Source organism: Mesorhizobium sp. M2E.F.Ca.ET.219.01.1.1 (assembly GCF_004016445.2).
Lineage (GTDB): Bacteria > Pseudomonadota > Alphaproteobacteria > Rhizobiales > Rhizobiaceae > Mesorhizobium.
Genome location: NZ_SADT02000004.1, coordinates 57,672 through 172,081 on the forward strand (window position 1 = coordinate 57,672; position 114,410 = coordinate 172,081).

Here is a 114,410-nt window from a genome sequence, read left to right on the forward strand (position 1 = left end):
CATATTGCTGCAGCGCGTTGGCGCGGGTGTAGGACGGGATCGAGACGTGGCCTGCCAGATGCACGCCGTCGCGCACAGCATCGATGGCAATGGCGTTGTCGGGGAAATCCTTGCCCATCACTTGCGCGACGCGGGCTAGCCGACCTTCCGGTGTGTCGTCCGTCGCCGGCAGTTCCAAGGTCGAGCGGTCGGCGCCGGCCAGCGTGAAGCGCACGGCCGGGAAGGCGATGGCGATGCGCTTGACCACGTCGCTGGTGGCCGAGCTCTCGGCGCGTTCGCCTTTCATGAATTTCAGCCTGGCCGGCGTGGCGAAGAAAAGGTCGCGCACCTCGACGGTGGTGCCGCGATTGGCTGCCGCCGGCTTCACCGGCGAGACGCGCCCGCCGTCGATGACAATCTCGGCCGCGCTGTCGCCGCTTGCCGTGCGCGAGCGGATCGACAGCCGCGCGACGGATCCGATCGAGGGCAGCGCCTCGCCGCGGAAGCCCAGCGAGCGGATGTCATGGATGTCGTCGGAAAGCTTCGAAGTGCAATGCCGTGCAACCGCCAGCGCCAGTTCCCGCTCGGGGATACCCGAGCCGTCATCGGTGACGCGGATGAGGTTCAGCCCGCCGCCGGCGGTGACGATTTCGACGCGTGACGCGCCGGCATCGAGCGCATTCTCGACCAGCTCCTTCACCACGCTCGCCGGACGCTCAATGACCTCGCCGGCGGCGATCTGGTTGATCATCGTTTCGGAAAGCTGGCGGATAGGCATCCGGCGATTATAGGCGGATTCGAACGGCGTGGGGGAGGGGCAAGTTCAAGCCTGCGCCACAAGCCAGTCCCTGACTTTGCGTGCGTTGTCGCTGAGATCGCGGTTCTTCGGCCAGATGACGTGGAAGCCGATGCCGGTCCGCATCACATGATCGGTCACCGGCACCAGAAGCCCTGACGCGACGAGACGCCCGACCAGATGCCGCCAGCCGAGCGAGATGCCTTGCCCCTCCATCACCGCCTGGATCACCAGCGCATAATCGTTGATGCGCAAGCCGCGTTCGGCATTGCGCAGGCTGGTTCCGGCGGACGCGAACCATTCGTCCCAGGTCGGGGCCTCGCGATAGGGTTCTTCCAGATGGATCAGCCGGTGCGTGGCCAGTTCCTCGACCGTCTTCGGCTTGCCGAATCTGGCGAGATAGCTGGGGCCGGCGACCGGAAAGATCTCTTCGTCGGACAGCGACAGCGAGTGATAGTCCGGCCAATCGCGCGGCACGCCGCCGCGCACGCCCAGCGGAATCCCCTCGGCGATGATGTCGAGGTCGCGGTCGGCGGTCTGGATGCGCAGATCGACGCCCGGCAGTTCGTCGCGGAACTGCTGCAGGCGTGGCATCATCCAGAACGAGCCGAAGGCGGTCGAGGCGGCCAAGGTCACATGCCCGCCGGTCGCCTGCAAGCGAAGGTCTTCCGCCGATTTGCGGATATGCGACAGGCCCAGCGACACGTCGGCATGGAAACGCTCGCCCGCCTCCGTCAAAACCACCTGGCGGTGGCGCCGCTGGAAGAGCTTGGCGCCGAGTTGTTCCTCCAGTCCGCGCACCGCATAGGAGACGGCCGCCTGCGTCATGCCGAGCTCCCGTCCGGCCGCGGTGAAGCTCGACAGCCGGCCCGCGGCTTCGAAGACGATCAGGCTGCCGGCCGAGGGCAGGAGGTGGCGCAGGCTTCGCATAAGGTGAGCTTATACAAGAGATCAGGATTTTCCAGCATCACATCCATATTTCGTCTCGCTAACTTGGTCGGGCGGGAAGAAGGAGATCCCATGAACGCACCGGCCGCTGAATTGACCGAACAGACCCACCGCCGCGGCGGCGGCCGCCTTGGCCGCAAGGCGCTCAGAAGCGCGCCGATAGCGTCCTTCCCGACCCTTGTGCGCAAGATCCCCGCCTACGAGATCGTGCCGGAAGAGGCGGTGGAATTGATCCATGAGGAATCGCTGAAGATCCTCGAGGAGGTGGGGTGCGAATTCCGCGACGACGGGGCGATCGAGCTCTGGAAGGCTGCCGGCGCCGATGTCAGGCAAACGCGCGTGCGCATCGACCGCGCGCTCTTGATGGAACTGGTCTCGAAGGTTCCGGCGGAGTTCACGCTGCATGCACGCAACCCAGAGCGCACCGTGCGCGTCGGCGGCAAGAACTCGATCTTCGTGCCGATGTATGGCGCGCCCTATGTCCGCGACCTCGACAACAAGCGCCGCTACGGCACGCTCGCCGACCTCAACAATTTCCACAAGATGGCCTATATGGCGCCGGCGCTGCATTCCTCGAGCTCGGTCATCTGCGAGCCGATGGAGATCCCGGTGCCGAAGCGGCATCTGCACATCATCCACTCGGCGCTGAAGCACTCCGACAAGCCGTTCATGGGCATCGTGACGTCCAAGGAGCGGGCCGAGGACACGATGGCGATGGCTGGCATCGTCTTCGGCGAGGAATTCGTGCGCGACAATCCTGTGCTGGTGGCGATCACCAACTGCAATTCGCCGCTGGTATGGGACACCACCATGATCGACGCCATGCGCGTCTATGCCAGCCACAACCAGCCGCTGATCCTTGCGCCTTTCGCGCTGTGCGGCGCCTCGACCTCGGCCTCGGCCGTCGGCGCGGTGGCGCAGGTCAACGCCGAGGCGCTTGCGGGCGTGGCTTTGACCCAGCTCATCCGGCCCGGCTCGCCGCAGCTCTACGGCCAGTTCATGGTGACCGTCGACATGAAGACCGGCGCGCCGATGGGCGGCACGCCGGAGGCAGCCCAGATGATGTATCTGATGGGCGCGCTGGCCAGGAAATACAAGCTGCCCTGGCGCACCTCCGGCTTCCATGTCGGCTCGAAGCTCAACGATGCCCAGGCCGGCTACGAGGCGAACATGCTGATGCATGCCGCGATCCTGTCCGGCGCCAACTACATCTGGCATTCGGCTGGCTGGCTGGAGGCGGGGCTGACCTGCGGCTACTCGAAATTCGCCACCGACTGCGAGCAGCTCATTGGCTGGTACAAATATGCCGGCGGCGTGTCCTTCGACGATTTCAAGGACGCGATGGCGGCGATCCGCGAGGTCGGCCCGCAAGGGCATTTCCTCGGCACGCAGCACACGCTCGAGCATTTCGAGAGCGCCTTCTTCATGCCCAACATCATGGACTTCAATTCCTTCGAGCAATGGAGCGCCGAAGGCGCGAAGGACCACGACACGCGCGGCCGCGAAAAGGCGCGCGCCATGCTGGCCGACTACCAGGAGCCGAGGCTCGACGAGGGCATTGCCGAGGGTCTCGCGGATTTGATCGCGCGGCGTGAGGAAAAGCTGCCCGACAGCGTTAGTTGATAGACACGGCGTTAGTTGAACCAAAAACGGGCGAAGACCCGATAAGAATGGGAGAACGACAATGACACTTTTCAGAAGCAATGGTGACCGGGTCCCGGCCGCGATCGAAGCGATGGCCGAAGAGGCGCGCGCGGGCCGTGTCGACCGGCGCGAATTCCTGGCGCTGGCAAGCGCCTTCGGCGCATCGACGGCTTTCGCCTATGGCATGCTTGGCCTGGCCGTGCCGACCAAGGCGCTGGCCGACGAGCCGAAGAAGGGCGGCACGCTGCATGTCGCCATGTCGGTCAAGGCGCAGAAGGATCCGCGCACTTATGACTGGACGGAGATGGCGAACGTCACCCGCTGCTGGCTGGAGCCCCTGGTGCGCTACACGCACCAGTTCACCTTCGAGCCGGTCCTGCTTGAAAGCTGGGACGTCAATGACGATGCCACCGAATACACGCTGCATCTGCGCAAGGGCGTGACCTGGAACAATGGCGATGCCTTCAACGCCGACGACGTGGTCGCCAATCTGAACCGCTGGTGCGAGAAGGGGGCTTCCGGCAACTCCATGGCCGCCCGCGTCGGCGCGCTGATCGACGCCAAGACCGGCAAGGCGAAGGATGGCGCGATCACCAAGGTCGACGATCACACGGTCAAGCTGAAGCTCAACGAAGCCGATATCGCCATCATACCGGGCCTCACCGACTATCCGGCGCTGGTCGTGCATCGCGACTTCGACAAGGACGGCGCCGATCCGATCAAGAAGCCGATCGGCACCGGAGCCTTCGAGCTGGTCTCCTACGATGTCGGCCAGAAAGCGGTCGTCAAGCGCCGCGAGAACGGCAAGTGGTGGGGCGGCGAGGCGCCGCTCGACGGCGTCGAGTTCATCGACTACGGCACCGACTTCAACGCCACGCTGAACGCCTTCGATTCCGGCGAGGTCGACCTCGATTTCGAAACGCCGGCCGACTACATCGACCCGCTGGACAAGATGGGCCTGGTTAAGTCGGAGGTCGCGACCGCGACCACGCTGGTTGCCCGCACCAACGTCACCCACAAGCCCTATGACGACAAGCGGGTGCGCAACGCGCTGCAGATGGCGGTCGACAACAACCAGGTCATGCAGCTCGGCTACAATGGGCGCGGCACGGTCGGTGAGAACCATCACGTCGCCCCGATCCATCCCGAATACTACCCGCTGCCGAAGAAGGAACGCGATGCCGCCGGCGCCAAGAAGCTGATGGCGGAAGCCGGCCAGGCCGACTTCGAGCACGAGCTGATCACGGTCGAGGACGAGTGGCAGAAGAACACCGGCGATGCCATCGCCGGACAGCTGCGCGATGCCGGCATCAAGGTGAAGCGCACCGTGCTGCCCGGCTCGACCTTCTGGAACGACTGGACGAAATATCCGTATTCGATGACCATCTGGTACATGCGCCCGCTGGGCGTCCAGGTGCTGGCGCTGGGCTACCGCTCGGGCGAAGCCTGGAACGAGACGGCCTTTTCCAACCCGGCCTTCGACGCCAAGCTCAAGGACGCGCTGTCGCAGATCGACGTCGCCAAGCGCAAGGAGGTGATGAAGGACGTCGAGCAAATCCTGCAGGACTCCGGCGTCATCATCCAGCCTTTCTGGCAGAAGCTCTACTGCCATATGAACAAGAAGGTGAAGAACTATTCGATGCACCAGACCTATGAAATGGACTTCCAGAACGTCTGGCTGGATGCCTGAGCGCGCCTGGCCTTCATGAGCCGCAAAAAAGGCGATATGCAGGATGCGTGGTGGCAAGCGTGCCGCCACGCACCGAACCCCGGAGATCCTGCATGAAGCCGATAGTGCTTGCCGCTGTCTTCTCGATTGCCTTGCCCGGCGCCGTGCTTGCCGGGCCGGCCTCCAACGCCGTGAAGTTCTTCTATGTGCCTTCGGTGAAGTTCGAGGGAGACGCCAAATACCGCGACCGTTTCACCGAGCCGGTCACCAAGCTGTTCGAAGCCAACGACAAGGCACAAAAGGAGAAGCCCGACGAGGTGTCCTGCCTCGACTTCGATCCCGGCCTCGACGCGCAGGATTTCGATCAGAAGACTCTGTCGAAGACGCTGAAGCTTACCGAGACCGTCAACGGCGATACCGCCGAGGTGACGGCAAACTTCAATCTTTTCCCGGAAGGCGATGACTCCAAACGCGAAATGGTGTGGTCGCTGAAGAAAATGGACGGCAAGTGGAAGATCGCCGACATCAGCTCCAAGACCAGCAACTGGACGCTCAGCGCGCTGGAATGCGGCGCCTCGACGGAGTGATGCCGTGCTTCGCCGTCTTGTCCTCGCGCTGTCGAGCTTGTCGATGCTGGCCGCGGAGCTGAACGGCGGCGCCTCTGCGCAGGGGCTCTTCGGCGCGCCGCCGCCGAAAGCATCATCGGGCGACAAGTCGCCGCCTGCGGTCGAAACCTCGCCGCCTGCGGCCACGGCCCCGGAAAGCAAGCCGGCCGAACCGGCACCTGCCGCGCCCGTCCTGCCCGGATCGCCGACCGCGGTGGTGAAGCCCTTCTACGAGCATCTCGGGCTGGAGCTCGATCCGTCCCAGCGCAAGAACTTCACCGATCCGGCGAAAACCGTGCTCGACAAGAGCGATGCGCTGCGCGCCTCAGGGCAGGGCGAGTGCTTGGATCCCAACATGGCGCTCGACAATGCCGACTACGACAAGCTGGCGATAGACCGGAGTCTGCGCACCATCGAGGCCGTCAATGGCGACGAGGCCAAGGTGGTCGTCGCTTTCGTCGTCGAAGGCCACCAGCACCGGCTGGAATGGAAGCTGAAGAAGGTCGGCGGCGCCTGGAAAGTGTCGGATCTCCTGTCGGTGACCGGCGAATGGGCGCTGAGCCAATATCAGTGCGAGTGATGTCGATCAGCTCAGCCGCGACCGCGATAGGGCGCAACGCCCGTGTCGGGCAGCCACACGTCCTTGGGTGGCGCGCCGGTCTGCCAGAAGACGTCGATCGGGATGCCGCCGCGCGGGAACCAGTAGCCGCCGACGCGCAGCCAGAGCGGCCTCGTGGCCTCGACGATGCGGCGGCCAATCATCACGGTGCATTCCTCATGGAAGGCGCCGTGGTTGCGGAACGAGGTCATGAACAGCTTCAGCGACTTCGATTCCACCAGCGTCTGGTCGGGCGCGTAGTCGATGACGATGTGGGCGAAGTCGGGCTGGCCGGTGACCGGGCAGAGCGAGGTGAATTCGGGGCAGGTGAAGCGCACGATCGCCGGCGGTCCGTCGCCGCGCTGGAACGGCACGGTCTCCAGGACCGCCTGTTCGGGGCTCTGTGGCGTCTCGACGTGCTTGCCGAGCTGGGTGAGGTTCTTGGCGTCGGTCATCAATGGCTCCTTACCGCCGGTCCGAACCACAGTTCGAAGGTAGCGGGCGTAAACGAAGAACGAAGAAGGCACCGCAATTCTTTCGAGCGCGGCACATTTGGCGCGCTCATTAGCACAATTTGAAACGGCAGGAAGACGATGACCAGTAGCGACCCGCTTCTCCAACCTTACCAGCTCAAGCACCTGACGCTGAAGAACCGGGTGATGTCGACTAGCCATGAGCCGGCCTATTCCGAGGACGGCATGCCGAAGGAACGCTACCGGCTCTACCATGCCGAGAAGGCCAAGGGCGGCATGGCGCTGACGATGACGGCGGGCTCGGCGATCGTCTCGCGCGACAGTCCGGCAGCCTTCGGCAACCTGCATGTCTATGACGACGGGATCGTGCCGTGGCTGGCCGAACTGGCGGATGCCTGCCACGAGCACGACTGCAAGGTGATGATCCAGATCACCCATCTCGGCCGCCGCACCGGCTGGAACAAGGCCGACTGGCTGCCGGTGCTGTCGGCCTCGCCGATGCGCGAGCCGGCGCACCGCGCTTTCCCCAAGACCATCGAGGAGTGGGATATCGAGCGCATCGTCGCCGACTACGCTTCGGCCGCGCAGCGCTGCCAGGCGGCCGGCCTCGACGGCATCGAGTTCGAATCCTACGGCCATCTGATGGACGGCTTCTGGTCGCCTTTGACCAATCATCGCGACGACGAGTTCGGTGGCTCGCTCGACAATCGCCTGCGTTTCACCGACATGGTGCTCGACGCGGTTCGCGCCGCCGTCGGCGAGAAATTCGTCGTCGGCATCCGCATGGTCGCTGACGAGGATTTCGAAAACGGCATCTCGAAGGAGGTCGGCATCGAGATCGCCAGGCGTTTGGCCAACTCCGGCAAGGTCGATTTTCTCAACATCATCCGCGGCACGATCGAAACCGATGCGTCGCTGACCAAGGTCATCCCGGTCACCGGCATGCGCTCATCCCCGCATCTCGAGTTCGCCGGCGAGGTGAGGGCGGCGACGAAGTTCCCGACCTTCCATGCCGCGCGCATCTCCGATGTCGCCACGGCGCGCCACGCCATCGCCACCGGGAAGCTCGACATGGTCGGCATGACGCGCGCCCACATCGCCGATCCGCACATCATTCGCAAGGTGATGGAAGGCCGCGAGCACGAGATCCGCCCATGCGTCGGCGCCACCTATTGCCTCGACCGCATCTATGAGGGCGGCGAGGCGCTTTGCGTCCACAACGCCGCGACCGGTCGCGAGGCGACCATTCCGCACATCATCGCCAAGAGCGAAGGACCGAAGAAGAAAGTCGTGGTGGTTGGGGCGGGCGCCGGTGGCCTGGAAGCCGCGCGCGTCGCGGCCGAACGCGGCCACCAGGTGACGGTGCTCGAAGCCGCCAGCCAGGCAGGCGGCCAGGTAAGGCTCGCCACCCAGAACCCGCGCCGCAAGGAGCTGATCGGCATCATCGACTGGCGGCTTGCCGAGCTCGATCGCCTCGGCGTCGAGATCCGCTACGACACCTGGGCCGAGAAGGACGATGTGCTGGCGCTGGCGCCGGACGTGGTGATCGTGGCGACGGGCGGCATGCCGCAGAACCCGCCGCTGACGGCCGGCGACAATCTTGTGACCTCGAGCTGGGACATCATGGCCGGCAGCGTCAAGCCGGCCGAGAACGTGCTGCTCTATGACGACAATGGCGGCCATCAGGGCATGGGCGCTGCCGAACTCATCGCCAACGGCGGCTCGAAGCTGGAACTGGTTTCGCCGGAGCGGTTCTTCGCGCCGGAAATGGGTGGCATGAACCACGTGCCCTATATGCGCGCCTTCCACGAAAAGGGCGTCACCGTGACCATCAACACGAGGCTGCGCTCGGTGCGGCGCGAGGGCAACCAGCTCGTCGCCGAGCTCGCTTCGGATTTTGCCGACGGCTGGCGCGGCGAAAGACGTGTCGACCAGGTGGTGGTCGAGCATGGCACGGCACCCCTCGACGACCTTTATCTGTCGCTGAAGCCTTTGTCGAAGAATGCCGGCGCGGTCGACTACGAGCGTCTGGTGAATGGCGGCGACATTTTCCCCGCGCGCAATGCCGAAGGCGGCTTCGTGCTGTTCCGCATCGGCGACGCGGTCGCTTCGCGCAACATCCACGCCGCCATTTATGACGGCATCCGGTTCGGCATCAGGATCTGACTGACAGGCCGCAACGCGAAATCGCGGCGGCAGGAAAAGCGCCGGACAGGGCCGCGGTATCGGTTGCGGGGCAGCGCGCTTCCCGCGGTCGGTTTCGCTACGGGCTCCCAAAATCATTTGTATATGCTTGTATGTATAACCAATGATCGGCTAGTCTCGCGAGCGAGGGCGGGCCGGCAGGCCAAGGAGGATCGACAATGCGCAATGCTTCCCTCTTCGACCTGTCGGGCAGGAAGGCGCTCGTCACCGGCGCCAGCCGCGGCATCGGGCGCGGCATCGCCGAGGCGCTGAGCGCGGCCGGCGCCGCTGTCGCCGTCACGGCGCGCAGCCTTGCTTCGCTGGAGGAGACGACGGCGGCGATCCGGGCCGCCGGCGGGCTTGCGCATGCCATTGCCCTGGACGTCACTGACGTCGCCCGCTGCCGCGCCGCGATCGACGAGGCCGCCAACCTGCTTGGCGGTCTCGATATCCTGGTCAACAATGCCGGCATGGAAGAGGTCAGGCCTTCGCTCGATGTCGATGAAGCGCTCTGGGACCGGATCGTCGACACCAATCTCAAGGGCGCCTTCTTCTGCGCCCAGGCCGCCGCCCGCCACATGCGCGATGCCGGGCGCCCCGGCGCCATCATCAATTTGTGCTCGCTGACCTCCGAGGTCGGCATTCCCACGGCCGTGCCCTACGGCTCGTCGAAGTCGGGCCTGCTCGGCATGACGCGGGCGCTGGCGGCGGAATGGGCGGGTCTCGGGATCAGGGTGAACGCCATTGCGCCCGGCTATTTCAGGACGGCGATGACGGAAGTGTTCTACGCCGACGAGGCGTGGCAGCAGTCGATGCTCGCCAAGATACCGCAGCATCGTTTCGGCGATCTTTCGGATCTGCACGGCATCGCGGTGTTCCTGGCCTCGGACGCCTCGGCCTACATCACCGGTCAGTCCTTTCCGGTGGATGGGGGCTTCCTTGCCTCGATCTGAGGCGCCGTGCGGTGGCCAGCCTGGCGGCGGAGCAAAGAAAAACGCTGGCGGGCATTATACATACATGTATATACTTTTCCCGCGTTTCTGAGGAGCAGCCATGTCCGACATCAGCTTCCACGACCTCTCATCCGCCAGCGCCGGACAGCGGGCGAGCCTGCTGAAGCGCGCCGAAGCCGACCTCTCGGTCTTCGTCGAGAAGGTCCGCCCGATCCTCGAGGCGGTCAGGACGGAAGGCGACGCGGCCCTGCTCCGCTTCGTCAGGGACCTGGACAAGGCCGATGTGGCCGCGGGCGATCTGAAGGTTTCGGAAGCGGAGTTCGACGCTGCCTTCGGCAAGGTCGACAAGGATGTCATCGACAGCATCCGCTTCGGCATCGCAAACATCAGGCATTTCCATGAGGAGCAGCGCCCGGAGACGATGTGGCTCAAGGAGGTCCGCCCGGGCGCCTATGCCGGCGACCGTTACACGCCGATCGCCTCCGTCGCGCTCTACGTTCCGCGCGGCAAGGGCGCCTTTCCGTCGGTCACCATGATGACCTCGGTTCCGGCCGTCATCGCCGGCGTGCCGCAGATCGCTATCGTGACGCCGCCGACCGCGGACGGCTCCGTCGATGCCGCGACCCTGGTCGCCGCCCGACTGGCCGGGGTCGAGACCGTTTACAAATGCGGCGGCGCGCATGCGGTTGCAGCCGTTGCCTACGGCACCGAGACGGTGAAGCCCGCGCTCAAGATCGTCGGCCCGGGCAGCCCCTGGGTGGTGGCGGCCAAGAGCCTGCTTTCCTCGATCATCGACACCGGCCTTCCGGCTGGTCCGTCGGAAGCGATCATCTTCGCCGACGACAGCGTCGACGGCGGCCTCGCCGCGCTCGACCTTCTGATCGAGGCGGAGCACGGACCGGATTCCTCCGCCTATCTCGTGACGCACAGCCGCAAGGTAGCCGACGCCGCCCTGGCAGCGCTGCCCGAGCACTGGTCCCGTATGAGCGAGCAGCGCGTCGAGTTTTCGCGCGCGGTGCTGACCGGCAAGCGCGGCGGCATCGTGCTGACCGCATCGCTGGAGGACAGCTATCGCTTCATCAACGACTATGCGCCCGAACACCTCGAGGTCCTGTCCAGGGAGCCGTTCGCGCATCTCGGCCACATCACCGAGGCGGCCGAGATCCTCATGGGTCCGCATACGCCGGTGACGCTCGCCAATTTCGTCCTCGGGCCCAACGCGGTGCTGCCGACCAGCCGCTGGGCACGCACTTACGGGCCGCTTTCGGTGACGGATTTCCTCAAGCGCTCGTCGGTCGGTTATGTGACCTCGGCTGCCTATCCCGAGCTTGCCGGCCATGCCCGCAGGCTCGCCCGCTATGAGGGCTTCAGCTCGCATGAGAACGCGGTCTCGGAAATCCGCGACCGCTATCTCGGCGCCTGACGGGCCGGCGCGATGAAGGCCGCCAAGCTCCATGGACCCGGCGACCTGCGCGTCGAGGATATCGCCGCGCCAGGTACTCCCGAGGCGGGCTGGGTGAAGCTCAATGTCGACGCCGCCGGCATCTGCGGTTCCGACCTCCACAATTTCCGCACTGGACAATGGATAAGCCGCGTGCCGTCGACAGCCGGCCACGAACTGACCGGCACGGTGGTGGCGGTCGGCGAGGGCGTCGACACCGTCGCCGTGGGCGACCGGGTGGTCGCCGATTCCCGTTTCTGGTGCGGAGAATGCGCGCAATGCCGCGCCGGCAGGCGGCATCTGTGCGCCTCGCTGGGCTTCGTCGGCGAAGTATGCGACGGCGGCTTTGCCGAGGAGACGGTGCTGCCGGCGCGCCTGCTGCATGTCATCGACGCCGCGCTCGACGACAGGGTGGCGGCGATGGCCGAGCCGCTCGCCGTCGCGCTGCATGCCGTGCGGCGCCTGCCGAAGACCGCGGGTTCGGTGCTTGTCGTCGGCTGCGGCACCATCGGCGGCCTGGCGGCGCTGCTCCTGTCGCGGACGTTCTCGGGCAGGGTGCTGATCGCCGACCGCAACAAGGCGCGCTGCGAGCGCGTCGCCCGGGTGACCGGCGCCACCATCGTCGACCTCGACCGCGACGCCATTGCCACGGCGACCGCCGATGCGCCTCTGCTTGCGGCCGTCGAGGCCACCGGCAGCATCGCCGCGCTCAACCAGTTGCTGGGTGTTCTGGGCTCCGGCGCCACCGTCGCGCTTGTCGGCATTTTCCACGGCCGCCTCGACATCGACCCCAACATGCTGGTCGAACGCGAGATCGCGTTGCTCGGATGCCACGCCTTTGCCGATGAGCTGCCCGACGCCATCGGGATGCTGGCGGAGCTGTCCGGACCGCTGATCAGTCTGCTCGATCGCGAGATCGGCCTGGACGATGTTCCCGCCGCCTATGAGCGTCTTTTGGCGGGGCAGGGCGACGGCTTGAAAACCATTATCCGGCTGCGGCAGCCTGCCGGCACCTGATTTCCGATGTTTGCCGGAAAGGACTTTTGAAAATGAGTGCTTTGCCCGATACGGCCAGCCCCCTCTACGAGAAGGTCAAGGACTATATCCTGACCAACATCGGAACCGGCAAATGGAGCAAGGACCGCAAGCTGCCGTCCGAGAATGAATTCGTGGCCGCGCTCGGCGTGTCGCGCATGACCGTCCACCGCGCCTTGCGGGAATTGACCTCGGCCGGCTTCCTGATCCGGCTGCAGGGCGTGGGGACATTCATCGCGCCGCCCAAGCCACAATCGACGCTGATCGAGATCAACAATATCGCGGCCGAGATCGTCGCGCGCGGCAACAGGCATCGCTCGGAGGTTCTCGTCCTCGAAAGGATCACGCCGACCAAGGAGCTCTCGCTGTCCTTCGAATTCGCCAGGCGCGCGGCGCTTTATCATTCGGTGGTCGTCAACTTCGAGAACGACCTGCCCGTGCAACTGGAAGAGCGCTTCGTCAATCCGAGCCTGATCCCGGACTATGACAAGCAGGATTTCTCGAAGACGGCGACTTACGACTACCTGATGCAGAAGACGCCGGTGACCGAGGTCGAACATATCATTTCCGCTGTCCCAGCCGATGCCGAGACGGCGCGGCACCTCGCCATCGACATCGGCAGTTGCTGCCTTCTGCTGCATCGCCGGACATGGACCGGCGCGGTCGTCGCCACCGTCAGCAGGCTGACCTATGTCGGCAGCCGCTACTCGCTCGGCAGCCGCTATTCTCCGTCGCGCAAGACCTGAGGCGGCCGGGACTATTCCCCTTGGCGCCAGTTAATGAGTGGAGCCCACCCAAATGCCGCCAAGAGCGCGGAAATCAGCCTCTCCAACTTGTATATGCATGTATGTATTTTAGCCTTGACATCCATCGCCGCGGACGTTGAATATCGTTTCACTTCCGTCGACGTGGCAGGTAAGACGCCGAGGCACAGTGCCGCAAGAAGCAGAAGCCGCATTCTCACCAGACAGGAAGTTTGGTTCAAAAAAGCGCTCTGAATCATCAAGGGGAACAAGGATGATGCGTAACCTCACAGCACAATTCCGTGCGCTCGTGGTGGCGGCCACCGTCGGCTTCGCCCCGCCGGCCCACGCCTCCGATACGGCCATTCCCGCGACGCCTGAAGCTGGATCGTTCAAGATCGGCATCGAGCCATGGCTGGGCTACGGCCAGTGGCATGTCGCCGAAGCCAAGGGCCTGTTCAAGGCGAGCGGTCTGTCGGACGTCCAGATCGTTAACTTCACCGAGGACAAGGACATCAACGCCGCCCTGGCGAGCGGCCAGCTCGACGCGGCGAACATCGCCACCCACACCGCCATGGGCATGGTTGCGGCCGGCCTGCCGGTCAAGATCGTGCTGCTGCTCGACGTCTCGATGACGGCCGACGCCATGATCGCCGGCAAGGATGTCAACTCCGTCGCCGATCTCAAGGGCAAGCAGGTCGCATTCGAGGAAGGCACGACCAGCGACATCCTGCTGAAATACGCGCTCGCCAAGAACGGCATGTCGATCGCCGACGTCCAGCCGGTGCCCATGCCGGCGGCGGATGCCGGCAGCGCGCTGATTGCCGGCCGCGTCCCGGTCGCGGTCACCTATGAGCCTTATCTCACCACGGCCAGGGCGCAGAACAAGGACGTCAAGCTTCTCTTCACCGCCGGCGAGGATCCCGGCCTGATCAGCGACGTGCTGGTGGTGCGCGACGAGGTCATCAAGTCGCGGCCCGGCCAGGTGCTTGCCATGATCAAGGCCTGGGATGCCGCGCTCGCGGACTACAAAGCCGACACGCCCGGCGGCCGCGCCATCATCTCCAAGGCGGTCGGTTCGAGCGTCGAGGACCTCAACACCGCCTTCGACGGCGTGCGTTACTATTCGCTGGCCGAGAACAAGGGCGCGCTGACGGGCGATTTTTCCACCAAGACATTCGCCGACGTCGAGGCCGCTGCCAAGAATGCCGGGCTGCTCCAGGCCGACGTGACGCCGGAGCAGATGATCGATCCAGCCTTCGTCAAGGCCGCGCAGTAGGCCGGGTCGTGGCGGCCGCCGAAATGTCCGACGAGCCTGCCGGCAAAGCGAACCCGCCTGGCCCGGCGACGGGACCCGCCGCCAGGCAGGCGATGCGCCGCCGCTCCTCCGGGATCGGCGCTCCCATCGCGCGCTCCCGTTTCCTGATCATCGCCGTGGCCGTCTTCGCCGGTCTCGGCCTCGCCTGGTGGGCGGCAACGGGGCTCGACCTGGTCAAGCCGATCTTCCTGCCGTCCCCCGCCAGCGTGGCGACGCAACTCGCCAAGCTCTGGGCCGACGGCACGCTGCTCACCGATCTCGAGGCCTCGATCTACCGTATTTCGGTCGGCTTTCTCATCGCCTCGGTGCTCGCCATTCCGATCGGCGTGCTGATCGGCAGCTTCCGGACCTGGGAAGCGGCCATCGAGCCGCTGGTCGATTTCATCCGCTACATGCCGGTGGTCGCCTTCGTGCCGCTCTCCATCCTTTGGGCGGGGACGAGCGATGTCCAGAAATTCCTGATCATCTTCATCGGCACCTTCTTCCAGCAGGTGCTGATGATCATGGACAACGTCAAACGCGTGCCGGCCGACTTCGTCGGTCTCGGCCGGACGCTCGGCCTTCCGGATCGCAAGATCCTGACACGCATCGTGGTGCCCAGCGCCTTGCCGGGCATCTGGGATACGCTGCGCATCAGCCTGGGCTGGGCCTGGACCTGGCTCGTGCTGGCCGAACTGGTCGCCGCGACGTCCGGCTTGGGCTATCGCATCACCGTCTCGCAGCGCTATTTCCAGACCAACACCATCATCGGCTACATCCTTCTGCTCGGCATTCTTGGCCTGATCACCGATCAGGTCATGAAGGCGCTGGGCAAGGTGCTGTTCCGCCAGGACAGCCGTTCATGACGAGGTCCGGCCGATGAATTCCCCAAAACTGCGGATCAAGAGCCTCCACAAGAGTTTCGGCGCCGGAGCGCGGCGCACCGAAGTGCTGCGCGACATCAACCTCGACCTCGCCGACAACGAATTCGTGTCGCTGGTCGGCACGTCGGGCTGCGGCAAGAGCACGCTGCTGTCGATCGTCGCCGGACTGCAGGATTTCGACTCGGGCGAACTCGACATCGACGGATCGCCGATCCTGAAGCCGGGTCTCGATCGCGGCGTCGTCTTCCAGTCCTATACGCTGCTGCCCTGGCTGACGGCGCAGCAGAACATCGAGTTCGCTCTCAAGGCCGCCGGCCACGACCGCGCCACCTGCCGCAGGATCGCGCTCGAGCATCTCGACCTGGTCAAGCTGCCGCACTCGGCCAATCTCTATCCATCCGAACTTTCGGGCGGCATGAAGCAGCGCGTCGCCATTGCGCGCGCGCTTTCCTACCGCCCCAAGATGCTCTTGATGGATGAGCCCTTCGGTGCGCTCGATGCTCTGACCAGGCATCAGATGCAGGAACTGCTCACCCAGATCTGGGAGGAGCACAGGCTCACCGTGCTCTTCGTCACCCACGACGTCGAAGAGGCTGTCTATCTGTCGGACCGCATTGTCGTGATGGGTATCGGCCCGGGGCGCATCATGCGGACTTTTGACGTCGACATCGAGCGCCCGCGCCGCGAGGAGGTCATGGAGAGCGCCGCTTTCATGGAGCTGCAGCGCAACGTCCACAAGGCCATTCGCGAGGCCTCCAAGCGCCCCGAAATGGCTTAAAGCGGTTTCAGCGTTCGATGGAACGTTGTGACGCGCAACGGGCCTTTGCAAGGAGAGCCACCTGCCGCTCTGGTCCGTTGCGCGCCGCGCCCGGTCGGGTTTCGCCGGCCGTGCGATTTCAAAAAAGCTTGGCGGTCGCCATGCAAAACACGGTGATGACCAGCAGCCCGCCGGCGATGCGTTCGCCTCTGGTCATTTTCGCCCGCAGTTGGGTCTGGGTCGCTTGATCGGCGCCAGCCAGTTGCCGGCTGGCGGAGGCGACAAGCGCGCCCTGCACGCCGGCGGCGATCAGCGCGGTCAAGATGCCGAGCGCCAGCGCCTTCTCCATTGGGCCGAACGCGCCCTCATGGAAGAAATACCAGAGCAGTATGCCGGTCAGGAAAACCAGACCGGAGGCGCCGAGCTGGGGCCGGATGAAGCGCTCCGCCTTGATCTCCGGATCGCGGGCGACCGCAATGGTCGTGCCGGCCCAGAACACGCCGGCCATGACGTGCAGGCCGATGACGACGATATAGACATATTGCATGACCGCATTCCTCTCTGCCGCCCGCCATGCGTCGCTGCCCTGTCACGACGCCATCAATAAGACAAAGTTAGATATCTAACGATTAGATGTCAACTCATGAAGCCGAGTTTCACGTTCCCATTGCTTGCTCTACTGTCACGTCATGACACCGTTTGACCGCCCGCCTGTCGGCATGAATCTCGCCCGCACCTCGAAAGTGGTGGCGCAGGCCTTCGATGCCGCGCTGGTCGAGGCCGGCGGCACGCTGCCCGTCTGGCTGACCTTGCTGTCGGTCAAGTCGAAGGAACTTGCCAACCAGCGCGAGCTTGCCGGCATGATCGGCATCCAGGGAGCGACGCTGACGCATCACCTCAATGCCATGGAGGTGCAAGGGTTGCTGACGCGCCGCCGCGATCCGGAAAACCGCAGGGTCCACCAGGTGGCGCTGACCGAAGCGGGCGAAGCGCTGTTCGAAAAGTTGCGCCTCGCGGCGGTCGCCTTCGACAGGCGGCTGCGGGCCGGTATTCCCGATGACAGGCTGGCCGAATTCGCCGAGGTGCTGGCGATGCTCAGGCGGAACGCCGAAGCGTCTCAGTCGTAACCCGCAATCGCGCCGAAGGCGTAATGGCGCAGCCTGAGCGCCGCGATCAAAGCGGTTAGATTCGCCTTGCCGTCGAAGACGTCCTGGAACATCTCGTCATGCATGAGCAGGATCAGCTTGTTCGGCCTGGCGAAATGGCCGTAGCCGAACAGATGGTCGATCTCGCTCACCAGATGGTCGACGCTCTGCACCGGCTTGCCGTTGTCCTCATGCACCCATTCGTGGTCCCAGCCAGCCAGAAGCCCGACGCCGCGACGAATTCGTAATCCGGATCCTCGCGTCCGGCCTCGGCCAGTCCGAGTGAATTGTCGTCTTTGGAGTAGTTTGGCAGCCGGAACACATCGCGTCCGGGCAGGCGTGCGTGCACGACCGGCGTCAGCCCGAGCACGACATTGGCCCGCAGCATGTCGGCGACCACGCCCTCCGTGTCGCCGTAGAAATGCCGGTAGTGACTATAGGCATGGCTGTAGCTGTGGTTGCCGATCGTCACCAGCGGCATCGATTTCGCCCGCTGCAGCTGCGCCCGGCTGGTGGCGTTGGCCTCGGCATGCATGCCGACCATGAACAAGTCGCCGGCACCTGCTGGGCCTGCAGCACGTCGAGGATGTTGCTGGTGCCGTTCAGCGGGCCGTCGTCGAACGTCAGATAAATGGTCCGATCGGCGGCCAAGGCGGGCGATGCGACAAGCAGCAGGAATGGCAGGATATAACGAAACGGCATTCGCAAAACCCATTTGCGATGCCGATAGGCCGCCATGACGCACGGTTCTGTCAAGCTTGTCGGCGAAAGCGTTAGCCCAAACTGCCCTGCAGCACCTTCAGCTTCGTCTTCTTCGGGCTGCGCGCCGCCAGCCATTCGCGCGCCTTGTCCTGCGGCATCGGGAACGCGATCGAATAGCCCTGCACCTGGTCGCAGCCGATCGCCATCAGCGAGTCGAGTTCGGCCTCGGTCTCGGCGCCCTCCGCGACGATCGAGATGCCCAGCCCCCTGGCAAGCTCGGTGATGGCGCGCACGATCTTGGTGTTGTCGCCGTTCTCGTTGATGTTCTGGACGAAGCGGCGGTCGATCTTCAGCCGGTCGATCTCGTTGGGGTTGACGTGGCTCAGTGAAGCGTAGCCGGTGCCGAAATCGTCCAACTCCAGATGCACGCCGGCAGCGCGGATGTGGCGGAGCTTCGAGGCGATCCCGGTCTTCTCGTCGTCGAGGATGACGGATTCGACGATCTCCAGCGAAAGCTTCTGCGGCGCCAGCCCGGCGCGCTCCAGCGTGCCGAACAGGAACGTGTCGAAATCGGGCTCGCGAAGCTCGGTGCCGGAGACATTGACGGCGATGCGCCCGAAATCAATCCCGGCGCGGTCCCATTCGGCGGCCTCGTTGATCGCCTTGCTGATGACTATCCGGCCGATATCCGGCATGAAGCCGCATTTCTCGGCGACGGGAATGAACTCGCCGGGCGAGATCATGCCGCGCGTGGCGTGCTTCCAGCGCACCAGCGCCTCGATGCCGCTGATCTTGCCGCTGGTCAGAGACACCTGCGGCTGGAAGTAGACCTCGAAGCTCTTGTCGGCGATCGCCGTGCGGATGTCCTGTTCGAGCTGCTTGCGGTAGTCGAGCTCGCGCCGCAGCTCCTCCGAGAAGAAGGAGAAATTGCCACCGCCGAGCTTCTTGGCGGAATAGAGAGCGAGGTCGGCATGGACGAGCAGGTCCTGCGCATTGTCGGCGTCGATTGGATAGACCGCGATGCCGGCGCTGGCGCCAGGCATGATGGTCGTGCCCTGGAACGTGATCGGCTCGTTGATTTCGCCAAGGATGCGCTTGGCCAGCGCATGGATGTCCTCGGTGGTGCCGGCCCCGTTGAGGATCATGACGAATTCGTCGCCGCCGAGCCGCGCGCAGAGGTCCGACGCGCGGCAGGAATCGCGCATGCGCTGCGCCGTCACCACCAGCACATAGTCGCCGGCGGCGTGTCCGAGCGTATCGTTGATCTGCTTGAAGCGGTCGAGATCGAACTGGACCACCGCCAGGCGCTCGCGGCGCCGGTGCGCCCCCTTGATCAGGGTGTCGAAATGGTCCGTCAGGAAGGTGCGGTTATGCAGGCCGGTCAAGCCGTCATGCACGGCGATAAAGGCCATGGAGTTGCGCGCATCGACCAGCTCGCGCGTCTTGCGCAGGATAGCGTTGGACATCGGCCGGAAGATGAACAGCGCCACCAGCACTATGACGCCGAGGGTAGCGAAGAACAGCGTGCGGTGCAGGTCGAGGATGCTGCTGGATTTTTCGTCGGCGAAGGCGCTGATGCGCTGGGCGAGCGCGGCATAGCCGGACATCGTCGCATTGGCGACGGAAGCGTCGAGCCCGGCGCGTTCACCGCCGGCCTTGTAGCCGTCGCTCTGCATGCCGAGCTGCGACGCGAGGGACGAGATAAGTCTGTCGCCATTGGCGACGAGGCCGACCGAGAAATAATCGAGGTGGAACGGCTTGTTGAACAGCACATACTCGATCGACTTCGGATCGTTGCGTGCCGGCGACAGCGGATCGGCGCCGGTCTCCTTGAGCAGCCGGTCGTAATTGGTCTCGAACTCGCCCGTCGCCTGCTTGAGCGCGGTGACCAGCGCCGGCTGCTTGTCGCGCGAGGCAGCACCCGTGGCGCTTGCCAGGAAGACGATGCGCTGCGACAGCGCCTTCTGCGTCGAGACGATATCGAGCAGCGCGTCATTATGCTGCTGCTGCGCCATCAGCTGCTGCAGAAGAATGAAGGAGGCCACCACCATGGCGGCAATGATCGTGAGCGCCAGCCAGTAGCCGGTCTTGATGAGCAGGATCAGCTTGCGTGAAACGCTATGCACTGGCTGCTGCGACATAACTTGAGTGACCCCTTCGGTCGACGGATTCCTGCCTTGGAACTCGTGGCGGGAAGACGTTTGCCTTGAAAGGGTTAACAGCTCGGCAAGTGTGGCCAGTCGCGATCGCGGCGGCGCGACAAAGCTCGCAAGATGGTTAGCACGTCCTTTCCTGCACACTCCATTTTTACATGCATCCTCGTACAGGATTGCGACCGGGCTTTCACGACGCCACCGAAGCGGTCGCTTTTGCGATGGATTTTTTGCAGCCGTGGCGCGACAGTCCGGCCTCGAACCGAACAGGGCCGGACCCATGAGCAAAGCATTCCTTTCCCATATCGACAGCGAGCTCCAGGGCCTGAAATCGGCCGGGCTCTACAAATCCGAACGGGTGATTTCCTCCATGCAGTCCGCCGAGATCGAGGTCGGCGGCGAAAAGGTGCTGAACTTCTGCGCCAACAACTATCTCGGCCTTGCCGACAGCCTGGACCTGCGCGCCGCGGCAAAGCATGCGCTGGATCGCTACGGCTACGGCATGGCTTCGGTGCGCTTCATCTGCGGCACGCAGGAAGAGCACAAGGATCTTGAGGCGACGATCTCCTCCTTCCTCGGCATGGAGGACACCATCCTCTATTCTTCCTGCTTCGACGCCAATGGCGGCCTGTTCGAGACGCTGCTCGGCGAGGAGGACGCCATCATCTCCGACGCCTTGAACCACGCCTCCATCATCGACGGTGTGCGGCTCTCCAAGGCCAAGCGCTTCCGCTACGCCAACAACGACATGGCCGATCTCGAAGCGCGGCTGAAAGAGGCGAAGGACTGCCGTTTCCGGCTAATCGCCACCGACGGCGTGTTTTCGATGGACGGCATCATCGCCAATCTGCGAGGCGTCTGCGATCTCGCCGAGAAGTACGACGCGATGGTGATGGTCGACGACAGCCATGCGGTCGGCTTCGTCGGCAAGAACGGTCGCGGCTCGGCCGAGTATTGCGGCGTCGAGGGCAGGGTAGACATCATCACCGGCACGCTCGGCAAGGCGCTGGGCGGCGCCTCGGGCGGCTACACCTCGGGCAAGAGAGAGGTCGTCGACTGGCTGCGCCAGCGCTCGCGGCCCTATCTCTTCTCCAACACGCTGATGCCGGCCATCGCCGGCGCCTCGATCAAGGTGTTCGAGCTGATCCGCCATGGCGACGCGCTGCGCGAGCGCCTATATGCCAATGCGGATCGCTTCCGCTCCAAGATGGGTAAGCTTGGCTTTACGCTTGCCGGAGCCGACCATCCGATTATCCCGGTGATGCTGGGCGATGCCGCACTGGCGCAGGAGATGGCGCAGCGCATGCTGAAGCGCGGCATCTACGTCATCGGCTTCTCCTTCCCGGTGGTGCCGAAGGGCCAGGCGCGCATCCGCACCCAGATGTCGGCCGCCCATTCCAGTGCCGATATCGATCGCGCGGTCGAGGCGTTCGGCGAGGTCGGCAAGGAACTGGGCGTGATTTCGTGAACGGCTGGCGCTGAAAAACGGTACCGGATCAAGCGATTCAAGGAACAAAAGAATGTCCAACATGATGAAGGCGCTGGTGAAGGCAAAGGCCGAGCCGGGCATCTGGATGGAAGAGGTGCCGGTGCCGGAGATCGGCCCCAACGACGTGCTGATCAAGGTCAAGAAGACCGCGATCTGCGGTACCGACGTCCACATCTACAATTGGGACCAGTGGGCGCAGAAGACTGTGCCGGTGCCGATGGTGACCGGCCATGAATTCGTTGGCACGGTCGCGGATTTCGGCGCGGCGGTCACCGAATACAAGGTCGGCCAGCGCGTCTCCGGCGAAGGCCACATCGTCTGCGGCCATTGCCGCAACTGCCGCGCGGGCAGGGGCCATCTATGCCGCAACACGCTGGGCGTCGGCGTCAACCGCCCCGGCGCTTTCGGTGAATATATGGCCATCCCGCAACACAATGTCGTGCCGATCCCGGACGACGTTCCGGACGAGATCGCCGCTATCTTCGATCCGCTGGGCAATGCCGTGCACACGGCATTGTCCTTCGACCTGGTCGGCGAGGACGTGCTGGTCACCGGCGCCGGCCCGATCGGCATCATGGGCGCGCTGGTCGCCCAATGCGTCGGCGCGCGAAAAGTCGTCATCACCGATATCAACCCTGTCCGGCTGGACCTGGCGCGCAAGCTCGGCGTCCAGCATGTCGTCGACGCCTCGAAGGAAAGGCTGCGTGACGTGATGCCCTCGATCGGCATGACCGAAGGGTTCGACGTCGGCCTGGAGATGTCGGGCGCCGCGCCCGCCTTCCGCGACATGATCGACACCATGAACAATGGCGGCAAGATCGCCATTTTGGGCATCGCGCCGACCGGCTTCGAGATCGACTGGAACAAGGTCATCTTCAAGATGCTGCATCTGAAAGGCATCTACGGCCGCGAGATGTTCGAGACCTGGTACAAGATGATCGCGCTCGTGCAGGGGCCGCTGGATGTGTCGGGGCTGATCACGCACCGCATCGGGATCGACGATTTTCAGGTAGGGTTCGACGCGATGCGGAGCGGGAGCTCGGGCAAGGTGGTGATGGATTGGTAGGGCTCTGAAGAGAGGTCGAGTTCCTTCGCCCCCCTATCAGCTCTTTTCTTCCAAAGCTTTTTCCAGCGCCGCGACCCCCGTGACGATCGCGGTACGCTTCTCAACACTCAACCTCCCCAGAAGCTCCCTCTCAAACGCCTTCGCCAGCGGCACCATCTCGCGATAGGCCGCAAGCCCCGCCTTGGTGAGTGCCAGATGCTCGACACGCCGATCTTTCTCGTCCGGCGCGCGCGTCAGCCAGCGCCGGCGCTCCAGTTCGGCCACGGCGCGCGACACCTTGGTCTTGTGCATGGCCGATTGCTCTCCGAGCGCTGTTGCCGTCATCGTGCCGCGCTGGCCGAGGCCCGACAGCGTGCGCCATTCCGGCCGCGTCAGGCCGTGGCGCTCCTTGTAGATACGGGAGAACTCGCGGCTGACGGTGTCAGCCAGCCGGTAGAGACGGTACGGGAGAAAGCTTTCCAGTTCGAGGATTTCAGGTTCCATGAAGCGCTCTCCGAATGCAGCGCGCCGTTGATAGTTACATTTTCGATGGTTACAAATGAAACCAGTTTGGTCAACATCGCCGACACGCCAGCGCTGTGAGGCTGGAGGTCGGGATCAGGGAGGATCGGATGGGCTTTTCCTACATGCCGGGCTTCGGCAATGATTTCGAGACCGAGACGCTGCCTGGCTCGCTGCCGCAGGGCCGCAATTCGCCGCAGAGGCCGGCCTACGGCCTCTATGCCGAGCAGCTGTCCGGCTCGCCCTTCACCGCGCCGCGCGGCACCAATGAGCGCTCCTGGCTCTACCGAATCCGTCCAAGCGTCAAGCACACCGGCCGCTTCAAGGGCGCGAGCTACCCTTTGTGGAAGACAGGCCCCAATATCGGCGATCATGAGCTGGCGCTCGGCCAATACCGCTGGAATCCGACGCCCATGCCCTCCGAGCCGACGGACTTCATCTCCGGCATGCGCAGCTTCACCACGGCCGGCGACGCGGTCGGCCAATCCGGCATGGCCGCGCATGTCTATGTCGCGAACCGCTCGATGGTGGATGACCATTTCTTCAACGCCGATGGCGAGTTGCTTGTCGTGCCGCAGGTCGGCGCGCTGCGCTTCGTCACCGAAATGGGCGTGATCGAGCTTCGGCCCGGCGAGATCGCCGTGCTGCCGCGCGGCCTGGTCTTCAAGGTCGAGCTCGCCGACAAGGAGGCGCGCGGCTATGTCTGCGAGAACTACGGCGCCAAGTTCACCATGCCCGACCGCGGCCCGATCGGCGCCAATTGCCTGGCCAACCCGCGCGACTTCAAGACGCCCTGCGCCTGGTTCGAGGAGAAGGAGACGCCGTGCCGGCTGATCGTCAAATGGTGCGGCTCTTTCCACGTCACCGAGCTTGGCCATTCGCCGCTCGACGTCGTCGCGTGGCACGGTAACTACGCGCCCTACAAATATGATCTGGCGACGTTTTCGCCGGTCGGCGCCATCCTGTTCGACCATCCCGACCCATCGATCTTCACCGTGCTGACGGCACCGAGCGGCGAGGAGGGCACGGCCAATGTCGACTTCGTCATCTTCCCGCCGCGCTGGCTGGTGGCGGAAAACACGTTTCGGCCGCCCTGGTACCACCGCAACATCATGAGCGAGTTCATGGGCCTGATCCACGGCCAGTACGACGCCAAGGAGGAAGGCTTTGTTCCCGGCGGCATCAGCCTGCACAACCAGATGCTGGCACACGGGCCCGACGCTTCCGGATTCGAGAAGGCGACACGCGCCGACTTGAAGCCGGTCAAGCTCGACAACACCATGGCCTTCATGTTCGAGACGCGCTTCCCGCAGATGCTGACGCGCTATGCCGCCGAGATCGGCACCTTGCAGGAGAACTATATCGACTGCTGGGCCGACCTGAAGAAGCGTTTCAACGGCACACCGGAGGGCGACTGGTCTTGAGCGCCGAAGCAGCGGACCGACTCGTCCTGCTCGGCTCCAAGGGCGGTCCGGCCTTGCGGCCGGGCGGGCCATGGCCGAGCTCTTCGCTGCTGGAACTCGGTGGGCGTAACATCGTCGTCGATTGCGGGCTGGGCGTCACGCGCGGCCTGGCCGATGCCGGCATCAGCCTCAAGGCGCTCGACCTGATCTTCATCACGCATCTCCACTCGGACCATGTTCTGGAACTCGGGCCGCTGATCCACACCGCCTGGACCGCGGGCCTGGCGACGCCGGTGACCGTTTTCGGGCCGCCCGGCACCGGCCGTTACTGGCAGCGGTTCTGCCAGGCGATGGAGTTCGACATCGAGATCCGCATCGTCGACGAGGGTCGTCCGGATATCCGCGAACTGGTTTCGGTCGAGGAGTTCGCCGAAGGATCAGTTCTGGACGAGCGAGGGCTGATGGTGTCGGCGCTGCGCGTCGACCATCCGCCAGTGACCGAATGCTTCGCGCTGCGTTTCGAACATGGCGGCAGGAGCGTGGTGTTCTCGGCCGATACGGCCTTCTTCCCGCCCTTGGCAGAATTTGCGCGCGGCGCCGACATTCTTGTTCACGAGGCTATGCTGAAAGCGGGCATCGAGAGGCTGGTCGCCAGGACCGGCAACGGTGCGCGGCTGCGCGAGCACCTCTTCGCCAGCCACAGCCTGGCCGAGCAAGCCGGCCGCATCGCCTGCAATGCCGGCGTGCGGCGGCTGGTGCTCAACCATCTCATTCCGGCCGACGATCCGGCCATCGGCGAAGCCGATTGGATCGCCGCTGTCAGGAAAACTTGGCCGGGTGACTTGACGATCGCCCGCGACAGCCTTGTTGTGGGATTAAGCAGCAAAAAGGCTGCTGAAGGAGAGGAAACCGCATGAAGCTTGCCACACTGAAGAACGGGACGCGCGACGGGAAGCTGGTCGTGGTCTCGCGAGACCTGACGCGGTTCACCGATGCTTCCTTCCTTGTGCCGACGCTGCAGGCCGCGCTCGACGACTGGCGCCGCATTGCCCCGCATCTCGCGACGTTGGCGGAATCGCTTGAGACCAACGCGGTCCCGTCGGAGCGTTTCCATGAACACAACGCCCATTCGCCGCTGCCGCGCGCCTATCAGTGGGCCGACGGCTCGGCCTATGTGAACCATGTCGAACTGGTGCGAAAGGCGCGCGGCGCCGAGATGCCGGCAAGCTTCTGGACCGATCCGCTGATCTACCAGGGCGGCTCGGATAGTTTTGTTCCTCCGCGCGATCCGATCCGCATGGCCGACGAAGCTTTCGGCATCGACATGGAGGCCGAGGTTGCGGTCATCGTCGACGACCTGCCGATGGGTGCGAGCCTGAAAGAGGCGAGGGAGGCGATCCGCCTCGTCATGCTGGTCAATGACGTGACGCTGCGCGCCATCACCGGGCCGGAGCTGGCCAAAGGCTTCGGCTTCTTCCAGTCGAAACCGTCTTCCGCATTCTCACCTGTCGCTGTCACGCCCGACGAGCTGGGCGATGCCTGGGATGGCGGCAAGGTCAGCCTGCCGCTGCTCGCCGATCTCAACGGCAAGCCCTTCGGCCGCGCCAATGCCGGCATCGACATGACCTTCGACTTTCCGGCATTGATCGCGCACGCTGCGAAAACCCGGCCGCTTGCCGCCGGAACCATCATCGGCTCCGGCACCGTCTCCAACAAGCTGGACGGCGGGCCGGGCAAACCCGTCTCGGCCGGCGGCGCCGGCTATTCCTGCATCGCCGAGCTGCGCATGATCGAGACCATCGAGAGTGGCGAGCCGAAGACGCCGTTCCTGCGTTTCGGCGACACGGTGCGCATCGAGATGAAGGACAAGGCCGGCCATTCGATCTTCGGCGCCATCGAGCAGAAGGTCGAGAAATACGTCAAATAGGCGCGGGCCGGGGGAGGAGGCCGAAACGGTGACTCTGCTCAAGCATCTGCGCCGCATGGCCCGCAACAATCTGTGGTCGAACGACCGGCTCTACCGCGCCGTGCTCGCGCTGAAGCCCGGCGAGTTCGAGGCCGGGCGCGTCAGCTTCTTTCCGTCGATCCGCGAGACGCTCAACCACATCCTCGCGGTCGACCTTCTTTATTTCGACTTCCTGACCGATGGCGGTCTCGGCGCCGCCGCCTATGACGACTTCGTACCGTTCGACGGCGCGGCAAGCCTTGCCGAGGCGCAGGCAGATTTCGACCGCAGGCTTGTCGCCTTCTGCGACGGCCTGTCGGAAGCCGATCTCGACCGGCGCGTCATCACCGACAGACGCGAGGACGGCAAGATCCCCGAACGCATCGGCGACATCCTCGCGCATGTCTTCCTGCACGACATCCATCATCGCGGCCAGGTGCATGCGATGCTCTCGGGCACTTCGGTAGCGCCGCCGCAATTGGATGAGTTTTTGCTCGATTACGACATTAAGCTCAGGAAGGACGAGGTCGAGCGGCTGGGGTTGTGAACGAGCGAAGCCATTTCGGGAATTATCGTAGTTACAAAAATTGTTGACTTAATTATTGTAGGTACATAAATTCAGATGAAGATCGTTTGGGATGAACCGAAACGGTTGGCCAACATCGACAAACACGGCTTGGATTTCGCTGCGTTGGACGACGAGTTTTTCCTTGCGTCGACGATCCGCGCAGCCAAAGCCGGTCGTTTCATGGCGATTGGCCGGATAGTTAGCGGCGTGGTTGCCGTGGTCTTTGCCCGGCTTGGCTCCGAAGGCATCTCGATTGTTTCGATGCGGCCGGCCAACCAGACGGAAAGGAGATTGTTCGATGGCGAAAACTAAGCTTCACATCACGAAGCCTGACAAGGAATTCAAGCCAGGCAAAGGCTTTACCCAGGAAGATTGGGACGCCGTTTCGGACAATCCCGAATGGACCGAGGAGGATTTTCGGAACGCTCGTCCCTTCACCGAGGTGTTTCCTGATCTTGCCGAAAGCATTCGCCGTTCGCGCGGCCGGCCGGCGCTCGACAATCCGAAGAAACAGGTGACGCTGCGCCTCGATAGCGATGTGGTTGCCCGCTTCCGTGCCGGCGGACCCGGCTGGCAGAGCCGCATCAACGATATCCTGCGCAAAGCCGCTGGCCTCCAAAAGTAGCTTCAAACACCACCGCATCGACGCCAATGGTTCGGCGCGCCACATTTAGTCGCGCCGCCGCAATTGGACGAATTTCTGCTCGACTACGACTATCAAGCTGAGAAAGGACGAGGTCGACCGGCTGAGGCTGGAATGATCAAGCCAGCGCGACATCATACGCTGAAAAATGCCGATCCGCGGTAACGAGAGTCAGGCCCTCAATTTGAGCCTGCGCGATGAGCAGGCGGTCAAAGGGATCGCGATGATGGAACGGCAAGTGTTCAAGCCTTGCCGCATGCAGTTCATTCACCCCGAGGATTGGAATTCCATTCGATTGCAGAATGTCGACGATGTTGCCGGTGAGTGTGATTTTGCCGAGCGACTTCTTGATGGCAATCTCGGCCACTGAGATGGCGCTGACGGTCACATCCTTGCCCGCCAGAAAAATGTCGCGATGGTGATCCGAAAGACGTGAGTCCGCGTTGAGCACCCAAAGCAGAATATGGGTATCAACCAGATATCTGGGGCTCATTTAGTATACTCGTCCCATTCGGGACCGAGTTCATCAAAATCGTCCGCTATCCAGATTTGGCCCTTCAGCGCTCCAAGCAGGCCTTTGCTTCCGCCAGGCCGAACGGGAGCGCTCAAGGTTGCGACAACCTCTCCATGCTTTGTCAGATGGATCTTTTCGCCAGCCTGGGCACGCTTCACCAACTCGGAAAGCTGCGCCTTGGCTTTTGCCATTGGAATGTTCATGGGCGGCCTCTTATGACCAGAATTTAGGTCATAAGAGGCCGAGCCGCAAGCAGGTCTACGCCGCCTTGTCACCCAGCTTGATAACGCCGCGCTTGATCTGGTCCTGCTCGATCGACTCGAACAGAGCGCGGAAATTGCCCTCGCCAAAACCTTCGTCGCCTTTCCGCTGGATGAACTCGAAGAAGATCGGTCCGATGACCGTCTTCGAAAAGATCTGCAGCAGGATCTTGGTCATGCCGCCGTCGACCACGCCTTCGCCGTCGATCAGGATGCCGTGCTTCTTCATGCGCTCGATCGGCTCGTCATGGCCGTGCACGCGTTCATGCGACATCTCGTAATAGGTGTCGGGCGGGCCGGGCATGAACTTCAGCCCGTTGGCGGCGAGCTTGTCGGTCGCCTCGTAGATGGCGTCGGTTCCGACCGCGATGTGCTGGATGCCCTCGCCATTGTACTTCTTCAGATACTCGGCGATCTGGCTGGTCTCGTCCTTGGACTCGTTCAGCGGAATGCGGATCTTGCCGCAGGGCGAGGTGATGGCGCGGCTGACAAGGCCGGTGATCTTGCCGTCGATGTCGAAGAAATGGATCTGCTTGAAGCCGAACAGGTCACGATAGAAATCCCACCATTTGTCCATGTTGCCGCGATAGACGTTGTGGGTGAGGTGGTCGAGGAAGTAGAAGCCGACGCCTTCGGGCTTCGGGTCGCGCGCGCCCAGCCACTCGAACTCGGCGTCATAGGCCGAACCCTTCTCGCCATAGGCCTCGATGAAATAGAGCAGCGAGCCGCCAATGCCGACGATGGCCGGCACGTCGAGCGCCTTGTCGGTGCCTTCATAGGGCGTGGCGCCCTTCGACACGGCATGGTTGAAAGCGTGCTTGGCATCGACCACGCGCCAGGCCATCGAGGCGGCGCAGGGGCCGTGCTTGTCGACGAACTTCATCGCATGCGAGCCGGGCTCGGCATTGACGACATAGTTGATGTCGCCCTGGCGCCAGACGGTGATGTCCTTGGTCCGGTGCTTGGCCACCGCAGTATAGCCCATGCGGGTGAACAACTCGGAAAGCTTGGCGGGCTCGGGATGCGCGAATTCAACGAATTCGAAACCGTCGGTGCCAGCGGGATTTTGCTTGCTGATTTTCGCGGGCGGTGCGTCGTGCGGGAAGGGGCCCATGGCAGTCCTCCGAAAGGTGTTTGGCCGGGCTTGGCCATCTTTCATCAGGATAGCGCGAAGCCGCCGCACGGTGCTTGCATTCAACCGCTTGAAATGCGCATCATGTGCGCAAATTGTGCATGATTGGAGGAATACGTATGGATGACGCGCGCCTGGATCAATTTGACCGCAAGATAATGGCGCTTCTGCAGGATGATGCGCGCTTCACCAACAACGATCTTTCGGAGTGCGTGAACCTGTCGCCTTCGCAATGCTCGCGCCGCCGCCAGCGACTTGAGGACGATGGCTACATCAAGGGCTATCGCGCCGTGCTCGATCGCGATCGCCTGGGCTTTTCGCTGGTCAACGTCATCTCGGTGACCCTGGCCACTCACAACCGCGACAATGCCCGCCGCTTCGGCGAGCTGGTGGCCCGCCTGCCCGAGGTGCAGGAGGCGCACGCGCTGACCGGCGAGATGGACTATATCCTGAAGGTAGTGACGCCCGACCTCAAATCACTGTCGGAGTTCGTCAACGGCGTGCTGCTGCCGCACGAATCCGTGCAGCATGTGAAGACCGCGATCGTGCTGGAGACGCTCAAGGAAACCGGCGCGCTGCCGATTTAACCCCGCTGCTGCTGGATCAGCCCGTAAAGGTTGGTGCAGCGCGCGCCTGAGCGACAATAGGCAAACACCGGGCCTTCGAGCTCGTCCAGCGCTGCGGCCTGGTCCTCGACATTGTCCATGGTGATCTGGCCGCTGATGACCGGGATATAGCGGAAGGCGAGCCCGGCCGCCTCGGCTGCCGCCTTGACGCTGTCGGCAGAGGGCTGGCCAGGCTGCTCGTCATCCGGCCTGTTGCAGATCACGCTCTTGAAGCCGGCGTCCTTGATGGCGGCGATATCCTGCGGCTGGATCTGGCCGGAGACCGAATAGTCGTCGCTGATCTGGCGGTATTCCATGGTGTCGTCCTCGCAAGCCTAGGCGCCTGTTGGCTTGGGCGCAGTTCTGCCACTCCGCGGACCGGGGGGCAACCACTGCCTTGGCGAAAAATCCTATGTGGTTGCCACGCGGGCAAGCCGGATCCTGGCCAAGCGCGCCACCGCGATGCCCGCCACCATCGCGACGACGAAGATCAGCGTCTCCGTGCGGCCAAGGCCGAGCGCCGGAATGGCGCCGCCTGGACAAAAGCCGGCGATGCCCCAGCCAATGCCGAACAGAGCGGCGCCGCCGACGAGCTGGCTGTCGATGTCCTTCCTGGCCGGCAAGGCGAAAGCCGTTTCGAACACCGGCCTCTTGCGTCGGGCGAATATGAGACGGTAACCGGCGAAGGCAACGGCAAGGCCGCCGCCCATCACGAATATCAGGCTGGGGTCCCAGCTTCCGGCGATGTCGAAGAAATTCAGCACCTTCGCCGGATTGATCATCCCGGACACAGCGATGCCCAAACCGAAAAGTCCGCCGATCAGGAAGGCCGAGGCGAGCTTGCTCATGGTTCAGCCTCCAATCACATGACGGGCGACAAAAACAGTGACGAAGGCTGTGGCCATGAAGGTCGCGACGGCGACGAACGAGCGCGGTGACAGTCGTGCGATGCCGCAAATGCCGTGGCCGCTCGGACAGCCACCGCCGAAATGCACGCCGACACCGACGAGAAAGCCGCCGACGACAAGGGCCAGGGTCGGCACCGGCACAGTGAATTCGATATCCTTGCCGGCGAGCCGGATCAGCAACGGCGCGCCGATCGCGCCGGCGAGAAAGGCAGCGCGCCACTTCCAGTCAGCGGACGCCGGTGGGATAACGCCGGTCAGTATCCCGGTCATTCCCGCAATGCGGCCATGCAATGTCATCAGCAGCACGGCCGACAGGCCGATAAGGGCTCCGCCAAGCAGAGACTGGAAAGGCGTGAAGTCGGTCATGGAAAGGCCAATCCGCGTCGATGAGGAGATGCTCTTTCAGCAGATAGGCATTTTCGCATGGGAATCCAGCCGGAAATGGTCCGGCTGGAAAGGCGGCGTTGGCCGTTTCGCTGCGCAGGCCGCAGCCCGGCTCAGCTGCCGAGGATCGCGCCTTTGATCTGCGTGATGTTGTTGTGCATCATGTCGATATAGGTCGAGGCCGGGCCGTCCGATCCCGACAGCGCGTCCGAATAGAGCGTGCCGCCGACCTTGATGCCCGTCTCGCCGGCAATCTGCTCGATCAGCCGCGGATTAGTGATGTTTTCGACGAAGATCGCCGCCGCCTTGTCCTGCTTCACCTGCTCGACCAGCTTGGCGACGTCGGCGGCCGACGGCTCGGAATCGGTCGAGATTCCCTGCGGCGCCAGGAAGGTCAGCCCGTATTCATGCTCGAAATAGCCGAAGGCGTCATGCGAGGTGATGACGACGCGCTTCGCCTCCGGGATCGACTGGATCGCGGCCTTCACTTGGCCTTCGAGCGCATCGAGCTTGGTGGTGTAGGCGCCGGCGTTGGCCTTGTAGCTGTCGCAACCCTCGCTGTCGGCCGCGCAGAAGGCATCGGCGATGTTCTTCACATAGATCTTGGCATTGGCGATTGATTGGAAGGCGTGCGGATCAGTGACCGTCTTGCCCCCGCCTGTGCCGACGCCTTCGGCAGCGTCCGCGTCGGCGAATTCCGGTTTGAAGTCGATCGGCGTGACACCCTTGGTCAGCGTTACGATCGCGGCCTTGGTGGCGCTGGCATCGACCAGGCGCTGGAGAAAGCCTTCGAAATGCAGCCCGTTGACCAGCACGACGTCGGCGCCTGCCATCGCCACCGCGTCGGCCGGGCTCGGCTCATAGACATGCGCGTCGCCATCCGGTCCGACGATGGTGGTGATGTTGACCCGGTCGCCGCCGACATTTTTCGCGAGGTCGGCAATCACCGTGAAGCTCGCCACGACCTTGAGCGGCGCGGCGAACGCCGATGACGTTGCGAAAGCGCTTAATGTTATAACGCTCAACGCCAGGGCGGCTCGGAAGGATTTCAGCATTGGGGGACAGTCTCCTTGCTTGGGGATTGGGGTCAGGCGGTGCGGTGGCGATGATGCACGATGCGGGCGCGCAGGACGCCGCGCGTGCCGAACAGGATCGAGCAGAAATAGACGACGCCGGCCGAAAGGATGATCGCCGGACCGGAGGGCAGCGACGCGTGGTAGGACAACAGCAGTCCGGCGATGCAGGAGGCAAAGCCGATCAGCACGGCCAGCGCGCACATCGGTTCCACGCGCACCGTCCAGAAGCGGGCGGCGGCGGCAGGCAGCATCATCAGCCCGACCGAGAGCAGCGTGCCAAGCGCCTGGAAGCCGCCGACGAGATTGAGCACGACAAGACCCAAGAAGATGAAATGCACCGGGCTACCCATGCGGCTCACCGAGCGCAGGAACAGCGGGTCGAGGCATTCGGCGACCAGCGCGCGCCAGAAAATAGCGAGGCAGGCGAGCGTCACCGCCACGATGCCGCCGATCAGGGTCAGCGCCTCATTGTTGAGCGCGAGCACCGTGCCGAACAGCACATGCATCAGGTCGACACTGGAGCCGCGGATCGACACCATCAGCACGCCGACAGCCAGCGAGATCAGATAGAAGGCCGCCATCGAGGCGTCCTCGCGCTGGATGGTGAAGCGCGAGACGGCGCCCGCGCCAAGCGCGACGATGATGCCGGCGATCAGCCCGCCGACCGTCATCGGCAGGATCTCGAGCCCATAGAGCAGGAAGCCGGCGGCAGCGCCCGGCAGGATGGCATGCGCCATGGCGTCGCCCGACAGGCTCATGCGCCGCAGCATCAGGAAGACGCCGACGGGGCAGGCGCCGAGCGACAGCATCAGCGAGCCGAACAGCGCCCGCTGCATGAAGGCGAAATCAGCGAAAGGTGCGATGAACAGGCCGTAGAGGAAATCCATCACGCCGCCCTCGGTCCGGAGCCGTGGTCGTGATGATGATCATGCGTATGACTATGATGGTCGTGCCCATGATCATGCTCGCTCGGCTCGCACCATGGCGCGTTTTCCTCCCACGCCTCATGGAAACGCCGTGCCTTGAGCAGGTTTTCCGGCCGCAGCGTCTCCTTTGTGTCGCCCCAGGCGACCGGCTGGCGGGCAAGCAGCAGCGTTTCCGGGAAATTCTGCCGCACCAGATCGAGGTCGTGCACGACCACCATGATCGTGCGTTCCTCGCCATGCCAGCGTTTGATGAGTTGGATCAGGTCGCCGACGGTCTTGGCGTCGACGGCGTTGAACGGCTCGTCGAGCAGGATCAGGTCGGCGTCCTGCAGCAGCACGCGCGCAAACAGCGTGCGCTGCAACTGGCCGCCGGACAGCGTATCGATCGGCCGCTTCTCGAAGCCGCCGAGCCCGACCGCCATCAATGCCTTGCTGACCGACTCGCGATCCTCTTTCGTATACCGGCCGAGCATGCCGCGCTTCGGCCACAGCCCGAGCGAGACCAGGTCGACGACCCTCGCCGGAAAGGAGCGGTCGAGCTCCGACTGCTGCGGCAGATAGGCTGTGCGCACGCCTTGCATGCGAAGCACCGCGCCTTCCATCGGCTTCAGCACGCCGACGATGCCCTTCATCAACGTCGACTTGCCCGAGCCATTGGCGCCAACCACCGCCGTCAGCGAGCCTTTGCGGACAATGCCGTTGAGATGATGGATCGCCGGATGGCTGCCATAGCCAAGCGTCAGGTCGCGGAAGGTCAGGCAGGCATTGGTCATCAGGCGTCGGTCCGCGAAATCGTGTGTGTCGTCGATATGTGATGTTATTACATTAGTCAACACACCGCCCGGGCGGAATTGTGTCGTAACCGGTCAACTCGCCGTGTAGGCGGAAGGGCAGGGACCGGATAATTGGCTCAATTGGTTTCGCCTCCGCCGGCCTTGCCCGAAGCCGGCATGGACTCTAAACAGGCGCGACTTCAAGAAACGAAGGAACCTCTCGAATGAGCATTCGTCGCATCGATGTCGGCCCGCGCATGAGCCAGATCGTCATTCACGGCAACACCGTCTATCTCGCCGGCCAGGTCGGCGAGCCCGGCGGCAACGTCGCTTCCCAAACGCGCGACATCCTGAACACCATCGACGAATTGCTGGCCAAAGCCGGCACCGACAAGACCAAGATCGTGCAGGCGATCATCTGGCTGGCCGACATGGGCACCTTCGCCGAGATGAACTCGGAGTGGGACAAGTGGGTGCCGCAGGGCCATACGCCCGCGCGCGCCACCGGCGAAGCCAAGTTGGCCGGCCCGGAATATCTGGTGGAGATCATCGTGACGGCGGGGATCTGAGGCGCGGCGCCGGAACTGCCAATCTCCCCCTTGTGGGGCTACGGCATGCACACATTTTCCGAGCAGCTGGTCTTTGGCGATAGCGTGCATGACAGCTTGGCGCATGCATCGTCTAATGCAGCGCTGGTCGACCCCCACTCCGTCTCGGCTTCGCCGAGCCACCTCTCCCCCGATCGACGGGGTAGAGGAAGGCGCCAAGCTTTTTGCCCTCAACGCTCGTCCAGCAAGGCTCCCTTCCTTTCCCTCCGGAGGGGGGAAAGGTGGCGCTGCGAAGCAGCGACGGATTGGGGGAACCACGTGGCAATCAAGCCTCCGCCCGATCAGTCACGCCAGTCACGCAAGATGTGTGCATAGCGTAGCCCCTTGGGGGGCCGCAGGCGTTACCCCTGCGACGGCGTAAACCTTGCCACAAGCGTATGGCTTTCCGCCGGATAGATGAACCGCACATGCGTCACCGGGTGCTCCGCGCTCCAGGTCCGGCGTTCGACCACCAGGCAGGGTGCGCCCGCGTCGATGTCGAGCGCGTCGGCAATCGTCTCGTCCGCTGCCATGGCGCGGATGCGGTGCTCGGCCTCGCTCCACGGCACGCGGCCGATCAGCCAGGGGCCCGGCGCGATGTCGAGAAAATCTTCGTCGGCTGCCTCCGACACCGCTGAAAGGTTGATCAGCCGCTGCTCGAGCGCGAACGGCCGTTCGCCGGCAAAATGCAGGCTTTCCAGCGCAAGCACCGGCCCCGATGCGGAAAGCCCGAGCAGCCCGCGGTCCTCGGCGCTGCTGCGCCGCTTCAGACGCTCCAGCCGCTCATAGCGATAGGGCAGGCCGAGCGCCTCGACTTCGATCCTAATGTCGTGCAGCTCCAGCACCGCCGCCTGCGACTGCGGCTGGCGCACGAAACTGCCGGAACGGCGGCGCCGTTCGATCAGCCCGGCCTTGGCAAGCTGCGACAGCGCCTTGTTCACCGTCATGCGCGAGCAATTATATCGAGCCGTCAGCTCGTGCTCGAAGGGAATGCGATGCCCGGGCGCCCAGGCGCCCGACAGGATCTTCTCGCGGATGTCGGACAGGATGCGCTGATGCAGCGAGAGGCTCTCGCCGCCATCGATATCATCCGGTTCGACAAGACTCATCGGATGTTCCAGTTCAGCTTTTCGACAGGGCGGTCATGACTTCGCGGAACCGCTTGGTGACCGCCTCGCGCTTCGCATGCCTGCCGCCGCTGACCTGCTTCTTGCCATGCACCCAGACGCAATCGACCTTGCTGCCATTGGCAAAGATCCAGGCGTCGAGGATCGCGTCGCCCGCCTTGCCGGCCAGCGATGGATGGTTTTGGTCGAGCGAGACGAGATCGGCCGGACCGCCGGCGGCAATCCGCGATGGGCCGGCACCGAGCGCCTGGCTGCCGCCGTCGAGCGAGGCATCGAACAGCGCGCGCCCCGTCGAGCCGCCGGCCCGCGCCATCACGTTGCGGGCGCGGTGGGCGAGGCGCTGCGAATATTCGAGCTGCCTCAGCTCATCCGGCAGGCCTATCAGCACGTTGGAATCGGAGCCGACGCCGAAACGACCGCCATGCTCGATGAACAGTGGCGCCGCGAAAGTGCCGTCGCCGAGATTGGCCTCGGTGATCGGGCAGAGTCCGGCGATCGCGCCGGCCTTGGCCATGGCAATTGTCTCGGCTTCGGTCATATGCGTGGCGTGGATCAGGCACCAGCGATCGTCCACCTTAGCGTTGGCGAGCAGGAACTCGACCGGACGCTTGCCCGACCAGGCGATGCAGTCCTCCACCTCCTTCACCTGTTCGGCGACATGGATATGGATCGGTCCGTTCGGTGACATGGCCGCGACTGAATTGAGCTCGTCCGGTGTTGCGGCGCGCAGACTGTGCGGCGCGACACCGACGACAGCCTGCTCCAAGGAGCGAACGCCCTCGCGGGCCTTCTCAAGCAGACGTCCGAAGCGTCCGATATCATTGATGAATCGCCGCTGGCCTTCGTTGGGAGCAGCGCCGCCGAAGGCCGAATGGGCATAAAAAACCGGCAGCAGCGTCAAGCCGATGCCGGTGTCGGCGGCGGCAGCCGCGATCCGCTCAGCCATCTCGGCGATGTTGGTATAAGGCTGTCCGTCGCGGTCGTGATGCAGATAGTGGAACTCGCCGACGCGAGAGAAACCGGCCTCCAGCATCTCTACATAAAGCTGCGCCGCCACCGCCTCGACCTGGTCCGGCGTCATCGACAAAGCGAAGCGGTACATCACCTCGCGCCAGCTCCAGAAACTGTCGGCCGAAGGGCCGCGCAGCTCTGCGAGGCCCGCCATGCCGCGCTGGAAGGCGTGACTGTGCAGATTGGGCATGCCGGGCATAACAATGGCATGGCGCTCGTCGCCCGCCTGCGCGACAGCGCCGGCCTCGACCTCGGAGATGCGGCCGCCATCGAAAGCGATCCTCACATTGCCTTGCCAACCGCCGGGCAGCAGCGCCTGTTCCGCAAAGATCGCCGTCACGTTCCTCTCCGAATCTGAATGTCCCAGCGACATTACCACTTGCGTCGCGTTTCAATATGTATATACATAATCGCTATCCAAGCAAACGGAAAAGATGATGGGTGGAGCAAACGGGAAGAGCGGCCATCGGGTCTGGCGCAATGCGCGCCTGGCGACCATGGCCGATGGCGCGGCCGGTCTCGGCATTGTCGAGAAAGGCGCGGTCATCGCGCGCGACGGGCTCATCATATATGCCGGGGCCGAGGCCGACATGCCGGCCGCTGCGGGGCAGGGCGCCGAGGTCGTCGATTGCCAGGGCCGCTGGATCACGCCCGGCCTGATCGATTGCCACACCCATCTCGTCTATGCGGGAAACCGCGCCAACGAGTTCGAGATGCGTCTGGCGGGCGCCACTTATGAAGAACTGGCGCGCGCTGGCGGCGGCATCGTCTCCTCGGTCAAGTCGTTGCGCGCCGCCAGCGAGGACGAGCTTGTCGCCGAGACGCTGCCGCGCCTCGACGCGCTGCTCGCCGAAGGCGTCACCACCGTCGAGGTCAAATCGGGCTATGGCCTTGATGCCGACAACGAGAAAAAATCGCTGCGCGCCGCCCGCCGCCTGGCCGACGAGCGCCCGGTCACGGTTCGCGCCACTTGCCTTGCAGCGCACGCGCTGCCGCCGGAAGCCAAGGGCGACAAGGACGCCTTCATCGATCTCGTCGCGGGCACCATCCTGCCGCAGGTCGCCGCCGAAAAGCTCGCCGACGCCGTCGACGGTTTTTGCGAGGGCATTGCCTTTTCGCCGGAGCAGATGGCGCGCGTCTTCGACAAGGCCAAGGCGCTCGGCCTGCCGGTGAAACTCCATGCCGACCAGCTTTCCAACCTGCATGGCGCGGCCCTTGCCGCCCGTTATGGCGCGCTGTCGGCCGACCATCTTGAATATACGGACGAGGAGGGCGCCGCCGCGATGGCCAAGGCTGGAACCGTGGCGACAATCCTGCCCGGCGCCTACTACTTTATCCGCGAGACGAAGAAGCCGCCGGTCGACCTGTTCCGTCGCCACGGCGTGAAAATGGCGGTCGCCACCGACAGCAATCCCGGCACCTCGCCGCTCACCTCGCTGCTGCTCACCATGAACATGGCCGCGACGCTGTTCGGCATGACGGTCGATGAATGCCTGGCTGGCGTCACCCGCGAGGCCGCGCGAGCGCTTGGCCTGCTCGGCCAGACCGGCACGCTGGAAGCCGGCAAGTCGGCCGACCTCGCCATCTGGGACATCGAGCGCCCGGCCGAACTCGTCTACCGCATGGGCTTCAACCCGCTCCATGCCCGCATCTGGAGAGGACAATGACGGAACTGACCCTGACGCCCGGCAACGCCACGCTCGCCGACTGGCGCGCCATCTATCGCGGCGCCGTGCCGAAGCTCGACGCCGCCTGCCGGCCGAAGATCAAAGCGAGCGCTGAGGCGGTTGCCCGCATCCTCGCCAAGGGCGAGCCGGTCTATGGCATCAACACCGGCTTCGGCAAGTTGGCCAGCGTCCGCATTCCAGAAAGCGATCTCGAAACGCTCCAGCGCAACATCGTGCTGTCGCATGCTGCCGGTGTCGGCGAGCCGATGCCCGTCGCCGTTGTTCGATTGATGATGGCGCTGAAGCTTGCCAGCCTCGCCCAGGGCGCATCCGGCGTGCGCGCCGAGACCATCGACCTGCTTCAAGGGATGCTCGCCAACGACGTCATTCCGGTCGTGCCGGCGCAAGGTTCCGTCGGCGCCTCCGGCGATCTCGCGCCGCTCTCGCACATGACGGCGGTGATGATCGGCGTCGGCGAATGTTTCACCCCGCATGGCCGCTTCCCGGCCAAGGTTGCCTTCGTTTCGCACGGGCTGGAGCCGGTGACGCTCGGCGCCAAGGAGGGGCTCGCGCTTCTCAACGGCACGCAGTTCTCGACGGCTTTCGCGCTGGCCGGCCTGTTCGAGGCCGAGACGCTCTACCAGTCGGCGCTGGTCGCTGGCGCGCTGTCGACCGATGCCGCCAAGGGCTCCGACGCCCCCTTCGATCCGCGCATCCATCTGTTGAGGAAGCATCGCGGCCAGATCGAAACGGCGGATGCGTTGCGCAACCTGATGGCCGGCAGCGCCATCCGTGAATCGCACCGCATCGGCGACGAGCGGGTGCAGGACCCGTACTGCCTGCGCTGCCAGCCGCAGGTGATGGGCGCCGCGCTCGACGTGCTGCGCAAGGCCGCCGACACGCTTCAGACCGAGGCCAATGGCGTCACCGACAATCCGCTGATCTTCGCCGAGGACGACACCGCGCTCTCCGGCGGCAATTTCCACGCCGAGCCGGTGGCCTTCGCCGCCGACATGATCGCGCTCGCCGTCTGCGAGATCGGCTCGCTGTCGGAGCGGCGCATCGCCATGCTGGTCGATCCGGCGCTCTCCGGCATGCCGGCCTTCCTGACGCCCAAGCCTGGCCTGAATTCCGGCTTCATGATCCCGCAGGTGACGGCGGCGGCGCTCGTTTCGGAAAACAAGCAGAAGGCCTATCCGGCAAGCGTCGATTCCATTCCGACCTCGGCCAACCAGGAAGATCATGTCTCCATGGCCGCGCACGGAGCGCGCCGGCTGCTCGGCATGATCGAGAACGCGACCGCCGTCATCGGGATCGAACTCCTGGCGGCCGCGCAAGGCTGCGATTTCCACGCGCCGCTGGCTTCGAGCGATGCGCTGGAAGCGGTGCGCAAGCTGGTCCGCGCCGAGGTGCCGCATCTCGACAATGACCGCCATTTCCATCCCGACATGGAAAAGGCGATCGCTCTGGTGCGCAGCGGCGCCGCGGTGAATGCCGCGAGCGCGGTGGCGCTGCCTTCAATCGCGGGAGCGGCGTGATGGCAACGCCCTCCTGGCTCACCGTCACCCAGGGCACCGCGCCGCTGATGGTCTCGATCCCGCACACCGGCATAGACCTTGCAGGCCTAGACTCCCGCCTGGTCTCGGCATGGCTTGGCCGCCGCGACTGTGACTGGTGGATCGACAAGCTCTATGACTTTGCCGCCGATCTCGGCGCGACCGTCGTGCACACCGCCATCTCGCGCACGGTCATCGACGTCAACCGTGACCCGTCCGGCGTTTCGCTCTATCCGGGCCAGGCGACGACGACGCTTTGCCCGACCGACACGTTCGACGGCGATCCGCTCTACAATATGGGCGACGAACCAACCCCGTCCGAGATCGACCAGCGCCGCGAGACCTATTTCGTGCCGTATCATGCCGCCCTGCAGGCCGAGATCGACCGGCTGCGCGGCATGCATGAGAACATCGTGCTCTATGACTGCCATTCGATCCGCTCGGTCCTGCCGCGCCTTTTTGAAGGCACGCTGCCGGTCTTCAACCTCGGCACCAATGACGGCAGGAGCACTGATCCGTCGCTGCAGCAAAAGGTCGCCGAGATCCTCGCCGCGACCGGCGAGAGCTGGGTGGTCAACGGCCGCTTCAAGGGTGGCTGGATTACCAGAAGCTTCGGCCAGCCGCAAAACGGTGTGCATGCGCTGCAGATGGAACTCTCCAACCGTGGCTACATGCGCGAGCCGGCCGCGAAGGGCTCGCCCGAGAACTGGCCGGTGCCTTACGACGCAACCTACGCCGCGCCGATCCGCGCCACGCTGAAAACCATCCTCGAAACCGCCATTGAATGGGCTGGGCGCTGACGCGCCGCCTTACTCGAAAGGGACAATGATGAACGATCCGCGCCACAACATCCGCGAAGTGCGTGCACCCCGCGGCGAAAAGCTCAACGCCCGCTATTGGACGACCGAGGCGCCTCTGCGCATGCTGATGAACAATCTCGACCCCGAGGTCGCCGAGAACCCCAACGAGTTGGTCGTCTATGGCGGCATCGGCAGGGCTGCGCGCACCTGGAACGACTTCGACCGCATCGTCGCGTCGCTGAAGACGCTGGGCGAGGACGAGACGCTGCTGGTGCAGTCGGGCAAGCCGGTCGGCGTTTTCAAGACCCATTCCAACGCGCCGCGCGTTCTGATCGCCAATTCCAACATCGTGCCGCATTGGGCAACCTGGGAGAAGTTCAACGAGCTCGATAGGAAGGGTCTCATGATGTACGGCCAGATGACGGCCGGCTCCTGGATCTATATCGGCACGCAGGGCATCGTTCAGGGCACTTATGAAACTTTTGTAGAAGCGGGCCGCCAGCACTACAACGGCGACCTCAAGGGCAAGTGGATCCTGACCGGCGGCCTCGGCGGCATGGGCGGCGCCCAGCCGCTAGCCGCGGTCATGGCCGGCGCTTCCTGCCTTGCCATCGAGTGTAACCCGGATTCGATCGATTTCCGCCTGCGCACCCGCTATCTCGACGAGAAGGCTGAGACGCTGGACGAGGCGATGGAAATGATCGACCGCTGGACCAAGGCCGGCGAGGCCAAATCGGTCGGCCTGCTCGGCAACGCGGCCGAGATCGTGCCGGAGATGTTCAGGCGCGGTATCCGTCCCGACATCCTTACCGACCAGACTTCGGCGCACGATCCGATCAACGGCTACCTGCCCAAGGGCTGGACGATGGCCGAGTGGCGCGAGAAGCGCGTCAGCGACCCGAAGGCCGTCGAAAAGGCCGCCCGCGCCTCGATGCGCGAGCATGTCGAGGCGATGGTGGCGTTCTGGAACGCCGGCGTGCCGACGCTCGACTACGGCAACAACATCCGCCAGGTCGCCAAGGACGAAGGTTTCGAGAACGCCTTCGCTTTCCCCGGCTTCGTGCCGGCCTATATCCGGCCGCTGTTCTGCCGCGGCATCGGTCCGTTCCGCTGGGCAGCACTCTCGGGCGATCCGGAAGACATCTACAAGACCGACGCCAAGGTGCGCGAGCTGACCCCCGGCAACACGCATCTGCACAATTGGCTCGACATGGCGCGCGAGCGCATCTCGTTCCAGGGCCTGCCGGCGCGCATCTGCTGGGTCGGCCTCGGCGATCGCCATCGCCTCGGCCTCGCCTTCAACGAGATGGTGGCCAAGGGCGAGCTGAAGGCGCCCGTCGTCATCGGCCGCGACCATCTCGATTCCGGCTCGGTCGCCTCGCCGAATCGCGAGACCGAAGCGATGAAGGACGGCTCCGACGCCGTCTCTGATTGGCCGCTGCTCAACGCGCTGCTCAACACCGCGTCCGGCGCCACCTGGGTGTCGCTGCACCATGGCGGCGGCGTCGGCATGGGTTTCTCGCAGCATTCGGGCATGGTGATCGTCGCCGACGGTACACCCGACGCCGCCAAGCGCTTGGAGCGTGTGCTGTGGAACGACCCGGCGACCGGCGTCATGCGTCATGCCGATGCCGGCTACGACATCGCCATCCAGTGCGCGAAAGAGCACCAGCTCAACCTGCCGGGCATCCTGGGCTAGGCAATGCGGATCCTTCGTGCCGCCGATTACCGCGTCATGCCGTGGAAGAATGGCGGCGGCACGACCACCGAGATCGCCGTCTCGCCGGACGGTGCCAGGCTCGACGATTTCGACTGGCGCATCTCCATGGCCAGGGTCGAAGCCAGCGGGCCGTTCTCCAGCTTCACCGGCATCGACCGCACGTTGTCGGTGCTGGAAGGCGAAGGGATTGTCCTCGACATCGCCGGCCAGCCGCCGGCGCGGTTGACCACGGCGTCAGTGCCGCTCTCCTTTGCGGGCGACGTGCCGACCAGCGCGGCGCTGATCGATGGTCCGATCACCGATCTCAACGTCATGACCCGGCGCGGCCGGATGACCCATGGCGTCGAGCGCTGGCCGCTCTCCGGCGAGATTCGCATTATGCCGCGCGCCGACACGACGCTGGTTCTGGCTGTCAATGCAGGCTTCAGGCTCCTCACGGACGATGCGCCGAGCCTCGGACCGCTCGATACGCTGATCCTCGATCGCCACAGCCCGGAATTGCGGCTCCAGCCTGAGGGGCAGGGACTGCTTTTCGTGATCGCGCTCGATCGCCTTTCCGCCAACCATTAACGGCTGTTGCCAAACATGATCGCGGCGCGGGCGAATTATCGCCCGGCCCCTTGCAAGTATCACGAAAAAGCCTGATTCCTTGCCCTGATCCAACCGGGGGCGAAGAGCGAGGGGCGTTCGCCCGCAAGCTGTCGAAAGGGCACGCCCCTGTTGTGGTGCGCAGAACAAACTTTCGGCCGATCAGTCATGCAACCGATTGCAATTGAACCGGTTTTAGGGCCATTGCCGTGGCGGTGACGCCGCATTGCGCCCCCGCTTACGGAATTTTCAATGAACATTCAGACCAATCCCAACAAGATCGAACAGACAAGCGCCGGCTTCCCGTCCGTGACGGAAGCGCCGATACGCTCCAATTTCCTGCCTGAGGACCGGCTGCGCGCCTTGGGCGTTGCTTTGGCCAAGGGCGAGGTCAAGGACCTGTTCGGCCTCGCCCCGTTCGAGTTCCAGGCCCGCATCCGCGACAGCGCCAAGAAGATTCTCGAGGTCTACCGTTCGACCAATGCCGCCCAGGCCAAGGGCGAGACCATCACGCCGGCCGCGCAATGGCTGCTCGACAACAATTATCTGGTCGAGGAGACCATTTTCCAGGTCAAGCGCGACCTGCCGCGCCGCTTCTATCGGCAACTACCGACGCTCACGCTCGGCGACGGCACTGTGCTGCCGCGCGCCTTCGTCGTTGCCTGGAGCTATGTCGAGCATTCCGACAGCTCCGTCTCGGCCACCATGTTCAAGGCCATAGTCGAGGGCTTCCAGTCGGTCGAGCCGATGAAGATCGGCGAGCTCTGGGCACTCCCCTCCCTGCTGCGCTTCGTGCTGATCGAGAACCTGCGCCGCATTGCCGTGCGCGTCGATCGCACCAGGCAGATGCGACACATCGCCAACGAGGTCGCCGACCGGGTTCTCGCGACCGACGACAATGCCGACCGCACCAGGATCCTGTCGCACTACAGCGCGCATGCGCAGGACACCACATTTGCCACCCAGTTGCTCTACCGCCTGCGCGACGGCTCGCAGAACGCCGGCCGGGCGCTGGAATGGCTAGAGGGAGAGCTGGAAAAGACCGGCTCCGACGCCGAGGAGATCATCATCTCCGAGCATCAGACGCTGTCCAGCGGCAACGTCACGACCGGCAACATCATCCGCGGCCTGCGCCTCATCAACGACGTCGACTGGACGGTCTGGTTCGAAGGCGTCAGCCGAATCGACACGCTGCTGCGTGAAAAGACCGATTTCGCCGACCTCGATTTCTTCTCGCGCGACCAGTACCGCACCGCGATCGAGCAGCTGGCGCGGCGCTCCGAGCTGTCCGAATATCGGGTGGCCGAAAAAGCGATCGAGCTTGCCGGCCACACGCCCGGCGTCACCGATGCGTCCGGCGTGCCGGAGACGGCGGACCCGGACGTGCACACCGATGTCGGCTTTTTCCTGGTCGGGCCGCGCCGGCAGGAGCTGGAAAGGGCGATCGGCTACCGGCCGCCCTTCTATGTGACATTCAAGCGCGCCTTTGCCAGCGCCGGCTGGCTGGGCATCGTCGTGCCGGTCTTCCTGCTGACGGCGCTGCTGCTGGTGCTGTCGGGCAGGGCGCTCGCCAATCTCGGCCTTTCGGTGGAATCGATCACGCTGATGCTGGCGCTGTTCGCGGTGCCGGCAAGCGAAGGCGCGCTCGCCTTCTTCAACACCGTCGTGGCGCTGTTCCTCAAACCCACCCGGCTCGTTGGTTACGATTACAATAAGCACGGCATCCCGGCCGAGGCGCGCACGCTGGTCGTGGTGCCCTCGCTGATCGGCTCGCGCGACGACGTTGAGGAAAACATCCGCAACATCGAGGTGCATCACCTCGCCAACACGGCCGAAGAGATCCATTTCGCGCTGTTGTCTGACTGGCCGGATTCCAAGACCGAGATCGACGCCGCCGACATCGAGATCCTACAATATGCCCGCGACGAGATCGCTAGGCTCAACGCCCGCTATCCGTCGGAAGGCTCGCCGCGCTTCTACCTCCTGCACCGGCGCCGGCTCTATAACCAGGCGCAGGGCTGCTGGATGGGCTGGGAGCGCAAGCGCGGCAAGCTGCACGAGCTGAACCTTCTCCTGCGCGGCGACAGCGACACCACCTTCCTGCCGCTCGACGTGCCGCTGCCGGAAAAGGTCGTCTATGTGATGACGCTCGACGCCGACACGCGCACGACGCGCGATGCGGTTTCGAGCTTGGTCGGCAAGCTCGCCCACCCGCTCAACCGCCCGCATTTCGATCCGGTCAAGCGCCTCGTCAGCGCCGGCTACACCATCCTGCAGCCGCGCATCACGGCGTCGCTGACCAGCGGCGACGATGCCTCCTTCTTCCAGCGCGTTTTCTCGGCCAATCGCGGCCTCGACCCCTATGTATTCGCCGTCTCCGACGTCTACCAGGACGTCTTCGGCGACGGTTCCTTCACCGGCAAGGGCCTCTACCATGTCGACGCCTTCGAGGCGGCGCTGAAGAACCGCATCGACGAGAACACCATCCTCAGCCATGACCTGCTCGAAGGCGCGCTCTCGCGCGCCGCGCTGGTCACGGACGTCGAGCTGGTCGAGGACTATCCGACCCGCTACTCTGTCGACGCCTCGCGCCATCACCGCTGGGCGCGCGGCGACTGGCAGCTGCTCGGCTACATCTTCGACCCGCGTTCCGGCGTGCCGGCACTGTCGCGCTGGAAGATGGTCGACAATCTGCGCCGCTCGCTGACCCCGATCTTCTGGGTCATGGCCTGCGTTGCCGGCTGGACGCTGCTGCCCTTCACCCAGGCCGCCCAATGGCAGGCGCTTCTGATCCTCAGCCTGTTCATGGCGCCGACCTTCGACATCGTGAACGGCATCCTGCCCAAGAGCGGTGACCAGACGCCGCGCGGCCACTTCTCGGCGCTTGCGCGCGACACCGTCTTCGGCACGGCGCTGGTGGCGCTGAAGGTGCTATTGATGGCGCATCTCGCATGGATGATGGGCGACGCCATCATCCGCACCATCTACCGGCTCTTCGTCAGCCGGCAGAACCTTCTGGAATGGCGTACCGCCTCGCAGGCGGCCAAGGGCGGCAACGATCTCGGCGCCTATTACGGCATGATGTATGGCGCGGTGATCATCGGCGTCGTCGGCCTGGCTATTCCGGTGCTGGCCGATTCCACAGGCGCCTTCGTCGCCTTCTTCTTCGCCATCTTCTGGATCGCTTCGCCCGCCGTCGCCTGCTGGATCAGCCGTTCGGCCGAGACCGAGGACAGGCTGCGCATCTCAAGCGCCGACATCCAGGTGCTGCGTACCTTCGCGCGCCGCACATGGCACTATTTCGAGACCTTCGTCACGCCCGAGCAGCATCATTTGCCGCCGGACAATTTCCAGGAAAGCCCGGCGCCGGTGGTGGCGCCGCGCACCTCGCCGACCAATATCGGCGTCTATCTGCTGTCGGTGGTTTCGGCGCGCGATTTCGGCTGGATCAGCCTGTCGGACGCCATTACCCGCATCGACGCCACGATGACGACGATCGAGAACATGCCGCGCGACCGCGGCCATCTCTACAACTGGTACGACACGACGACGCTGAAGCCGCTCTATCCGCTTTACATCTCCGCGGTCGACAGCGGCAATCTCGCTGGACATCTGGTCGCGGTTGCCGCCTCTTGCGCCGAATGGGCCGAGGCGCCGTCCGTGCACCTGCAGGGCGATTTCGAAGGCATTATCGACACCGTCACCATCCTCGACGAAAGCCTGGACGAGCTGCCGGACGACCGACGGCAGCTGCGGCCGCTGCGCCAGCGCCTGGCCGACCGTCTTGACGGCATGCGCCGCGCGGTTGCGACCATCAAGGCGCAGCCGGAGATGGCCTCGATCCGCACCATCAACCTTGCCGTGCTCGCCGGCGAGATCCGCAAGCTCGCCACCGCCATCCACACCGAGGCGGCTTCGCCCAAGAGCGACGTCATCGCCGACTGGGCGGAACGGCTGGAGGCGACCTGCGAGGCGCATGTGCACGATTCGCACAATGACGAAAGCGCCGTCGCCGCCCTGCGCGCCAAGCTGCTCGCTCTGCGCGAACGCTGCCGCCGCTATGCCTTTGAGATGGATTTCTCCTTCCTGATGCGTCAGGAGCGCAAGCTGCTCTCGATCGGCTACCGTGTCGAGGACCGCCAGCTCGACGAGAGCTGCTACGACCTTCTCGCTTCCGAGGCGCGGCTCACCAGCCTGTTCGCCATCGCCAAGGGCGACCTGCCGACCGAGCACTGGTTCCGTCTGGGGCGCCCGATCGTTGAGATCGGCTTCCAGGGCGCGCTGATGTCCTGGTCGGGCTCGATGTTCGAGTATCTGATGCCGCCGCTGGTGATGAAGGAGCCGCAGGGCTCGATCCTCAACCAGACCAGCAAGCTCATCATCAAGCGCCAGATCCAGTATGCGCGTTCCAAGAACGTGCCCTGGGGCATTTCGGAAGCGGCCTACAACGCCCGCGACCGCGAGCTCACCTACCAGTACACCAATTTCGGCGTGCCCGGCCTCGGCCTCAAGCGCGGCCTTGGCCAGAACACCGTGATCGCGCCCTATGCGACGATCCTGGCCGCGCAGTTCAGCCCGCGCGAGGCGGTGCAGAACCTGCGGCGGCTGCGCTCGATCGGCGCGCTCGGCCGCCACGGCTTCTACGACGCGGTCGATTTCACGCCGCAGCGCGTGCCCGAAGGCACCGACCATGCCGTGGTGCAGAACTACATGGCGCACCACTCCGGCATGTCGATCGCCGCCGTCGCCGACGCCATTTTCGAGGGCCGGTTGCGCGAGCGCTTCCACAGCGACCCGGTGATCGAGTCGGCCGAGCTTCTCCTGCAGGAGAAGGCGCCGCGCGACATCCCGACCGCGACCGTCAGGACGGAAGCCGACGAACGTTCCAAGGACGAGACCGAGACCGAGAGCCCGGACAGCCGCGTCGTCCTCGACCCGATCAAGGCGCTGCGGGCGACCAACGTCATGTCCAACGGCCGCTATTCGGTCATGGTCACCGCGACGGGCTCCGGCTACAGCCGCTTCGGCGAGCTTGCCGTCACCCGCTGGCAGCCGGATCCGAGCGAGGATCGCCTCGGGTCCTACATCTTCCTGCGCGACACTGCGACCGGCGACTGGTGGTCCGCCACCGCCGAGCCTAAGCGCGCCGAGGGCGAGCGCGTCCAGACGCTGTTTGCCGACGACAAGGCGAGCTTCACCAAATCGGTCGGCTCGCTGCGTTCCGAGGTCGAATGCATCGTCATTTCCGAAGGCAATGGCGAAGGCCGCCGCGTCACGCTCTACAATGACGGCGCCACCGACCGTCATATCGAGGTGACCTCCTTCGCCGAGTTGGTGCTCGGCAACGAGGCTTCCGACAACGCGCATCCGGCGTTCTCCAAGATGTTCGTCGAGACCGAGATCGCGGCGAACAACGGCGCGATCTTCGCCACGCGGCGCAAGCGCGACAAGAACGACCCCGACCTTACCATGGTGCATTTCGTCACCGACCCGTCGGGCCCGTCGCGCGATGCCGAGGCCGAGACCGACCGGCGAGCCTTCATCGGCCGCGGCCGCACCATCGCCGATGCCGTCGCCTTCGACCCCGGCGTCAGGCTTTCCGGCAGCCAGGGCTTCACGCTCGACCCCGTGGCGGCACTGCGCCGCCAGGTGCGCGTGCCGGCCAACAAGAAGATCTCGCTGACCTTCTGGACCGCCGTCGGTGCCAATCGCGGCGAGCTCGACGAGGCGATCGCCCGGCTCGACCACCAGGAGAGCTTCGCCCGCCAGGCCATGCTGGCCTGGACGCGCAGCCAGGTGCAGACGCGCCATCTGGGGCTCAGCCTCACCGACGCCGCCAATGTGCAGAAGCTGGCGCGTTACCTCATCTATCCCGATCCGTTCCTGCGCCTGCCGGCGGAATCCATCGCCTCGGGCCTCGGCCGCCAGTCGAGCCTGTGGCCGACCAGCATCTCCGGCGATTTCCCGATCTTCCTCGTGCGTATCGGCGACGTCGCCGATCTCGAGATTGTCGCCCAGGCGCTGCGCTTCCAGGAATATATGCGGGCGCGCGGCATGATGATCGACTTCGTCGTCGTCAACGAACAGGCCTCGTCCTACGTACAAGACCTGCAGCGGGCTGTAGAAACGCTGTGCGAGAACAGCCGCCTGCGCGGCCGCGAGCTCGGGCCGCGCCAGCACATCTTCGCGGTGCGCCGCGACCTGATGGACGAGCCGACCTACAAGACCTTGCTGTCGGTCGCGCGAGTGGTTCTTCACACCCGCAACGGCACGATCTTCGACCAGCTCGAACGCGCCGAGACGGCGGCGCTGCAGGCCCGCGATGCCTTGCTGCAGGCGGAGGGCGGCTCGCCGCGCGAACCCAGCCCGCCGCTGCCCCTGCCAGTGCCGGCAAGCCGGGCTGGAGCCGACATTGCAGCCGACGGCCGAGGCCTCAGCCTCTGGAACGGCTTTGGCGGCTTCGATGGCGATGGCCGCCACTATGTCACGCGGCTGACCGGACGGCGCTCGACGCCGCAGCCCTGGATCAACGTCATCTCCAACGCGTCCTTCGGCTTCCACGTCTCGGCCGAGGGCGCCGGCTTCACCTGGAGCCGCAACAGCCGCGACTACCAGCTGACGCCATGGTCTAACGACCCGGTGTCGAACCGGCCCGGCGAGGGCTTCTATGTCTTCGACCACGCCAGCGGCAAGGCGTTCTCGCCGATGGCGGCGACGGTACGCGATCCGTCGATGACCTATGAGACCTGGCACGGCCAGGGCTTCTCGACCTTCCGCTCCAAGCGCGGCCCATTGTCGATGGACCTGACCCAGGTGGTGGATCCCGTCGATCCGGTGAAGATCAGCCGGTTGCGCATCCAGAATTCCGGATCCGTGCCGGCGCGGCTGCGGGTCTATGCCTATGCCGAATGGGTGCTGGGCGGCCACCGCTCGCGCACGGCGGCGACCATCGTGCCTTCGCGCGATGCGGCGACGGGCGCGCTTCTGGCGCAGAACCCCTATGGCCTCGACTTCGGCGAGCGCGTCGCCTTCCTGGGCGCAAGCCACCCCATCCATTCGGTTACCGCCGACCGCTCCGAGTTCATCGGCAGGCACGGCACGACCGAATATCCGCAAGCCGTGCTCGGCGGTTTGGCGCTCTCAGGTCGCATCGAGGCAGGCGACGACCCTTGTGCGGTCGTCGCAAGCGACATCGACATTCCCGCCGGCGGCGACGTCACGCTGTCCTGGCTGCTTGGCGACGCGGCCACGCCCGCAGAGGCAAGCGCGCTGGTGCAGACCCATCGCGGCAAGGATTTCGACCAGCGCCTCGCCGACAATGAAAAGGCCTGGCGCGGCTTCCTCGACACCATCCAGGTCGAGACGCCGGACGAGGCGATGAACGCCATGGTCAACCACTGGCTCCCCTACCAGAGCCTGGCCTGCCGCATCCGCGCGCGCTCGGCCTTCTATCAGGCCAGCGGCGCCTTCGGCTTCCGCGACCAGTTGCAGGACACGTTGGCGCTTCTGGCGCACGATCCGAAGCTGGCACGCGACCAGATCCTCAATGCGGCGCGCCGGCAATTCCCGGAGGGCGACGTGCAGCACTGGTGGCTGCCGCGCACCGATGCCGGGGTGCGCACCATGATCTCGGACGACGTCGTCTGGCTGGCGCATGCGACGGCCCGCTACATCGAGGTGACCGGCGACGCCGCGATCCTCAAGGAGCAGTTGCCCTTCATCGACGGGCAGCAGCTCGGCGAAGGCGAGCATGACGCCTTCTTCACGCCCGAGATCACCAAGAACACAGCGTCGCTCTATGATCACTGCGCGCGGGCGCTGGATCTCGCGATCAGGCGCAGCAGCCCTGCCGGCCTGCCGCTCATCCTCGGCGGCGACTGGAACGACGGCATGAACCGTGTCGGCGAAGGCGGCAAGGGCGAGAGCGTGTGGCTGGGCTGGTTCCTCCTGAAGACGCTCACCGACTTCGCGCCCGTCGCCAAGGGGCAGGGCGACACCAAGCGGGCGCAGGCGTGGACAAAGCACGCGGACGCGCTGAAGCGGGCGCTGGAGAATACTGCCTGGGACGGCCAGTGGTACCGGCGCGGCAGTTTCGACGACGGCACGCCGCTCGGCTCGCACAATTCGGACGAGTGCAAGATCGACTCCATCGCCCAGTCCTGGAGCGTGCTGTCGGGCGAGGGCGATCCTGCCCGCTCGACGACGGCCATGGAGCAGGCGACCGAGTTGCTGGTCGATGACGACCTCAAGATCGTCAAGCTGTTCACGCCGCCCTTCTCGAAAAGCGAGAAGGACCCCGGCTATATCAGGAGCTACCCGCCGGGCGTGCGCGAGAATGGTGGCCAGTACACTCATGCCGCCACCTGGTTCGTGATCGCGCTCGCCGAAATGGGCCGCACCGACGAGGCCTATCGCTGTTTCTCGATGCTGAACCCGGTCAACCATGCCTCGGACGAGGCGGCTGCCGAACACTACCGTGTCGAGCCTTATGTCGTGGCAGCTGACATCTATGCCGGCGAAGGCAAGGGCGGCCGCGGCGGCTGGACCTGGTATACGGGCTCGGCCGGCTGGCTTTACCGCGCCGCGGTGGAAGGCATCCTCGGCATCGAGCGGCGCGGCAAGGAGATCACGTTTAGGCCGAAGCTGCCCGGGCACTGGGACGGCTACGCCGCGACGCTCAAGATGTTCGGCGGTGAAATCAAGCTTCGCGTCATCCGCGACAAAAAGACCAAGTCGATCTCGCTAGAAGTCGATGGTTCTAAGAAAAGATCGGCCTCTTTCGAGCCGAAAGCCGGCGGCAAGACCGAGGTCGTCGTCAGGATACCTGCGTAAAATCAAAGGCTTGGCTGATTGGCCGCGCGCTCTTCGGAGTGCGTGGCCATTTCGCTTTTTTACTTGGCGGTGATGCCGGACATCGCGGCGTGCGATCTTTTAGCGCATGCTAACCAAGCGGCGGGTGATTAAAAATGTGGCAGCGGAGAGCAAGTGCCACTATTTTGCCGCAAGGCTGACATTTCACCTTTTATCTCAAACCGTTAGGTGATCACGTCAGATTTCGTACCGTCGTCATCTTTTGTTCGCAAAATGGGAACGGAAGGGATAGACGACGCATTGTTTCGCGACACATTAACCTGTACGTGTCAAAAAATGGTGCGGTGCACAATACCGGCATTGAGCACGGACAAGAGTTTGGCGGAGTAGCTGAAGTGTCACTTCTGCAGATCTACTTTAGAGCGCTGGGTTATCTGGCGGCCGACAAGAAGCGCGTCGCGCTGATTTGCGGCGCCAACGTCGCGCTCGCGGCGATCGCGATCCTCGAGCCGATCCTCTTGGGTCGGGTCATCGGTGCCATTTCCGAAAAAGGCGCGGTGTTCTCGACGCTCGCCGTCTGGGCCGCTCTGGGCGCCTTCAACGTCGTCGCCTTCGTGCTGGTGGCGCGCGGTGCCGACCGCTTCGCCCATGCCCGCCGCTCCGAAGTGCTGTGCCAGTCCTTCGAACGCGTGATCACCATGCCGCTCGCCTGGCACCACCAGCGCGGCACGTCCAATTCGCTGCACACGCTGCTGCGTGCCGTCGAGACCCTGTTCAGCCTCTGGCTCGAATTCATGCGCGTGCATCTGTCGACCGCCATCGCGCTGGTGCTGCTGGTGCCGACCGCGCTCGCCATGGACATCCGCATGTCGGTCGTGCTGCTCGGCCTCGGGGTGCTTTACGTCGGCATCGGCCGTATCGTCATGCGCCACACCAAGTCGGGGCAGACCGCCGTCGAGCGCCATTACCACACCGTCTTTGCCCACGTGTCCGACAGCGTCAGCAATGTCGCCGTGCTGCAAAGCTACAACCGCATCGGCCATGAGACCGCGACGTTGAAGCGTTACGTCAAGGACCTGCTCGACGCGCAGAACCCTGTGCTCGACTGGTGGGCGATCGCCAATGCGCTGAACCGGCTGTCGTCGACCATCTCGATGATGATCGTGCTGTCGATCGGCGCCTATCTCGTCACCCGTGGCCAGCTCCGCGTCGGCGACGTCGTCGCCTTCACCGGTTTTGCCGGGATGCTGATCGCCCGTCTCGACCAGATGTCGGCCTTCACCACCCAGATTTCCGAGGCCCGCGCCAAGCTCGAGGATTTCTACCGCCTTGAGGACTCTGCCGCCGAAGCCATCGAGCCGGATGGCTTGCGCGAGCTCACCAACGTCACCGGCCATGTGCGCTTCGAGGACGTTAGCTTCGAGTTCGCCAATTCGGGCCACGGCATCGAGGACGTTTCGTTCGAGGTCCTGGCTGGCCAGACAGTCGCCATCGTCGGCCCGACCGGTGCCGGCAAGACGACGCTGATCAATCTCTTGCAGCGGGTCTTCACGCCGTCCAGCGGCCGTATCCTGATCGACGGCATCGACACCAAGACCGTGACCCGCAAGTCGCTGCGTCACTCGATCGCCACTGTCTTCCAGGACGCCGGCCTGCTCAACCGCTCGATCGAGGACAATATCCGCGTCGGCCGCGCCGATGCGAGCAATGATGAGGTGCACGCCGCCGCCAATGCCGCCGCCGCCCAGGACTTCATCCTGGCCAAGAGCAGCGGCTACGACACCGTCGTCGGCGAGCGCGGCGGCCAGCTCTCGGGCGGCGAGCGCCAGCGTATCGCCATCGCCCGCGCCGTGCTGAAGGATGCGCCGATCCTGGTGCTCGACGAGGCGACCAGCGCGCTCGACGTGGAGACCGAGGACCGCGTCAAGGAGGCGATTGACGAGCTGCGTCGCAACCGCACGACCTTCATCATCGCCCACCGCCTGACCACGGTCCGCGACGCCGACCTCGTCGTCTTCATGGACAAGGGCAGGGTGGTCGAGATGGGCGGCTTCACCGAGCTGTCGCTGCGCAACGGCCGCTTCGCCGCCCTGCTGCGCGCCGGCGGCCTGCTCAACGACGAAGAGGTCCGCCGCCTCAGCCGTCCGGTGACGGAAGCGGCGTAATCCTAGAATTCCCCCTTCCCCCCTTGTGGGGAAGGTGTCGCCGAAGGCGCGGGGTGCTCCAGGGAAAGCCAGCGTCTCACTCCGCTGGAACACCCCTCATACGTCTCGGCGCTACGCGCCGATCCACCTTCTCCCACAAGGGGAGAAGGAAAAGCCTGCGACATCCGTCCAATTGCCCCTGACCTCACGCCGGTCTATTTAGATCGCCATGAGCGACACGACCTCACGCTTTTCCGGCTGGATCGATCTCGCCAACCCGACGCGCTTCGTCGGGCTGGCCGACAAGGTCATTCCGTGGCTGGCGGCGGTCGCGGCGATTCTGCTTGGCGTGGGCCTCTATATGAGCTTCACCGCGCCGGAGGATTTCCAGCAGGGCATCACCGTGCGCATCATGTATATCCACGTTCCCTTCGCGTGGCTCGCCATGATGTGCTACACGATCATGGCGATCTCGGCATTGGGCACGCTGGTCTGGCGCCATCCGCTGGCCGATGTCGCGCTGAAATCGGCGGCCCCGATCGGCGCCACCTTCACCGCGCTCGCGCTGGTTACCGGCTCCATCTGGGGCAAGCCGATGTGGGGCACCTGGTGGGTGTGGGATGCGCGGCTGACCTCTGTCTTCGTGCTTTTCCTGATGTATCTCGGCATCATCGCGCTGACCCGCGCGCTGGATGACGCCGGCCGTGCCGCCTGGGCCGCCGCCATCATCACGCTGGTCGGCTTCATCAACATCCCGATCATCAAATTTTCGGTCGACTGGTGGAACACGCTGCACCAGCCAGCCTCCGTCTTCCGCCTCGGCGGCCCGACCATCGACCCCTCGATGCTGTGGCCGCTCGCCGTCATGGCGCTGGGTTTCACCGTGCTGTTTTTCGCCCTGCATCTGATGGCGATGCGCACCGAGATTTTCAGGCGGCGGGTGACCGCGATGCGGAGAGTGGCGGCAAGGCAGGCGGAGCGGCAGTAGGGCTCACCCCATCTTCCCGCGCGCCGCCACCGGCAGCGTCTCCAGCACCTTGTCGCCGTCGATCAGATGCACCTGATCGAACAAATTCGTCACCACGCAGCAATGGTCGGGAACGACGCGCACGCGTTCGCCGATGCGCAAGGCGGCGCCGTCTGACAGCGTGACCGTGCCATGCTCCTCGCTTAAGCCCGTGACTCGTGCGCCAGGCACGCCCAGCAACTCGCCGAATTCGGGGAGCCCGAGCGTGTCGGAGGACAGCGCCTTGCTGCCTGAGTCGAGGATGGCGCGGGTCGGCGTCGGGTGGCTGACCACGGTGGCAAGCACCGTCAGCGCGCAGTCGTCCAGCGTACCCACGCCTTTGGCGACCTGGTAGCGGTCGAGATAGATATACGTGCCGGGCCGGTATTCGGTGACGATGCTGTTCTCGCCGGAGCGCCACATATCCGGCGTGCCGCCGCTGGAGACGCGCGGGCATTCGAGGCCTGCCGCGGCAAGCGCGTCGTGCGCGCTTTTCAGCCAGGCCTCGGCCTCTGCCGCGCGGCCGGCCGCCGGATAGGTCATCAGCCCGCCGAAGGCGAGGCCCTTGGCCTGGTCGATCACCTTCGCCAGCGCCACCGCTTCGGCCGGGGTCTGCACGCCACAGCGGCCCATGCCGGTGTCGCACTCGACCAGCACCTGCAGCGGATGGCCGGCATCGGTAAAGGTGGCGGCAAGGCCTTCCAGCGTCTCATGGCTGTCCGCCGTCACCGACAGCGTGACGCGGCCATGCAGGGCCTTGAGCCGCTCCAGCTTGGCGCGGCCGAGTATGTTGTAGGGCAGAAAAATATCTTCAAGCCCGGCATCGGCCATCACTTCGGCCTCGCCAATCTTCTGGCAGGTGATGCCGACGGCGCCGGCCGCGACCTGCTTCTTCGCCCAATAGGGCAGCTTGTGCGTCTTGATGTGCGGCCGCAGCTTCAGCCCGTGGGCGTCCGCATGCGCCTGTGCCTTTTTGATGTTGGCTTCCGCGCGGGCCGCGTCGATCAGGATCGCCGGCGTGTCGAGGTCGTCAATGCTTGGCATGAAAGTCACCATTCAAGGCATGTCTCCCGAGATCCGGTTTCGGGAAAAAGACATGCGTAAAATCGGAAAGTCCGGTTGGGTTTATGGTCCCGATCCGGCCGGATGTCACGGGGCCAGAACAGCGGGTTTGCGTCGACAGCGGACCGGCATTGGGCTATTCGGAGGTCCGAATTTCAGCAAGGCATCGGCCGGAGGAGGTCCCCCATGAAGCGCTCCAGGATCAACGAGATCATCCGCGAGGCCGACGCGTTTATCCGCTCCTTCGGCTATATCATGCCGCCCTTCGCCTATTGGTCGCCGGACGAGATGAAGGCGCACAAGGCCGACTCCTCGGCGATCTTCACCTCGCGCCTCGGCTGGGACATCACCGACTACGGCCAGGAGAAGTTCGATGAGCTCGGCCTGTTCCTGTTCACCGTGCGCAATGGCCGCTACGAGGACATGAAGCTCGGCATGGGCATGCTCTATGCCGAGAAGATCATGATCTCGCGCAAGGACCAGCTCTCACCGATGCACCGCCACAACATCAAGGCCGAGGACATCATCAACCGCGGCGGCGGCAAGCTCGTGCTGGAGCTGTTCATGCATGACCGCGACGGCGGCATCGACCCGAAGGCCGAAGTTTCGGTACCGGTCGACGGCACTATCACCAGATTGCCGGCCGGCGGGCTGCTGAAGCTCGATCCCGGCCAGAGCGTGACGCTTCTGCCCGGCGTCTGGCACGCCTTCTGGGCCGAGGGCAAGGACGTGCTGATCGGCGAGGTTTCCACCGTCAATGACGACCTCACCGACAACGTCTTCCGCGATCCGATCGGCCGCTTCTCCAACATCGACGAGGACGTCGCGCCGCTGCACCTGCTGGTGTCGGACTACGAGAAGTGGGTGGGGTAGGCAGCAGAGATCTCTATTTGGTCTGAAGTGCGCGCAGGCGACGCACTTCCGCGATCAGGCGGGGGATGTCCTGGCGTGCGGCGGCGATAAAATCCTGGTCTGCGACGGTCGCCCCGGACATTTCGATGTCCTCGCCGCGCTCTGCGCCGCTGCCGGTCTGGATGAAGTTTGATCCTCCATCGAAATCCCGACCTTCGATCCAAGATTTCATGGGCCGGGCTGGGCCGCTGCCACTCGCGTTTCCATTTCCTGCAGTTCGAGTTCGGACAACGACGTTTTCATTCTCAGCCTCGCTTAGCCGCCCCGCTACCGCGCATACTTGTCCGCCTTGCGGTTCCCAAGCAGCAGTTTGCGTTCCAGATGCGCGCGGAGCTCGCCGTAATAGGCGGTGAGGAAAGCCTTTGAATCGACCGGCTCGACCCGGGCCCCGATCTTGCGGGCGATCGTCTCCGCCACCGCTTTAAGCGCCGAATAATCGTCGCGGCGCAGCACTTCCTCCAGCTTCTGCAGCTCGGCGATGCCATAGGCGTCGAGCTGCGCCGCGCTGAACTGGAAGCGGGCGGCGACCGGGTCCTTGCGCCGCGAAAGGTCCTCGAGCAGCGCCACTTTCGGAGCTTCGACCACCCAGGTGCCGGCGAGCAGGTCGCCGATCCTCAAGCGATCGCGGTTGAACAGCGGGAACAACGAGAACAGCAACGCCCACACCAGGCCGAAGATGGTCGACAGCGTGTCGGCGACGTCGGCGCTGGCGCGCGCGGCGAGGATCGACAGCGGCAGGAAAACCTCGATCTCGCGCATCAGGTTACGCGCGATGACCTGGTCCAGCGTGAGGCCGGCGCCGCTGCGTGAGGCGACCCTGACGCCGACCATGCGCTTGCCCGGGGTGGCTGCCCGCCGGCCTGCCTCGAAGGCGATGAAATAGACGTTGCGTAGGAAGAAGATGAAAATGATCCAGACGATGAACAGCGGCTGGGCATCCTCGAAGCCGAGGCCGGCGAGGCCGAAGATTGTCACCAGCGAGACGACCACGGCCGCGATGACGATGATCACCACGTCGAGCAGGAACCCTGAAGCCCGGGTGCCGGCATCCGCCAGTTTCACGCGCAGGTCGACGCCTTCTGGCGTGACCAGCGGGCGGATCAGCGCTGCCGGGTCCTTGACCTTCGCTGTCCTAGCGGTCGCCATGCCGCACCATCCGGAACAGGTAGAAATAACAGATCCATAAGGCCAGCATGCCGCCGCCGATCGAGTAGCGGGCGATGTCGCTGGTGATCGTCTGCCTTCCGATGCCCTCCAACAGTCCGGCGAAAAGCAGCATCACCGTGACGCCGACCATGGCGGTCGCCGCCACGCGCCCGGCTCGCGCCGCGGCGGCCATCCGGGTCAGTTCGCCGGGAAAGGCGATGCTGGTGCCGATGCGCATCCCGGCCGCACCCGCGATGGCGATGGCGAACAGCTCTGTCGTGCCATGGATCGAAAGCCAGCCTCCCAGCTCGAAGCCAAGGCCCTTGGCGGCATAGATCTGGAAGATCGCGCCGAGCATGCAGCCATTCATCAGGATGATCAGCACGCTCGGCACGGCAAAGGCAAAACCCAGCGCGAAGGCCAGGATCGAGACCTGCGTGTTGTGGGTGAAGAGATAGGCGGCAAAGCCTGAGAGAAAGTGATCGCCGCCGCCGTAAAGCACGCTGCGCAGCATCTCGGACGATGAGTCCGGGTTGCGCCCGCCGGCAAGGCTCGGCGCGATGATGGCGTCGTACCAGCGCTTGTCGGAGGCGACCAGCCAATAGCCGGCAATGGCGCCGATCACGGTGAGGGCGACCGACGTCCACACCTCGCGCCACAGATCGCGGATCGCGGCCGGCCAGTCGCGCAGGAAGAAGTCGCCGATGCGCGTCCTCAAGGATCGCCGCGCGCCGTAGAGATAGAAGTAGCCGCGCAGGCACAGCGCCTCGAGATAGGCGATCAGCGCGCTGTCGAGCGAGGTCGCGCGCGCCACCGAAAGCGATGACAGCGCCGAGCGATAGAGGAGCGGCAGCGACAGCAGCTCGTCTTCCGACAGCGCGCGCGGCGCGCGCTTCTCGACGCGTGCCAGCAGCGCCTCGAAGGCTTTCCAGTCGGCCTCCCGCTCCTGGCGGAAGCTGGCCAGCGACTGGCGAACCGCGTCGGTACCGGCGGACAGCGTCATAGAAGGTTCTCCTCCTTGAGCTGGATATAGCGCTCGACCAGCGCCGGCCCGAGCCGCTGATGGTCGGCCTCGATGACATGCGCGCCAAGCAGCCTGAGCCTGCCGATCACCACCTGCCGCTGTCGCAAAAGGTCGCCGGCGGTGACGGAGCGGGCGACATCCTCCGGCGCCGCCGGCGCCATGTCAGCCAGCGTCTCCAGCTCTACGTCCCGCATCAGCATGAACAGCACCAGATGCCGCTCGGTCAGCCGGCCGACGGTGCGCAGCATCAGTTCGGCGCTGATCGGATCGACGAAATCGGTGAAGACGATGACCAGCGAGCGCCGGTCGAGCTTCGCCGACAGCGTAGTTAGCGCCAGGGTGAAGTTGGTCTCCTCGGTCGAATAGTCGATCTCGGCGGCGCGCTTCTGGATCATGGTGAAGCTCGGCGAGCCGCGCACCGCGCCGCTCGAAACGCGCGGCCGGGCGTCGAAGGAGAACAGGCTGACGAGATCGCCGCCCTTGAGCGCGATGAAGGCCGACAGAAGCGCGGCCGTCACCGCCCGGTCGACTTTCGGCACGCCATCAACCGGCTCACACATCAGCCGGCCGCTATCGATCGCCAGAACGATGTTGTTGTTCTCCTCGATCCGGAATTCGCGCGCCAGAAGCTTGCCGTGGCGGGCGCTGCGCTTCCAGTCGATCATGCGCCGGCCCATGCCGGGCTGGTAATCCTTTAGCGCCTCGAACTCGCGGCCCTGGCCAGCGCGCTTCTGCGCATGGCCGTCGGCAAGGGCTGAGCGCTGCAAAAGCGTGATCGCCTCGTCGCGCGCGCTGTTGACGTTGGGCAGCACCGCGACCTTGCGGTCGACCGGCAATATGACCTGGTTCCACACCAGCCCGAACGGGCCCTGCCAGCGCAGCCAGAGCCGGTCGAAGCTGGCGATGCCACGGCGGATGGCCTCGAATTCGAGGTCGAGCGTGCCGCCATTGGCTGGCAGCGCGCCGCCGGTTGCCGCGATCGGCTGGACGCGCTGGTCATGCCCGACGCGCGCGTGCAGGCGCCGCAGCTTTGCCCCGACACCGGCCGCGATGTACAACGTGAAGCGCCCGCCGACACCGACCTGCGGCGGCGCGGTCAGCGTGGCATCGAGCGAGGCGCGGCCTCTACCCGCGGCCGCGTCCACCGCCAGGAAAGCAAGCAGAACGCAGATCCACAACAGGCCGAGATACCAGACAGAGGGCAAAGCGAGCGCGATCAGGAAGGCGGGGATCGCCCCCGCCGCCGCCGCCCAGACCGCTCGCCCGCTCGGATAGATCAACGCGGCGCTTCCGTACGGTCGACGAGGTCGGAGACGATCTGCTCGACCAGCCGCCCGTCGATCTGCGCGGCCGGCGAAAGCACGACGCGGTGGCGCAGCGCCGGCACGGCCAGAGCCTTGACGTCGTCGGGGATGACATAGTTGCGGCCGTCGAGTGCCGCCCTGGCGCGCGCGGCCCGGGCCAGCATGGCGCCCGCGCGAGGACTGGCGCCCACCTCCAGGTCGGGGCTTTCGCGCGTGCCGCGCACCAGCGCCGCGATATAGCCGACGACATCGCCAACCAGCGTGACGTCGCCCACCGTCGCGACGGCGGCTTCCAGCGCCTTGCGGTCGGTCTGCGCCTTGATGCCGTATTGCCCGATATCGTGCGAGGCCGAGCCGCCGCCGTGGTTGACGATGATGGCGCGCTCTTCCGCGAGATCCGGATAGCTCACCCGGTGCTTGAACAGGAAGCGGTCGAGCTGAGCCTCGGGCAGCGGATAGACGCCCTGGTGCTCGATCGGGTTCTGCGTCGCCACCACCATGAAATTCCTGCCGAGCGAATGCGTGGTGCCGTCGAAGGTGACGGCGTGTTCCTGCATGGCCTCGAGCAGGGCGGCCTGCGTCTTCGGCGGCGTGCGGTTGATTTCGTCGGCGAGCAAAAGGTCACAGAAGATCGGGCCGCGCGTCAGCGTGAACTGCCCGGTCTGGAAATTGTAGATGTTGGCGCCGACGATATCGCCGGGCATCAGGTCGGGCGTGAACTGGATGCGGCCATAGGCGACGCCGAGCGCTTGCGCGAAGCAGCGCGCCGTCATGGTCTTGGCGGTGCCTGGCGGACCCTCGAGCAGGATATGGCCGCCCGCAAACAAGGCCGTCAGCATCAGGTCGACCGTGTCGTGCTGACCGGTGATCGCTTTCGCCACTTCTTCCCTGATCGCGTTCGCCAGGGTCTTCACTTCATCGACGTTCACCGAGCCTCCTTGCCGTCCAGTCATGCAGCTGTTCGGCTGCTTCATGCATTGCTGCCAAATTGTTGGATTCGTTCGCAGCCTGGAAGCGCCGGGTGAAGCCGTGCGCCTCGCCTTTGTCGCGGGAATCGAGCCAGCGGTCGAGCGCCTCGCTCTGCAGTCCATGCGGCGCGCCGAGCAGGGCGGCAGCGCGCTGCCGCACCAGTGTTGCATAGCGGTCGCCAAGCTCCTGCAGGCGCCCGGCGCGTTTCAACAGCATCGCCGTTGTGTCGACCAGCGCGCGCTTGCCGAAGGCGATGGCGCGGCCTTCCGCACGCGGCGGCCCGAAGCGGCCGAGCCCATGCAGGAAGGCAAGCGCGGCCGCCACCAGCACCGACAGCGTCAACGCCAGGAAGGGTGGTTCGACCAGCAGCTTGGCGAGGTCGTATTTCTGGCCGATGCCGTGAAGCGTCAGGTCGAACATGACCGCGCCCTTGGCGGGCTCCAGCATGGCGATCATGTCGAGCGCGGCGGCCGCCTTCTGCTCGTCGCCCAACGCGGCATTGTTGATGAAATCGGGATCGGTGAGGATGTAGAAGGGTTCGTCGTCGAGCTCGGTGAGGACGGCTTTGCCGTTACCGGCCGCGATCAGCGGGTGATCATCCGCCACCCATTGCAGTTCGTCCGGCACGGCGATCCTGCGGCCCTGGACATCGATCATGTCGACCGTCGGCTTGCCTTCGCCGAGCTTCGCCTTGGCGATGCGGCCGAGCCAGTCGTTGACGACCGCATTGGGAAGTCGTTCGACCTTGGTCTCCCAGCCGTCACGGCCCAGCAGGGGAACGGTCTGCCATTTCGGCAGCACGAAAAGCGTGTCCTTGCCGGTGCGCAGCTTGATGAGGTGGTCGAGCGCGGCCGGGTCGCTGCCCGGCGCGATGGTGACGACGAGCAGGAAGGTCGAAGCCAGGGGGGACTCCAGGTCCTTCTCGCCGCGCTCCATCGGCGGCGCCTGTCCATTGGTGAGCTTCAGCCATTCGACAAGCCCGGCATATCCGGTACCGCCTTTCGAAAACGGCGTGGCGCCGCCTTCAGGCTGGCGGAAATCGGGCGCATAGGTGGACAGCAGGAAGAAGCCGGCCGCCGCCAAAAGGCTGGCGAAGATGCCCCAGAACAAGGTCTTGCGGCTGAACGGTTCCTGCGCTGCTTCCGTCGTTGCCGCGCTCATGCCCAGGCGTCCCGGAAGGCGAAACGCTCATAGGCGCCGCGCGCCTGTTGCCAGCCTTCGGCGCCGACGGGCCGCCGGGCAAACAACGCGGCTTCGACGATGCGGGCGATCTCGCTGAAGGCGGCGCGGGGCCGGGTGGGTATCGAGCCGGCAGCCGCGATGTCGCGCGCGGTGAGCGACGGCCGCAGGAAGTCCGGTATGCGGGTCGCAATATCGGCGACGCTGCGGCGCAACAGAAGGTGCACCGCCTCGTCAAACTCGCCGCGCGCGGCAAGCGCATCGGCCTCGGAGAGCAGGACCTGGGCGACGCCCGCGTCCGGGCGCCATTCCTCCTTCTCTTCGGTTTCCTGGCGCTTGCGCCGCCAGGGCAGGCGCCAGGCGACGCCTTTGGCTTCAAGAACGAGCAGAAAAGCGATGATCGCGACGCCGATGATCACCGCGCCCCAGAACAGATAGATCATGTAGGGGCCGAGCTTGGCCAGGCCATCCAGCAGCGGCTTCAGCCATTGCGGCGGCTCGGGCCGCACGAAGGCCGGCAGCCCGAACTGAATCGAATCGTCGGCCAGCAGCTGTTTGTGCAACTGTGCCAGCCGTCCGGCGTCTTCCGTCACTGCGGCCGTCACCCGCTCGTTCCCCCTGCAACCTGCGGTTCGGAGCTGACACTGGCAATACGCCATGACAATTGCAAGTGCACTGGACGTAGGCCTTCAATCTTGGCAAATTTACTTTGAAGTCGCCGATTGGACGCGGCGGTGACTCGGGGGAAATTACCATGACCACTGCAACATTGGGACGACCCGGCAGATTCGAGATCGGCAGGGTGTTCGGCAATACCTTCGGCGTGATCACGCGCAACATCGGACTTTGCGTGGGCTTGGCTCTGTTGTTTTCGGGACTGCCGGCATTCCTGATCAGGTTGTGGACGCAGCCGCAGTTGGAGGCGGTGCTGCACGGCGATCCAGCCACGATGGCCGATCCCAGCGCGATGTGGCGCAATTCATACGTCAGCATGATAGGCGGGCTGGTGGCTTTCGTCTGCTCGCTGCTGCTGCAATCGGCGCTGGTTCGGGCGACCATCGAAGACCTCAATGGCAAGCGGCCGACCTTTGGCGACTGCGTGCAGATTGCGGTCCGTTTCCTCCTGCCGACGTTAGCGATAGGTCTGCTCGTCTATTTTGGTTCCATCCTTGCGATGATCGCTCTTATCGTGCCCGGTGTCATCGTGTGGCTTGGCTGGTCGATGTCGGTTCCGGCCCTCATCCAGGAGCGGCGCGGCGTCTTCGGCTCGATGTCACGCAGCCGCGTGCTCACCAAAGGCAGCCGCTGGTCGCTGTTCGGCCTGTTCCTCATTCTCATCATCATCGCGATGATCATCCAATGGGGGATGTTGATGGTTCTCGTGCTGTTCGGCGGCATCATCGCCGAGATCGGAGCCGCGCTGGTGCAGACCGTGGTGTCGATGGTGCTGTCGATCGCAACGGCGGTGAGCTACATCGAACTGCGCCAGGCGAAGGAAGGTGCCAGCATCGACGAGCTGGCGGAGATATTCTCGTAAGCATTTGGGATCGACCCGATGGCTTTGGCAGGCCCAGGCCCAGCCGGTAAATTCCGGCTGGGCGGGGTAATTGGTGATACGCTCTCGTTCATCGGACGCAATCCGGTTCTCGCGCTGACGGTCGCCGTGTGCTTTTTTGCCCTGCCGTCACTCCTGAGTGGTCTGCTGACTTTTGCATACCGGGAGAGGGCAGCGTTCCTGGTTGGCGGCGGCGGGGTTGCACCTTTCTCGATTGCCGTCTATGTGGCCTTTTTGCTCTTTGCCGGGCTTTTGGCCGCACTGCCAGCTTTTCTCGGGCATGCGGTGCTGTCGAAGGCCGTCCTTGAAGACGCAAAAGGCCATCGTCCGTCGATCGCGAGTTGCGTTCAGTGAGCCTTGCACCGTCTCGTTCCCGTGCTCGGCATCGGCCTTACGATCTATCTGTCGTGGTTTTGCTCGCAGCAAACGGAGGTCGCTGCCCAATTGCTCTTCCCGACGTTCGGCGGCGGTATCGCCTTCCTGCTGGCGGTCGTGCCTTGCATCGTTTGGGTGCTGGGCAGCCTGGCGGCGGTTCCGGTCGCTACGCGCGAAGGACTTGGAGCTATGGCTTCGATAAGGCGCAGCCGCACCCTGACCAAGGGATATCGCTGGCCGATATCTGGCCTGTTCCTGGTTCTCTTTTTGCTCATCCTCGCCCTCAGGCTGGGACTCTTTCTTGGATTCGACCTCGCGGTTACGGCCGCCCCTGCTTTTGCGGTCATCGTCAACGCCACGGCAAATGGCGCCGTCACCGCGATCGCATGGCTGCTGGCATCTGTTATCGCGACGAACACATACCTCGCCTTGCGACGTGCAAAGGAAGGCGGAGGCGTCGACGAATTGGTGGAGGTTTTCTCCTAGCAATCGGGGCTCGGTCGCCGGCGGCGGCAATTGCCCTCAATGACAACAGCAACGTTCCGCCTTTAAGCTGGTCCGGCAAAGGCACGATGACGTGATCGCCACATCCGCCTTGACAAGCGCCGCCGCCAGCTTCGCCTGCAATCCCGGCAGCTCGTCTTTCTCGCCACGTCGCTCGAGGCATTCGACCAGCCCGTGCAGCGCCCAGACATTGTCCGGGTGCTGGGCGCAGCGCTGCACGGCGCCGCTCAAGCCCAGATCGTCGCGATAGACCTGCTCGGCCTCGGCCGCCTGGCCCTGGTCGAGCAAAAGCGCCGCCAGCGCGTGGCGCGGCGGATGCATCCAGGCCCACGGCTCGGTGTAGGAGAGATTGTCGTCGAGCTCGACTGCGTGGCGAAGGTGCTCGTAGGCCTCATCGTGCCGGCCCTGGTGGTAGGCGAGCTCGCCGTCGAGCAGCGCGGCGCCCACCGCGAGCGAGGCTTTCGTCGGGTTGCTGAGGAAGCGGCGTTCCGGCGAAATGCTGTCGATTTGCCGGCTGAATAGATCACGTTCGCGCTCGGCGGCAGCGAATTCGCGCAGCGTCGCATGCGCCACGCCCTTGGCGTAGTGCTGGAGCGCGGCGGTCACCACATAGAGATCCGGCTCGCTATTCATCGGCTCGTCGATGATCTCGCGCCAGCGCCCGAAGCGCACCTGCACATGCGATTTCATTGCGTGGTAGCCCTCGACCGTCTGCGTCAGCTTCGGCCGCTCGGGGATGCTGACGACGTCGCGCGTCACCAGGCTGCGCACCTTGTCGGCGGCCCACAGCGCCGGGCGGTACTGGCCAAGGAACATGCAGGTGAACATCATCAGATGCAGGTCGTGGCAGCAGCCGAGCAGGTAATAGGTCGGCTCGCCGGCATAGGCGAGGTAGAGGTCGTTGGCGCGCACCGCCTTCTCGCTGGCAATCTTGGCCTTCTCATATTCGCCGCACAGCACGTAAATGTGCGCAGGCATATGGTTCATATGGCCGGCATCCGGGCACATCGTGCCCAGCCGTTCCGCCGAGCGCATGCCGCGCTCGGGCTGTGTCGACATTTCAAGCAGATGGATGTGGAGATGAAGCGCCGCCGGGTGCGGCGCGGCCCCTGCCTCATCCGACATCCTGATCGAGCGTTCGCATATCTCCAGCGCCTCGATCACATCCGAATTCGGCGCAGGCTCGCCCGTCTTGAGATTCCACAGCCGCCGCACCGTACGCATCATCAGCGCTTCGATCGTGAGCGCCATCACATCATGGTCGTCGGGATGGTCGCGATGGACCTCGCGCATGGCGGCGGCATAGGCATCGTCCCATTTTTCGAACTCAGCGTCGCTCACGCCCTGCGGCTGCTGGAAGCGGGCGCTGAGCGCCTCGATCAGCCGCCGCTCGATAGGGCTCGCGCTCGCCGCATTGGCTTGCGCCAGCCGCACATGCTCGAAACAGCGCCTGGCGACACGGTCGGCTTCGGCCTTGCCATGCTCCTTCCAGGTCAGATTGTAGAAAGGCCCGGCGGCATAGGCGATGCCCCAATGGACGAAGGCGCAAGCTGGATCGGTCTCCAGCGCCTTCTCGAAGCACTTTATCCCTTCCTCATGGTTGAAGCCGTAGCACCAGTTCAACCCGATATCGAACCAGCGCTGCGTTTCGGGCGAGGAGGTGGAGATGGGACGGCGATAGGTGCCGAGGTCGAAGTGATCCATGCCCGATCGTTTCTCGCATTCGAGCCGGCGAAAACCGGCCACGCACAATCTGTGCCGAAAGACGCGGGCTTGGCAAACGGCTTCTCAACTGTCGAACCGCGCGGGACGAAACGGCTCAAGCAACGGACTGGGCTCGCCGCTGACGATCTCGTCCGCCAGCAATTCGCCCGCGATGAGACCGAGCGTGGCGCCGCTATGGCTGAAGACGACGTTGTAGCCGGGAATGCCGGCCAGCTGGCCGATCACCGGTTCGCCATCGGCCGGTATCGGCTTCGGTCCCATGTGATGGCTTTCCAGCGCCAGTTTCGGATTGCCTTCCAGCACCTTGGAGGCCTCTTCGAGCAGGCCCGCGATCGTCGATGGCTTGGCCTCGTAGCTGCCGTCGCCGCGCACAATGACTTCTTCCTCGGACCAGGCCGAGTCGAGCGCGAAACCGCCGTTGGGGGTCGGCCGGATGGCGACACGCGGCGTATTGAGCACGGCGCGCAGCGGATGGCGGACTGGCTTGCTGAAGAGGAGCAGCGCGCGCGTCGTGCCGTCGCCAATGCGCCGGCCTGCTTTTGCCGCCATTGCCGGCACCGCCGGGCCGGTCGCGACCACGACGGCGTCGGCATCGATAGCCAGGCCGGAGGAGGTCCTCACGCCGGTCGCCCGGCCATTGGCAAGAACAACATCGGCAGCGCCGGCATCGGTGACAATCCGCCCGCCGCGTTCGCCGAACTCCCGCAGCAGCAGGCCGATGAGCGATGGCAGATCGACCCAGCCTTCGCCGGCATTGAAGATGGCGCCTTGGCGAGAAACAGCCTTTGAGTCGATGCCTGGCGTGACGGCGGCGATCTCGGCGGGTGCGAGCAGCCGCGTCTCGTAACCGATCGCCTGTTCGTGGCGGAAGATTTCCTCGATCTGGTTGGCCGCATTGTCGGCGTCCCAGGTGAGCCCGCCGTCAAGCCGCAGCCAGGCGCGGCAATCCTGCCCGGCTGCGAACTTCCGGTAGCGGTCGAGGCCCGCGATGCGCAGCGCATGGTAGGCGGCCGAGCGTTTTCGCGCGGAGTTGAGCCAGGCGAGTGAGCGCGACGACGCGCCGTTGGCGACCGGCCCGTCGCTGACGATCGTCACTTGCGCGCCGAGCCGGGCGAGATGAACGGCGGTTGAGACGCCGAAGATGCCGGCGCCGATGACGGCGACCTTGAGGGCGGATTTTTCAGTCATGACTGCAGCTTTCGATGATCGGGCTTTGGCTTGGGAGAGGGCGAGGCGGGATCGCTCACAGCACCTCGGCGAGAAATTGCCGGAGTCTTGGGCTTTTCGGCCGGTCGAATATCTCCGCCGGCGGGCCGACCTCGACGATGCGGCCCTCGTCCATGAAGGCGACCTGGTCGGCCACCTTGCGCGCGAACCCCATCTCATGGGTGACGACGATCATCGTCATGCCGCGCCGGCCGAGGTCGGCCATAAGGTTGAGCACGCCTTTGACCAGTTCGGGGTCGAGCGCGCTGGTCACCTCGTCGAAGAGGATGACTTCGGGGTCCATGGCCAGCGCGCGGGCGATCGCCACGCGCTGCTGCTGGCCGCCGGAGAGGCGGCTCGGCCGGTAGTCCGCGCGGGCGGCAAGGCCCACTTCGGCAAGCTGCGCTTCGGCCAAACGCCGTGCCTGGCTTCCCGCCATGCCCTTGATCTTGGTCAGCGCAAGCATGACGTTCTCGATCGCCGTGTGGTTCGGGAACAGGTTGAAATGCTGGAACACCATGCCGACGCGGCGGCGAAGCTGCTCCGGTTGCATCGCCAGAATGCTTTCGCCGTCGAGCAGGACGTCACCGGCCTTGGGCTCGACCAGCCGGTTGAGGCAGCGCAGCAGTGTCGATTTCCCTGATCCCGATGGACCGATCACGCAGGTGACCGTCCCCGGCTCGACCTTGAGCCTTATCTCTTTCAGCACCTGCAGTTCGCCATAGGCCATGTCGAGGTCGCGCACCTCGAGGCTGCCGGCCTTGATGGCCGGCCGTGCCGTTGCGGGGGCCTTGCCCGACACGTCCCTCAACTCGCCGACCTCGACCAGGCCGCTGACGGCGGCGCCCGGTTTCTGCCTGCCTAGCCGCAGACGGTTGTCGATATGGTTGACCACGTGGGTCAGCGGCACCGTGATGATCAGATAGAACATGCCGGCCAGAAGCAGCGGCGACAGATTGCCGGTGACCACTGCCTGGTCCTGGCCGATGCGGAAAATCTCACGCTCGGAGGCAAGCAGGCCGAGGAAATAGACGAGGCTGGAATCCTTGACGTTGCCGATGAACTGATTGACCAAAGCGGGAAGCACGCGGCGTATGCCCTGCGGAATGACGATCAGCCGCATGCCCTGGCCATAGCTCATGGAGAGCGCGCGGCACGCTTCCATCTGACCGCTCTCGACGCTCTGGATCCCCGAGCGGAAAATCTCGCCGATATAGGCGCCGGCAATCAGGCTCAGCGCCACGATGCCGAGCGGGTAAGGCGAGGGGCCGAACAGCTCGCGGCCGATGCGGGCAAAACCCTGGCCGATCAAAAGGATGGTGAGGATCGCCGGCAGCCCGCGAAAGATGTCGGTATAGACGCGCGCCGGAATCCGCAGCCAGGCAGAGCGCGAGATGCCCATGACCGCAAGGATCATACCTATGACGATGCCGAGCACGGTCGAAGCCGCGGCCAAGATCAGCGTGTTCTTCAAGCCGACCATGAGCAACGACGGCAGCACCGATGCCATCGCGTCCCAATCGAAGAAGCTGCGCTGAAGGTTCTCTAACCAATTCATTCGCCAACCTGCCTTGCTCGGCGACGGAATCGCCCGTCGCGCGATCGCTCATGGCCCGCCTGGAAGGCCGCCGGCATTCGCGCCGGCGGCAGTTTGCAGGTCAGTTCTTCTTCGGGAGATATTGCTCCGGCATCGGCGATCCGGGGAACCATTTCTGGTAGAGCTCGCGCCAGGTGCCGTCCTGCATGGCTTCGTGGATGCCCTTGTTCAGCGCCTCGCGAAAAGCGTCGTTGCCCTTGCGGATAACGAAACCAGCCGGCGCGTCGAAAGACGGAATGTTGATGGCGATCTTAAGCGACGGATAGCGCTCGCCATATTGTTTGGCCGCCTCATAATCGAGGAAGTGTCCGTCGATCGTGCCGTTGTTGAGCGCGGCGATAGCCGAGTTGTTGTCGGGGAATTTCACCAGGTCGGTATGGGTAAAATTCTTGGTAGCGTAGATTTCCTGCAGCGTGCCCTGGACGACGCCGAGGCGCTTGCCGGCAAGGCCTTCGGCGCTGGTGATCTTGGGGTCGGACGTCAGCACGGACAGATACCCGGCAAGATAGCCGTCGGAAAAGTCGACCGTTTGCTTGCGCTTCTCGGTCGTTCCGATGGCCGCGACGGCCACATCGAAGCGTTGGTTGGCGACGGACGGCATCAGCGCCGAGAACTCCTGCCCAGTGAAGGTCACCTGGTCCGGCTTGAAACCCATCCGGCCCACCACGTTGAGGAAGAATTCGAGATCGAACCCGGTGAACTTGCCGTCGGCGGTGGTGAAGGCATAAGGCTTGGCGTCGCCCATCGTGCCGACGCTGATCGTCTTTGGGTCTATGAGATTGTAGGGATTGTCCGTCGCCCACGCCTTGGGCAGCGATAGGAGCGCAAGTGCGACTGCTAGGATCAAGGAGCCGACGCGCTGGCGGCGGCCTGAAATGAAAAGACCTCTGATGTGCATGGTTGTTCTCCACTCTGTAGATCGGTCCGTGCGGGGGCACAGCGAACAATTTCTGTACGGCCTACGATCGACGCCTGTGGCGTTCTTCTTGTGATGAGACCGGTCTCAAATCGATTTGAGACCGGTCTCTTGACATTTGTAGGCACGACGACGAGCATCCGTCAACGAATTTGAAGAGCGATTTTTCCACAATGAAGCGCCCGCCCAAGAATTCCTCGATCACCGTCAGCGACGTTGCCCGGGAAGCGAAGGTTTCCAAGGCGACCGCCGCGCGCGTTCTGGGCGGCTATGGCCGGGTCAGTCAGACAGTCCACGCGGCAGTGTCGGAAGCGGCTAAGGCACTGGGCTATCGCCCGAACGAGCTGGCGCGCAGCATGACGACCGGCCGTTCGGGCAGTATCGGTGTCGTCGTCGGCGATATCGAGAACCCTTTCTTCTCGCTTGCGGTGCGCGGCATAAGCGATGTCGCAAGGTTATCGGGCATCAACGTCATTCTGGCCAACTCGGGTGAGGAGGTCGAAGCGGAAAAGAGCGCCATACGCGTGCTCCTGGCAAAGCAGGTCGACGGGCTGATCATTACGCCCGCCCAAGCTGGAGACATCGCCCACCTCAGGGAGATTTCCTGCCCGCTCGCGCTGCTCGATCGGGCACTGCCGGAGCTGGATGTCGACACGGTAACGGTGGATGACCGCAACGCTGCACTACGCGCGACCCGCATGTTGACCCAAGCCGGGCACCGTAGGATCGCCTATGTCACCGCCGCGGTGTTGTCGGGGGATTTTCGCGGTGCTGCTTCAAGCATCAATACCTCCACGGTGCGGGAGCGCATCCTGGGTTTCTTGGAAGCCTGCCGCGCAGCCGGCATCGAGAATGCGGAGCGCAATATTCATTTCGGCAGCAGCCGATCGGAGAGGTCCCATGGCTTGCTGCTGCAGATGCTCCGGAGCGCCGACAGGCCGACTGCAATCCTGGCCTCCGACAGCGTCGTGGCGCTCGATCTTTTCAAGGCGATCCGGGAATGCGGCCTCGGCATTCCGCGGGACATATCGTTGGTCACCTTCCATGATGCGGACTGGACCAGCGTGACGACTCCCCCGATCACCGTGATCGATCAGCCGGTCTATGCACTCGGAAAATCGGCGGCGGAGCTTCTCATCCGCCGCCTGAAAGGCGATGATCGGTCCCCTGAAAGGATAGTCCTGCCGACGACCATCATTGAGCGGATGTCAGTAGGTGCTCCCCTGAACCTGCCGCACCATCAATCCTGACTGTGCAGGCCGCAACAAACCGGCCGACGCGACGGGAGGGGCGCGCCGGCCGCTCGGTCCTGGGAAGATCAGCTCTCCAGCCAGACCTTTTCGAAATGCTGCTCGAGCGCCTGGTGCTGTTCGCAGCCCTGCACGCCCTTGCGATAGGTGCGGTAGACCGAGCGCCAGTAGGGCTGGATGATGATGCCGCTATCGCGCAAATTGGTCTCGATCTTGGCCATGATCTCCTTGCGCTGCGCGGCGTCCGGCATTGCCAGCGCCTGGTCGAGAAGCTCGTCGAACTCCTTGTTCGCATAGGCGCTTTCGTTCCAGGCCGCGCCCGACTTATAGGCCAATGCCAGCACCTGGACGCCGAGGGGGCGGCCGAGCCATTCGGTGCAGGAATAGGGGAACTTGCTCCAGTCGTTCCAGAAGGTCGCGGCCGGCAGCACGGTGCGCTTGATCTTCAGGCCCGCCTCGCGGATTTGCGCCGCGATCGCGTCGGCGGTGCTCTTTTGCCATTCGATGTCGACCGAGATCAGCTCATATTCATGATCGGCCTTGCCGGCTTCCGCGATCAGCTTCTTGGCCTGTTCGACATCGCGCTTGGCCGGGCCGATATCGGCGAATTCCGGATGCATGGGGCCGACATGGTGGTTGTCCGCGGGCTTGCCGCGACCATCGAGACCGAGCTTCAGCACCGCCGCATTGTCGACGGCAAGTTGGGCCGCGCGACGCACCTTGACGTCGTCATAGGGCGCGTTGGAGACATTGAAGCGCGCCACGATGGTCGAGCCGGTGGCGATCTCGGAATTCTGCAGGCCCATCTTGTCGGTCTGCGAGACGGCGTCCGACGCGGTCTCATGGTCGGTGTCGATCTCGCCGGATTCGAAGGCCGACAGCATGGCGTTGGGATCGGAGCCGTAATCGACCCATTTGATGCCGTCGAGATGGAACTCGCCCTTCCACCAGGGCTTGTCCTTGCGCTTCACCTCCGCGCCCGTCTCGGCGTCCCAGCTCACCAACTCGCACGGGCCGGTGGTGATGGCCAAAGCCTTCTTCGGGTCGGCATCGCCCTCATAGGAGCGGTGCATGATCAGCGCCGGATAGTCCGCCATGCCGGCAATCAGCGAGATGTCTGGCTTGGGCAGGTTGAGCTTGACGGTGTAATCGTCGACCTTCTGGATGCCGCCATCGACCGGCTTCTTGGTGTCGGCATTGACCAGCGCGCCCATGCGCGCCGCGACCGAATTGCCGGCGACCGAGGCATCGCACCAGCGGTTGAGGTTGTGGATCACGTCGTCGGCGTTGAATGTGTCGCCGTTCGACCAGGTGATGCCCTTGCGCACATGCAGGGTGATCGTCTTGGCGTCGTCGCTGGTTTCCCAGCTTTCCAGCAGCCACGGCTCGAAGGAAAAGTCGGTGTTCCAGCGCACCAGATATTCGTTGCACTGGCGCGCGACATTCGACATCTCGACGCCGTCGAAGGTGCGCGGATCCTTGAAGCCTTTGACGTTCATGGCGACGCGCAGCACACCGCCCTTTTTCGGCTCGGCGGCCCGGGCGGGCGAGGGGGTAATCCCGCCCAGCGCCATCGCGCCGGCGGCGCTGACGCCGAAGCCGGCCATCAGCGCCAGATATTCGCGCCGGCTGATCGCGCCCTTCTTGAAGTCGTCGGCGATCGGCTTTGCACGCGGGTGCAGTTTCCTGTCGGTCAGCATGAATTTCATCGTCGTTCCCTCTGTTGTTGGGCGCCCCGGGATCGCCAGGCGCGGGGGCGGATGCGACCGCCGGGGCGCCATTGCCTGCTGAGGAATGATAGGTCCGCTTTCCGCAGCGAAATGTTTGGTTTTCCGCAGTTCTTGTGCGTTGTTCCGCAGAGGGAACTTGACTCAGACGGCCTCGCCCCCTCATCCGGCGCGCTTCGCGGCCACCTTCTCCCGAGGGGAGAAGAGGTTCGCGCCGGCGCTGACAGGCTCCTCTCCCCTTGGGAGAGGTTAGCCGAGCGAAGCGGAGGCTGGGTGAGGGGGAGCGCCGTTCAATACGGCCACTCGCCCCGCCCAAGCGCGCCGATATCCGCAACAATCCTCGCAAATGCCTCCGCCGCACGCAGCACGGTAGCGCGGGCCCGCAAAAAACTGTGTACCAGCCGCTTCTCCTCGCGCCACCACGCTTGTCCGCCAGCGGCAACAATCCGGTCGCGATAGGTCTCGCCGTCCGAGGACAGCGGGTCGCACTCGGCGGTGACGATCACTGTCGGCGGCAGTCTGGAAAAGCCACGATCCGCGAGCGGCGAGAACGTTGGGTCGTCCGCCGACTGCCCGGGCGCCGACCGAATGCGCTGATAGAACTCGATATCGGCAAGCGTAAGCAGCGGCGCCTCGGCATGCTCGACGTAGGAGCGCCCGGTCTCGCCGCCGCCTAGCCCCGGATAGATCAGCATCTGGCCAACGGCATACCGGGGATGCCGCCGTGTCGCCTGCGCCACCGCGGCGGCCAGATTGCCGCCGGCGCTTTCGCCGCAAAGCACGATCGGCAGCGCGCTGGTCGCGGAGACCCATTCGAACACGGCCAGCGCATCGTTGAAGGAGGCCGGATGCGGATGCTCCGGCGCCAACCGGTAATCGGCCGAGACCACTTCAAACCCTGTGCCGGCGCAGATCTCGGCGCAGATGTCGTCGTGACTGTCGAGATCGCCGAGCACGAACCCGCCGCCATGATAATAGACGACGATCGCCGCCGCCTTACCCGCCATCCGATAGCGGCGGACCGGGATCGCATGCGCCGCCGTGGCGACGACGCCATCGCTGGCGGTCACACCATCTGGGCGACCCCGATGGAAGGCCACGCACATCCGGTCATAGACCGCGCGCTGCTCCGCGATGGGCGCGGCAACGATCTCCGGCGGGTACCAGCTGTTGACCCGGTCGATATAGTCCCAGAGCTCCGCATCGAGCCGGTCGGCATATTTGCCGCGGCTCGCCGGATCGGTTGGTCCGCCGACCACTGCCGTCAGAGCTCCGCGTAGAGTTGCGCCGCATTCTCGAAGGTGAAGCGCAGCGGTACCGAACCCTCGACCTGCCAGACACTGACCGTGTCGCCGGCCATCAGCCGGCAGGCGTCGAGCGTGTTGGTGACGGCGCCGCCATAGAGCCGGTTGGCGAGGTTGAGGATGCCCGTCTGGTGCATGGCCGCACTGGCGCTGCCGCAGGCGTCCTTGACCAAAAGCACGCGAAACCCAAGCGCCACCGCGTCCTTCACCGTGGCGTCGATGCAGGCTTCGGTCCAGACGCCGGCAATCACCAGCCATTCGATGCCGGACGCCTTGAGTTTTTGGGCAAAATCGTTCTTGCCGAAGGCGCTAGCCTCCTGCTTGACCAGCATGGCTTCGCCGTTCTGCGGCGCCACTTCATGGCAGATCGCCGTCAGCGGATCGTCCTTGTCGGAGAAGGCCGACTTGCCGCTCTCGTCCACGGGGTGGAACGGCCGCGCCTTGGCGAGGTCGACGATATAGGCCCAGTGGTGGAGCGGCACGAAATTGCGCCGCGCCGCCTCCTGCAGGCGCTGGGTGTTGGCGAGGATGTCGGCAAAGCCCTCGACCAGATAGCGCTTGTCCCTGCGATGCTCCTCCTGGAGATCGATGAACACCGCGGCCACCGTGCCGCGCCGGATGGAAATGGGCGTTTTCATGCGGAATGTGCTGTCGGTACGTGGGCGCTACTTGTCAAGAAATTCGTCTTCATACGGAAACCGCGAGAGCAGCTCCGTACCGGTCTCGGTAATCAGAATCTCGTCCTCCAGCTTGACGCCCTCGCGGCCGCCCTTCTCGCCGATATAGCTTTCGACGCTCACCACCATGCCGGCTACGATGATGCCGTCGCGACCGTAGGTCTCGTAGTCCATCGCATGCGCGATGAAGGGCGTCTCGCCATGCATGCCGACGCCATGCATGACCGACGTATAGCGCTGGTCCACAAAACGGTCGGGAATCTTCCATGCCTTCTCGGCGATCTCGCGGAAGGCCATGCCGGGCTTCACGATTGAGATATTGTGCTGCACCTGGTCATGCGCCATGCGGTAGAGCGATTTCTGGTAAGGCGTCGGCTTGCCCGGCCCGCAGCGGAAGGTGCGCGAGAAGTCGGAATAATAGCCGTAGCAGCCGATCGTGTCGGTATCGAGCGCCAGCAACTCTCCCGGCCGGATCTTGCGGCCGCTCGCCTCATTGAACCACGGATTGGTGCGCTGTCCCGATGTCAGCAGGCGCGTCTCGATGAACTCGCCGCCCTGGCGGATGACCTCGCCATACATGATGGCGAAAAGCTCGTTTTCGGAAACGCCGGGTTTGATCGCCTCGCGCACCGCAGCCACCGCGGCCTCGGCGCCGGCCATCGAGGCCAGCAGGCATTTCACCTCCTCCGGCGTCTTCACCGCGCGCACGGCCAAAATCTCGCCCTGGCAATCCTTCACCTCGCAGCCGCGTTTTTCCAGGGCCAGCGCCTGCAGGTGGCTGCAGCGGTCGAGCCCAAGCTTCATCGAGCCGCCGCCATGCTTCTTGAGCAACTCGGTGATCTCATCGGCAAACGGCCCGGCGGTCTCGTCGTCACGGCCGGAGACGGATGACCAGACCAGCTTGGACGGCCGCGCCTCGTCGATCGTGTCGAGCACCATCGAGACATGGTAGCTCTGCGGGTATTCGAACAGCACGATCGGCCCTTCGGTCGGGATGAAGAAGTAGCGCGTCGAATTGCGCAGGAAATAGCCGAACATGTTGCGCGAGCCGGTGGCGTAGCGCTGGTTGTAGGGATCGAACAGCACGATGCCGCCGTAGCCCGCCTCGCGCATCCAGGCACGCAGCTTGGTAAGGCGTCCCTTACGAAGGGCATCCGCATCGATGAAGGACGGCTCGGTGTCGGACAACCACATGCCGCCGGCCGGATCGGCCGCCGCCGGGTGGCGCATGCGGTCCTTGAAATCCACATCCTCGGTGCTGTCGGGGTCGAATACGACGATGCTCATGGGGGGTCTCCTGATGGAGAGAACATAGCTGGGCAGGGTTTTGGGCTTATGCGGAATTCCGCGGTTGTTGTGCCGGATGCCGCACGACGAACGAGCAGCGCCGTGATCCTTCGCGCCCCCCTCTGTCCTGCCGGACATCTCCCCCACGAGGGGGGAGATTGCCAGCTTCGGCGCCCCGCTCGCTCCTGCGACGTCGATGATTGGCGAAAGCTGGTGTGATATCTGATCTCCCCCCAAGTGGGGGAGATGGCCGGCAGGCCAGAGGGGGCGCTGTCCCGCCAGCGTCCATCGCGCCAGCGCGCACTGCACCCTAATGCCGCCTCATCGCCTTCGGCGCGTGCCCGTGCTCCTCGCGAAAGGCTCTGGCAAAACTCGACATCGAGGCAAAGCCGCAGGCCAGCGCCACGTCGCGCACCATCAGCGTCGAATGCGCCAAGAGGTCGGCGGCCCGTTTAAGCCTGAGCCGCCGGTAATAGCCGTTGGGTGAGATATCGAGTTCCGCGCGGAAATTGCGCTCGAGCTTGTCGGGCGAGACGCCCAGCCGTTCCGCCAGATCGGCCATGCCAAGCCTTTCCTCCACCGCATCTTCCATGATGGCGATGGCCGAAAGCACCAGCTCGTTCTGCACCCCGGTGCGCAGCCTGAGCGGCATCAGCTTGCGGTCGACGCTCGACCGCAGCGGCGAGTGCACGAACCATTCCGCCACACCCGCCGCGAGTTCGGCGCCGTAGTCGCGCGTGATGATCTCCAGCATCATGTCGAGACTGCCAACGCCGCCCGCGGAGGTGAACCGCTTGCGGTCGATGACGAAGAGATCGCGCCGAAGCTCGATATCCGGAAAAGCCTCGGCGAAGGCTGCCTGGCTGGTCCAGTGCAAGGTGCAGGCGTGCCCGTCGAGTAAGCCCGCGCGGGCAAGGAAAAAGGCGGCGTCCGCGACAGCGCCGATATGCGCGCCGCCGCGCAGGCTTTTGCGGATCCAGCTCATTGCCTCGTCGGCCACGACATGGTCGGCGTCCCCGCCGGAGCACACCACGATGCGATCGACCTTCGGCGCGTCCGCCGCGGAAAAGCCGGGCTGGATGACGACGCCGTTCGAAGCCTCGACCGTGCCGGGATCGGCGCCGACGATCACCCAGCGGTAGCAATCATGCTTCGCAAGGATGTTGACGGCGCGCAGCGGCTCGATGACGGAGGAAAACGCCATCATCGGAAAGCCGGGAAAGACCAGCACCGCGAAGGTGAGGGGCGCTCCTCCGCCCGCCGCCTGTTTTTCCATGTTGCGTGAATTCATGGCCGGCGGCCGTAGCGCGGCAGCACAATATCGGCAGTCAGCGGCGCCAGTTCCATGCCGCTCGCCAGCGCCGGGTTAAGCCAGATCATCTCCTCGATCTCCGCCGCCGGGATCGGCTCGTCTGTGATGGAAAGCTCGAACAGCTCGGCCTCGACACGGGCGTCCGGCTCGTTGGCGGCGGGCGCCGAAAACGAACCGAGATGGAAGGCAGCGCCCGCGTCAACGACGATGCCCAACTCCTCGCGCAATTCGCGCGCAAGGGCCGCGGCGGGCAACTCACCCGGCTCGATCTTGCCGCCGGCCTGCATGAAGGCTTTTGTGCCGCGCTTGCGCACCAGCAGCAGCCTGCCGCCGTCGTCGCGGATGATGGCGGCGGCGATGCGGATCGTCCTGGCCGTCATTGCTCTGGAATGGCTGGAGGTCACGATAGGCTGTTTCCCGGCGGCGGTTTTGGTGGCAGAGAGAGGTGAACTGTAGCTGGCCGCGCGGCCGGCTTGCAACGGAGAGACGACACGAATGTTCGCGGCAACCGCCATCGACACCAAGGATAAGCCAGCCTTCTACAAGGAGTTGGCAACGCAACTGAAAGCGCTGCTGGAAGGCGAGGGCGATTCCGTCGCCAATGCCGCCAACACGGCGGCGCTGATCTACCAGATGGTGCCCGACCTCAATTGGGCGGGTTTCTATTTCCTCGCCTCCGAGGACGAGCTGGTGCTCGGCCCCTTCCAGGGCAAGCCGGCCTGCGTGCGTATCGCCGTCGGCAAGGGCGTCTGCGGCAAGGCCATCGAGCTCGACATGTCGATGCTGGTCAAGGACGTGCATGAATTTCCCGGCCACATCGCTTGCGATGCCGATTCGCGTTCTGAGCTGGTCGTGCTGTTGCGCGATGCAGAAGGCGCGTTCGGCGTGCTCGACCTCGACAGCCCGCTGCCGGGCCGCTTCGACAAGGAGGACCAGGCCGGCATCGAGAAGCTCGCCGCGATCTATGTCGCGGCGTGCGAGTTCGAGGATGATGACGAACACTGAGAGGTGGGCCGACCCGGCCTGGCTTATGCGAACTTCACCAGCATCAGGCTGAAGCTGCCGATGAAGATGAAGGCCGAGAAGGCCAGCAGCAGCGGCCGCAGGCCGCGCGAGCGAAGCTCCGAAATATCGGCCTGCAGGCCCATGGCGGCGAGGCCCATGGTCAACATGATCTGCGCGGCCAAAGCAATTGCCGAATGGATCTGCGCCGGGATCGCGACCAGGCTGTTCAGCGCCACGACGGCCACAAAGGCCGCGACGAACCAGGGCATCGGTGGCTTTGCGCCGGAAGCAACGGTGCTGCCGCGGCGCGCCATCAGGCCGAGCGCGATCACCATCGGCGCCAGCATGGCGACGCGGGTCAGCTTGGCGACGGTCGCGGTCTCGCCGGAGAGCGTGCCGTTCTGGAAGCCGGCGCCGATCACCTGCGCCACCTCGTGGATCGAGGCGCCGGCCCACAGGCCGAAAGCATGCTGGTCGAGCCCAAGCACGGGTGCCAGCAGCGGGAAGCCGAGCATGGCGATGGTGCCGAACAGCGTGATCGCCGCGACGGCATAGGTGACATCTTCATCCCGCGCGTCGGTGACGATGTTGGTGGCGACGATCGCCGAGGCGCCGCAGATCGAGGTGCCGGCGGCAATCAGCTGCGCCAGCTTGGCGTCGATGCCGATCAACCGGCCGAGCGTAACGGTGAACAGGAAGGTGGCGCCGAGCGCGGCCGCGACGATGCCGACCCCGCCCAGGCCGATGCCCGCCACCTGGCCGAGCGTGAGCTGGAAGCCGAGCAGCACGATGGCGAAGCGCAGCAGGCGCTTTTGCGAGAAGGCGACGCCGGCCCTGGCGTGGGCAGGCACGCCGAGCACGTTGGAATGGATCATGCCGGCGACGACGGCGAGGATCATCGGGCTGAATAGGGTGAGGCCGGAGAAGCCGCGCGCCGAGTAGGCGACGCTGGTGATCATCGCCACCAGCACCAATCCCGGCATAGTGCCGGCCGAGATCGCGGTCAGGGCAGGGCGCTTGCGCTCGGCAGTGGCCGGGTTCAGGTGATTTGGAAGATCGTTCGCGGTGACAGGCAGGAAAGACAATCGAATTCTCCAGGCGCGTTCGCCGTCGGAATGCCATTCCATAACTAATCTTTCCAACGAATTATTCGAGTTATAATGATCGATTTTTGCGAACGATTGGCGATGTGCCAACGGGTTGGCCTGCCAATGCATTGGCCCAATAACCGACACCGGACGAGCCTTGACGCTTGGCGGTTCCTCCTCCAGCTTGCCGCTATGCCTACCCTCGCGTCTGCCAATGCCAAGCGCCGCCGCCTTCGCCGAGTGCGGAGCGGCAGGCTGATTGCGCGACGATAAAACCCGATACGATAGATCCGGTTCGTTCGTTTCCTGCCCCGCCCGCGACTTCAGCCGGCGGGGTTTTTCATATCTGGAGCCTTGCAATGACCATCGATTCTTCCATCCGGTTTCGGGCGGCCGAGGCGGCGGATGCCGCCGCCATCCGCGACATCGTGCGCGCCGCCTATGCCAAATGGGTGCCGGTAATCGGCCGCGAGCCGCTGCCGATGCGCGCCGATTACGACAAGGCTGTCGCCGAGCATCCATTCGACCTCGCCATCACGCAGGATCGCATTGTCGGCATGCTCGAGACTATGCTCGCCGACGATCATCTCTGGATCGAGAATCTCTGTGTCGCGCCGGAGGCGCAAGGCAGAGGGATCGGCCGGCTGCTGCTGGAGCGGGCGGAGGGCAAGGCGCGCAAGGCCGGGCGCCATGAGCTTCGCCTGCTGACCAACGGCGCGTTCGAGGCGAATGTGTCGCTCTACAAGGGACAGGGCTACTCGATCGACCGGGAAGAACCGTTCATGAATGGCACGACCGTTTATATGAGCAAGAGGATCACGGGATGACCGGCAAATCGGAGCGGGCAATGGCGGCCAGGATCAGGCTGAAGCAACTGCACGCACTATACGCGATTTCGCGGCTGGAGGCCGGACATGGCATTCCCGACTGGGCGGACGGGCCGGGTTTCGTCAGCATCACCAGAACCGAGGACGAGCTTTCGATCGCCTGCCTGCAGGAGCGCGTTCCGGATCCCGTCAGGCAGGATCGCGACTGGGTGGTCTTCAAATTCGAAGGCCCCTTTGCCTTCGGCGAAACCGGCATCGTGTTGTCGGTCATTCGGCCGCTGTCGGAGAACGGCCTGGGCATTTTCGTGGTGTCCACCTTCGATGGCGACCACCTGCTGGTGAAGGCCGCGGATCGAGCTGCGGCGGTGCGGCTGCTGGGTCACGCTGGACATACGCTGCTTTAGCCCATTGCATCCGGATTGCTGCGGCGGCACCAGCTCTGGCGCAACGCCTGACGCGCTGGCTCAAGCACTTCAAGCTTGCGTTTGACAGGGCTAATGCCGCATCGTTATTTCTGACGATATACGACGACCATCTCACCGCAATCGAGCAAAGCGGCCCGCAGGGAGCGAAACCATGTCCCATAATCTGCAGTTCTATATCGACGGCGCCTAGGTCGATCCGGTCGTGCCGAACACGCTCGACGTCATCGACCCCTCGAACGAAGACGCCTTCGCGCAGATTTCGCTGGGCTCCAAGGCCGATGTCGACAAGGCGGTGGCCGCCGCCAAGCGCGCCTTCGCCATCTTCGGCTTCACCTCGGTCGAGGAGCGGCTCGATATCCTCAACCGCGTCATCGAGATCTACAAGAAGCGCAGCAAGGACCTGGCGCTCGCCGTCTCGCGCGAGATGGGCGCGCCGCGCCAAATGGCGCTGGACAGTCAGGTCGGGGTCGGCCAGGCGCATCTGGAGAAGATGGCGGAGGTGCTGAAGACCTTCCAGTTCCGCCACATCAAAGGCTCCTCGCTCATCGTTAAGGAGCCGATCGGCGTCGTCGGCCTGATCACGCCGTGGAACTGGCCGCTCAACCAGATCACCTGCAAGGTCGGACCAGCCCTTGCCGCCGGCTGCACTATGGTGCTGAAGCCGTCCGAGATCGCGCCGCTCGACGCCATCATCTTCGCCGAGATCATCGACGAGGCCGGCGTGCCGAAGGGCGTCTTCAACCTCGTCAACGGCGATGGCCCGACCGTCGGCCAGGCTTTGGCCAGCCATCCGGATGTCGACATGATGTCGTTTACGGGTTCGACACGCGCCGGCATCCTGGTCGCGAAGGCGGCAGCCGACACGGTCAAGCGCGTGCATCAGGAGCTCGGCGGCAAGTCGGCCAATATCCTGTTCCCCGATGTCGATCTGGAGCGGGCCGTCACCAAGGGCGTCGCCGGCTGCTTGTCCAACAGCGGCCAGTCCTGCAACGCGCCGACCCGCATGTTCGTGCCGCGTGACCGTCACGATGAGGCCGCCGGCTATGCGAAGAAGGCGGCGGAGAAATTCACCGTGGGCCCGGCCGACGCGCCCAATTCGAAGCTCGGCCCGGTGGTCAGCCAGATCCAGTTCGACAAAATTCAAGGATTGATCCAGAGCGGCATCGACGAAGGCGCCACGCTGGTCGTCGGCGGTCCCGGTCGCCCGGCCGAGCTCAACCGCGGCTACTATGTCCGCCCGACCGTCTTCGCCAATGTCACGCATGACATGCGCATCGCCAGGGAGGAGATCTTCGGCCCGGTGCTGTCGATCATGCCTTACGACACGGTCGAGCAGGCGGTCGAGCAGGCCAACGACACCGTCTACGGCCTTGCCTCCTACATCCAGGCCAAGGACATCGAGAAGGCGCGCCAGGTAGCTGCGCGCATGCGCTCCGGCAATGTCTACATCAACTACCCGACCTGGGACGCCGGCCTGCCCTTCGGCGGCTACAAGCAGTCCGGCAATGGCCGCGAATATGCCGAGTACGGTCTTGAGGATTTCCTCGAGATCAAGGGCATCGCGGGGTATGAGGCTGCGGAGTAGGACTCGATTGCTTTCAGCCGACAATCGCCGAAGGTGTGGTATTGAAGGCGCGGTTTCGGCCGCGCTTTTTGTAACCGGTCGATCGCAACTGCTCCCTATGTTCAACAAGCCTGTGCGAGTTGATACGCCGCTTGGCCTGAATGAGACGGCCATCGGGATGACTCGAAGAGCGAAGGAGCATTCCGTCCTGCTGCCGGGCTACAATCGACCGGCATATTAGAATGAACTATAGTTCCAGTTGCTACGCTAGCTGAATAACAATTGCAAACAACTCAGTAAAACTCGAACAATCGGTTTGCGCCGGCGTTAACGGGCACAGTGCATTCTTGCCGCGTTAAAACCGGTGGGAACGACATGCGTCTCCTGACAGTCAGAACCTGGGCTGCATCTTTCCTGGCGTCTGCTCTGATGTTGGGCGCCCAATTGGGCGCTGCCCGGGCAGCGCAGCCTTGGCTGGATAAGCTCGGCGAGCCGGACCGGGAAAAGTTCACGCAACTGGTCGGCACAGTCGATGGCTGGACAGCCGACAGGGCCGACAAGATCAAGGCCGATCTCAAAGCATTCGTGGATGCACACCCGGATTTCGTTCCCGCCCGCGTCGAGGCCACCCGGGCGGAGTGGATGAGGGTTGCCAGCGGCATGGGGATAGCCCTGTCGAGCAAATCCTTCTTCATCGTCTTCGAGGAACTGGAGCGTCTCGACCCTTCCTATCCGCCGGCCTATGTCTATGCGGCGCGGACCTATATCTATTCCGGCTATCCGGCCGGCGCGCGCAAGCAGCTCGACAAGGCGCTTGCCCTGGACGCCGCGAACCCCTGGGTCGACCTCACCTGGTCCCTGATGTTTGAACGGTTGGATCACCGACAGGACGCGCTGACTTGGGCGAAGACGGCGATGCCCAAGACGGCCGGAAACACCAAGGCGATGGTCGGCGCCATCCTCGCGATCACCAACCTGCAAGGCGTAACCAGCCACGACGCCGCGATTGCCTTGGCTGATCAGATACTGGCGCTCGAGCCGGACACGGATAAGCTCGCCGAGGTCATCGACGGATGCCTGTCTGGCTACAGCTACCAGCCGGGACTGCTGGATGCTCTGACGGACATCAAGCAAGCCTTGTCGAATGCTCTCTGGTACGAAATCGCGCGCCTCGATCTGACCATTGGCTATATGTACAACAACGGCGTCAGGCCTCAATACCGGCCGGACTACGCTGCATCCGCGATCGTGATCCTCGACAAGATCGGCAATGATCCGCAACTTGCGGAGAAAATATGGGGTACCCGATTTGATCTGGCCCTCAGTCTCGGCGACGTCGCGGCCATGACCAAACTTCTCGATGAAGCCGGCCTGAAAGGCTACGATGTGACGTCGATCGGCTATCACGAAGCGCAGCTGCTTTTTGCGCAGGGCCGATATGTCGACGTGATGAACCTCTACAGGAGGCGCAATCTTCCCGAGGACACCTTGCTGGCGCTCGCCTATGACTGGGGAGGCGACCGCAATGTCGCCGACAGGATCTACCTGCGCGACCTGGAAGTGAACGCGACCTCCGGCCCCGCCAATGCCACCTATGCCGGGTTGAGGCTGTTCCGCTTCCGTGACATCGACGGCGCCATCAAATACGGAGAAAAGGCGTATTCGCTTTTTCCATCCGGCTGGAGCCGTTCGCTGGTGACGACCGCTTGGCTGGTCAAATCGTCCGACTATCTAAAGGCCAACAAGACCAAAGAGGCCAAGGAAGCTTTCGCGCGTGCCCGCCAGATCGGGATAGACCGCAACTCCCTGCAAAGCTTCTGCAGCAATCTGTGCAATGACATCAGCTTGCCGCTGAGCGAGTTCCAATAACGGCCCGATGGCTTGGAGGTCCCCGAGCGGGGCGCCGATCCGTGTCCGGGTCGCCTCAGGAAGCCGTCCGCCGCACGAAGGGCAGGAAGCCCGCCATCTCTCGGCGGCGGGCCATCGGTTCGCGGCGGAAATGAAAAGCTCGGAGGCCGAAGCCGCCGTCAATAGCCACGTGGGGGGATCCACGGATCGGCGTACCCCAAGTGATGGTCCAAGAAATTTGCGGCCTGATTGGATGGGCGCGCAACCACGGTACCGGTCGATTTGCAATCCAGTTTCGGGGTTGGCTTGCTGCTGGCCTTCATATGCGTTGCGGAACACGAGGTTGCAGCTTGAGCCGTGGCCACCTTTTTCTTCTCTTTCGCAACAGCAGCTCCGGTGGCGGCCAATACCATTGCTACGCCAAAGACAACGAGTTTCATCGAAACGCCCTCAACCCTGCACAATCCCAAATGATTGCGCCTACATTAGCGTTACGTCAACTACATGTGGTCCGCAACGACGGCGGATATTGCCGGTAATAAAAGCCCGCCACCTTGAGGCGCCGGCCTGTCTGGACAATTTGTCCACTCGGTTCAGCGCGAGGTCACCACGGATGAAGGCAAGTTCTTGGTTCACCTGAACACCGACAGGGGGCGCTGAACGGGCTGCCGTCCGGCACGCGTATGGATGGTGGTTTCCGGTGATGCCGATAACCAGGCATCTGTCGTCGAATATGTGTGACGGTCCGAGATAACCATCGCAGGGAGCCTGATCGTCCAGGTGTCCGGTTGGCAATCACCTTGCGAGCTTCCTGCAATCCACGGTTACCGCGCTTCTCCGCGCCTTCCAAGCACGGCGCGAGCATATCCAGGTTGCGGCTTACCCGCGCCCCGCCTCGATGATACCGACCATCGCCCGGGTAAATTCCACCATGCTATTTGCGGTGATGGCGGCGTTATCGGGGGATTGACCGATGTGCTCGGCCGCTCCGCAGCAGGATCGGCGGATGCTGTCGTAGTATGGATCTCTCTCATCGTCCGGCAGTTCCGCCAAATTCAAGGCGCGACGGTGGATCATGCGCAATAGCTGCGCTAATGCTGTTTCGACACTCATGCGTTTGCTCCGCATCGGTCGAGCGTCTCGGCACACCGAGTGCTGGATCGCCGATCGGGAAATTCCCGATTCGAACAGGCTGCACGCCAGGTATTAATATATCGTTGAGTGCTAATATACATGGCCGGCGTATGGAGTTGGCCAGGCGGGAACGTTTGGTAATGGGTGCAACCTCTACATGTGACTTCCGTCACGGTTCTGTGATGCAGCGCTTGCTACAGGCTCGTGGGCGAAGGCGCGCCGGTATAGCCCGCCTAGCCGAGGGATGATGCCCCCTGTCAAATGGCCTGCATGACAAGAACTTGATGTTCCAATGTCAACGCTGCTCCAGGACGATCGTCCGGAAGGGCTCCTGGATAAAGTCAAGAGCTTCAGATGCGAAGGGTGCCGATCCGAGGTGCCGATGACATAAGGGCACAAACTGGCGATCTTCGAACGGCACCGGCACTTGGCCGTGAAGGGCTCAAAATGAGCGGCTGAAGGCCGCCTACGGTTGGGGCGCGTGCGGATAGGACGGCGTCGGCACGCACTTCTAATACTCCAGTGACGATGCGAAGGAACTGGCTGGGGTTCCTGGAAGCTTTTCGAACTTTCTGGATCGCGCCCCACCCCGATTTGCCTGTGGCCATGGGCAAGATGGGACACCAGATTCGGTTTTCGGATAATTTGGGAGGCACCGAGCCTTTTGCACGCGTGTCTTCCTGATGGTGCGTGTCAGCATGCTCCCAAATGTGCACAGCAGCTTTGCGCCTCATTCCGGCCCCTGCAGTAAACTCTGTCGTCTCCCGAAAGCAGCCATTGCCTCACGATCCGCAGCGCCAACCGGGAATCCGTCGTGTTGCGCGGCTGGGGCGACCCTTCGCGCCGTTCGCACTGCGCCAAAAGTGAGGCGAGTGGTGTCTGTGGCAGATAGCTCTCGCCCCGAACTTCGACGTGATCCAAGGCCTCGTCGATCTATCCCGGAGCTCAGCTCCGTAAGAGCCGCCGTGATATTCTACTGCAATCGCTCAGCCTTGGTGGTGCCCGGAATGGGGACGATCCTGCCTTCTGGGCCAGAAGCCAAGCAAGGACCGGCTTGGCGATTTTCTGAAGCGGACGTCACGACTTTCGATGCAGCATAATGCGCTGGAGGGTCATCGAGATATGCGCGCGTCTGATGTTATGATGTCCGCCTGTCTCCGAGGACTATATTCATGAGGGCCGGACGGGCCGGCCGCACACACTCGCGTATTCCTCTAACTGCGCAGCAGCGATGGGAAGCGCCATCAAGTGCAGCTCCCGAACTGTCAAACTCCTCAATGTACGTGCACAACCACGTACCGTCCGCCATAGGACTGATAATAGGTGCTGCCACAGTGCCACAGTACGGTCCCATTGATCGAAGTCTTCACACACGCCGTCGGAAGCCGGGTCACGTAGACGGTCGAACGGCGGATCGTTCGGCGCGTGGTGCGCCTCGCAACCCCCGCGACGCTCCCGGGCGTGAGCGGACGACCGACTCGCGCCTGCGCATCGCTGACCAAAGGAGCGAAGGGCGTGACGGTCTCGACGAGGCCTGCAAACATCAAGGCAACGGCAATCCCGGCAGCGCCGGTGAATCTCAAGCTAGGTCTTGGCATTTCGCATCCTCCGAAAAGCTCACCACTCCGTGCGTTCAGCACAAGACGCGAGCTACGGTCTTATCATCAAGAAATCGGTCCCACTACAGCAACAGTCCGACCAGTTGTTTGAGCAACTGGTCAAGAGGCATTATGGTCAGCGCTAAAGGCGTGAGGGGTAACAGAAATGCAACTCCCAACTGCAGAATTGCGTCTTTGGTGATTGGCACCGAACGCATACCCTTCACCACCTCGAAACTGTTCCCAAGATCTGCAAGTGACTGTATATCGGCGCTCCCCAACAAAGGCTCATCAGATCGCGCGCCGCCACGCAACCATTTTCTGTCGAATTCGCTTACATATAGCCGCGCGAGCGTTGCATATTCGCTGAGGCCAGTCCGTTTGGCAGCAGCCAACTGATTCATAAATGTGAGAAGCGGGCCAAAGATCACGCAGACAAGAAAGCCGCCGACTATAGCAATCTCCAGCTTGAAATCGAGCAGCGAATCTGCGGAGAAGAAGATGTAATCAGCTATTTGTCCCGACAGCAGTGCTCCATGCGCCACCACTAGTAAAGTGAACGCATAAACGGTATTCGACAAGAAGCCCAGGCCACCGACACGATCCGGGTGAGTCGGAATAAGGTCCAGATGGATATCGGAGACTTGCCAAAGAAATCGTCCCCAGATGAACAGGCGGAAGTACCACCGGATCAACAGGAATTGAAAGATCGGAAGACTAATATAGCGATACCAGTAGCCCGCTACGAATAGGCGAGAGCTCCCGTCTGTCGGAACCGCATACCAAGTCGGGGCATTGAGTGTCGTGTATCGGTGCCAAACAAAGAAGACTCCGAAGCCGTAAACCAGCACCAAAAGCAGACATTCTGCGAGAACCGAATTGCGCAGGCGAAATGCCGAAGAAATGGCACCGAAAAATCGCGGGAGGTCAGGTTCCTGAATCAGGTTGCGATCCACAAACGTCCGCCCAATGCCAACCAGCCGCTGATGGACGACAAGCTCCGCCAGGACGAGAAGGGGGATGGCGACGAGAAAACGTACGTGAACCGCAAGGTCTTTCCAGAACGGCACAGCAACAGCTGATCCGACTAGATTGCCCTCCAGCGCCGTCAGCAGCAGGAGTGGGAGCCACGATCCAAGCGACAGAAACAGGACGCGGCGGCGGAGGAGACCAAGGCCGCCGTCAGACAAGTGCGCGCGCCACAGAAGTTGGAAAAGCGGGCCGCCGAGAACCAGAGAGAAATCTTGTTTATCATGGATGATTGTGGCGCCACCGGCATACTGGTGCAACTTTGGCCGTTCATCGCTGTCGCTCATGCCTACCATTTGCCCTGTTGTACCGGCCCGAGCTTGAGGCATTGATCTAGTCCTTCCGTCGCTAGCTTACTCATATTCGACTAAATCAGAGTTAGGCTCTGGCCGGAGTTTCCCTTGCCAAACCGCCGTAACATTGGCAGTGCAGCTCTTGCTGATCCGCGCCCTCTGTCTGTCGCAGGTACCATTCAATCGCCAATGGCTCTCCACGGAGTCGGGCCGCGGAACTAACTGGGGGCCGTCAACGCGCCGGGTTTGACGTTAGCTCGCAACCTGCTTCATCTTGAGTAGTTGCTGCGCGGCGGCCGCGTTGTCGCCGCCACCTGCCACATGCACGGTGGGAACGGCGAGCTTAATGCCGTTCTCGTCGAATGCCTTCTTGATCATCATGAACGCTCGCCGCTTGATGCCGAACTGACCTCCCGGCTTGGTCATCAGCTTCATCCTGAGGTCGATCCCGGAGTCGCCAAAGCTGTCGACCCCTTGCATTTTGAGCGGCTCGATCGTATCGGCGGCGAACTCGGGATCCGCAGCCAGCTCCTGACCGATCTTCTTGATGAGCCTGCGGGCGAGGTCGACGTCAGAATCATAGGTGATGCTGAGAGCCATTTTGTCCATCACCCAGTCACGGCTCATGTTCTGGATGGCGCCGAGCTCTCCGAACGGCACGGTGTAAACTGGGCCGCGGTGATGCCTCAGCCTGACTGACCGCAGGCTGAACGATTCGACAGTGCCCTTGTAGCTGCCGCTCTGGATGTACTCGCCGACACGGAAGGCATCGTCCAGCATGTAAAAAACGCCGCTCAGCACGTCCTTGACAAGTGTCTGCGAACCAAAGCCGATGGCCACGCCAAAAATGCCCGCGCCGGCGATCAAAGGTGCGATCTGAACGCCGAGTCCGGAAAGGATTGTCAGCAAGACGACGGTCGCGATGAAGACGGCGAGCACGTTGCGGAATATCGGCAGCAGCGTACGCAGCCGGCCGCTGCGGGCAAGCTCGTCGGCAGAGGATCCTTCCTTTGGTGGGAGCTCCATCCGATAAGCGATCAACGCTTTCGCCAGCTGCCAAAGAAGATCCGCAACCAGGAGGACGATGATGCTGTTGAGCAGGCCCGAAATCACGAGCGCGCCGGCTTCACTGCCGGCAAGGGCTGCAGCCCTTATGCGCCAGATATAGGCGAGCCATGCGACCGCAGCGCCAATAACCGCTGCCCTGGCACCCCTGACGATCAGCACGTTCAGCATGATGCCGAGGGCGCCACTGCGCTGCGCTCTGCCGGCGAAGGCCTGTGCGACGTTGCCAACCCCTCGCACCGCCGCTGGCAATAGCAACGCATAGAGGCCGAGCCATAGCACGCCGAGCAGTCCTGCCACCCAGGCCAGCCAAAGCGCGATCAGATAGATCGTCAGCAGCGATTGCCTGACAGCGGAAGCTGTCCCGCCCGGCCGCCGCCAGACGATTCCGATGGCGACCGCCAGCATGCCCAGGCCGCAAGACAGGGCAACCACCCGCGCAACGTCGATTGAGAAACCGATGCTGGGCATGAGGCTGACCACGGCCCAGCCAAACAGCAGAAAGCCGGCGATGAGACTCACGCGCCGAAGCCAGAAACGCTGCGCAGTCCCGCTTGCGACAGGGATTGTCGTCTGCGTCTCATCCGACGTTCTGCTGTCCGCACCGGCAAGCCCAAACAGCAACCTGGCACTTGCGCGAACGACACGAACGGCGATGAAGGCGAGCAGCAAGGTCAGCACGACGCGGCGCAGCAAAGGCGGCCATTCGAACGCGAGGAAGGAGCCGATGCCGGCCATAGTAAATGTCAGCAAGGCAGCGACCTCGGAAAGGGCCGCTTGTCCTGGATCAACCTTTCGATCTGAACCGCCCAGCGCCAAAGCCCGGCGGACCAGCCACTCGGCGCCAAAGCCTACGGTAATCAGCACTGCCAGGATCAGGATCACCAGGCCGGGCCTGCCTGAGTTCACGTCGCGCGAGACCACGCCGGCGGCGTTAGCTAGCTCCTGCGGGATGCGAGGAATGGCGTCGGTGAGCGCGACGAGACGCGCGCGAACGGCTTCCTGCCAGCTCGATATCGCGTCGATCGGCGAAGAGGCAGGGGGGGCCTCGGCGGCTGGCGGTATCTTTCCTTCGAGCCATACCTTGACCTCCGGGTCGCCCAGCAGCTGAAGGAACTGCCTCGCCTTCTCGGGCGGCAGGTCGACCGCATGCTGCTGGGCCTGAGCCCAGGAAGTTCCAAGGAGCACCCAAAAGAAAATCGGAACGACGGCCGACAGCAAAACACCAATTCGAGTGTACAGCGCATTGCTCATCGGGCACTCCGGCAATTTTCGGTTGACAGGTGCAGTCCCCATTCCATTGCTTGTTTCAACAAATGACTGCTCCCCGGTTAGCCGCTAACGAGACCGGCACGTCGGCGGGCGAACCGCCTCACTCGGCAGGTAGGGCGCCCACGAGCAAACGGATCACTGGCGATAGACTGCAATCGTTCGCCGCATTCCCTCTCTGGATGAGCTAGCAGCAAATTACTGATCTGACTTGGAAATGGGATATTGTACGTAAGGACAATTGCGCAGGCGGGTGGCGAAGAGATTGCAATCGGCCTTATTGTGGCGGTTTCGACAATCGCCATTGCGGTCACGGCCCCACGGGCTTGACGGTACGGTTGGCAACCGACCTGATGGGACCAGTCCGAGGCGATGAGTAAAAGGAAATAAAGTGCGGTGTAAGTCGCTGCATCTTCAGGCTAATGGAGCCATATTGGCGCTGCTTCTGCTTGTGCAGGCTGGATGCGCAACAGGACCCGAAGGCGTTCTGGCGCCCATCCCCGCGAACCTTGTTTCGCCATCAGCGTCTGATGTGACCATGTTGGTGGCGACTAGCCGCAAGCCTTCCGGCGACCCGGCGACATTGTTCACTGGCGAGCGCAGCCCGGCACTGTCCTTGACCGACCTGACGATCTCAATCCCGCCGAACCGCAAACCCGGCACGGTTGAATGGCCGAAAAAGCTGCCGCCCGATCCCCGAAAGGACTTTGCAGTCCTTGCTGCAAAAAACCTGTCGATTCCCGAAGCTCACAAATGGCTGCATGCTCATAATTCGAATGGCCGTGTTCTGGTCTTCGTGCATGGCTTCAACAACCGGTATGAGGACTCGGTCTTTCGGTTCGCGCAGTTCATGCATGACTCGCGGGCGAAGGTCCTGCCGATCCTTTTCACATGGCCGTCGAGAGCCAGTGTGCTCGGTTACAACTACGACAAGGAGAGCACTAATTTCTCACGCACTGCATTCGAGCGGACGTTGAAGGCCTTGGCCGATGACCGCGACGTGACGGACGTCACCGTCATGGCGCACTCGATGGGCACCTGGCTCGCGATGGAATCGTTGAGGCAGATGGCGCTTGAGGATGGGCGCGTTTCGCCCAAGATCAGGAACGTCATCCTGGCATCTCCCGATCTCGATGTGGACGTCTTTGGTCGGCAGTGGACCGAGCTTGGCCCAAAGAAGCCAAAATTCACCATCACCGTCTCGCGGGACGATCGGGCACTTGCCGTTTCGCGTCTGGTTGCTGGCAATGTCGACAGAGTGGGGCAGGTCGATCCCTCAAAGGAGCCGTACAAATCGAAGCTGCAGGCAGCCGGTATAACGGTTCTCGACCTGACCGACGTGCAGACAGAAGATCGCTTGAACCACAGCAAGTTTGCCGAAAGTCCTGAAATCGTCCAACTGCTCGGGGCACAGCTGGCTTCCGGCCAAACCCTAACGGACTCGAGGGCAGGCCTTGCCGACGAACTGGGCTTGGTCGTTGCCGGCACGGTAGACACGATCGGCAACGCCGCGGCAACGACGGTCAGCGCGCCAATTGCGACTGTCGAGGGGAAAACGAGCAAACCGCCGCCTGACGACCTGGAGACGATACTGAAGGGTGATGCGACGACGAAGTGACCGTGCTGCAGCTGACGGGCAAAACTCTCGGAACCTGCTGGGACGGCTTGCTGTCCCGCCAGTGACCATCCGGAAACTGCAACAGGTCGAAAATCGGTGCTGCTCAAGGGGGCCTTGGGGCGACGCCCAGATGATGGCGGCGACTTCTTCCCAAGGCGCAGCCATCCTGGGCGCTTGATAGGCCAGCACGAAATCAGTGTGCGCCGCTCGCGGTGATGGTCCCGAGATTGACCAATCCGCTGACAACCAGTTGAACGGCAACCGCGGTCAGGAGAATGCCGAAGACGACCTCCGAGACGATCAGACTGGCGGGCTTCATTCGCTTCGCCAGCGCATCGGTATTGGTGAACACCAGATAGTCAAATGCGGCTACGAGCAGGATGAGCGCGGTAACGAGAGCTGCACTGGCAACCGAGACGACTTCGCCGGAGGCAACGATGATGACCGTGATGCCGACGGGGTTGAGCAAGTACGGAATAGCAAGGGGAAAAATCGCGATCTTTTCCGGGTCCTCCGTTAGGCCCAGATCCTCTCCGTGCTTTTCGGTCGGTCCAGACGCCATCTTGATCGCGAGGAGCGCCAGGATGATGCCACCAGCGACCGCAACCGCACCCCCCGTGATATGCAGCAGTCGCATCAGCAGAGCGCCAGTGGCAAATAGGATCAGAGCCGTGACGAGAGCCGCCAAAACCATCTGTCGGCCTATCTTGACCTTGGTTTCGGCGTCGAATTTCTTGGTCCTTTCCAGAAATGGCACCAGGGCGATCTTCGGTCCCATGCCAATCAGCAGGAGCAGGAGAAGTTTCGTCGCGAGAGCGGCATCAATAACTGCGAAATCCATTGGAAGGTCCCTCGATCTCGGAGGCATCTGCTGGGACGGCTTGCTGTCCCGCTAATAGCCATCCGGAAATTGCAACGGTCGAAAAGCCCCTCATGTGGGCCCTAGGTCTCGATCGCCAGACGCAATAAGCTCACGGGTTGTTTCGCAGGCGCAGTGTGCCGCGCAGTGACACCTGTCGCGGCCGATGAAACTTACGAATGAAAGCCAATCCCTCTCTGCATCAGCATCCTCGACCGCCGGATTGTGACGAGAGGCCGGTGCTCTTGCAATTGTCCTAGGGGGCAATAGAAAAGTAGCAGCGTATGGTTGAAAATTGCCCAAATGAGCTGGCGTTGCGAGACGACTAGCCCCCAAACATGCCATTCGATCGGGCCGAGATGGCGGAGCCTATCAAGCGTACGTGGGTGGAAGCGACGGACCCGCGCTCGGGATGGAGTTGTCCATGCAGGTAGGTACGAGTTCATGTATCGCAATCGCGATCCTCGTATCTTTGAGGCCCGCATATGCACAAGAGGGGACGCAGGATCTCGCCAAGAAGCTCTCGAACCCCATTGCGTCGCTGATCAGCGTGCCCTTCCAGTTCAACTATGACAGCGGCTACGGTCCGGACGATGGACAAAAGGCCTATGTCAATGTCCAGCCGGTCATCCCGTTTTCGCTGAATGACGACTGGAACCTGATATCGCGCACCATCCTGCCGATCGCATGGCAGAGCGACATAGCAGCTGATTCCGGCAACCAGTTCGGCCTAGGAGATATCACGCAAAGCCTGTTCTTTTCTCCCAAGCAGCCCACGGCTGGTGGTATTATATGGGGGGTGGGACCTGTCTTTCTGGTTCCGACGGCGACCGATTCAATGCTCGGCTCCGGAAAGTGGGGCGCGGGACCGACCGGCGTCGTGCTCAAGCAATCCAACGGGTGGACGGTCGGCATGCTGGCCAACCACATCTGGTCGTTCGCGGGCGACGGTGACCGGGCGAATATTAGCTCCACATTTTTGCAGCCTTTCGTCGCCTACACCACCGCCGATGCCTGGACGTTCACGCTGAACACCGAAAGCAGCTATAACTGGGAAGCCGGGGGGTGGTCGGTGCCGGTGAACTTCACGGTTTCGAAGATCGTCAAGCTCGACAAGCTTCCAGTCAGCCTCACCATTGGCGCCCGCTATTGGGCGGACAGCCCCAAAGGCGGACCTGAGGGCTGGGGATTCAGGACCGGGATCACATTCCTCTTTCCAAAATGACCGACTGTCGAAACAGCCACGATAAAGCCAATTGCAATCCCTTCGCCACGTTTTGAAGTCACCTGCGCAATTGTCCTTAAGGACAATATCCCATTTCTAGGTCAGATCACGTAATTTGCTGCTAACTCATCCAGAGGGGGATGCAGCGAACGATTGCCATTGATCGCCAGTGATCCGTTTGCTCCCACCGTGGCCGCGAGCAAAAGGTCCAGCCGGCCCGATACCTGAAGCGGCCTGCTGCGAGCCTGTTCTAAAACGTTGAATAACCACCACGTGGTGCAGATAATAGTCTGTTCAGGAGTATCGCTTGCCGACCCTGGTTTATGTCGTCGATGACGATCAGTCCTTCAGGACGGCTACCAGCCGCTTGCTACGGGCGACAGGTTACGAAGTGGTCGAGTACGCCTCAACTCAACAATTGCTGGAGCAACTACCGCAGGCGGCGGGGCCAACCTGCATCTTGCTCGACGTTCAATTTCCTGGACCAAGTGGTCCCGAGTTGCAGGACCGTCTGGCTGAGATCGGCTCCGTCGTGCCGATCGTCTTCCTCACCGGACACGGCGATATTCCGACAAGCGTCCGTGCGATAAAGGCCGGAGCGGATGATTTTTTGACGAAACCGGTGCCGAAAGAAACGCTGTTGGAGGTAATTGATCGTGCTGTCGCCCATCACATGACAAGGCGCGAGCAGCAGGACAGGCTCGACGATTTGCGTGCGCGGATCGCCCAATTGACCCCGCGCGAAAAAGAAGTGTTTGCGCTCGTTGTCCGAGGAAAGATGAACAAGCAAATCGCGTTCGAGTTGGGCGCGACAGAACGAACGATCAAGGCTCATCGCCACAAGGTCATGGAGAAAACACGCGTTCAAACGGTGGCTGAGCTCGTCTCAATCGCCGAACGTTTGGGCATGGTAGCAGCGCCGACCAGTGGCAAGAGGCGGGACTAGTACCCTTACGATCAGCAGGCAGTTTCCAAACGCGCTGGCTTGGACAAGGCATCGGTCTTGCCGCACATGTCCTCAGGAACAATTTCGGCATTTTATTGTTATCGATATGATCGCTCCTGCCAGTAGCGGCGATGTTGAGCTCGCGCCCTGACGTTGACCAAGGTTGTATGCAATCCCGAGTCGCTGCCGTCGTGACCCGCCAGACGGCTGATGGAATCACATTTCGCCATCAATTTTTCGCATGACAGTTGCAGACAGTTGCAGACAGTTGCAGATGAAGATGGAGTGGTTCCCGAACTCGAGGGGTTCTAAATCTTGCATACAAACAAGATCGTATTTGTCGTCGATGACGATCTAAACATGCTCAAAGGGCTCGAGCGCCTGTTGAGTGCCCATGGCTTCGACGTGCAAATGTTCCAATCGGCCGAGGATTTCCAGGCCCGGGCCAGGCCTGACGACGCTGTTGCCCTTGTGCTGGACGTCGGCTTGACTGGAAAGTCGGGAATCGACCTCGGTCGGGAGCTCGTCGCTTCCGAGATATTCCTGCCTGTCATTTTTATTACGGCAGACGACAGCGAAGCAACTCGTAAGGCAACAATGGAGCTCGGATGCATTGCGTCTCTAACAAAGCCTTTTTCTGCAAAGTCACTGATCGATGCAGTTGAACGGGCATCATCCTGGCGAAATCCGTTGAGCTGATCGGGTCCTTGCGACGGTCCACGACCTATCGAGATCCGCGGCGCACAGTTGGGCGCGCACGACCGGTGTGGCCCGCGCATGCGGCGCATTCGATACGTCAACTGGGTATCGCGCGGTTATCGTGCGTTGGCCATACAAGCGTTGCACTCGACGTTCGGCCGCATGACTATTCGCCTTTTCAGTGATATCATCAGTCCGCCTTCCGTGATGCACCGATCGGATAGCCATGGTCCTCTAGGAGAATGCCAGTCGCTCCGATCGACAGGTCGCGAACTGAAGCTGCAAGCGGTCAAGGAAGGCAGGCTAGCGCATGTCTTCAGGACGTTGTAACTTAATAACAAAATATAATAACCAAAGCAGGTTGCAGGGGCACCGGATGTCATCCGGCTGATGCAAAAAAGATAGTCGTGACAACATCAAGACTCCTATGATGCGTGGAGGGTCGTGTCATCGATGTCGAAGAGTGCTACCGGGCAATCAACCTCGGACCCACGCCAGGATTTTCCTGTCATAGTCGCGGCATTGCCGGCAACTGCTCGGCAGAACCGCATTGCGAAGGGCGTCCTCACTTTCATGGCGATCGTGATCCTGATTGTGCTGCCTTTCGCCCATTTGAAACTTTACGAAGTCTCCGCGTTCATTCCCGTTCTTCAAACGGTCATGTGTTTTGCGGATCTCATAACGGCCGGTTTGCTCTTTGCTCAATTCTCGATCCAACCGATGCGGGCCCTGCTTGCACTTGCGAGCGGCTATATATTCAGCGGGATGTTTGCCTTTCTGCAGACATTCGCGTTCCCAGGGGCTTACGCTCCGAATGGCCTTATCGGTGACGGATCAAACAGCGCAGCGTGGCTGTTCTTGTTTTGGCACAGCGGCTTTTCGACGGCAGTGGTGGCGTATGCCCTGACCAAGGACGCGGACGAATCCGCGACCCTGCCCGACAGGTCGGTCGGAATTGCCATAAGCACCACAATCGTTTGCGTGATGATGATTATCGTTGGGCTGACGTGGGTCGTGACCGCCAGGGTAAGTTATCTGCCGGATTTCTATGTGACGCCGACCCAACAAGCTCCACTTGCCAGAGCCGCAAATTTTTTATTGGGGATATTAAGCGTCGGAGCGGCATCGTTGCTGTTCGTTCGGCGGCGTACGGTGCTCGATGTTTGGCTGATAGTGACGGTTCTCGCGACCTTAGCAGACCATACAGTGGCAATTATTCTAGCTGCTCCAAGATTTACCGCTGGTTGGTACATGGCTCGTGGTTTTGCGCTTGTCGCCAGTTGCACAACACTGTTGCTGCTGCTCACTGAAACGACGTTTCTTTACGCTCGCCTTGCCAATGTTATTGTCTTGTTGCGGCGCGAGCGGGAAGGCAGGTTGATGCATACCGAAGCGGTGGTGGCTGCGATCGCTCATGAAGTCCGGCAGCCACTGGCAAGCATCACGAACAACAGTGCTGCTGCACAGACGCTTCTGATGCGCTTCCCATCCAACCCCGCAACCGACCAAATAAAGGAAATTCTTGTCGACGTGGAACGTGACGGCTTTCGTGCCAATGAAGTGTTCGCGAACCTCCGCGCTTTGTTCAGCGACAAGCAGCGCAAGCGGTATCCCATTGACGCCAACGAGCTTGCACGGGAAGCGCTCCACGTGCTGCGCAGAGAACTCAAGGACAATGCTATTTCGACAAACCTGCAACTGAGCCCGGATCTGCCGCTTGTCGCGGGCCATGGCGGTCAATTGCGCGAGGTAATCCTCAACATCATTCAAAATGCGATCGACGCAATGGCGACCGTTGCCGATGGAGAACGGTTCCTTCGGCTCGAAACGCATGCGCATGGCGCCGCGAAAGTGGCCATTTCCGTCGAAGATTCAGGACCAGGGATCGATCAGGAAGAAATCGCCAGGATCTTTGATCCCTTTGTTACTACAAAGGCAAGCGGGATCGGGCTTGGTCTCGCTGTTTGCAAAAAGATCGTCGAGCAACACGGCGGCCACCTCTTGGCCTCATCTGAACGGGGCCGTGGAGCGCGATTTGAAGTTGTTCTTCCGACTCTGCCAGCCTGAACATGCCCGGCGCTATTGTCCCCGGGGACAATGGCCCTAGGGACAATAGTCCCGCGCTTCGCGCCGTCGCATTTTCCTGTCATTCACCGGCGTGAGTGTGTTCAACAGGTAGAGAGGCGACATGAGCACAATCATCGACATGATCGCTCGCGGATGGGAGAACTTTCTTGCTCGTCCGACAGGAAGCATGAATTTCCGATTCATCATTCAGCCGACGATTGCGACGATTATTGCCGTGCGGGCCGGCATTAAAGACGCTCGTGAGGGTCGGCCAGCATACCTGTGGGCAGCACTTACCAACCCGGAGTATCGTCTGGAGATGCTGCACGGCGGATGGAAGGACATGCGTATGCCCTTCCTTGTCGCTGCCACGCTCGACGCGATCTATCAGATCATTACTCACCAATTCATCTATCCCCTCGAATTGCTTCTCACCGCAACTCTGCTGGCGCTCGTGCCCTATTTTGTCCTGCGTGGCCCGGTGAACCGGGTTGCACGACGATTTATCGGCCGCATCACCTTACCGGGGCAATAAAGCAAAGACAGTGCGGGCTAGATCAACAGGCCAAGTCCCACCCCACCACCGCAACCTAGGAGCATCCCTATGACAAGTAAGACAAGTGAAGTCGTATTAGAACAGTTGAAGAAGCAAGACTGGGCACAGCCAGTGTTCATGACGATCCCGAAGGGAGGAACGTTCCCGGAAATTGTGGAGGAGGGTCGTTATGGGCCGATTTTCCCCAAGACGGCCTGCTGCTATGGGTTTTCGATTTTTGCAAAGGTCAAGCCCGGAAAGGAGGAGGCCTTCTACGAGCACGCTCAAAACGTTCAAAAACAGTTTGACGAAAATCCCACGATGATCGAGGCCTTCGAGCCACTGAAGCTGCATTACCTGCGCTGGGTGCTCATCCCGTGGAAAAACGAGATGTTCTTCATGTACCAGGCCGTCTTCGATACCGATTTCGACAAATACATTGAAGACATCATGCCGGTCTTCGCGAGCGGTTTAGAAGTCAGTTTCGTCAATCTGGAAGGATGGCCGGAAGACTGGCGGACCAATATACCGGCCCAGAACAAATTCTTCCGCGAGCATCACTGCCCGGCCTTTATGGAATACGCTTCATATCCGTTTGTGTCTGCTGACGAGGTCAGGAAAGCCCTCAAGCTCAAGGCCGCATTCTCAACCGTGCTCGATCAGATGCAGTAAGCCACTCAAATGCAGTAAGCTACGGTGGCGCCATGCTTGAACTTGACGACATCCAACATATCGTGTTGACGCGGGTCCCCTCTCTCACCGGGCGATACGAATTTCTTTCGTTTCGCCATGCGGCAGCGGGACGCGAGTGGCTAAAGGCGCTCAGTGACACAGTTCGTTCGACGGCGGCCGTTCGGGCCTCGAACGATAAGGACAGACGGTGGGTGACGGTGGCCTTCACTTGTAACGGCCTCCGCACCTTGGGTGTGGACGAAGCTTCCCTCGGCACTTTTCCCGCCGAGTTTGTACAGGGCATGGCAGCACGCGCAGCAACGCTGGGGGACATGGGTGCAAACCACCCTGACAACTGGATCGACAAGACAAACAGTCCAGACCTTCACGCCATCGCCATCCTATTTGCGCGCGATGCCGCCGAGCGGCAGCGATGCCAGACGGAACATGAAAAACTGATCGCCCAAATCGAAGGCGCGGAGGTGCTTTCCGCGCTGGACGTGGAGGCGCTGCCATTTGACTATCCGCGCGATCACTTTGGCTATCGCGACCGCATCTCACAGCCCGTCATCGAGGGCAGTGACGAGGTCCCAACCCCGGGCTCTGGCGGGCCCTTTAAGCCGGGTGAATTCATCCTTGGATATCCGGACGATGACGGGGTTCAACATCCGCTGCCACAGCCAGAAATACTGTCGCGCCACGGCAGTTTCATCGCCTATCGTCGTCTTGAGGAGCACGTCGGAAGATTCCGCGATTTCCTGCGCGAACACGGCGAAACGCCCGAAGGGCAGGAGCTCGTTGCCGCCAAACTCATGGGGCGCTGGCGCAGTGGTGCGCCGCTCATACTTGCTCCCGAGAAAGACGATTCTGCTCTGGCAGCCGATCCGCAGCGGAACAATGATTTCAACTACAAGCGAGAGGACCCGCTCGGATACGCTATGCCGTTGGGTGCGCATATCCGCCGTATGAATCCTCGTGACACGGCGCCGGGCATGAACCACCGTCGCATGATTCGCAGAGGTTCCACATACGGTCCATTGCTGCCGGAAGGCGCACCGGACGATGGCATGGAGCGCGGCCTGGCAGCATTAGTCATTTGCGCAAGTCTCATTCGGCAGTTTGAATTTGCGCAGAACGTCTGGATAAACGACCGCAATTTCCACGAACTCGGTAACGAACGAGATCCGATCATCGGCAATCAGGATGGAACGCTCGAATTTAAGATCCCGAAACGTCCTATTCGAAAGAAAATCACGGGATTGCCTGCGTTTACCACCGTGCGCGGCGGAGCGTACTTCTTTCTTCCCGGGATCAGAGCGCTGAAGTGGTTGGCGACCAACGGAACACCACAAGTCGATGAGACGATCGGTTGAGGGAGTGCTGACATGTCAGATCATGGTTCTAGTCCGCGTGCCGTAGCTGATCCCGTAATTGATATCACCGACCTGTTTGCCTTCCCCAGCCCAGAACGCCCGAATCACCTTATTCTGGTCATGAACACGTTTCCATATTGCGGGCCCTCAGCGCTCTTTTCCGACGCAATCGACTACCGGATTCGCTTGCGCCCGCTCACCATCGCCTCAACTGGGGCAAAAGCAGCATTCGCGGTTGGTGAAGAGGAAACCTCATTCAGTTGCACGTTCTCGGCTGCGCAGAAAATTAAGGGAAGTCATCAGTTCGTACAGGAGGGCGTGTGCCGGACGGCGCATGGCGAGACTATTACGTTCCGAGTCAACGACGGGCATGGTTCCCAATCAGGAGGACTGCGCGTTTTTGCGGGTATGAGATTGGACCCGTTCTTCTTGAACGGCGAGGGGATCCTGGCGACGGTGCTGACCCAGAAGCTCGCGTTCCCCGGAAATGGTAACAACACGGCGCACGGATACAACGTTCTCAGTATTGTCATCGAAGTCAACGTCTCCGACCTCTTCAAGTCGGGCGATGGGTTGCTCTTTGCCGTTGCCGCTGAAACGATGACCATCGGCTCCGTTCGATCGCGTCTGGAAAGAGCCGGACGCTCCGAGATAAAGCCGCTGGTTCTGCTCTTGAAAAATCTTGATCCTGTTAATCGCGATCTCGAGCTTCGGGAATTGTACAACCTCGAAGACCCGTTCCAATTGGGGCCGCACTATGTGGGTGCGTATCGTGCTCGGATGAACGCTAATCTTCCGTTTTTTGATGGCCTTGATGGCAAGACCGACTGGCCTTTGGATCAAGGCGGGACTCATCCGCTGACCGAATTGTTGCTGGCCGATTTCCTCGTGGTCGATGTTTCGAAGCCGTTCACAGAGGATGGTTGGTTCGAGATTGAGCGCGCGATGTTGAAGGGGGAACCCCATCGGACCTGCGGCGGCAGGTGGCTCAACCATGATGTGATCGATTCCATTTTCAATCTTCTCGTCAATGCGGGTAACGGCCCCTTAATCAGCGATGGGGTTGATCAGGCGACCCAACCCTCCTCGCGGGCATTTCCATTTCTGTCCCCTCCGAACCCCAGCCCTCCGTCGACGCTTCCGAACCTTTCTGCGACGATTGCGGCTTCGGCCACGCGCGACTGACGCTCCAAAGAGGATGATGCCATGTTCGGATCGAGCGATGTATCTGCCGCCAGGGAGCCGCGAACCACGGATGGCACAATCGCATTACTGAACCTGCAGTCCCAGATCGATGTATACGAACGATCGGCAGTTCATGGGCAAGGAGCGTTTGTTGAGCTTCTTATGCTGCGGGCCCATCTGCTGGGACGCATCAAAGATGCAGAGTGGGCCAATGAATTAGCAGAAGCGGGCGTCCGCCAGGCTGATGCTGATGGTGCAGCGTTTGTCACCCGAGCCAGGGTGCGTGCCACCTTTCACCGATTCACAGAGGCGCTGCGCGACCTTGATGAAGCCGAACGCCTCGGAGTGCGCCACGACGTGGCAGACAACGAGCGCGCCACAATCTTCCAGGCGATCGGACGGTACGCGGATTCCTTCGTTATCCGCCGGACCGCAGCGGATCATTTGTCCAATTTCGAAACGCTTGGTGCACTGACTGTGCTCCACGCTGAATCCGGTGATACCGCCACGGCCGAGATCCTGTTTGACAAGACTCGTTCGTGTTATGGTGTCGTCTGTCCATTTCCAATTGCGATGCTGGATTTCCAACGAGGTCGGATGTGGATGACGGCAGGCGATCTAAAGCAAGCACGCATCTGGTTCGAAGCTGCATGCTTTCGGTTGCCCGACTATGCCCCAGCACAGGGGCACCTGGCCGAAGTCGATGCTGCGCTTGGGGAACGCAAAGCTGCGATCAATCGTCTGAGCGAGTACGCAGTTTCCTCCGACGATCCAGATTACGCAGCCCAATTGGCCCGAATCCTGGGAGAAAACGGGCAGCCGGAAGAAGCGATACGGTGGAGCACATTGGCGCTGGCTCGCTACAACGTTTTGTTGGGATCCCATCCTGCGGCTTTTGCTGATCATGCGGCAGAGTTCTTTCTGGAGTCTGGAAACGATCCAGAAAGGGCGCTTGAGTTGGCGAATATGAACCTGGAGCTTCGGAAAACTCCACGAGCTCGTGAGCTCGTCGCTCGTGCGGCAGAAGCTGTTCGCCTGCGATGTCATCTTATGACTCAGGAGTGAGGCCTCATGTTTGTTGCGGATGGAAGGCTCGCAACGCAATCTCCCGCCTCCGCGAAATCGTCGTTGAACTAAGCCGGCGCGGCGCGACTATCATATTAAACCAACTTAGAGCCGGTCGAACAACGCAAGGTAGAAACAATGAAAAGGCGCGAGTTTATTACTTTGCTCGGCGGCACGGCAGTTGCCTCTCCCTTCACCGCAGCGGCGCAGCAGTCGCGACCTCCAAGCCCTGTGCGCGAGGACTGGGTGGGTCGGCGCAACGAGCCTGCACTCGAACCTGAGCTACCTATTGTGGACCCTCATCATCACCTCTTTGTCCGACCGGGATGGCGCTACATGCTGGACGACTTTCTGGCTGATACCGGTACGGGCCACAACATTGTTGGAACGGTACTCGTGGAGGCCAACTCGATGTACCGTGACTCCGGCCCGGTCGAGATGCGCCCTGTCGGCGAAGTCGAATTCGCCAATGGCGTGGCCGCGACATGCGCCAGCGGATACTGCGGCAAGACTAGGGTCGCAGCGGGCATTGTTGGGAACGCCGACCTCAGGCTGGGCAGCCGCGTTGAGGCGGTGCTTGACGCGCTTTTGCGCGCCGGTGGCGACCGACTCCGCGGAATTCGTTATATCACGGCCTGGGACGCGGACACTTCACTCCTCAATCCGGCCTATCCGGTACCGCCCGGGCTGCTTGGCGACAACACATTTCGCGAGGGCTTCGCGTTACTCGGCCCTTTCGGACTCTCGTTCGATGCTTTGGTTCTTCACCCGCAACTTAATGATGTCGCGAACCTGGCCGGTGCATTCCCGGACACGAAAATTGCTCTCAACCACGTCGGCAGGCTGGTCGGAGTCGGCGCCTATGCCGGCAGGCTAAGCGAGCAATTTCCCCGCTGGGCCGCGTCGATTAAGGCGCTCGCTGCACACGAAAATGTCTATGTCAAAGTCGGCGGACTCGGCCAAGCCGTCAACGGTCTCGGATTTGAGGAGCTAGCCGAGCCGCCGTCGTCGGAGACGGTCGCAAATGCCATGCGCCCCTATGTCGAGACCTGCATCGAAGCCTTCGGGGCACAGCGTTGCATGTTTGAAAGCAACTTCCCTCCCGACAAAGAGGGCTTCAGCTATTCAGTGTACTGGAACGCCTGTAAGTTGCTCACAAGAGGGGCGGGCGGGACGGAAAAGACGGATCTTTTCGCCAGAACGGCCACACGCTTTTATCGGCTCAACGGGATCGGGAATGCCGGTTGAATGGGCTTGCGGGAAGCGGGGACCGCGCGCCTTGTTCCGATATACTGGAGAGACTGTCAGCCCATATCGGTGGAATCCCGCTGCCGGACAAAGGGCTGACCGCGAACTATCAAGGCGCCTGGCATTATAGAAAGCGTATCAAGAGCCGGCAGCGCTCCGTAGGTTTGTAGCCGCGCGATGATGCTGCGGCTGACGCCGGACGAGACTGCAATCTCATTGTCCGGCTCGCCTGCCGCCAAGCGGCCCAAGGCGCCGCGAAAGTGGCCATTTCCGTCGAGGATTCAGGACCAGGGGGCGATCAGGAAGAAATGCCAGGATCTTTGATCCCTTTGTTACTACAAAGGCAAGCGGGATCGGGCTTGGTCTCGCTATTTGCAGAATGATCGTTGAGCAACACGGCGGTCACCTCTTGGCTTCGTCTGAACGGGACCAAGGCGCACGATTTGAAGTTGTTCTTCCGACTCTGCCAGCCTGAACAAGGCCAGCTATATTGTCCCCGGGGACAATGGCCGCAGGGACAATAGTCCCGCGCTTCGCGCCGTCGCATTTTCCCGTCATTCACCGCGTAAAACGAGGGAATCCGATGTTCAAGCGCTTGCTCTGCCTATTGACCGCAACAATCGCTACGACCGTCCCGGCATTCGCACATGTCGGTGTCGGCAGCCGTGACTCGTTCATTACCGGCTTCATGCATCCGCTGTCCGGCCTCGACCACATCGTCGTGATGGTCGCGGTTGGGCTTTGGGCCGCCACATTGGGCGGGCGTGCCCTCTGGCTCGTTCCGACGGCGTTCATCGCAAGCATGACTCTGGGCTACGTGCTCTCTCTTGCCGGAACAGGGTTCCCTGTCGTTGAGCACATGGTCCTGGCTTCGGTTATCGCGGTTGGTATCCTCATCGCCGCATCGGTCCGGCTGCCGGCGACGGCCGGAGCAATGCTCGTCGGCGCCTTCGCCCTTTTCCACGGGGCGGCGCATGGCGGCGAACTCGGTGCCGCCAATTCATTGGGTTTCGGTGTCGGCTTTATTATCGCGACTGCTCTCCTCCACGCTGCCGGAATTGGAGTCCGCCCGCTCTTCGTTCGCGGCATCGGGCTGGAAAGGCAAGCGGCCGATTCCGTCACCCGATTGCTGGGCGCGGTCGCCGCGGCTCTCGGCGCGCTGGCCGCGTTCGGTGCCGTATAGACGACAAGCATGACTGGCCGACGCGCATGGTGGCGGCCAGTCACCCATGACCAGGACGCCACCGGCCTGTCGCCATGGTGCAGTAGCATTTGGAGCAGGGTGTCATGACGCTTGCCAATCTGATTTCGAGCATACTCAGTCTGAGCTTGTTGGTGCTCGTCTTCGTGCTCGGGCTCAGAGCCAAGTTCGACGAGGTCACCTACCTGTTTCGCAACCCGGGTCTCCTTTGTCGTTCCATCCTCGCCATGAACATCCTGTTGGTGTGTATCGTTGTCGCGGCGAGCGTGCTTCTCAATCTTGATCCGGCCATCAAGATAGCGCTTGTGACTCTGGCGGTTTCTCCCGTTCCGCCTCTCCTTCCCAACAAGCAGATGGGCGCTGGCGGGACCTCCCACTACGCTATCGGGCTGCTTGTTGCAGCATCAGTCGTTTCGGTCGTCCTTGTGCCGCTTAGCATCGAGGCAATCGAGCATTTCTTCCCATTCGACCTCTACATTGCGCCGGGCAAGGTGTTTTCCGTTGTGGCGATGTCGATCTTCGTACCGCTGATACTCGGCATGTTAGTGGGGCGATTGGCGCCCAGCGTCGCCTCGAGAATTGCCGGTCCTTTGTCGTCAATAGCTATGGCCCTGTTGATCGTCGCGATCATTCCGGTCCTGATCAAGGCATGGCCCGATCTTTCTCGCCTTTTCGGGGACGGCGTGGTGCTCAGCCTCGTTCTCTTTACGGTCGTGGGACTGGCGCTTGGCCATTTGTTGGGTGGTCCGGAGCCGGCCAATCGAACGGCCCTCGCTCTCGCTAGCAGCACTCGACACCCCGCCGTCGCCATAGCGATTGCGACTCTCAATTTTCCGGACGTTCCCGGCGTTCCCGCCTTGATTCTCTACCACCTCGTGATCGGCGGGATCGTCTCGACGCTATATCTGCGATGGAGGCGAGGTACGACGCAGCCACCAATTGCCAGCTCGCATGCTGGCGGAAAGGGTTGATAGCTATGAATGGATTGATGAACTGGAGAGTCATCGCTGCCCTCGTCTTGGTTTCCGCGGGGATAATGGTGGCGCCATCCGAAGGACGTGCGCAACAGCAGGCTGCCTCCACGACGACATCCGATCAGCAAGCCCCGCCGGGACGCAAGGCGCTGAGCGCGATGGAGATGGAAGTGCTTGTGGCTCGGATCGCTCTCTATCCCGATGAACTCGTCGCCCTGATTACGAGCGCCTCTATCCATCCGCTGCAGATCGTCGAGGCCGGGCGATATCTCGATGCCTATGCCAAGGACAAGAGCCTTAAGCCCAAGGATAGCTGGGATGGCTCAGTGATCTCCCTGCTTAACTATCCGGAGATCGTGACGATGATGAGCCACGACCTGGCGTGGACCCAGCAGCTCGGAGACGCCATCGCCTGGCAACAGAAGGACGTATTGGCCGCCATTCAGAAATTGCGCAGTGACGCTGTGGCCAAGGGCGTGATCAAGAGCGGCGACCAGATCAAGGTGGTCAAGGAGAACAACAACATCGTGATCCAGTCGTCGAATCCTGAAGTCGTCTACGTGCCGCGCTACGATCCGAGGATTCTCTATGCGTCTGGCTATCCGCCGGCGCCGGTTGCCTACTACCCCAATCCCTATCCAAATTACTGGTATCCCACGGCAACCTTCTTCGCGGGTGCCGTCACCGGCGCGATATGGGCTGCGGCCGTTGACTGGAACAATGGCGGCGTATGGGGCGGTGGCTGGAACGGCAACGATATCAACATCGACTGCAACAACTGCTTCAACAACCGCAACTTCAACGGCAAGGTGAACCTCAACGACGTCGATTGGAGGAACGTCGACCGCTCCAAGATCAAGATAGACAACGACCAACTCGCCAAGTTCGATAGCACCAACATCCGCAACAGGGTCGAGGCGAACGATAACAATTCGCTCCGCAACCGCACGGCCGACATCAGGAACCGTGACATCGCGGCAAGCCGTCCGAACGCGGCGGGCAAGGCGAAAAACATTCACAAAAGAACGCTGGAAGGCCTTCGGCCGGCCGCACATCGGCCGAGTGCGGGCCAGCGTGACGCGGCAAGGGCGGCAGCGCGTAGTTCCCACAAGGTCGACCGATCGGTAGGCAGGCCTCACCGACCCGCTGCCAAGGCGGAGAGGCGGCCGAGCAGGCCTTCGGCACACGCAAACAGGGGGCATCGCAGCCAGGTTTCCAAGGTCAATTCGCACCGAGGAACGCACGCCAGGCACGGCGGAAGGGGCCACAGGCCCGTCAAACACCACCGGCGCCGGCGTTGAGAGGAGCAGGCACGATCTGGCGGGATGATTTCATCCCGCCATGGTCAACTGCTACGGATGAATGAATACCGAGACGCGCGTGGGCAACGACGGGAACACATCCATGTCAAACGATCACATCGGAAGTACGACTCGACGGACTATGCTCGCGGCTGCCGCGCTCGCAGTGACGGCCCCGGCGTCTTTCGCAAAAGCGAAGCCAAAGCCGAACGTCCGGCAGCTGAAATCCGAGCCCTGATCGAGACACATATCAAAGCCTTCAACGCACAAGACAACAAGCTCTTGTTCAGCGTGTTCAGTGACACCGCGATCATCATTGACGGCATTGCACCTTTTTGCTGGTTGAACCCTGATGCTCCTGCCAAATGGATGGCTGACGCTGAGAAATGACGTAAGAAACTTGGCGTAACCAAAGAGGAATTCGTCTACGAGTGGGGCTTTTCGAACGTCGAGGACTCCTATGCATACGCTGCTATCTCAGGGACCCTCACCGTAACGACGAAGGGGCCAACTTTTCAGACTACCGGGCTGCTGGCGTATACGTTTGCCAAGCGCGATGGTGTCTGGAAGATACAGGCGCAGACTTGGGCGCGAACGTCGTAACTTGCCCTTGGTCCTCATTGGCGCGTTTAAGTTCCTCAAGGGCGAGTAGAAGCTGCGCCATGCGTCGCTGAGAGACATTTTGGGACGCAGATTTAGAACGCAATCCCAGACCTATGCGGTGGTCACGCGACCTCAAGTCTGACGATTCACGATGGCAGCGCAGAGCCCTCACTACGGGCTCCAGAGCGTCACCTAGCATCGCGCGAGCCGATGCCCTGTCGGGACTAGAGCTGCCTCGCAGCGGCTTTCTGTATCACCTACCTGAAAACTCTCAGGGACGGCGGGCGACCGGCTGTTGCAGCGCTGGCGATATGGCCGAGGTGCCAGCAGAAGCGGAAAAGACCATGCTGGAGGTGGAGGTGTTGGCCCGCATCATCGCCGACAAGATGCAGTATCCTCACGGCGTCGGCTGTCGGATCGATCTCACCCATAAACTTGATTTTGTCCTGGTGGCGAGGCGGCGCGACTGAGCATTCGGCAAATTTGCCAACGCGGCCCGGCTGCTCAGGTGGCCGGGCCTTTTGATTTCTGTCACCCCGGGAGGCCGCCAGCCCGTTCGTCGCACTTGTAGATCGGGCAGCGGCCGTCACGGGTCGGGACATAGGCCGACATCGGCACCTGAGGCCAGTCGCACTCGTTGCCGAATTGCCTGACATAGCGTTCATAGGTGTTGGGGCCGGTGGTCAGTACCACGGAACGCTTGCTCTGGACCAGTTGCTGGAGTTGCTGGCAGCTCATCGTGCGGGTGTCGGGCCGGGCCTCACTGAGGCCGGTCGCGGCAAGCAGGATCGCTGCTGTCGTCAATGCAGTTAATAAGGTGGACATGGGCGGTATCCTCGATCGGGCAGGGCATGCCACACTCGCATCTGGGCCAGCGGTTCCGCAACAGCCAGTTGGCCGGGCTTCGATCGTCCCAGGAAGGACGTGACCGTAATTGGTCCGGCGACTTGGCCTACTGGGCCGTTTTTTAGCGATTGTGAGACTGCTGGAAGCCGGCCACGTCGTACTGTGACACGCTCTTCGGATTGTGAGTTCAGCAGAGGACTCAAGGTCTGCTTCCCGAAATCCTGCTTTCGAAACCGGAAGTTCCGCTTGCGGCCCCAACTAAGACATTTGACACCTTATACCGCAGCGTAGGCCCTCAGTGCGGCGCGGGCGGGGCTATGCTGTTTTGGGGCTTCGCGCCGCCCGCCATTGGCCAACCAGCGCTGTGTTCACTGGCTGTTTTGCTCTTCATGCCGTTCCGCATCGAATGCCTCCTTTCCCTTCGCCGCCCACTGGTCCCGCGCACGCTCGCCTTCATGGCTGCGTAGCTTGGCGGCGATCCAGAGCATAGTTCCATAGATGATGGCGCGATCGTCATTGGTCAGCTCGACGATGCCGGCCTTGACCACGAGGCCGCCGAGTTCGATCAGATGCCGGGTGCGCTTGCGGCGCTCGACCTGCCACGTGCGCATGTCATTGCGAGCCAGAGCCGCTTGCCGGCGATTGTGCGCTGCCCTGTTGTGCTGGAGCGCTACGAGGGTTGCGCTGAGATGCCGGAGCAGTTCGCCGGGAGCTGCCCTCGAAAAACATCACCCCACGCTTGGCCCATGCCTCACGCTTTGCGGCATCCTTCGTTTCGGCGATTGCGACCAACGCCCGGCCAGCTCGTCGGTGCTGAGTTGATCAGCGCCGGTGGCAATCACCAGCTCGCCAAGCTGCTGCACTTTTCGGGTTTTTAGCTCTTTGGCTTTGTCTTCCAGCGCCTTGAGTTCCGTGTCGAAGTCTCGCGGTTTGCGCATAGCTGTCTCCACCGGTTGTCGATGCGGCTATGATACGGGAGCGTCTGCTGAAAGGCTTCAGGCTTGCCGAGACAGCCCGGGACGGGCTGGTCCATCCCGAGATTTTTTCGAGGGAGGGCGCGCTTATACGTCGTGCCGACGTGCGCTTTGACGTGCAAATGATCTGGTCGCGATGGCGATCTATCATCTTCATGTCAAAGTCATTGGCCGCAAGGCAGGATCAAGTGCTGTGGCGTCTGCCGCCTATCGCTCGGCTTCCCGGCTGCGCGATGAGAGGATCGAACGCACTCACGACTTCTCGGCCAAGCGCGGCGTTGTCCATTCCGAGGTCTTGCTGCCGGAGAATGCGCCAGAAGCCTGGAGCGACCGCGAGCGGCTTTGGAACGACGTGGAGGCACTTGAGGTCAGGAAGGATGCGCAGTTGGCCCGCGAGGTGGAGTTTGCCCTGCCGCGCGATCTGAGCCAGGCGCAAGGCATCGAATTGGCGCGCGACTTCGTAAAGGCCGAGTTCGTCAGCCGAGGCATGGTGGCCGATCTCAACGTCCATTGGGACAGGGCAGAGGATGGCAGTCCAAAACCGCACGCCCATGTCATGCTCACCATGCGGTCGGTCGATGACAACGGTTTTGGTCCAAAGGTGCGCGACTGGAACGCTACCGAGATGGTGGAACGCTGGCGCGAGCGGTGGGCCGAGCTTGCCAATGAGCGCCTTGCCGAACTCGACATCGACGCCCGCATCGATCATCGCAGTCTGGAGGCGCAGGGCATTGCCTTGGAGCCGCAGACCCAGATTGGTGCTCCAGCGCAACGCATTGAGGGAAGCGGCCTTAACGTTGGCGAAACCGAAGCCGATCGCGCCGAACTGCACCGCGAGATCGCACGCAACAACGGCGCGCGCATCATTGCCGATCCATCCGTGGCGCTTGATGCGATCACGCATCAGCAATCGACCTTCACGCAACGGGACATTGCGAAGTTTGCGCATCGCCACAGCGATGGAGTGGAGCAGTTCGACGCGGTCATGGAAGCCGTCAGCAGAGCGCCCGATCTGGTTGAACTCGGCAAGGATGGACGCGGTGAAGATCGCTTCACGACCCGGCAAATGATCGAGACGGAACAGCGCCTGCATGGTGTGGCAGAACGCATGGCCGGAGAGGGATACCATGCGGTTAGTAACCGCAATCGTGCAACCGCTTTGGCGATGGCCAAGCAGCGCGGCCTTGTTCTGACGGGCGAGCAGACCGATGCACTGGATCACATCACGGACGGCCGCGATCTTGGCGTCGTTGTCGGTTTTGCCGGAACTGGCAAGAGCGCCATGCTGGGTGTCGCGCGCCAGGCTTGGGCGGCAGCAGGCTATGAGGTTCGAGGCGCGGCGCTCTCCGGTATCGCGGCCGAGAATCTCGAAAGCGGTTCCGGCATCTCGTCTCGAACCATCGCCAGCATGGAACACAACTGGGCACAGGGCCGCGATCTGCTCACCGCCCGCGATGTCCTGGTGATCGACGAGGCCGGTATGGTCGGCACGCGCCAGTTGGAGCGCGTGCTCTCCCATGCCGCAGACGTTGGCGCGAAGGTCGTGCTGGTAGGCGATCCGCAGCAGTTGCAGGCGATCGAGGCGGGCGCAGCGTTCCGCTCCATCCACGAACGCCACGGTGGCGTCGAGATCGGTCAGGTGCGTCGGCAGCGCAAGGACTGGCAGCGTGACGCAACGCGAGATCTTGCAACCGGCAAGATCGGTGCTGCGATTGGCGCCTATGACGCACAAGGCATGGTGCACCAGGCTGCGACGCGCGTCGAAGCGCGCAGCGATCTTGTCGAGCGCTGGGATCGCGACAGGCAGGCAGAGCCTGAAGCAAGCCGGATCATTCTCACCCACACAAACGACGAAGTGCGCGCGCTCAACAATGCGGCGCGCGAGCGTATGCACGCCGCTGGGGATCTCGGCGACGAGGTTCAGGTGGATGTCGAGCGCGGTGCAAGAAGCTTCGCACGCGGCGACCGGGTCATGTTCCTGCGCAACGAGCGGTCACTTGGCGTCAAGAACGGCACGCTCGGTGTGATCGATGAGGTCAGCACACAAAGCATGGCCGTACGCACCGACGACGGCAGGTCTGTGCGCTTTGACCTGAAGGACTATGCCCACATCGACCACGGCTATGCCGCGACCATCCACAAGGCGCAGGGCATGACGGTCGACCGCACTCATGTGCTGGCGACGCCAGGCATGGATGTGCACAGCAGCTACGTGTCCCTGTCGCGACATCGCGACAGGATGGACCTGCATTACGGTCGTGATGACTTCGCGACGAGCGAACGGCTCGTCCGGACGCTGTCACGCGACCGCGCCAAGGACATGGCGTCGGATTACGATCAGATCGACCCGGTGCAACACTATGCCGAGAGACGGGGGATCACCTTCCGTGAGCGCGTGGTCGAGATCGTGCGCCGGGTCGTTCCGGAGAAGTTGCGCGACAGGATCGGCGGGTTGCTCGACGGGTTGCGCTCGCCCGCAGACGCCGAGCCCGGAAAAGACCGTGGTCATCAGCCGGGAAGGGAAGACGGTCGATCGCAAAACGGCGATGCCGCGCCTGGAAGAGAAGCTTACGCCAGGGGAGCGCAGCGGGAGGCGGATGCGCGGGTGGACCCGGAAGCGGCGTTGCGTAGAGATCGCACGAAGGCGCTTGTGCGCCACGCGCGTGCTCTCGACGCTGTTGCGCGTAGCGGAAATGCGGACGGGCAGGGGACTCCTGAGCAGATGCGCGAATTGAGGGATGCCCGCGACGGTTTCGAGCAGGTTCGGCCGCATGGCTGGCGCGATGCCGAAGCGGCCTATGTCAAGAATCCCGAGTTGGTTCGTGAAGCGGGCGCCGGTCGGGTCAACCGCATCGTGCTCGCTCTTCAGCTTGAAACTGAAATCCGCTCCGGGATGGACATCGATCCGGTCCGCCGCGCCGACCGTTTCGTGGAAAGCTGGCAGAAACTCCATCGGACAAGCCAGGAGCAATACCAGGCAGGCGACATGTCCGGCTACAAGTCAACGCGCTCGGCTATGTCTGACATGGCCAAGAGCCTCGAACGCGATCCGCAACTGGAATCGCTACTCGCCAATCATAAGAAAGCGCTTGGCATCCAGGTCGAATCCGGCCGGCGCCTGGGTGTAGAACTCGCGTTCAACCACGGCATTGGCAGCGGGCGCGGCATAGGAATCTAACCTCCGATTTGCCGCCGTTCCCACGCCCTAGATCGAGGAGACGACAAATAGGATTGCGCCCGAACTTTGGATGGTCGCGTCTGGTTCCAGAAGGTGCCAAATGCTCTCAGCGAAAGGCATGGCGTTATGCCTGAACCGGATCGTATCATTCGCCTCAACACCGTGCTTGCACGGACCGGCCTGTCCCGCTCAACAATGTACCGCAAGATCGCCGATGGCACGTTCCCGGCTCAGATCAAGATCAGCGTCAACGGTGCGGGATGGCGGGAATCCGATATCAATCGGTGGATCGCTGATCCCGTCTCCTGGCATACAAGAGCGTGGCGAAATAACCGCGAGTGATGTCGATTTGCATGTTGCTGCCCCGATGAGCACTCCGCTCTTCGCAAGTTCTATGATGTGGAAAGGGGCATCGCCGAAAGTCACTTACTGGTTTCGCTTCAGCGCAG

106 protein-coding genes and 1 pseudogene (1 of these 107 only partly in view) are annotated in these 114,410 nt (G+C 62.9%); 59 read left to right on the forward strand and 48 right to left on the reverse strand.

The window, feature by feature from the left end:
* Both mutL and EN862_RS20295 read right to left on the reverse strand, forming a co-directional pair.
* A protein-coding gene (mutL, locus tag EN862_RS20290) for a DNA mismatch repair endonuclease MutL (protein WP_127867688.1) crosses the window boundary here: on the reverse strand, positions 1-757 show its start. 1,118 nt of this gene lie to the left of the window's left edge; the window shows 757 of its 1,875 coding nt (coding positions 1-757); the start codon lies at positions 755-757; its stop codon lies off the left edge, out of view.
* A gap of 45 nt (positions 758-802) precedes the next feature.
* Positions 803-1,705: a LysR substrate-binding domain-containing protein gene (locus EN862_RS20295; protein WP_127867689.1), complete on the reverse strand. Its 903-nt coding sequence runs from the start codon at positions 1,703-1,705 to the stop codon at positions 803-805.
* A 90-nt stretch (positions 1,706-1,795) separates the two neighbouring features.
* On the opposite strand from EN862_RS20295, the gene EN862_RS20300 reads away from it, so the two are divergent.
* The 4 genes from EN862_RS20300 to EN862_RS20315 all read left to right on the forward strand — a co-directional run bounded on the left by EN862_RS20300 (position 1,796) and on the right by EN862_RS20315 (position 6,221).
* Positions 1,796-3,346 carry a trimethylamine methyltransferase family protein gene (locus EN862_RS20300; RefSeq protein ID WP_127867690.1) on the forward strand — a complete coding sequence of 517 codons (1,551 nt, stop codon included), beginning with the start codon at positions 1,796-1,798 and terminating at the stop codon, positions 3,344-3,346.
* A gap of 61 nt (positions 3,347-3,407) precedes the next feature.
* A complete protein-coding gene (locus tag EN862_RS20305) occupies positions 3,408-5,057 on the forward strand; it encodes an ABC transporter substrate-binding protein (protein ID WP_127867691.1) in 1,650 nt (549 codons plus the stop codon).
* Between the two features lie 92 nt (positions 5,058-5,149).
* The gene (locus tag EN862_RS20310; RefSeq protein WP_127867692.1) at positions 5,150-5,623 is read left to right on the forward strand and encodes a DUF3828 domain-containing protein; all 474 of its coding nucleotides are present in this window, start codon (positions 5,150-5,152) and stop codon (positions 5,621-5,623) included.
* A gap of 4 nt (positions 5,624-5,627) precedes the next feature.
* A complete protein-coding gene (locus tag EN862_RS20315) occupies positions 5,628-6,221 on the forward strand; it encodes a hypothetical protein (protein ID WP_127867693.1) in 594 nt (197 codons plus the stop codon).
* A gap of 11 nt (positions 6,222-6,232) precedes the next feature.
* On the opposite strand, the gene queF is transcribed toward EN862_RS20315, so the two are convergent.
* A complete protein-coding gene (queF, locus tag EN862_RS20320; RefSeq protein ID WP_127867694.1) occupies positions 6,233-6,694 on the reverse strand; it encodes a preQ(1) synthase in 462 nt (153 codons plus the stop codon).
* 138 nt (positions 6,695-6,832) lie between these two features.
* Here queF and EN862_RS20325 point away from each other — a divergent pair, with 138 nt between their 5' ends.
* The 8 genes from EN862_RS20325 to EN862_RS20360 all read left to right on the forward strand — a co-directional run bounded on the left by EN862_RS20325 (position 6,833) and on the right by EN862_RS20360 (position 16,027).
* On the forward strand, positions 6,833-8,878 hold the full coding sequence (locus EN862_RS20325) for an NADH:flavin oxidoreductase (protein ID WP_127867695.1): 2,046 nt from the start codon (positions 6,833-6,835) through the stop codon (positions 8,876-8,878).
* Positions 8,879-9,075: 197 nt separating this feature from the next.
* Positions 9,076-9,849 carry a glucose 1-dehydrogenase gene (locus tag EN862_RS20330; RefSeq protein WP_127867696.1) on the forward strand — a complete coding sequence of 258 codons (774 nt, stop codon included), beginning with the start codon at positions 9,076-9,078 and terminating at the stop codon, positions 9,847-9,849.
* Between the two features lie 100 nt (positions 9,850-9,949).
* Positions 9,950-11,272, forward strand: coding sequence for a histidinol dehydrogenase (gene hisD, locus EN862_RS20335; protein WP_127867697.1), 1,323 nt, complete (start codon positions 9,950-9,952; stop codon positions 11,270-11,272).
* Between the two features lie 12 nt (positions 11,273-11,284).
* On the forward strand, positions 11,285-12,307 hold the full coding sequence (locus EN862_RS20340) for an alcohol dehydrogenase catalytic domain-containing protein (protein ID WP_127867698.1): 1,023 nt from the start codon (positions 11,285-11,287) through the stop codon (positions 12,305-12,307).
* A 32-nt stretch (positions 12,308-12,339) separates the two neighbouring features.
* Positions 12,340-13,071 (forward strand): histidine utilization repressor, encoded by a 732-nt coding sequence (gene hutC, locus EN862_RS20345; protein WP_127867699.1) that lies wholly within the window; start codon positions 12,340-12,342, stop codon positions 13,069-13,071.
* A 271-nt stretch (positions 13,072-13,342) separates the two neighbouring features.
* On the forward strand, positions 13,343-14,347 hold the full coding sequence (locus EN862_RS20350) for an ABC transporter substrate-binding protein (RefSeq protein ID WP_189401248.1): 1,005 nt from the start codon (positions 13,343-13,345) through the stop codon (positions 14,345-14,347).
* Positions 14,348-14,439: 92 nt separating this feature from the next.
* Positions 14,440-15,231 carry an ABC transporter permease gene (locus EN862_RS20355; protein WP_189401365.1) on the forward strand — a complete coding sequence of 264 codons (792 nt, stop codon included), beginning with the start codon at positions 14,440-14,442 and terminating at the stop codon, positions 15,229-15,231.
* A 13-nt stretch (positions 15,232-15,244) separates the two neighbouring features.
* Positions 15,245-16,027 carry an ABC transporter ATP-binding protein gene (locus tag EN862_RS20360; protein WP_127867701.1) on the forward strand — a complete coding sequence of 261 codons (783 nt, stop codon included), beginning with the start codon at positions 15,245-15,247 and terminating at the stop codon, positions 16,025-16,027.
* A gap of 118 nt (positions 16,028-16,145) precedes the next feature.
* Here EN862_RS20360 and EN862_RS20365 read toward each other — a convergent pair whose 3' ends face one another.
* Positions 16,146-16,553 (reverse strand): hypothetical protein, encoded by a 408-nt coding sequence (locus EN862_RS20365; RefSeq protein WP_127867702.1) that lies wholly within the window; start codon positions 16,551-16,553, stop codon positions 16,146-16,148.
* A 142-nt stretch (positions 16,554-16,695) separates the two neighbouring features.
* Between EN862_RS20365 and EN862_RS20370 the strand changes: the two genes are divergently transcribed.
* Positions 16,696-17,133 (forward strand): MarR family winged helix-turn-helix transcriptional regulator, encoded by a 438-nt coding sequence (locus tag EN862_RS20370; RefSeq protein ID WP_127867703.1) that lies wholly within the window; start codon positions 16,696-16,698, stop codon positions 17,131-17,133.
* Here EN862_RS20370 and EN862_RS36915 read toward each other — a convergent pair.
* Genes EN862_RS36915 through EN862_RS20380 form a run of 4 tightly spaced genes read right to left on the reverse strand, consistent with a single transcriptional unit; the run spans position 17,124 to position 19,994 of the window.
* Positions 17,124-17,348, reverse strand: coding sequence for a hypothetical protein (locus EN862_RS36915; protein WP_245519653.1), 225 nt, complete (start codon positions 17,346-17,348; stop codon positions 17,124-17,126). The two genes, EN862_RS20370 and EN862_RS36915, sit on opposite strands and share 10 nt — an antisense overlap.
* Positions 17,300-17,695 (reverse strand): hypothetical protein, encoded by a 396-nt coding sequence (locus tag EN862_RS36920; RefSeq protein WP_245519654.1) that lies wholly within the window; start codon positions 17,693-17,695, stop codon positions 17,300-17,302. The genes EN862_RS36915 and EN862_RS36920 overlap by 49 nt, the downstream gene beginning before the upstream one ends.
* A complete protein-coding gene (locus EN862_RS37545; RefSeq protein ID WP_348632080.1) occupies positions 17,620-17,988 on the reverse strand; it encodes a polysaccharide deacetylase family protein in 369 nt (122 codons plus the stop codon). The genes EN862_RS36920 and EN862_RS37545 overlap by 76 nt, the downstream gene beginning before the upstream one ends.
* Complete coding sequence (locus tag EN862_RS20380) at positions 17,925-19,994, reverse strand: EAL domain-containing protein (RefSeq protein ID WP_127867704.1); 2,070 nt, start codon at positions 19,992-19,994, stop codon at positions 17,925-17,927. Before EN862_RS20380 ends, EN862_RS37545 begins: the two co-directional genes overlap by 64 nt.
* A gap of 292 nt (positions 19,995-20,286) precedes the next feature.
* On the opposite strand from EN862_RS20380, the gene EN862_RS20385 reads away from it, so the two are divergent.
* Both EN862_RS20385 and tdh read left to right on the forward strand, forming a co-directional pair.
* Positions 20,287-21,474, forward strand: a complete 1,188-nt coding sequence (locus EN862_RS20385; protein ID WP_127867705.1) for a glycine C-acetyltransferase — start codon at positions 20,287-20,289, stop codon at positions 21,472-21,474.
* Between the two features lie 52 nt (positions 21,475-21,526).
* Positions 21,527-22,561, forward strand: coding sequence for an L-threonine 3-dehydrogenase (gene tdh, locus EN862_RS20390; protein ID WP_127867706.1), 1,035 nt, complete (start codon positions 21,527-21,529; stop codon positions 22,559-22,561).
* A 36-nt stretch (positions 22,562-22,597) separates the two neighbouring features.
* On the opposite strand, the gene EN862_RS20395 is transcribed toward tdh, so the two are convergent.
* Entirely contained in the window at positions 22,598-23,044 is a 447-nt protein-coding gene (locus EN862_RS20395) for a MarR family transcriptional regulator (RefSeq protein ID WP_127867707.1), read from the reverse strand.
* 128 nt (positions 23,045-23,172) lie between these two features.
* Here EN862_RS20395 and hmgA point away from each other — a divergent pair, with 128 nt between their 5' ends.
* The 6 genes from hmgA to EN862_RS20425 all read left to right on the forward strand — a co-directional run bounded on the left by hmgA (position 23,173) and on the right by EN862_RS20425 (position 27,603).
* Entirely contained in the window at positions 23,173-24,486 is a 1,314-nt protein-coding gene (hmgA, locus tag EN862_RS20400) for a homogentisate 1,2-dioxygenase (RefSeq protein ID WP_127867708.1), read from the forward strand.
* Positions 24,483-25,382, forward strand: coding sequence for an MBL fold metallo-hydrolase (locus EN862_RS20405; RefSeq protein WP_127867709.1), 900 nt, complete (start codon positions 24,483-24,485; stop codon positions 25,380-25,382). The genes hmgA and EN862_RS20405 overlap by 4 nt, the downstream gene beginning before the upstream one ends.
* Positions 25,379-26,392 (forward strand): fumarylacetoacetate hydrolase family protein, encoded by a 1,014-nt coding sequence (locus EN862_RS20410; RefSeq protein ID WP_127867710.1) that lies wholly within the window; start codon positions 25,379-25,381, stop codon positions 26,390-26,392. The genes EN862_RS20405 and EN862_RS20410 overlap by 4 nt, the downstream gene beginning before the upstream one ends.
* A 28-nt stretch (positions 26,393-26,420) precedes the next feature.
* Entirely contained in the window at positions 26,421-26,957 is a 537-nt protein-coding gene (locus EN862_RS20415; protein ID WP_127867711.1) for a DinB family protein, read from the forward strand.
* Positions 26,958-27,032: 75 nt separating this feature from the next.
* The gene (locus EN862_RS20420; protein ID WP_127867712.1) at positions 27,033-27,290 is read left to right on the forward strand and encodes a BrnT family toxin; all 258 of its coding nucleotides are present in this window, start codon (positions 27,033-27,035) and stop codon (positions 27,288-27,290) included.
* The gene (locus tag EN862_RS20425; RefSeq protein WP_127867713.1) at positions 27,277-27,603 is read left to right on the forward strand and encodes a BrnA antitoxin family protein; all 327 of its coding nucleotides are present in this window, start codon (positions 27,277-27,279) and stop codon (positions 27,601-27,603) included. Before EN862_RS20420 ends, EN862_RS20425 begins: the two co-directional genes overlap by 14 nt.
* A 136-nt stretch (positions 27,604-27,739) precedes the next feature.
* Here the strand turns inward: EN862_RS20425 and EN862_RS20430 are convergent, their stop codons facing one another.
* From EN862_RS20430 to hppD, 3 genes are read right to left on the reverse strand one after another with little or no spacing between them, the layout of a single operon-like run.
* The gene (locus tag EN862_RS20430; protein WP_127867714.1) at positions 27,740-28,114 is read right to left on the reverse strand and encodes a type II toxin-antitoxin system VapC family toxin; all 375 of its coding nucleotides are present in this window, start codon (positions 28,112-28,114) and stop codon (positions 27,740-27,742) included.
* Entirely contained in the window at positions 28,111-28,338 is a 228-nt protein-coding gene (locus tag EN862_RS20435) for a type II toxin-antitoxin system prevent-host-death family antitoxin (RefSeq protein ID WP_127867715.1), read from the reverse strand. Before EN862_RS20435 ends, EN862_RS20430 begins: the two co-directional genes overlap by 4 nt.
* Before the next feature lie 55 nt (positions 28,339-28,393).
* Positions 28,394-29,509 (reverse strand): 4-hydroxyphenylpyruvate dioxygenase, encoded by a 1,116-nt coding sequence (gene hppD, locus EN862_RS20440; RefSeq protein ID WP_127867716.1) that lies wholly within the window; start codon positions 29,507-29,509, stop codon positions 28,394-28,396.
* Positions 29,510-29,646: 137 nt separating this feature from the next.
* Between hppD and EN862_RS20445 the strand changes: the two genes are divergently transcribed.
* Positions 29,647-30,114, forward strand: coding sequence for an Lrp/AsnC family transcriptional regulator (locus EN862_RS20445; RefSeq protein ID WP_127867717.1), 468 nt, complete (start codon positions 29,647-29,649; stop codon positions 30,112-30,114).
* On the opposite strand, the gene EN862_RS20450 is transcribed toward EN862_RS20445, so the two are convergent.
* From EN862_RS20450 to aztA, 6 genes are all read right to left on the reverse strand, one after another.
* Positions 30,111-30,449, reverse strand: coding sequence for a TIGR01244 family sulfur transferase (locus tag EN862_RS20450; protein ID WP_042646282.1), 339 nt, complete (start codon positions 30,447-30,449; stop codon positions 30,111-30,113). The two genes, EN862_RS20445 and EN862_RS20450, sit on opposite strands and share 4 nt — an antisense overlap.
* Before the next feature lie 93 nt (positions 30,450-30,542).
* Positions 30,543-30,980, reverse strand: a complete 438-nt coding sequence (locus EN862_RS20455) for a DUF6691 family protein (RefSeq protein WP_127867718.1) — start codon at positions 30,978-30,980, stop codon at positions 30,543-30,545.
* Between the two features lie 3 nt (positions 30,981-30,983).
* Positions 30,984-31,406, reverse strand: coding sequence for a YeeE/YedE thiosulfate transporter family protein (locus EN862_RS20460; RefSeq protein ID WP_127867719.1), 423 nt, complete (start codon positions 31,404-31,406; stop codon positions 30,984-30,986).
* Positions 31,407-31,537: 131 nt separating this feature from the next.
* Entirely contained in the window at positions 31,538-32,479 is a 942-nt protein-coding gene (gene aztC, locus EN862_RS20465) for a zinc ABC transporter substrate-binding protein AztC (RefSeq protein ID WP_127867720.1), read from the reverse strand.
* A 32-nt stretch (positions 32,480-32,511) separates the two neighbouring features.
* Positions 32,512-33,387, reverse strand: coding sequence for a zinc ABC transporter permease AztB (gene aztB / locus EN862_RS20470; protein ID WP_127867721.1), 876 nt, complete (start codon positions 33,385-33,387; stop codon positions 32,512-32,514).
* Positions 33,387-34,199 (reverse strand): zinc ABC transporter ATP-binding protein AztA, encoded by an 813-nt coding sequence (gene aztA, locus EN862_RS20475; RefSeq protein ID WP_127867722.1) that lies wholly within the window; start codon positions 34,197-34,199, stop codon positions 33,387-33,389. The genes aztB and aztA overlap by 1 nt, the downstream gene beginning before the upstream one ends.
* A gap of 224 nt (positions 34,200-34,423) precedes the next feature.
* Between aztA and EN862_RS20480 the strand changes: the two genes are divergently transcribed.
* Positions 34,424-34,768 (forward strand): RidA family protein, encoded by a 345-nt coding sequence (locus tag EN862_RS20480; protein ID WP_127867723.1) that lies wholly within the window; start codon positions 34,424-34,426, stop codon positions 34,766-34,768.
* A 380-nt stretch (positions 34,769-35,148) separates the two neighbouring features.
* Here the strand turns inward: EN862_RS20480 and hutC (EN862_RS20485) are convergent, their stop codons facing one another.
* Entirely contained in the window at positions 35,149-35,895 is a 747-nt protein-coding gene (gene hutC, locus EN862_RS20485) for a histidine utilization repressor (protein ID WP_127867724.1), read from the reverse strand.
* 13 nt (positions 35,896-35,908) lie between these two features.
* The gene (locus EN862_RS20490; RefSeq protein ID WP_127867725.1) at positions 35,909-37,264 is read right to left on the reverse strand and encodes a formimidoylglutamate deiminase; all 1,356 of its coding nucleotides are present in this window, start codon (positions 37,262-37,264) and stop codon (positions 35,909-35,911) included.
* A gap of 97 nt (positions 37,265-37,361) precedes the next feature.
* Here EN862_RS20490 and hutI point away from each other — a divergent pair, with 97 nt between their 5' ends.
* The 8 genes from hutI to EN862_RS20530 all read left to right on the forward strand — a co-directional run bounded on the left by hutI (position 37,362) and on the right by EN862_RS20530 (position 55,198).
* Positions 37,362-38,591: an imidazolonepropionase gene (hutI, locus tag EN862_RS20495; RefSeq protein ID WP_189401251.1), complete on the forward strand. Its 1,230-nt coding sequence runs from the start codon at positions 37,362-37,364 to the stop codon at positions 38,589-38,591.
* Positions 38,588-40,129: a histidine ammonia-lyase gene (hutH, locus tag EN862_RS20500; RefSeq protein WP_127867727.1), complete on the forward strand. Its 1,542-nt coding sequence runs from the start codon at positions 38,588-38,590 to the stop codon at positions 40,127-40,129. The genes hutI and hutH overlap by 4 nt, the downstream gene beginning before the upstream one ends.
* The gene (gene hutG / locus EN862_RS20505) at positions 40,129-40,947 is read left to right on the forward strand and encodes an N-formylglutamate deformylase (RefSeq protein ID WP_127867728.1); all 819 of its coding nucleotides are present in this window, start codon (positions 40,129-40,131) and stop codon (positions 40,945-40,947) included. Before hutH ends, hutG begins: the two co-directional genes overlap by 1 nt.
* A 25-nt stretch (positions 40,948-40,972) precedes the next feature.
* Entirely contained in the window at positions 40,973-42,646 is a 1,674-nt protein-coding gene (hutU, locus tag EN862_RS20510) for a urocanate hydratase (protein WP_189401255.1), read from the forward strand.
* Positions 42,647-42,649: 3 nt separating this feature from the next.
* Positions 42,650-43,237 (forward strand): HutD family protein, encoded by a 588-nt coding sequence (locus EN862_RS20515; protein WP_127867729.1) that lies wholly within the window; start codon positions 42,650-42,652, stop codon positions 43,235-43,237.
* Positions 43,238-43,507: 270 nt separating this feature from the next.
* Positions 43,508-52,087 carry a glucoamylase family protein gene (locus tag EN862_RS20520; RefSeq protein WP_127867730.1) on the forward strand — a complete coding sequence of 2,860 codons (8,580 nt, stop codon included), beginning with the start codon at positions 43,508-43,510 and terminating at the stop codon, positions 52,085-52,087.
* Positions 52,088-52,461: 374 nt separating this feature from the next.
* Complete coding sequence (locus EN862_RS20525) at positions 52,462-54,231, forward strand: glucan ABC transporter ATP-binding protein/ permease (protein ID WP_127867731.1); 1,770 nt, start codon at positions 52,462-52,464, stop codon at positions 54,229-54,231.
* Between the two features lie 208 nt (positions 54,232-54,439).
* On the forward strand, positions 54,440-55,198 hold the full coding sequence (locus EN862_RS20530) for a heme ABC transporter permease (RefSeq protein WP_127867732.1): 759 nt from the start codon (positions 54,440-54,442) through the stop codon (positions 55,196-55,198).
* 3 nt (positions 55,199-55,201) lie between these two features.
* On the opposite strand, the gene EN862_RS20535 is transcribed toward EN862_RS20530, so the two are convergent.
* A complete protein-coding gene (locus EN862_RS20535; RefSeq protein ID WP_127867733.1) occupies positions 55,202-56,260 on the reverse strand; it encodes a D-TA family PLP-dependent enzyme in 1,059 nt (352 codons plus the stop codon).
* A 204-nt stretch (positions 56,261-56,464) separates the two neighbouring features.
* Here EN862_RS20535 and EN862_RS20540 point away from each other — a divergent pair, with 204 nt between their 5' ends.
* On the forward strand, positions 56,465-57,151 hold the full coding sequence (locus EN862_RS20540) for a D-lyxose/D-mannose family sugar isomerase (RefSeq protein ID WP_127867734.1): 687 nt from the start codon (positions 56,465-56,467) through the stop codon (positions 57,149-57,151).
* 13 nt (positions 57,152-57,164) lie between these two features.
* On the opposite strand, the gene EN862_RS20545 is transcribed toward EN862_RS20540, so the two are convergent.
* The 7 genes from EN862_RS20545 to EN862_RS20575 form a co-directional block, all read right to left on the reverse strand.
* On the reverse strand, positions 57,165-57,362 hold the full coding sequence (locus EN862_RS20545; RefSeq protein WP_210235674.1) for a hypothetical protein: 198 nt from the start codon (positions 57,360-57,362) through the stop codon (positions 57,165-57,167).
* Between the two features lie 95 nt (positions 57,363-57,457).
* Positions 57,458-58,336 (reverse strand): RDD family protein, encoded by an 879-nt coding sequence (locus EN862_RS20550; RefSeq protein WP_127867735.1) that lies wholly within the window; start codon positions 58,334-58,336, stop codon positions 57,458-57,460.
* Positions 58,323-59,339 carry a stage II sporulation protein M gene (locus EN862_RS20555; protein WP_127867736.1) on the reverse strand — a complete coding sequence of 339 codons (1,017 nt, stop codon included), beginning with the start codon at positions 59,337-59,339 and terminating at the stop codon, positions 58,323-58,325. The genes EN862_RS20550 and EN862_RS20555 overlap by 14 nt, the downstream gene beginning before the upstream one ends.
* Positions 59,336-60,640: a DUF58 domain-containing protein gene (locus tag EN862_RS20560; RefSeq protein WP_127867737.1), complete on the reverse strand. Its 1,305-nt coding sequence runs from the start codon at positions 60,638-60,640 to the stop codon at positions 59,336-59,338. The genes EN862_RS20555 and EN862_RS20560 overlap by 4 nt, the downstream gene beginning before the upstream one ends.
* A complete protein-coding gene (locus EN862_RS20565) occupies positions 60,637-61,593 on the reverse strand; it encodes a MoxR family ATPase (RefSeq protein WP_127867738.1) in 957 nt (318 codons plus the stop codon). The genes EN862_RS20560 and EN862_RS20565 overlap by 4 nt, the downstream gene beginning before the upstream one ends.
* Positions 61,580-62,794 carry a DUF4350 domain-containing protein gene (locus tag EN862_RS20570; protein ID WP_127867739.1) on the reverse strand — a complete coding sequence of 405 codons (1,215 nt, stop codon included), beginning with the start codon at positions 62,792-62,794 and terminating at the stop codon, positions 61,580-61,582. Before EN862_RS20570 ends, EN862_RS20565 begins: the two co-directional genes overlap by 14 nt.
* A complete protein-coding gene (locus tag EN862_RS20575; RefSeq protein WP_127867740.1) occupies positions 62,791-63,417 on the reverse strand; it encodes a DUF4129 domain-containing protein in 627 nt (208 codons plus the stop codon). The genes EN862_RS20570 and EN862_RS20575 overlap by 4 nt, the downstream gene beginning before the upstream one ends.
* 149 nt (positions 63,418-63,566) lie before the next feature.
* Between EN862_RS20575 and EN862_RS20580 the strand changes: the two genes are divergently transcribed.
* From EN862_RS20580 to EN862_RS20590, 3 genes are read left to right on the forward strand one after another with little or no spacing between them, the layout of a single operon-like run.
* A complete protein-coding gene (locus tag EN862_RS20580; protein ID WP_127867741.1) occupies positions 63,567-64,349 on the forward strand; it encodes a hypothetical protein in 783 nt (260 codons plus the stop codon).
* Between the two features lie 18 nt (positions 64,350-64,367).
* Positions 64,368-64,721: a hypothetical protein gene (locus tag EN862_RS20585; RefSeq protein WP_127867742.1), complete on the forward strand. Its 354-nt coding sequence runs from the start codon at positions 64,368-64,370 to the stop codon at positions 64,719-64,721.
* A 3-nt stretch (positions 64,722-64,724) separates the two neighbouring features.
* The gene (locus EN862_RS20590) at positions 64,725-65,228 is read left to right on the forward strand and encodes a hypothetical protein (RefSeq protein ID WP_127867743.1); all 504 of its coding nucleotides are present in this window, start codon (positions 64,725-64,727) and stop codon (positions 65,226-65,228) included.
* Between the two features lie 36 nt (positions 65,229-65,264).
* Here EN862_RS20590 and EN862_RS20595 read toward each other — a convergent pair whose 3' ends face one another.
* The 4 genes from EN862_RS20595 to EN862_RS20610 all read right to left on the reverse strand — a co-directional run bounded on the left by EN862_RS20595 (position 65,265) and on the right by EN862_RS20610 (position 70,672).
* On the reverse strand, positions 65,265-66,950 hold the full coding sequence (locus tag EN862_RS20595) for a tetratricopeptide repeat protein (RefSeq protein ID WP_127867744.1): 1,686 nt from the start codon (positions 66,948-66,950) through the stop codon (positions 65,265-65,267).
* 84 nt (positions 66,951-67,034) lie between these two features.
* Positions 67,035-68,159, reverse strand: a complete 1,125-nt coding sequence (locus EN862_RS20600; RefSeq protein WP_127867745.1) for an FAD-binding oxidoreductase — start codon at positions 68,157-68,159, stop codon at positions 67,035-67,037.
* Positions 68,160-68,214: 55 nt separating this feature from the next.
* Entirely contained in the window at positions 68,215-69,735 is a 1,521-nt protein-coding gene (locus EN862_RS37415) for an amino acid ABC transporter permease/ATP-binding protein (RefSeq protein WP_127867746.1), read from the reverse strand.
* Between the two features lie 100 nt (positions 69,736-69,835).
* Complete coding sequence (locus EN862_RS20610) at positions 69,836-70,672, reverse strand: ABC transporter substrate-binding protein (RefSeq protein ID WP_127867747.1); 837 nt, start codon at positions 70,670-70,672, stop codon at positions 69,836-69,838.
* A gap of 191 nt (positions 70,673-70,863) precedes the next feature.
* Here EN862_RS20610 and EN862_RS20615 point away from each other — a divergent pair, with 191 nt between their 5' ends.
* The gene (locus EN862_RS20615) at positions 70,864-71,940 is read left to right on the forward strand and encodes a LacI family DNA-binding transcriptional regulator (protein ID WP_127867748.1); all 1,077 of its coding nucleotides are present in this window, start codon (positions 70,864-70,866) and stop codon (positions 71,938-71,940) included.
* A 68-nt stretch (positions 71,941-72,008) separates the two neighbouring features.
* Here the strand turns inward: EN862_RS20615 and EN862_RS20620 are convergent, their stop codons facing one another.
* From EN862_RS20620 to EN862_RS20650, 6 genes are all read right to left on the reverse strand, one after another.
* Positions 72,009-73,649 carry an ABC transporter substrate-binding protein gene (locus EN862_RS20620; RefSeq protein ID WP_127867749.1) on the reverse strand — a complete coding sequence of 547 codons (1,641 nt, stop codon included), beginning with the start codon at positions 73,647-73,649 and terminating at the stop codon, positions 72,009-72,011.
* A 308-nt stretch (positions 73,650-73,957) separates the two neighbouring features.
* Entirely contained in the window at positions 73,958-74,926 is a 969-nt protein-coding gene (locus EN862_RS20625; RefSeq protein ID WP_127867750.1) for an alpha/beta hydrolase, read from the reverse strand.
* Positions 74,927-74,931: 5 nt separating this feature from the next.
* A complete protein-coding gene (locus EN862_RS20630) occupies positions 74,932-75,609 on the reverse strand; it encodes an isochorismatase family protein (protein ID WP_127867751.1) in 678 nt (225 codons plus the stop codon).
* A 27-nt stretch (positions 75,610-75,636) separates the two neighbouring features.
* The gene (locus EN862_RS20635; protein WP_127867948.1) at positions 75,637-76,935 is read right to left on the reverse strand and encodes a Xaa-Pro peptidase family protein; all 1,299 of its coding nucleotides are present in this window, start codon (positions 76,933-76,935) and stop codon (positions 75,637-75,639) included.
* 310 nt (positions 76,936-77,245) lie between these two features.
* A complete protein-coding gene (locus EN862_RS20645; protein WP_245519655.1) occupies positions 77,246-78,226 on the reverse strand; it encodes a GlxA family transcriptional regulator in 981 nt (326 codons plus the stop codon).
* On the reverse strand, positions 78,223-78,651 hold the full coding sequence (locus EN862_RS20650) for an NUDIX domain-containing protein (RefSeq protein ID WP_348632081.1): 429 nt from the start codon (positions 78,649-78,651) through the stop codon (positions 78,223-78,225). The genes EN862_RS20645 and EN862_RS20650 overlap by 4 nt, the downstream gene beginning before the upstream one ends.
* A 91-nt stretch (positions 78,652-78,742) precedes the next feature.
* On the opposite strand from EN862_RS20650, the gene EN862_RS20655 reads away from it, so the two are divergent.
* Complete coding sequence (locus EN862_RS20655) at positions 78,743-79,252, forward strand: GAF domain-containing protein (protein ID WP_127867752.1); 510 nt, start codon at positions 78,743-78,745, stop codon at positions 79,250-79,252.
* A gap of 23 nt (positions 79,253-79,275) precedes the next feature.
* Here EN862_RS20655 and EN862_RS20660 read toward each other — a convergent pair whose 3' ends face one another.
* Positions 79,276-80,337, reverse strand: coding sequence for a YeiH family protein (locus EN862_RS20660; protein WP_245519656.1), 1,062 nt, complete (start codon positions 80,335-80,337; stop codon positions 79,276-79,278).
* A gap of 362 nt (positions 80,338-80,699) precedes the next feature.
* Here EN862_RS20660 and EN862_RS20665 point away from each other — a divergent pair, with 362 nt between their 5' ends.
* The 4 genes from EN862_RS20665 (at position 80,700) to EN862_RS20680 (ending at position 85,025) form a co-directional block, all read left to right on the forward strand.
* Positions 80,700-81,167: a GNAT family N-acetyltransferase gene (locus EN862_RS20665; RefSeq protein ID WP_127867754.1), complete on the forward strand. Its 468-nt coding sequence runs from the start codon at positions 80,700-80,702 to the stop codon at positions 81,165-81,167.
* A gap of 20 nt (positions 81,168-81,187) precedes the next feature.
* Complete coding sequence (locus EN862_RS20670; protein WP_127867951.1) at positions 81,188-81,571, forward strand: ACT domain-containing protein; 384 nt, start codon at positions 81,188-81,190, stop codon at positions 81,569-81,571.
* Between the two features lie 223 nt (positions 81,572-81,794).
* Positions 81,795-83,177: an aldehyde dehydrogenase family protein gene (locus tag EN862_RS20675; RefSeq protein ID WP_245519657.1), complete on the forward strand. Its 1,383-nt coding sequence runs from the start codon at positions 81,795-81,797 to the stop codon at positions 83,175-83,177.
* Positions 83,178-83,585: 408 nt separating this feature from the next.
* Complete coding sequence (locus tag EN862_RS20680) at positions 83,586-85,025, forward strand: hypothetical protein (RefSeq protein WP_127867755.1); 1,440 nt, start codon at positions 83,586-83,588, stop codon at positions 85,023-85,025.
* A 158-nt stretch (positions 85,026-85,183) separates the two neighbouring features.
* Here the strand turns inward: EN862_RS20680 and EN862_RS20685 are convergent, their stop codons facing one another.
* The 5 genes from EN862_RS20685 to EN862_RS20705 all read right to left on the reverse strand — a co-directional run bounded on the left by EN862_RS20685 (position 85,184) and on the right by EN862_RS20705 (position 91,377).
* On the reverse strand, positions 85,184-85,444 hold the full coding sequence (locus EN862_RS20685) for a hypothetical protein (RefSeq protein ID WP_127867756.1): 261 nt from the start codon (positions 85,442-85,444) through the stop codon (positions 85,184-85,186).
* Between the two features lie 439 nt (positions 85,445-85,883).
* Entirely contained in the window at positions 85,884-86,117 is a 234-nt protein-coding gene (locus tag EN862_RS20690; protein WP_127227474.1) for a hypothetical protein, read from the reverse strand.
* Positions 86,118-87,412: 1,295 nt separating this feature from the next.
* The gene (locus EN862_RS36940) at positions 87,413-87,682 is read right to left on the reverse strand and encodes a hypothetical protein (RefSeq protein ID WP_245519673.1); all 270 of its coding nucleotides are present in this window, start codon (positions 87,680-87,682) and stop codon (positions 87,413-87,415) included.
* Between the two features lie 137 nt (positions 87,683-87,819).
* Complete coding sequence (locus tag EN862_RS20700) at positions 87,820-89,052, reverse strand: hypothetical protein (protein ID WP_127867758.1); 1,233 nt, start codon at positions 89,050-89,052, stop codon at positions 87,820-87,822.
* A gap of 258 nt (positions 89,053-89,310) precedes the next feature.
* Positions 89,311-91,377 carry a mechanosensitive ion channel family protein gene (locus tag EN862_RS20705; RefSeq protein WP_189401258.1) on the reverse strand — a complete coding sequence of 689 codons (2,067 nt, stop codon included), beginning with the start codon at positions 91,375-91,377 and terminating at the stop codon, positions 89,311-89,313.
* Between the two features lie 406 nt (positions 91,378-91,783).
* Here EN862_RS20705 and EN862_RS20710 point away from each other — a divergent pair, with 406 nt between their 5' ends.
* The gene (locus EN862_RS20710) at positions 91,784-93,010 is read left to right on the forward strand and encodes an alpha/beta hydrolase (RefSeq protein WP_127867759.1); all 1,227 of its coding nucleotides are present in this window, start codon (positions 91,784-91,786) and stop codon (positions 93,008-93,010) included.
* A 193-nt stretch (positions 93,011-93,203) separates the two neighbouring features.
* Here EN862_RS20710 and EN862_RS20715 read toward each other — a convergent pair whose 3' ends face one another.
* On the reverse strand, positions 93,204-93,851 hold the full coding sequence (locus EN862_RS20715; RefSeq protein WP_127867760.1) for a MarC family protein: 648 nt from the start codon (positions 93,849-93,851) through the stop codon (positions 93,204-93,206).
* Between the two features lie 430 nt (positions 93,852-94,281).
* Here EN862_RS20715 and EN862_RS20720 point away from each other — a divergent pair, with 430 nt between their 5' ends.
* The 15 genes from EN862_RS20720 (at position 94,282) to EN862_RS36270 (ending at position 109,433) form a co-directional block, all read left to right on the forward strand.
* Complete coding sequence (locus EN862_RS20720; protein ID WP_127867761.1) at positions 94,282-95,094, forward strand: transporter; 813 nt, start codon at positions 94,282-94,284, stop codon at positions 95,092-95,094.
* 307 nt (positions 95,095-95,401) lie between these two features.
* The gene (locus tag EN862_RS20725; RefSeq protein WP_127867762.1) at positions 95,402-96,040 is read left to right on the forward strand and encodes a response regulator; all 639 of its coding nucleotides are present in this window, start codon (positions 95,402-95,404) and stop codon (positions 96,038-96,040) included.
* A gap of 315 nt (positions 96,041-96,355) precedes the next feature.
* Positions 96,356-96,739 (forward strand): response regulator, encoded by a 384-nt coding sequence (locus EN862_RS20730; protein ID WP_127867763.1) that lies wholly within the window; start codon positions 96,356-96,358, stop codon positions 96,737-96,739.
* A gap of 453 nt (positions 96,740-97,192) precedes the next feature.
* Positions 97,193-98,806 (forward strand): ATP-binding protein, encoded by a 1,614-nt coding sequence (locus EN862_RS20735; RefSeq protein ID WP_127867764.1) that lies wholly within the window; start codon positions 97,193-97,195, stop codon positions 98,804-98,806.
* A 121-nt stretch (positions 98,807-98,927) separates the two neighbouring features.
* A complete protein-coding gene (locus EN862_RS20740) occupies positions 98,928-99,341 on the forward strand; it encodes a hypothetical protein (RefSeq protein ID WP_210235675.1) in 414 nt (137 codons plus the stop codon).
* A gap of 69 nt (positions 99,342-99,410) precedes the next feature.
* On the forward strand, positions 99,411-100,013 hold the full coding sequence (locus EN862_RS20745; RefSeq protein WP_127867765.1) for a hypothetical protein: 603 nt from the start codon (positions 99,411-99,413) through the stop codon (positions 100,011-100,013).
* Between the two features lie 32 nt (positions 100,014-100,045).
* The gene (locus EN862_RS20750; protein ID WP_127867766.1) at positions 100,046-101,386 is read left to right on the forward strand and encodes a peroxidase; all 1,341 of its coding nucleotides are present in this window, start codon (positions 100,046-100,048) and stop codon (positions 101,384-101,386) included.
* A 12-nt stretch (positions 101,387-101,398) separates the two neighbouring features.
* A complete protein-coding gene (locus tag EN862_RS20755; protein ID WP_127867767.1) occupies positions 101,399-102,571 on the forward strand; it encodes a DUF4331 family protein in 1,173 nt (390 codons plus the stop codon).
* A gap of 21 nt (positions 102,572-102,592) precedes the next feature.
* Positions 102,593-103,636 carry a hypothetical protein gene (locus EN862_RS20760; RefSeq protein WP_127867768.1) on the forward strand — a complete coding sequence of 348 codons (1,044 nt, stop codon included), beginning with the start codon at positions 102,593-102,595 and terminating at the stop codon, positions 103,634-103,636.
* Between the two features lie 138 nt (positions 103,637-103,774).
* The gene (locus tag EN862_RS20765; RefSeq protein ID WP_127867769.1) at positions 103,775-104,884 is read left to right on the forward strand and encodes an amidohydrolase family protein; all 1,110 of its coding nucleotides are present in this window, start codon (positions 103,775-103,777) and stop codon (positions 104,882-104,884) included.
* A 583-nt stretch (positions 104,885-105,467) separates the two neighbouring features.
* Positions 105,468-106,067 carry a HupE/UreJ family protein gene (locus EN862_RS20775; RefSeq protein ID WP_127867770.1) on the forward strand — a complete coding sequence of 200 codons (600 nt, stop codon included), beginning with the start codon at positions 105,468-105,470 and terminating at the stop codon, positions 106,065-106,067.
* Between the two features lie 104 nt (positions 106,068-106,171).
* A complete protein-coding gene (locus EN862_RS20780) occupies positions 106,172-107,056 on the forward strand; it encodes a Na+-dependent transporter (RefSeq protein WP_127867771.1) in 885 nt (294 codons plus the stop codon).
* A 17-nt stretch (positions 107,057-107,073) separates the two neighbouring features.
* Positions 107,074-108,360 carry a DUF3300 domain-containing protein gene (locus tag EN862_RS20785; RefSeq protein ID WP_127867772.1) on the forward strand — a complete coding sequence of 429 codons (1,287 nt, stop codon included), beginning with the start codon at positions 107,074-107,076 and terminating at the stop codon, positions 108,358-108,360.
* A gap of 24 nt (positions 108,361-108,384) precedes the next feature.
* The gene (locus EN862_RS20790; RefSeq protein ID WP_127867773.1) at positions 108,385-108,750 is read left to right on the forward strand and encodes a hypothetical protein; all 366 of its coding nucleotides are present in this window, start codon (positions 108,385-108,387) and stop codon (positions 108,748-108,750) included.
* A gap of 524 nt (positions 108,751-109,274) precedes the next feature.
* A complete protein-coding gene (locus EN862_RS36270; protein WP_189401261.1) occupies positions 109,275-109,433 on the forward strand; it encodes a hypothetical protein in 159 nt (52 codons plus the stop codon).
* A 61-nt stretch (positions 109,434-109,494) separates the two neighbouring features.
* Here the strand turns inward: EN862_RS36270 and EN862_RS20795 are convergent, their stop codons facing one another.
* From EN862_RS20795 to EN862_RS20805, 3 genes and pseudogenes are all read right to left on the reverse strand, one after another.
* Positions 109,495-109,788, reverse strand: coding sequence for a hypothetical protein (locus tag EN862_RS20795; RefSeq protein WP_127867774.1), 294 nt, complete (start codon positions 109,786-109,788; stop codon positions 109,495-109,497).
* Between the two features lie 389 nt (positions 109,789-110,177).
* Positions 110,178-110,420: a conjugal transfer protein TraD gene (locus EN862_RS20800; RefSeq protein WP_127867775.1), complete on the reverse strand. Its 243-nt coding sequence runs from the start codon at positions 110,418-110,420 to the stop codon at positions 110,178-110,180.
* A gap of 1 nt (position 110,421) precedes the next feature.
* Positions 110,422-110,747, reverse strand: a pseudogene (locus tag EN862_RS20805) (conjugal transfer protein TraD).
* 172 nt (positions 110,748-110,919) lie between these two features.
* Between EN862_RS20805 and traA the strand changes: the two are divergent.
* Both traA and EN862_RS20815 read left to right on the forward strand, forming a co-directional pair.
* The gene (gene traA / locus EN862_RS20810) at positions 110,920-113,961 is read left to right on the forward strand and encodes a Ti-type conjugative transfer relaxase TraA (RefSeq protein ID WP_127867776.1); all 3,042 of its coding nucleotides are present in this window, start codon (positions 110,920-110,922) and stop codon (positions 113,959-113,961) included.
* Positions 113,962-114,087: 126 nt separating this feature from the next.
* Positions 114,088-114,303 carry an AlpA family phage regulatory protein gene (locus EN862_RS20815; RefSeq protein WP_127867777.1) on the forward strand — a complete coding sequence of 72 codons (216 nt, stop codon included), beginning with the start codon at positions 114,088-114,090 and terminating at the stop codon, positions 114,301-114,303.
* The last annotated feature ends 107 nt before the right edge of the window (positions 114,304-114,410 follow it).

Excerpts from the sequence above, each read along its gene's own strand:
- EN862_RS20295 (WP_127867689.1), bottom strand. The coding sequence starts at position 1,705 with ATGCGAAGCCTGCGCCACCTCCTGCCCTCGGCCGGCAGCCTGATCGTC.
- EN862_RS20300 (WP_127867690.1), top strand. The coding sequence starts at position 1,796 with ATGAACGCACCGGCCGCTGAATTGACCGAACAGACCCACCGCCGCGGC.
- EN862_RS20305 (WP_127867691.1), top strand. The coding sequence starts at position 3,408 with ATGACACTTTTCAGAAGCAATGGTGACCGGGTCCCGGCCGCGATCGAA.
- EN862_RS20310 (WP_127867692.1), top strand. The coding sequence starts at position 5,150 with ATGAAGCCGATAGTGCTTGCCGCTGTCTTCTCGATTGCCTTGCCCGGC.
- queF (WP_127867694.1), bottom strand. The coding sequence starts at position 6,694 with ATGACCGACGCCAAGAACCTCACCCAGCTCGGCAAGCACGTCGAGACG.
- EN862_RS20325 (WP_127867695.1), top strand. The coding sequence starts at position 6,833 with ATGACCAGTAGCGACCCGCTTCTCCAACCTTACCAGCTCAAGCACCTG.
- EN862_RS20330 (WP_127867696.1), top strand. The coding sequence starts at position 9,076 with ATGCGCAATGCTTCCCTCTTCGACCTGTCGGGCAGGAAGGCGCTCGTC.
- hisD (WP_127867697.1), top strand. The coding sequence starts at position 9,950 with ATGTCCGACATCAGCTTCCACGACCTCTCATCCGCCAGCGCCGGACAG.
- EN862_RS20340 (WP_127867698.1), top strand. The coding sequence starts at position 11,285 with ATGAAGGCCGCCAAGCTCCATGGACCCGGCGACCTGCGCGTCGAGGAT.
- hutC (WP_127867699.1), top strand. The coding sequence starts at position 12,340 with ATGAGTGCTTTGCCCGATACGGCCAGCCCCCTCTACGAGAAGGTCAAG.
- EN862_RS20350 (WP_189401248.1), top strand. The coding sequence starts at position 13,343 with ATGATGCGTAACCTCACAGCACAATTCCGTGCGCTCGTGGTGGCGGCC.
- EN862_RS20355 (WP_189401365.1), top strand. The coding sequence starts at position 14,440 with ATGCGCCGCCGCTCCTCCGGGATCGGCGCTCCCATCGCGCGCTCCCGT.
- EN862_RS20360 (WP_127867701.1), top strand. The coding sequence starts at position 15,245 with ATGAATTCCCCAAAACTGCGGATCAAGAGCCTCCACAAGAGTTTCGGC.
- EN862_RS20365 (WP_127867702.1), bottom strand. The coding sequence starts at position 16,553 with ATGCAATATGTCTATATCGTCGTCATCGGCCTGCACGTCATGGCCGGC.
- EN862_RS20370 (WP_127867703.1), top strand. The coding sequence starts at position 16,696 with ATGACACCGTTTGACCGCCCGCCTGTCGGCATGAATCTCGCCCGCACC.
- EN862_RS36920 (WP_245519654.1), bottom strand. The coding sequence starts at position 17,695 with ATGGTCGGCATGCATGCCGAGGCCAACGCCACCAGCCGGGCGCAGCTG.
- EN862_RS37545 (WP_348632080.1), bottom strand. The coding sequence starts at position 17,988 with ATGGCTGGCGGCGCGCAGCCCGAAGAAGACGAAGCTGAAGGTGCTGCA.
- EN862_RS20380 (WP_127867704.1), bottom strand. The coding sequence starts at position 19,994 with ATGTCGCAGCAGCCAGTGCATAGCGTTTCACGCAAGCTGATCCTGCTC.
- EN862_RS20385 (WP_127867705.1), top strand. The coding sequence starts at position 20,287 with ATGAGCAAAGCATTCCTTTCCCATATCGACAGCGAGCTCCAGGGCCTG.
- tdh (WP_127867706.1), top strand. The coding sequence starts at position 21,527 with ATGTCCAACATGATGAAGGCGCTGGTGAAGGCAAAGGCCGAGCCGGGC.
- EN862_RS20395 (WP_127867707.1), bottom strand. The coding sequence starts at position 23,044 with ATGGAACCTGAAATCCTCGAACTGGAAAGCTTTCTCCCGTACCGTCTC.
- hmgA (WP_127867708.1), top strand. The coding sequence starts at position 23,173 with ATGGGCTTTTCCTACATGCCGGGCTTCGGCAATGATTTCGAGACCGAG.
- EN862_RS20410 (WP_127867710.1), top strand. The coding sequence starts at position 25,379 with ATGAAGCTTGCCACACTGAAGAACGGGACGCGCGACGGGAAGCTGGTC.
- EN862_RS20420 (WP_127867712.1), top strand. The coding sequence starts at position 27,033 with ATGAAGATCGTTTGGGATGAACCGAAACGGTTGGCCAACATCGACAAA.
- EN862_RS20425 (WP_127867713.1), top strand. The coding sequence starts at position 27,277 with ATGGCGAAAACTAAGCTTCACATCACGAAGCCTGACAAGGAATTCAAG.
- EN862_RS20430 (WP_127867714.1), bottom strand. The coding sequence starts at position 28,114 with ATGAGCCCCAGATATCTGGTTGATACCCATATTCTGCTTTGGGTGCTC.
- EN862_RS20435 (WP_127867715.1), bottom strand. The coding sequence starts at position 28,338 with ATGAACATTCCAATGGCAAAAGCCAAGGCGCAGCTTTCCGAGTTGGTG.
- hppD (WP_127867716.1), bottom strand. The coding sequence starts at position 29,509 with ATGGGCCCCTTCCCGCACGACGCACCGCCCGCGAAAATCAGCAAGCAA.
- EN862_RS20445 (WP_127867717.1), top strand. The coding sequence starts at position 29,647 with ATGGATGACGCGCGCCTGGATCAATTTGACCGCAAGATAATGGCGCTT.
- EN862_RS20450 (WP_042646282.1), bottom strand. The coding sequence starts at position 30,449 with ATGGAATACCGCCAGATCAGCGACGACTATTCGGTCTCCGGCCAGATC.
- EN862_RS20455 (WP_127867718.1), bottom strand. The coding sequence starts at position 30,980 with ATGAGCAAGCTCGCCTCGGCCTTCCTGATCGGCGGACTTTTCGGTTTG.
- EN862_RS20460 (WP_127867719.1), bottom strand. The coding sequence starts at position 31,406 with ATGACCGACTTCACGCCTTTCCAGTCTCTGCTTGGCGGAGCCCTTATC.
- aztC (WP_127867720.1), bottom strand. The coding sequence starts at position 32,479 with ATGCTGAAATCCTTCCGAGCCGCCCTGGCGTTGAGCGTTATAACATTA.
- aztB (WP_127867721.1), bottom strand. The coding sequence starts at position 33,387 with ATGGATTTCCTCTACGGCCTGTTCATCGCACCTTTCGCTGATTTCGCC.
- aztA (WP_127867722.1), bottom strand. The coding sequence starts at position 34,199 with ATGACCAATGCCTGCCTGACCTTCCGCGACCTGACGCTTGGCTATGGC.
- EN862_RS20480 (WP_127867723.1), top strand. The coding sequence starts at position 34,424 with ATGAGCATTCGTCGCATCGATGTCGGCCCGCGCATGAGCCAGATCGTC.
- hutC (WP_127867724.1), bottom strand. The coding sequence starts at position 35,895 with ATGAGTCTTGTCGAACCGGATGATATCGATGGCGGCGAGAGCCTCTCG.
- hutI (WP_189401251.1), top strand. The coding sequence starts at position 37,362 with ATGGGTGGAGCAAACGGGAAGAGCGGCCATCGGGTCTGGCGCAATGCG.
- hutH (WP_127867727.1), top strand. The coding sequence starts at position 38,588 with ATGACGGAACTGACCCTGACGCCCGGCAACGCCACGCTCGCCGACTGG.
- hutG (WP_127867728.1), top strand. The coding sequence starts at position 40,129 with ATGGCAACGCCCTCCTGGCTCACCGTCACCCAGGGCACCGCGCCGCTG.
- hutU (WP_189401255.1), top strand. The coding sequence starts at position 40,973 with ATGATGAACGATCCGCGCCACAACATCCGCGAAGTGCGTGCACCCCGC.
- EN862_RS20515 (WP_127867729.1), top strand. The coding sequence starts at position 42,650 with ATGCGGATCCTTCGTGCCGCCGATTACCGCGTCATGCCGTGGAAGAAT.
- EN862_RS20520 (WP_127867730.1), top strand. The coding sequence starts at position 43,508 with ATGAACATTCAGACCAATCCCAACAAGATCGAACAGACAAGCGCCGGC.
- EN862_RS20530 (WP_127867732.1), top strand. The coding sequence starts at position 54,440 with ATGAGCGACACGACCTCACGCTTTTCCGGCTGGATCGATCTCGCCAAC.
- EN862_RS20535 (WP_127867733.1), bottom strand. The coding sequence starts at position 56,260 with ATGCCAAGCATTGACGACCTCGACACGCCGGCGATCCTGATCGACGCG.
- EN862_RS20540 (WP_127867734.1), top strand. The coding sequence starts at position 56,465 with ATGAAGCGCTCCAGGATCAACGAGATCATCCGCGAGGCCGACGCGTTT.
- EN862_RS20545 (WP_210235674.1), bottom strand. The coding sequence starts at position 57,362 with ATGAAATCTTGGATCGAAGGTCGGGATTTCGATGGAGGATCAAACTTC.
- EN862_RS20550 (WP_127867735.1), bottom strand. The coding sequence starts at position 58,336 with ATGGCGACCGCTAGGACAGCGAAGGTCAAGGACCCGGCAGCGCTGATC.
- EN862_RS20555 (WP_127867736.1), bottom strand. The coding sequence starts at position 59,339 with ATGACGCTGTCCGCCGGTACCGACGCGGTTCGCCAGTCGCTGGCCAGC.
- EN862_RS20570 (WP_127867739.1), bottom strand. The coding sequence starts at position 62,794 with ATGAGCGCGGCAACGACGGAAGCAGCGCAGGAACCGTTCAGCCGCAAG.
- EN862_RS20580 (WP_127867741.1), top strand. The coding sequence starts at position 63,567 with ATGACCACTGCAACATTGGGACGACCCGGCAGATTCGAGATCGGCAGG.
- EN862_RS20585 (WP_127867742.1), top strand. The coding sequence starts at position 64,368 with ATGGCTTTGGCAGGCCCAGGCCCAGCCGGTAAATTCCGGCTGGGCGGG.
- EN862_RS20595 (WP_127867744.1), bottom strand. The coding sequence starts at position 66,950 with ATGGATCACTTCGACCTCGGCACCTATCGCCGTCCCATCTCCACCTCC.
- EN862_RS20600 (WP_127867745.1), bottom strand. The coding sequence starts at position 68,159 with ATGACTGAAAAATCCGCCCTCAAGGTCGCCGTCATCGGCGCCGGCATC.
- EN862_RS37415 (WP_127867746.1), bottom strand. The coding sequence starts at position 69,735 with ATGAATTGGTTAGAGAACCTTCAGCGCAGCTTCTTCGATTGGGACGCG.
- EN862_RS20610 (WP_127867747.1), bottom strand. The coding sequence starts at position 70,672 with ATGCACATCAGAGGTCTTTTCATTTCAGGCCGCCGCCAGCGCGTCGGC.
- EN862_RS20615 (WP_127867748.1), top strand. The coding sequence starts at position 70,864 with ATGAAGCGCCCGCCCAAGAATTCCTCGATCACCGTCAGCGACGTTGCC.
- EN862_RS20620 (WP_127867749.1), bottom strand. The coding sequence starts at position 73,649 with ATGAAATTCATGCTGACCGACAGGAAACTGCACCCGCGTGCAAAGCCG.
- EN862_RS20630 (WP_127867751.1), bottom strand. The coding sequence starts at position 75,609 with ATGAAAACGCCCATTTCCATCCGGCGCGGCACGGTGGCCGCGGTGTTC.
- EN862_RS20635 (WP_127867948.1), bottom strand. The coding sequence starts at position 76,935 with ATGAGCATCGTCGTATTCGACCCCGACAGCACCGAGGATGTGGATTTC.
- EN862_RS20645 (WP_245519655.1), bottom strand. The coding sequence starts at position 78,226 with ATGAATTCACGCAACATGGAAAAACAGGCGGCGGGCGGAGGAGCGCCC.
- EN862_RS20655 (WP_127867752.1), top strand. The coding sequence starts at position 78,743 with ATGTTCGCGGCAACCGCCATCGACACCAAGGATAAGCCAGCCTTCTAC.
- EN862_RS20665 (WP_127867754.1), top strand. The coding sequence starts at position 80,700 with ATGACCATCGATTCTTCCATCCGGTTTCGGGCGGCCGAGGCGGCGGAT.
- EN862_RS20670 (WP_127867951.1), top strand. The coding sequence starts at position 81,188 with ATGGCGGCCAGGATCAGGCTGAAGCAACTGCACGCACTATACGCGATT.
- EN862_RS20680 (WP_127867755.1), top strand. The coding sequence starts at position 83,586 with ATGTTGGGCGCCCAATTGGGCGCTGCCCGGGCAGCGCAGCCTTGGCTG.
- EN862_RS20685 (WP_127867756.1), bottom strand. The coding sequence starts at position 85,444 with ATGAAACTCGTTGTCTTTGGCGTAGCAATGGTATTGGCCGCCACCGGA.
- EN862_RS20690 (WP_127227474.1), bottom strand. The coding sequence starts at position 86,117 with ATGAGTGTCGAAACAGCATTAGCGCAGCTATTGCGCATGATCCACCGT.
- EN862_RS36940 (WP_245519673.1), bottom strand. The coding sequence starts at position 87,682 with ATGTTTGCAGGCCTCGTCGAGACCGTCACGCCCTTCGCTCCTTTGGTC.
- EN862_RS20700 (WP_127867758.1), bottom strand. The coding sequence starts at position 89,052 with ATGAGCGACAGCGATGAACGGCCAAAGTTGCACCAGTATGCCGGTGGC.
- EN862_RS20705 (WP_189401258.1), bottom strand. The coding sequence starts at position 91,377 with ATGAGCAATGCGCTGTACACTCGAATTGGTGTTTTGCTGTCGGCCGTC.
- EN862_RS20715 (WP_127867760.1), bottom strand. The coding sequence starts at position 93,851 with ATGGATTTCGCAGTTATTGATGCCGCTCTCGCGACGAAACTTCTCCTG.
- EN862_RS20720 (WP_127867761.1), top strand. The coding sequence starts at position 94,282 with ATGGAGTTGTCCATGCAGGTAGGTACGAGTTCATGTATCGCAATCGCG.
- EN862_RS20735 (WP_127867764.1), top strand. The coding sequence starts at position 97,193 with ATGTCGAAGAGTGCTACCGGGCAATCAACCTCGGACCCACGCCAGGAT.
- EN862_RS20740 (WP_210235675.1), top strand. The coding sequence starts at position 98,928 with ATGAGCACAATCATCGACATGATCGCTCGCGGATGGGAGAACTTTCTT.
- EN862_RS20745 (WP_127867765.1), top strand. The coding sequence starts at position 99,411 with ATGACAAGTAAGACAAGTGAAGTCGTATTAGAACAGTTGAAGAAGCAA.
- EN862_RS20750 (WP_127867766.1), top strand. The coding sequence starts at position 100,046 with ATGCTTGAACTTGACGACATCCAACATATCGTGTTGACGCGGGTCCCC.
- EN862_RS20755 (WP_127867767.1), top strand. The coding sequence starts at position 101,399 with ATGTCAGATCATGGTTCTAGTCCGCGTGCCGTAGCTGATCCCGTAATT.
- EN862_RS20760 (WP_127867768.1), top strand. The coding sequence starts at position 102,593 with ATGTTCGGATCGAGCGATGTATCTGCCGCCAGGGAGCCGCGAACCACG.
- EN862_RS20765 (WP_127867769.1), top strand. The coding sequence starts at position 103,775 with ATGAAAAGGCGCGAGTTTATTACTTTGCTCGGCGGCACGGCAGTTGCC.
- EN862_RS20775 (WP_127867770.1), top strand. The coding sequence starts at position 105,468 with ATGTTCAAGCGCTTGCTCTGCCTATTGACCGCAACAATCGCTACGACC.
- EN862_RS20780 (WP_127867771.1), top strand. The coding sequence starts at position 106,172 with ATGACGCTTGCCAATCTGATTTCGAGCATACTCAGTCTGAGCTTGTTG.
- EN862_RS20785 (WP_127867772.1), top strand. The coding sequence starts at position 107,074 with ATGAACTGGAGAGTCATCGCTGCCCTCGTCTTGGTTTCCGCGGGGATA.
- EN862_RS20790 (WP_127867773.1), top strand. The coding sequence starts at position 108,385 with ATGATTTCATCCCGCCATGGTCAACTGCTACGGATGAATGAATACCGA.
- EN862_RS36270 (WP_189401261.1), top strand. The coding sequence starts at position 109,275 with ATGGCCGAGGTGCCAGCAGAAGCGGAAAAGACCATGCTGGAGGTGGAG.
- EN862_RS20795 (WP_127867774.1), bottom strand. The coding sequence starts at position 109,788 with ATGTCCACCTTATTAACTGCATTGACGACAGCAGCGATCCTGCTTGCC.
- EN862_RS20800 (WP_127867775.1), bottom strand. The coding sequence starts at position 110,420 with ATGCGCACGTGGCAGGTCGAGCGCCGCAAGCGCACCCGGCATCTGATC.
- traA (WP_127867776.1), top strand. The coding sequence starts at position 110,920 with ATGGCGATCTATCATCTTCATGTCAAAGTCATTGGCCGCAAGGCAGGA.
- EN862_RS20815 (WP_127867777.1), top strand. The coding sequence starts at position 114,088 with ATGCCTGAACCGGATCGTATCATTCGCCTCAACACCGTGCTTGCACGG.